Source organism: Arcicella rosea, from assembly GCF_014204325.1.
Taxonomy (GTDB): Bacteria; Bacteroidota; Bacteroidia; order Cytophagales; family Spirosomataceae; genus Arcicella; species Arcicella rosea_A.
The window spans coordinates 1-115,343 of sequence record NZ_JACHKT010000008.1; the positions used below are offsets into that span (position 1 = coordinate 1).

General features: G+C 34.3%; 89 protein-coding genes (1 of these 89 running past the window's edge). 33 read left to right on the forward strand and 56 right to left on the reverse strand.

Translation table 11 applies throughout. From position 1 onward, the window contains the following. Positions 1–391: 391 nt before the first annotated feature. On the reverse strand, positions 392–1,336 hold the full coding sequence (locus HNP25_RS07045) for a hypothetical protein (protein ID WP_184132468.1): 945 nt from the start codon (positions 1,334–1,336) through the stop codon (positions 392–394). A 38-nt stretch (positions 1,337–1,374) separates the two neighbouring features. On the opposite strand from HNP25_RS07045, the gene porU2 reads away from it, so the two are divergent. The 4 genes from porU2 to HNP25_RS07065 all read left to right on the forward strand — a co-directional run bounded on the left by porU2 (position 1,375) and on the right by HNP25_RS07065 (position 10,196). Continuing rightward, the gene (porU2, locus tag HNP25_RS07050) at positions 1,375–6,210 is read left to right on the forward strand and encodes a putative type IX secretion system sortase PorU2 (protein WP_184132473.1); all 4,836 of its coding nucleotides are present in this window, start codon (positions 1,375–1,377) and stop codon (positions 6,208–6,210) included. A 23-nt stretch (positions 6,211–6,233) separates the two neighbouring features. Then, positions 6,234–7,418: a sensor histidine kinase gene (locus tag HNP25_RS07055; protein ID WP_184132477.1), complete on the forward strand. Its 1,185-nt coding sequence runs from the start codon at positions 6,234–6,236 to the stop codon at positions 7,416–7,418. Between the two features lie 62 nt (positions 7,419–7,480). Then, positions 7,481–8,989: a glycosyltransferase family protein gene (locus tag HNP25_RS07060; RefSeq protein WP_184132481.1), complete on the forward strand. Its 1,509-nt coding sequence runs from the start codon at positions 7,481–7,483 to the stop codon at positions 8,987–8,989. Between the two features lie 55 nt (positions 8,990–9,044). Next, positions 9,045–10,196 carry an acyltransferase family protein gene (locus tag HNP25_RS07065; protein ID WP_184132485.1) on the forward strand — a complete coding sequence of 384 codons (1,152 nt, stop codon included), beginning with the start codon at positions 9,045–9,047 and terminating at the stop codon, positions 10,194–10,196. A gap of 68 nt (positions 10,197–10,264) precedes the next feature. Here the strand turns inward: HNP25_RS07065 and HNP25_RS07070 are convergent, their stop codons facing one another. The 3 genes from HNP25_RS07070 to HNP25_RS07080 form a co-directional block, all read right to left on the reverse strand. Further along, entirely contained in the window at positions 10,265–10,597 is a 333-nt protein-coding gene (locus HNP25_RS07070) for a helix-turn-helix domain-containing protein (RefSeq protein WP_184132488.1), read from the reverse strand. A gap of 442 nt (positions 10,598–11,039) precedes the next feature. Continuing rightward, positions 11,040–12,230 (reverse strand): nucleoside permease, encoded by a 1,191-nt coding sequence (locus tag HNP25_RS07075; protein WP_184132491.1) that lies wholly within the window; start codon positions 12,228–12,230, stop codon positions 11,040–11,042. Positions 12,231–12,591: 361 nt separating this feature from the next. Beyond that, complete coding sequence (locus tag HNP25_RS07080) at positions 12,592–15,972, reverse strand: PAS domain S-box protein (protein WP_229202813.1); 3,381 nt, start codon at positions 15,970–15,972, stop codon at positions 12,592–12,594. 145 nt (positions 15,973–16,117) lie between these two features. On the opposite strand from HNP25_RS07080, the gene rsmA reads away from it, so the two are divergent. Genes rsmA through HNP25_RS07105 form a run of 5 tightly spaced genes read left to right on the forward strand, consistent with a single transcriptional unit; the run spans position 16,118 to position 19,446 of the window. Beyond that, a complete protein-coding gene (gene rsmA, locus HNP25_RS07085; RefSeq protein WP_184132493.1) occupies positions 16,118–16,900 on the forward strand; it encodes a 16S rRNA (adenine(1518)-N(6)/adenine(1519)-N(6))-dimethyltransferase RsmA in 783 nt (260 codons plus the stop codon). Positions 16,901–16,954: 54 nt separating this feature from the next. Then, the gene (gene mgtE / locus HNP25_RS07090; protein ID WP_184132496.1) at positions 16,955–18,337 is read left to right on the forward strand and encodes a magnesium transporter; all 1,383 of its coding nucleotides are present in this window, start codon (positions 16,955–16,957) and stop codon (positions 18,335–18,337) included. Positions 18,338–18,339: 2 nt separating this feature from the next. After that, the gene (gene dtd, locus HNP25_RS07095) at positions 18,340–18,792 is read left to right on the forward strand and encodes a D-aminoacyl-tRNA deacylase (RefSeq protein WP_184132499.1); all 453 of its coding nucleotides are present in this window, start codon (positions 18,340–18,342) and stop codon (positions 18,790–18,792) included. Positions 18,793–18,802: 10 nt separating this feature from the next. After that, a complete protein-coding gene (locus HNP25_RS07100; RefSeq protein ID WP_184132502.1) occupies positions 18,803–19,123 on the forward strand; it encodes a hypothetical protein in 321 nt (106 codons plus the stop codon). After that, positions 19,120–19,446 (forward strand): nucleotide pyrophosphohydrolase, encoded by a 327-nt coding sequence (locus HNP25_RS07105; RefSeq protein WP_184132504.1) that lies wholly within the window; start codon positions 19,120–19,122, stop codon positions 19,444–19,446. The genes HNP25_RS07100 and HNP25_RS07105 overlap by 4 nt, the downstream gene beginning before the upstream one ends. A gap of 117 nt (positions 19,447–19,563) precedes the next feature. On the opposite strand, the gene HNP25_RS07110 is transcribed toward HNP25_RS07105, so the two are convergent. From HNP25_RS07110 to HNP25_RS21690, 6 genes are all read right to left on the reverse strand, one after another. After that, the gene (locus HNP25_RS07110) at positions 19,564–20,364 is read right to left on the reverse strand and encodes a hypothetical protein (RefSeq protein WP_184132507.1); all 801 of its coding nucleotides are present in this window, start codon (positions 20,362–20,364) and stop codon (positions 19,564–19,566) included. A 90-nt stretch (positions 20,365–20,454) separates the two neighbouring features. After that, positions 20,455–21,855: a dihydrolipoyl dehydrogenase gene (lpdA, locus tag HNP25_RS07115; RefSeq protein ID WP_184132509.1), complete on the reverse strand. Its 1,401-nt coding sequence runs from the start codon at positions 21,853–21,855 to the stop codon at positions 20,455–20,457. Positions 21,856–22,037: 182 nt separating this feature from the next. Then, positions 22,038–23,573 carry a 2-oxoglutarate dehydrogenase complex dihydrolipoyllysine-residue succinyltransferase gene (odhB, locus tag HNP25_RS07120; protein WP_184132512.1) on the reverse strand — a complete coding sequence of 512 codons (1,536 nt, stop codon included), beginning with the start codon at positions 23,571–23,573 and terminating at the stop codon, positions 22,038–22,040. Between the two features lie 141 nt (positions 23,574–23,714). Further along, positions 23,715–26,462 (reverse strand): 2-oxoglutarate dehydrogenase E1 component, encoded by a 2,748-nt coding sequence (locus HNP25_RS07125; RefSeq protein ID WP_184132515.1) that lies wholly within the window; start codon positions 26,460–26,462, stop codon positions 23,715–23,717. Between the two features lie 309 nt (positions 26,463–26,771). Further along, a complete protein-coding gene (locus HNP25_RS07130) occupies positions 26,772–27,713 on the reverse strand; it encodes a PorP/SprF family type IX secretion system membrane protein (RefSeq protein ID WP_184132519.1) in 942 nt (313 codons plus the stop codon). A gap of 376 nt (positions 27,714–28,089) precedes the next feature. Next, a complete protein-coding gene (locus tag HNP25_RS21690) occupies positions 28,090–28,449 on the reverse strand; it encodes a hypothetical protein (RefSeq protein ID WP_221432426.1) in 360 nt (119 codons plus the stop codon). Positions 28,450–28,657: 208 nt separating this feature from the next. On the opposite strand from HNP25_RS21690, the gene HNP25_RS07135 reads away from it, so the two are divergent. The 7 genes from HNP25_RS07135 to HNP25_RS07165 all read left to right on the forward strand — a co-directional run bounded on the left by HNP25_RS07135 (position 28,658) and on the right by HNP25_RS07165 (position 33,726). Further along, a complete protein-coding gene (locus HNP25_RS07135) occupies positions 28,658–29,278 on the forward strand; it encodes a fibronectin type III domain-containing protein (RefSeq protein ID WP_184132522.1) in 621 nt (206 codons plus the stop codon). Positions 29,279–29,452: 174 nt separating this feature from the next. Next, positions 29,453–30,382 carry a DNA adenine methylase gene (locus HNP25_RS07140; RefSeq protein WP_184132525.1) on the forward strand — a complete coding sequence of 310 codons (930 nt, stop codon included), beginning with the start codon at positions 29,453–29,455 and terminating at the stop codon, positions 30,380–30,382. Then, positions 30,357–31,256 (forward strand): type II restriction endonuclease, encoded by a 900-nt coding sequence (locus tag HNP25_RS07145; protein ID WP_184132528.1) that lies wholly within the window; start codon positions 30,357–30,359, stop codon positions 31,254–31,256. The genes HNP25_RS07140 and HNP25_RS07145 overlap by 26 nt, the downstream gene beginning before the upstream one ends. 22 nt (positions 31,257–31,278) lie before the next feature. Continuing rightward, positions 31,279–31,815, forward strand: coding sequence for a hypothetical protein (locus tag HNP25_RS07150; protein WP_184132531.1), 537 nt, complete (start codon positions 31,279–31,281; stop codon positions 31,813–31,815). Then, complete coding sequence (locus HNP25_RS21695; RefSeq protein WP_221432427.1) at positions 31,815–33,104, forward strand: DNA-methyltransferase; 1,290 nt, start codon at positions 31,815–31,817, stop codon at positions 33,102–33,104. The genes HNP25_RS07150 and HNP25_RS21695 overlap by 1 nt, the downstream gene beginning before the upstream one ends. A gap of 32 nt (positions 33,105–33,136) precedes the next feature. Continuing rightward, positions 33,137–33,406, forward strand: coding sequence for a hypothetical protein (locus HNP25_RS07160; protein WP_184132534.1), 270 nt, complete (start codon positions 33,137–33,139; stop codon positions 33,404–33,406). Between the two features lie 38 nt (positions 33,407–33,444). Next, a complete protein-coding gene (locus HNP25_RS07165; protein WP_184132537.1) occupies positions 33,445–33,726 on the forward strand; it encodes a hypothetical protein in 282 nt (93 codons plus the stop codon). On the opposite strand, the gene HNP25_RS07170 is transcribed toward HNP25_RS07165, so the two are convergent. From HNP25_RS07170 to HNP25_RS07190, 5 genes are all read right to left on the reverse strand, one after another. Next, complete coding sequence (locus HNP25_RS07170) at positions 33,711–34,424, reverse strand: NRDE family protein (RefSeq protein WP_184132552.1); 714 nt, start codon at positions 34,422–34,424, stop codon at positions 33,711–33,713. The genes HNP25_RS07165 and HNP25_RS07170 overlap by 16 nt on opposite strands. 152 nt (positions 34,425–34,576) lie before the next feature. Further along, positions 34,577–35,077 (reverse strand): DinB family protein, encoded by a 501-nt coding sequence (locus tag HNP25_RS07175; protein ID WP_184132555.1) that lies wholly within the window; start codon positions 35,075–35,077, stop codon positions 34,577–34,579. Positions 35,078–35,158: 81 nt separating this feature from the next. Then, positions 35,159–35,692 (reverse strand): YceI family protein, encoded by a 534-nt coding sequence (locus HNP25_RS07180; protein ID WP_184132558.1) that lies wholly within the window; start codon positions 35,690–35,692, stop codon positions 35,159–35,161. A 5-nt stretch (positions 35,693–35,697) separates the two neighbouring features. Beyond that, the gene (locus HNP25_RS07185; protein ID WP_184132561.1) at positions 35,698–36,429 is read right to left on the reverse strand and encodes a hypothetical protein; all 732 of its coding nucleotides are present in this window, start codon (positions 36,427–36,429) and stop codon (positions 35,698–35,700) included. Between the two features lie 33 nt (positions 36,430–36,462). Then, entirely contained in the window at positions 36,463–36,891 is a 429-nt protein-coding gene (locus HNP25_RS07190) for a DM13 domain-containing protein (RefSeq protein ID WP_184132564.1), read from the reverse strand. Positions 36,892–37,220: 329 nt separating this feature from the next. Here HNP25_RS07190 and HNP25_RS07195 point away from each other — a divergent pair, with 329 nt between their 5' ends. The 10 genes from HNP25_RS07195 (at position 37,221) to HNP25_RS07240 (ending at position 49,740) form a co-directional block, all read left to right on the forward strand. Continuing rightward, positions 37,221–38,384: a sigma-54-dependent transcriptional regulator gene (locus tag HNP25_RS07195; RefSeq protein WP_184132567.1), complete on the forward strand. Its 1,164-nt coding sequence runs from the start codon at positions 37,221–37,223 to the stop codon at positions 38,382–38,384. A gap of 434 nt (positions 38,385–38,818) precedes the next feature. Continuing rightward, positions 38,819–39,310, forward strand: a complete 492-nt coding sequence (locus tag HNP25_RS07200; protein ID WP_184132570.1) for a hypothetical protein — start codon at positions 38,819–38,821, stop codon at positions 39,308–39,310. A gap of 425 nt (positions 39,311–39,735) precedes the next feature. Continuing rightward, the gene (gene yidD / locus HNP25_RS07205) at positions 39,736–40,953 is read left to right on the forward strand and encodes a membrane protein insertion efficiency factor YidD (RefSeq protein ID WP_184132573.1); all 1,218 of its coding nucleotides are present in this window, start codon (positions 39,736–39,738) and stop codon (positions 40,951–40,953) included. Between the two features lie 10 nt (positions 40,954–40,963). Further along, a complete protein-coding gene (locus HNP25_RS07210; RefSeq protein ID WP_184132576.1) occupies positions 40,964–41,491 on the forward strand; it encodes a hypothetical protein in 528 nt (175 codons plus the stop codon). Positions 41,492–41,698: 207 nt separating this feature from the next. Continuing rightward, positions 41,699–42,124, forward strand: a complete 426-nt coding sequence (locus tag HNP25_RS07215) for a hypothetical protein (protein ID WP_184132579.1) — start codon at positions 41,699–41,701, stop codon at positions 42,122–42,124. Between the two features lie 207 nt (positions 42,125–42,331). Continuing rightward, entirely contained in the window at positions 42,332–43,690 is a 1,359-nt protein-coding gene (locus HNP25_RS07220; protein ID WP_184132582.1) for a M24 family metallopeptidase, read from the forward strand. A 259-nt stretch (positions 43,691–43,949) separates the two neighbouring features. After that, the gene (locus tag HNP25_RS07225) at positions 43,950–44,975 is read left to right on the forward strand and encodes an ATP-grasp domain-containing protein (RefSeq protein WP_184132587.1); all 1,026 of its coding nucleotides are present in this window, start codon (positions 43,950–43,952) and stop codon (positions 44,973–44,975) included. A gap of 212 nt (positions 44,976–45,187) precedes the next feature. Further along, positions 45,188–46,510: a DEAD/DEAH box helicase gene (locus tag HNP25_RS07230; protein ID WP_221432428.1), complete on the forward strand. Its 1,323-nt coding sequence runs from the start codon at positions 45,188–45,190 to the stop codon at positions 46,508–46,510. Between the two features lie 121 nt (positions 46,511–46,631). Further along, positions 46,632–48,833 carry a B12-binding domain-containing radical SAM protein gene (locus HNP25_RS07235; RefSeq protein ID WP_184132590.1) on the forward strand — a complete coding sequence of 734 codons (2,202 nt, stop codon included), beginning with the start codon at positions 46,632–46,634 and terminating at the stop codon, positions 48,831–48,833. Between the two features lie 55 nt (positions 48,834–48,888). Beyond that, positions 48,889–49,740: a UbiA family prenyltransferase gene (locus HNP25_RS07240; protein ID WP_184132593.1), complete on the forward strand. Its 852-nt coding sequence runs from the start codon at positions 48,889–48,891 to the stop codon at positions 49,738–49,740. A 67-nt stretch (positions 49,741–49,807) separates the two neighbouring features. On the opposite strand, the gene HNP25_RS07245 is transcribed toward HNP25_RS07240, so the two are convergent. Both HNP25_RS07245 and HNP25_RS07250 read right to left on the reverse strand, forming a co-directional pair. Beyond that, positions 49,808–52,300 carry an Ig-like domain-containing protein gene (locus tag HNP25_RS07245; RefSeq protein WP_184132596.1) on the reverse strand — a complete coding sequence of 831 codons (2,493 nt, stop codon included), beginning with the start codon at positions 52,298–52,300 and terminating at the stop codon, positions 49,808–49,810. Between the two features lie 170 nt (positions 52,301–52,470). Then, positions 52,471–53,700, reverse strand: a complete 1,230-nt coding sequence (locus tag HNP25_RS07250) for a vanadium-dependent haloperoxidase (RefSeq protein WP_229202814.1) — start codon at positions 53,698–53,700, stop codon at positions 52,471–52,473. Between the two features lie 775 nt (positions 53,701–54,475). Here HNP25_RS07250 and HNP25_RS07255 point away from each other — a divergent pair. After that, on the forward strand, positions 54,476–55,189 hold the full coding sequence (locus tag HNP25_RS07255; protein ID WP_184132602.1) for a cytochrome c family protein: 714 nt from the start codon (positions 54,476–54,478) through the stop codon (positions 55,187–55,189). 70 nt (positions 55,190–55,259) lie between these two features. Here HNP25_RS07255 and HNP25_RS07260 read toward each other — a convergent pair whose 3' ends face one another. The 4 genes from HNP25_RS07260 to HNP25_RS07275 all read right to left on the reverse strand — a co-directional run bounded on the left by HNP25_RS07260 (position 55,260) and on the right by HNP25_RS07275 (position 61,704). Beyond that, a complete protein-coding gene (locus tag HNP25_RS07260; RefSeq protein WP_184132605.1) occupies positions 55,260–57,509 on the reverse strand; it encodes an OmpA family protein in 2,250 nt (749 codons plus the stop codon). Between the two features lie 185 nt (positions 57,510–57,694). Then, positions 57,695–58,123: a nuclear transport factor 2 family protein gene (locus HNP25_RS07265; RefSeq protein ID WP_184132608.1), complete on the reverse strand. Its 429-nt coding sequence runs from the start codon at positions 58,121–58,123 to the stop codon at positions 57,695–57,697. An 18-nt stretch (positions 58,124–58,141) separates the two neighbouring features. Next, positions 58,142–60,097: a glycoside hydrolase family 88 protein gene (locus tag HNP25_RS07270; protein ID WP_310587162.1), complete on the reverse strand. Its 1,956-nt coding sequence runs from the start codon at positions 60,095–60,097 to the stop codon at positions 58,142–58,144. Between the two features lie 326 nt (positions 60,098–60,423). Next, on the reverse strand, positions 60,424–61,704 hold the full coding sequence (locus HNP25_RS07275; RefSeq protein ID WP_184132611.1) for an MFS transporter: 1,281 nt from the start codon (positions 61,702–61,704) through the stop codon (positions 60,424–60,426). A 485-nt stretch (positions 61,705–62,189) separates the two neighbouring features. On the opposite strand from HNP25_RS07275, the gene HNP25_RS07280 reads away from it, so the two are divergent. Both HNP25_RS07280 and HNP25_RS07285 read left to right on the forward strand, forming a co-directional pair. Then, the gene (locus HNP25_RS07280; RefSeq protein WP_184132614.1) at positions 62,190–63,221 is read left to right on the forward strand and encodes a LacI family DNA-binding transcriptional regulator; all 1,032 of its coding nucleotides are present in this window, start codon (positions 62,190–62,192) and stop codon (positions 63,219–63,221) included. Between the two features lie 105 nt (positions 63,222–63,326). Beyond that, positions 63,327–63,638, forward strand: coding sequence for a hypothetical protein (locus HNP25_RS07285; RefSeq protein WP_184132617.1), 312 nt, complete (start codon positions 63,327–63,329; stop codon positions 63,636–63,638). 51 nt (positions 63,639–63,689) lie between these two features. Here HNP25_RS07285 and HNP25_RS07290 read toward each other — a convergent pair whose 3' ends face one another. From HNP25_RS07290 to HNP25_RS07315, 6 genes are all read right to left on the reverse strand, one after another. Next, the gene (locus HNP25_RS07290; RefSeq protein WP_184132619.1) at positions 63,690–66,140 is read right to left on the reverse strand and encodes a glycoside hydrolase family 95 protein; all 2,451 of its coding nucleotides are present in this window, start codon (positions 66,138–66,140) and stop codon (positions 63,690–63,692) included. Between the two features lie 97 nt (positions 66,141–66,237). Then, a complete protein-coding gene (locus HNP25_RS07295; protein WP_184132622.1) occupies positions 66,238–68,376 on the reverse strand; it encodes a hypothetical protein in 2,139 nt (712 codons plus the stop codon). 163 nt (positions 68,377–68,539) lie between these two features. Further along, positions 68,540–68,854: an L-rhamnose mutarotase gene (gene rhaM / locus HNP25_RS07300; protein WP_184132625.1), complete on the reverse strand. Its 315-nt coding sequence runs from the start codon at positions 68,852–68,854 to the stop codon at positions 68,540–68,542. Further along, on the reverse strand, positions 68,830–69,183 hold the full coding sequence (locus tag HNP25_RS22055; protein WP_184132840.1) for a pentapeptide repeat-containing protein: 354 nt from the start codon (positions 69,181–69,183) through the stop codon (positions 68,830–68,832). Before HNP25_RS22055 ends, rhaM begins: the two co-directional genes overlap by 25 nt. A gap of 57 nt (positions 69,184–69,240) precedes the next feature. Further along, entirely contained in the window at positions 69,241–70,017 is a 777-nt protein-coding gene (locus HNP25_RS07310; protein WP_184132628.1) for an NIPSNAP family protein, read from the reverse strand. Between the two features lie 77 nt (positions 70,018–70,094). Then, positions 70,095–72,932, reverse strand: coding sequence for a glycosyl hydrolase (locus HNP25_RS07315; RefSeq protein WP_184132631.1), 2,838 nt, complete (start codon positions 72,930–72,932; stop codon positions 70,095–70,097). Positions 72,933–73,741: 809 nt separating this feature from the next. Here HNP25_RS07315 and HNP25_RS07320 point away from each other — a divergent pair. Beyond that, positions 73,742–76,630: an exo-beta-1,4-galactosidase gene (locus tag HNP25_RS07320; RefSeq protein WP_184132634.1), complete on the forward strand. Its 2,889-nt coding sequence runs from the start codon at positions 73,742–73,744 to the stop codon at positions 76,628–76,630. Between the two features lie 288 nt (positions 76,631–76,918). Here HNP25_RS07320 and HNP25_RS07325 read toward each other — a convergent pair whose 3' ends face one another. Continuing rightward, the gene (locus tag HNP25_RS07325; RefSeq protein ID WP_184132637.1) at positions 76,919–77,794 is read right to left on the reverse strand and encodes a helix-turn-helix domain-containing protein; all 876 of its coding nucleotides are present in this window, start codon (positions 77,792–77,794) and stop codon (positions 76,919–76,921) included. A gap of 142 nt (positions 77,795–77,936) precedes the next feature. Here HNP25_RS07325 and HNP25_RS07330 point away from each other — a divergent pair, with 142 nt between their 5' ends. Beyond that, positions 77,937–78,347: a hypothetical protein gene (locus HNP25_RS07330; protein ID WP_184132640.1), complete on the forward strand. Its 411-nt coding sequence runs from the start codon at positions 77,937–77,939 to the stop codon at positions 78,345–78,347. A gap of 32 nt (positions 78,348–78,379) precedes the next feature. Then, positions 78,380–78,988, forward strand: a complete 609-nt coding sequence (locus tag HNP25_RS07335) for a YceI family protein (protein ID WP_184132643.1) — start codon at positions 78,380–78,382, stop codon at positions 78,986–78,988. 117 nt (positions 78,989–79,105) lie between these two features. Here the strand turns inward: HNP25_RS07335 and HNP25_RS07340 are convergent, their stop codons facing one another. The 11 genes from HNP25_RS07340 to HNP25_RS07390 form a co-directional block, all read right to left on the reverse strand. Next, positions 79,106–79,765, reverse strand: coding sequence for an SH3 domain-containing protein (locus HNP25_RS07340; protein ID WP_184132647.1), 660 nt, complete (start codon positions 79,763–79,765; stop codon positions 79,106–79,108). Positions 79,766–79,861: 96 nt separating this feature from the next. Next, a complete protein-coding gene (locus tag HNP25_RS07345; RefSeq protein ID WP_184132650.1) occupies positions 79,862–80,650 on the reverse strand; it encodes a hypothetical protein in 789 nt (262 codons plus the stop codon). Between the two features lie 78 nt (positions 80,651–80,728). Beyond that, entirely contained in the window at positions 80,729–81,292 is a 564-nt protein-coding gene (locus tag HNP25_RS07350) for a hypothetical protein (RefSeq protein WP_184132653.1), read from the reverse strand. Between the two features lie 87 nt (positions 81,293–81,379). Next, on the reverse strand, positions 81,380–81,940 hold the full coding sequence (locus HNP25_RS07355) for a hypothetical protein (protein ID WP_184132656.1): 561 nt from the start codon (positions 81,938–81,940) through the stop codon (positions 81,380–81,382). Positions 81,941–82,072: 132 nt separating this feature from the next. Then, positions 82,073–82,828, reverse strand: coding sequence for a hypothetical protein (locus HNP25_RS07360; protein ID WP_184132658.1), 756 nt, complete (start codon positions 82,826–82,828; stop codon positions 82,073–82,075). Between the two features lie 230 nt (positions 82,829–83,058). Further along, the gene (locus HNP25_RS07365) at positions 83,059–83,622 is read right to left on the reverse strand and encodes a hypothetical protein (protein WP_184132661.1); all 564 of its coding nucleotides are present in this window, start codon (positions 83,620–83,622) and stop codon (positions 83,059–83,061) included. Between the two features lie 86 nt (positions 83,623–83,708). Then, a complete protein-coding gene (locus HNP25_RS07370) occupies positions 83,709–84,242 on the reverse strand; it encodes a hypothetical protein (RefSeq protein ID WP_184132664.1) in 534 nt (177 codons plus the stop codon). Between the two features lie 255 nt (positions 84,243–84,497). Then, entirely contained in the window at positions 84,498–84,752 is a 255-nt protein-coding gene (locus HNP25_RS07375; RefSeq protein WP_184132667.1) for a hypothetical protein, read from the reverse strand. A 226-nt stretch (positions 84,753–84,978) separates the two neighbouring features. Next, positions 84,979–85,710: a hypothetical protein gene (locus tag HNP25_RS07380; protein WP_184132670.1), complete on the reverse strand. Its 732-nt coding sequence runs from the start codon at positions 85,708–85,710 to the stop codon at positions 84,979–84,981. Between the two features lie 6 nt (positions 85,711–85,716). Next, entirely contained in the window at positions 85,717–87,426 is a 1,710-nt protein-coding gene (locus tag HNP25_RS07385; RefSeq protein ID WP_184132672.1) for an AAA family ATPase, read from the reverse strand. 269 nt (positions 87,427–87,695) lie between these two features. Continuing rightward, entirely contained in the window at positions 87,696–88,193 is a 498-nt protein-coding gene (locus HNP25_RS07390) for a hypothetical protein (RefSeq protein ID WP_221432429.1), read from the reverse strand. Positions 88,194–88,484: 291 nt separating this feature from the next. Between HNP25_RS07390 and HNP25_RS07395 the strand changes: the two genes are divergently transcribed. Next, positions 88,485–88,961, forward strand: a complete 477-nt coding sequence (locus tag HNP25_RS07395) for a YdeI/OmpD-associated family protein (protein ID WP_184132678.1) — start codon at positions 88,485–88,487, stop codon at positions 88,959–88,961. Positions 88,962–89,097: 136 nt separating this feature from the next. On the opposite strand, the gene HNP25_RS07400 is transcribed toward HNP25_RS07395, so the two are convergent. The 17 genes from HNP25_RS07400 to HNP25_RS07480 all read right to left on the reverse strand — a co-directional run. Continuing rightward, entirely contained in the window at positions 89,098–89,352 is a 255-nt protein-coding gene (locus tag HNP25_RS07400) for a SemiSWEET transporter (RefSeq protein WP_184132681.1), read from the reverse strand. 391 nt (positions 89,353–89,743) lie between these two features. Continuing rightward, entirely contained in the window at positions 89,744–90,691 is a 948-nt protein-coding gene (locus HNP25_RS07405) for a phosphatase PAP2 family protein (protein WP_184132683.1), read from the reverse strand. After that, complete coding sequence (locus HNP25_RS07410; protein ID WP_184132685.1) at positions 90,672–91,208, reverse strand: DUF4833 domain-containing protein; 537 nt, start codon at positions 91,206–91,208, stop codon at positions 90,672–90,674. Before HNP25_RS07410 ends, HNP25_RS07405 begins: the two co-directional genes overlap by 20 nt. Next, complete coding sequence (locus HNP25_RS07415; RefSeq protein ID WP_184132688.1) at positions 91,198–91,902, reverse strand: CDP-alcohol phosphatidyltransferase family protein; 705 nt, start codon at positions 91,900–91,902, stop codon at positions 91,198–91,200. Before HNP25_RS07415 ends, HNP25_RS07410 begins: the two co-directional genes overlap by 11 nt. Before the next feature lie 27 nt (positions 91,903–91,929). Next, complete coding sequence (locus HNP25_RS07420) at positions 91,930–94,542, reverse strand: DUF5686 and carboxypeptidase-like regulatory domain-containing protein (RefSeq protein ID WP_184132691.1); 2,613 nt, start codon at positions 94,540–94,542, stop codon at positions 91,930–91,932. Then, positions 94,523–94,936 (reverse strand): GtrA family protein, encoded by a 414-nt coding sequence (locus HNP25_RS07425; protein ID WP_184132694.1) that lies wholly within the window; start codon positions 94,934–94,936, stop codon positions 94,523–94,525. The genes HNP25_RS07420 and HNP25_RS07425 overlap by 20 nt, the downstream gene beginning before the upstream one ends. 3 nt (positions 94,937–94,939) lie before the next feature. Next, positions 94,940–95,401 (reverse strand): phosphatidylglycerophosphatase A family protein, encoded by a 462-nt coding sequence (locus tag HNP25_RS07430; protein WP_184132697.1) that lies wholly within the window; start codon positions 95,399–95,401, stop codon positions 94,940–94,942. A 59-nt stretch (positions 95,402–95,460) separates the two neighbouring features. Continuing rightward, complete coding sequence (locus HNP25_RS07435) at positions 95,461–96,795, reverse strand: inositol-3-phosphate synthase (RefSeq protein WP_184132701.1); 1,335 nt, start codon at positions 96,793–96,795, stop codon at positions 95,461–95,463. Positions 96,796–97,300: 505 nt separating this feature from the next. Then, entirely contained in the window at positions 97,301–100,444 is a 3,144-nt protein-coding gene (locus tag HNP25_RS07440; protein ID WP_184132704.1) for an efflux RND transporter permease subunit, read from the reverse strand. A gap of 15 nt (positions 100,445–100,459) precedes the next feature. After that, positions 100,460–101,509 (reverse strand): efflux RND transporter periplasmic adaptor subunit, encoded by a 1,050-nt coding sequence (locus HNP25_RS07445; RefSeq protein ID WP_184132707.1) that lies wholly within the window; start codon positions 101,507–101,509, stop codon positions 100,460–100,462. 30 nt (positions 101,510–101,539) lie between these two features. Then, complete coding sequence (locus tag HNP25_RS07450) at positions 101,540–102,862, reverse strand: TolC family protein (RefSeq protein ID WP_184132710.1); 1,323 nt, start codon at positions 102,860–102,862, stop codon at positions 101,540–101,542. A 79-nt stretch (positions 102,863–102,941) separates the two neighbouring features. After that, positions 102,942–103,559: a TetR/AcrR family transcriptional regulator gene (locus HNP25_RS07455; protein WP_184132713.1), complete on the reverse strand. Its 618-nt coding sequence runs from the start codon at positions 103,557–103,559 to the stop codon at positions 102,942–102,944. 137 nt (positions 103,560–103,696) lie between these two features. Then, positions 103,697–105,865: a fibronectin type III domain-containing protein gene (locus tag HNP25_RS07460; protein ID WP_184132716.1), complete on the reverse strand. Its 2,169-nt coding sequence runs from the start codon at positions 105,863–105,865 to the stop codon at positions 103,697–103,699. Positions 105,866–106,122: 257 nt separating this feature from the next. Beyond that, positions 106,123–112,362 carry a hypothetical protein gene (locus HNP25_RS07465; RefSeq protein ID WP_184132719.1) on the reverse strand — a complete coding sequence of 2,080 codons (6,240 nt, stop codon included), beginning with the start codon at positions 112,360–112,362 and terminating at the stop codon, positions 106,123–106,125. A gap of 19 nt (positions 112,363–112,381) precedes the next feature. Next, entirely contained in the window at positions 112,382–114,073 is a 1,692-nt protein-coding gene (locus HNP25_RS07470) for a hypothetical protein (RefSeq protein WP_184132722.1), read from the reverse strand. Between the two features lie 126 nt (positions 114,074–114,199). After that, a complete protein-coding gene (locus HNP25_RS07475) occupies positions 114,200–114,832 on the reverse strand; it encodes a response regulator (RefSeq protein WP_184132724.1) in 633 nt (210 codons plus the stop codon). 133 nt (positions 114,833–114,965) lie between these two features. After that, positions 114,966–115,343: the end of a sensor histidine kinase gene (locus tag HNP25_RS07480; RefSeq protein WP_184132727.1), read on the reverse strand. 2,547 nt of this gene lie beyond the right edge of the window; 378 of the gene's 2,925 nt are visible here — the last part of the coding sequence; its start codon lies beyond the right edge, outside the window; the stop codon is at positions 114,966–114,968.

A 115,343-nucleotide genomic window follows, 5' to 3' on the forward strand; every position in this document is an offset into this window, starting at 1 on the left:
CGATAAAGAAAGCATTAAAAGTAGAAGGAAATTGGCAGGTTGGAATGACCAATATCTAATCGAAATGCTCTTTAATATTTAAATGCGTTTAACCTATTTAAACTGTTAAAGAAGCACAGAATATCTGAAAAAATATATCAATCAAGGAGTTTCTTTTGAGAAGAATGAATTTTCCAAAATTTTGTATGGAAAAACAGAGAGGCAATCTATTTTTATTCAAATATCTAATCAAAAAAATATGGCGAACCTCAAAGAGATTCGCCATACTGCCACTAACACACCAAAATATAAATATTAGTCCGCTAAAGACTAACATTTTACTTCTTAAAATGTATTTACGAGAATTTTGACAAAAAGGATTCGTCCAATCTCAATTATTTTTTATTTATTTTTAAAACTGTACTAAAAAACTTTTTTTAAGCGACTGTTTTGCCCCTAAACGTTGTTTAAATTGAGCCAATCCTTTGTTTAAAATCCCTTTTTCAGTAGCAATTCCAAGGTCTAATAATCTAAAATTATTTCTTTGGCAATATTCGTAAATACCTGAAATTAAATAAATGGTAGGACTATATTTTAAATAATCTTCATCATCTGCCAAGTAAAAAGTATAAAGTATTTCGTCTGTAATTTTAACGGTTACTCCAACAGCAATTATTTTTTGTTCGTGCGAGACTGAAAAAAAATTAAAATTATCTGGAAATAGCTCAACACTTTGCCTTAAATCCACGAAAGTCATTGTCATTTTTCTATTTTTCCTCACTCTTGATTGAGTAATAAAATTATGAATTAATGCTAAATCAGGCTCTTTTTCTTCCCGAAAGAAAAAACTATTCTTCAGCGATTTCCGTAAAAGTTGTTTATGTCGCTGAGATTTTAGTGTTTCGTAAAAACTCAAATCAGTTATCACTATTTCAAAATTTTGGTCAACAGTACAATGCTTGAAGGCTAATTTCTCAAAACAAAAATCTAGTGCTTCTCGCTGATTGATGTTAAAATAACTTTCTGGACAAAAAGTGATTTGTAAACTTTCAAGTTTTAGCAAAGTATTGAAAGCTAATTCAATAAATCTAAAAAGTGATTCTTTAGGAAGTACTTCACTAAATTCTATTCCACCAAAAGTTGCTCGTAAAGGACTAAAACCTTTTCCAGCTAAGATAATGACCGAAAAACGAGCTTCAAGCAATTGATTTTCAATATTTTTCCAGTAAAAAGTATATACTTCTTCCCCACCCTGTTGTTGCAAATGTTCGGGTTCATTAAAGAAAAATCGAGTAAAATTGAACTCGGATGTTGGAATGAAAGAAAAATTACAGGAAGAGATGAATTGATAAGCCATTTTTTTGTATTTTAGGGTAGAATTCTACTAATAAAAGTATGAGAAAATTAGCTACAATCTACAAGACAGTATTAATATTTTTGATACTTCTTTTAAATCTTCTCGATTCAACCATTTCTGCACAAGTAATTGGCAATGAATGGATTAATCCTCAACAACAATATTTCAAGTTCAAAATTACTCAAAAAGGTATTCATCAAATTAGCTTTGAAGCACTACAAAAAGTAGGTTTTCCAGAAAACATCCATCCTGAAAAAATACAAATATTCAGACATGGAAAGGAAGTAGCTATTTCAGTTAGGCACGCCAATGATACAATATTTCAAGCAAAGAATTATCTGGAATTCTATGCTGAAAATAATGATGGTTCTTTAGATTCTCTTTTGTATCAACCCAGAAATGCTCAACCGCATTTGAATTATAGTTTATTTACAGATACAGCTTCTTATTTTGTTACTTATCGCATTGATAATCAGAAAAATAAAAGAATATTTATTCAAGAAAAAAATCCTTTCAAAAACTTAAAACCAGAAGAATTTCATTTAGAAGAAGATTTACAAATATTTACTTCTTCCTTTTCTGAAGGTCAACCAGAACCTGTTGGCTCTTCGCTTTCCACGGGTATTTTAAACAGTAATTACAGCTTTGGCAAAGCTTGGACAGGTGAAATTCAAAAGCCAAACAGTAAACTCATCCTTGATTTTGAACTTAAAAATTTTATAAAAAACAGTTCGTCCAAACCAAAGATTGAGATACTCTTTTCAGGACGTTCAGAAGGAAAACATCGTTTACAAATCAGTCTTAATAATAAGCTTGTAGATAGTTTATTTTTCGATAATTACTTTACTCAACTTTATAAAAAAGAAGTAGCTTTTAAAGCGGATAAAAATCAAATATCTATACTTTCTAGCCAATCAAATGACCAGTATTCAGTTTCATTTTTGAAAATTACTTATCCACAAAGCTTCCAGATGAAAGGTTTGAATGAAAAGGTTTTTCATTTTCTACCTAACGCATCAACAGAAAGATTGATTATCGTTCAAAATCCGCCAAAAAATGCTTTTGTTTATGACATTTCTGATAAATTCAATCCTATCAAAATTGATTTTCAGCAAAGTGATTCTACTCTTACTTTTCAAACCAATGGACAACATATTTTGATAAGTAATCAAATCAAAAAACTTGATGCCATCGAACAAATATCCTTTAGAGAATTGCCAAAAACTAAAGCCAATTTCTTGATAATTACACCTCAAAAATTACTTCAATCGACTCAAGAATATGCCAATTATAGAGCTTCTGAAAAAGGTGGAAAATATGATACTTTATGCGTAACGACAGACTTTTTATATAACTATTTTACTTATGGGGATAAAAATTCACTGGCAATTCAGCGGTTTTTAGCTTTTATGAAAAACACGGAAAAATCACAATTCTGTTTTATCATTGGAACGGCTACTTATCCACAAAAAGCCAGAAAAAATTCTTTAGATTATCAATTAGATTTAGTGCCTACTTGGGGTTTTCCTTGTGGAGATATTCCTTTTGGGATGAATTCCAACGCCCCTCAATTAAACATTCCAGTTGGGCGTTTAGCTACTAACAATCCCCAAACAGTTTTAGATTATTTGGAGAAAGTGAAAGAACATGAAGCCCAACCAATGAATGAACTTTGGCGAAAAAAATCCTTAATGATGTCTGGTGGAAGGAGTGTTTTTGAACTCAACACGTTTAAAGATTATGTTATTGATTTGAAGAGAATTAGTGAGAATGGACTCCTTGGGCAACAAATACAATTACTTGCAAAAAAGACTGATAATCCCACTGAATTTATCAATGTTACGGAACAAGTAAATCAAGGCGTGGGAATGATTACGATGTTTGGTCATTCGGCTTCACAGCAAACCGATATGGATATTGGTTATGTTTCTAATGATTTATTTGGCTATAAAAATCAAGGAAAGTATCCTTTCATTTTGGTGAATGGCTGTAATGCGGGTGATTTATTTGCTTCACAAAATTCTTTTGGAACCGACTGGATAAACACACCCAAAAGAGGTGCAATTTTGTTTTTAGCACACAGCTATCTGAGTTATTCTTTTAGCTTAAAATCATATTCCGACGAATTATTTCAAACGCTTTTTCAAGACAGTATTTATGTTGATAAAGCCTTTGGAACAATTATGCAAAACAGCATTAATCGTTATTTGAAAAAATTTCCAAACTCAGCTTTTGAACTAGCGAATGCACAGCAATTCACTTTACAAGGCGACCCTGCTATTGTACTTTTCCCTGCAAACAAACCAGATTTTGCCCTTGATAATACTGCTATTTTATTGGATAAACATAAAGAAAATCCAAGGCTATTTTCAGACTCATTAACCATTGGAATTATCATCAAAAATTTAGGAAGAGTTTATATAAACCCCTTGAATATTCAAGTAAAAAGAACATATCCAAACGGGAAAACAGTACTTTTTGAAAATACGTTTTTGAAAGAAATTTCATTTCAGGATACTATCTATTTTAACATCCCAAACGACAAATTAGCAAGTGTTGGCAACAATCGATTTGAAGTAATATTAGATTACAATAATTATATTTCAGAACTCCAAGAAAACAATAATACTTCCGTACTAGAATACAATTTTCCAGCACAAAACATCATTATTTTATATCCTCAAAACTTCAGTATTAAAAACAAACAAGTCATTGATTTTCAAATACAAATACCTTATAATTTAGAGAATTCTAATATTATTTTCGAAATAGATACTAATCATTTATTTCTTTCTGTTTATAAAAAAAGTATCATTTTACCTTATCAAAACTTCTTATCTTTCAAACATAACATCTTAGAAAAAGACAGTACTGTATATTATTGGCGAGTGAAAAAAGAAGGTGATAATTGGATAGAAAACTCTTTCCTATTTCTTAAAAATAGCCCTGAAGGTTTTGCTCAGTTTAGCTTTCCACAATTATCTAAATCCGTGACTGACGAACGTCTTTATTTGGAAAATACTCAATGGAAATTCCATACTTCATCACTTACATTATCCGCTAAAATCTATGGAACAAACAGCGGAGTTCCACGTTCTCACAGAGCAAATTCCATAATTCTGAACGATAAAATTTTGATTAGCGATGGCGTTTGTTATCCTTGGTATAACCTCAATGCTGTGGCTTTCAATCGGGCTTTACGCCCCTACGCTGTTATTCCAAGTTTGGTTTGTGGCTATACTCCTTATGCCGTCAATTATCTTTCAATGGAAGAATTTTCAAGTGATTTAAAAGATTATTTTACGGCTACAGAGTATGGAAATCATGTAATGCTTTGGAATTCTGGACATGTAGAATATCAAAATTGGACGAGTGAATTCAGGAAAAATTTTATTGAAATTGGGGTTGATACCAATAAAATTAAGCGTTTAACAAAAGGTTCACCCTTTTTAGTTATCGGTAGAAAAGGGGCAAAAAAAGCTTTATTAGAACTGTTTCCTGATGTCAATAAGCGTGGCGACACACAGATTTTAAGCTTAGAAAATTATACCATTAACGATAATTTTGATACTGGAACAATTACTTCGCCACTTATTGGTGTAGCTTCAAAATGGGAAGAAATTTTGATTGATGTCGAAAAAAATGAGTATCAAACATTTTCTTATGATATTTTGGGCGTCAATTTAAAAGGAGAAGAACGTATTTTAGCAGAAAATATTCAGCGAAATCCCTTTAATATCAGTGCCATCAATGCAAAGGAATTTCCTTTCTTAAAAATCAAATTTCACTTAAAAAACACTGATTTCTCAGGGAAATCACCACAGCTAAAATCCCTGATTGTGCATTATCAAAGTCCGCCCGAAGGAATTCTTTCAGAAGTAGAAAACATCAAACTCTCTGATAAACAAGAATATGAAAATTTTAAGATTCAGGCTACTTTAAAAAATATTTCTAATAAAGACTTTAGTGATTCAATCAGCGTCAAACAAGTAATTACAAACACATTTTTGAATAAAAAGGAGGTGAAAAGTTTTAAAGTAAAACCACTAAAAAGTCAAGATTCTGTTAAGGTAAATTTGCCAATTCAAACTGCGGGCTGGTTAGGAGAAAACACTTTTAGTCTTACTTTTAATCCCGAAATTTTACCAGAAAAATCTTATCTAAATAATTCCATTTATCATACTTTCAGAGTAATTCCTGACGAAATAAACCCCATTTTATCCGTCACTTTCGATGGTCGACAAATTCAACAATATGAAGTTATTTCTGCTAAACCTTTCATCAAAATTGCCTTGAAAGACGAGAATATTTTTCGTTTAAAAAAAGATACAAATGGTATTGATTTAAAGATAAAGTACTGTTCAAGTTGTGCATTCAAAAAAGTTTATTTCAGTCAAAATGATATTACTTGGCGAACAGATAGTTTGACAAATACTTTCTTGATTGACTATTTTCCACAAAATTTACCTAAAGACACGCTAAGTATTTCCGTTCAAGCACAAGATGTTGCTGGAAATTTTGCGGGTAATCGTCCTTATCAAATTTCTTTTAGAATACTTCCAAAAGATACTTTGATGGCTTTTAAAGTATTTCCTAACCCATTTCAGTTGTTTACCAAGTTTGTCCTTGAATTAGCTGGAGAAAGCATTCCTGATGAATTTTATATTGAAATTTTCAACCTTCTTGGCAAACAAGTAGCCTTGGTAAGACCTGATAATTCCATCAAAATTGGCATTAACGAAATCATTTGGGAAGGTAAAGATTTTACAAGCAATTACTTGCCTTCGGGAACGTATGTTTATCGTTTAATTTTAAAAAATAAAGCAGTAGATTTGGCGTTAAGAACTAGTGGAAAATTGATTATTTCACGCTAAAACCCTTCGCTTAACACATTTTTATGATTTTATCCGTAGATATTTATAGCCGTAATACTTGGTGGAAAGTAGCTTTTTTGGGCTTTTGTTTAATTGTGGGTATATTTTCTTTGTACTTCACCGATAAAATTGTTTCAAAACTTGAAGAACGTGAAAAACAGCAAATTGAATTGTATGCTGAGTCTTTGAAATATACCATGACCAGCGACCCGAATCAAGATGTAAATTTCTTCTTTGAAAAAATTAAAAAATCAAATGAAAACAATACGATTCCTATTATTCACAAAGACGGAACTGGCTATTTAACGGCAAAAAATATCGAAATGCCAGAAGGGTTGAGTTCTGAAGGAAAACAGACTTTCCTACAAAAAGAACTACAAGAAATCATCAGAGACGATAATCCCCCGATTGAGCTTGATATGACACTCCACAAAGAATATATTTATTTTGGGAATTCACGCTTACTTGATTTACTTCGTTACTATCCACTTTTTCAATTGGCTGTGGTATTGGTTTTTGGTTTGGCGGCTTATTTATTTTTTGATGCGTCGAGACGTTCAGAACAAAATCAGGTTTGGGTGGGTTTGGCGAAAGAAACGGCTCATCAATTAGGCACTCCTCTCTCATCGCTTACCGCTTGGGTTGAATACTTCAAAAGCGACCCACAATACGACCCAGAAATTGTAAAAGAATTAGAAAAAGACGTTATCAGGCTCGATATTATCACTACTCGTTTTTCAAATATTGGCTCAATTCCTGTATTGAAACCTGAAAATATTATTGAAACCATCGAGACTTTTATGTCGTATTTACAAAAAAGAATTTCGACAAAAGTTGTTTTTTCGCTTGATAATCAACTCAATCAACGTAATACTGTTAATGTAAATCGTTATTTATTTGAATGGGTTATTGAAAATATTTGTAAAAATGCGGTAGATGCAATGGGTGGCGTTGGTTCATTAAAAATCACTTTGAGCGAAACCAAAAATAATAAAATTGCCATCGACATTAAAGACAGTGGTAAAGGCATTTCTAAACAAAATCTAAGTAAAGTATTCGACCCAGGTTTTAGTACAAAAAAAAGAGGCTGGGGCTTAGGTTTAACGCTTGCCAAACGTATCATTGAAAATTACCATGATGGAAAACTATTCGTAAAACAATCTGAATTAAATAAAGGAACTACTTTCAGAATCTTACTAGATGCTTAATCTTGTTTCATTTTTGCCTGTAAAATGTTTAATTTTGCAAAACATTTTTAGGTGATTACATTATGCAACAATACTTAGAGTCTTTAAATCTCAGAAAAATATTATTGATTGGTCTTTTTTTTAGAGTATTATCAATCATTTTTTCAAAAGGTTATGCTTTCACTGACGACCACTACGAAGTAGTTGTACTTGCCCAAAATTTACTGGATAAAGTTGATTCTCCTTTTACACAAGACTTTTTGGTGAATGGCGAAGCCTATCTTTTCAGCTTAATTTATCCTTATATTCATTATTCGATTTTTGGAATTTGTGAATGGTTTGGCACAACCAACCCAGAAACAAAAATGTTGTTCGCAAGAATTGTCAATAGTTTATTTTCACTTCTTAGCATATATTACGGTTACAAACTGACGGAACGATTAAGTAATCGCAAAAACGATGCAAAAATCGTAGGATTGTTACTGGCTGTATTTTGGGTTTTCCCTTTTATGTCTGTACGAAATTTAAGAGAATTTGTTTGTATTCCACCACTCTTAATAGGCTGTTATTATGCTGTAAATCAAAAACTTAACAACAAATCCGTTCTTCTAGCAGCTTTTTGGTTTGTCATCGCTTTTGTATTTCGTTATCAAATCGTTTTTATTCCTTTTACTGTAGGTTTGACATGGCTATTAAGCAAAACAAATTGGCAAAAAGCCATTTTATTTGGTCTCGGCTGTGTTGGTTTTTACTTACTTACACAAGGAATTTTCGATTATATCTATTGGGGAAATCCGATTGCTTCTATTAAAGCTTATTTTACCTTCAATGCAGATGCTAAAAATATAGAAATTTATCCTAACGGCCCATGGCATCGCTATATCGGCACAATGGCTGGTTTGAGTTTAGGATTATCTTCTCTCCTATTTTTTGCAGGATATTTCAAAACAGCCACACAAGCTGGAAATAGACGAATGTTATTCTTAGCTTCCTTGTTCTTCTTCGCCTTTCATTCATATTATCCAAACAAGCAAGAAAGATTCATCCTGCCTTTTATTCCTTTCTTTTTAATTTTAGGAGTAATTGGTTTCCGAGATATTTATGAGACGTTACAGATTAAAACTTGGTTTAGAACTACGACCAAAGTATTAGTCTATTGGTTTATTGTATTGAATACAATTTTACTTTGTATTCTTTCTGTAACTTATACAAAGCGTTCAAGAGTAGAAAGTATGAACTATTTCAGAAAAAAAGGCGATTTACAAAATTTTGTTATTCAAAATTTTCAAGCATCTCAACCAGTTGCTATTTTCTATTTAGATAAACGATTAGACTATTATGAAGTAGATAGTCCTGAAAAACTGGCAGCATTGCCCAATGAATTAAAATCAGGTAAAAAAGTATATCCAAATTATTTAATCATTGTAGGTTCTGCAGATTTGGAAGCAAGGCTTGCTATGATGAAAAAAATATTTCCAAAACTACAACACGATACCAATATTGAGCCAAGCTTTATAGATAACATTGCTTATGTATTGAATCCATCACATAATCATAACGAAACATGGTTTATCTATAAAATTATCAGATAAATGCTTAACATCATCGAAAGCATGAATCTTGAAAACCCATTAATTAATAACCCAAATGATGCAAAATTCTCATCAACCAGTTTACTTTCCTAATTTGAATGGCGTTCGTTTTATTGCCGCATTTTCAGTACTAATTCACCATACCGAACAAATAAAATATATGATGGGCTTAGAACATTTCTATGGTTTTTACATCATTAAAAATATGGGAAAATTGGGTGTAGGCTTATTTTTTGTACTGAGTGGTTTTTTGATTACCTATTTGTTATTAAGTGAAAAAAGTAGAAGAGGGGATATTTCAACCAAGAATTTTTACGTCAGAAGGATTCTAAGAATTTGGCCTTTGTATTATATTATTGTATTGCTTGCCTTTTTTGTTTTCCCTGAAATTCCTTTTTTCAATGGTCCATTTCGTGATGATTTCTACTACGATGCTAATTTTTATAAAAGACTTCCATTCTTTTTACTTTTCCTTCCCAATATAGGTTTTGTCTTTTTCAGAGCACCATATTTATGTGCCCAAACTTGGTCTATAGGTATTGAGGAGCAATTTTATGCTATTTGGCCTTGGATTATCAAGCGAAAAAACCCCTTTAAATCATTCTTAATTGTAGTGGCTGTATTTGTAACAATTGTAGGAAGCACGTCTTTTTATTTCTTAAAAATCAGCGATTTGCCAGTAGCGACTAAAGATAAAATTTATGAAAACTTAGCCTTATTTTTTAGTCAATTCAGGATTCTAACAATGGTAATTGGCGGAATTGGTGCGTATTTAGTTTTTAGTAAACAAGAAAGGATTTTATCATTTCTTTTCAAGAAAAGTACTCAGGTTATCGTTTACACGATTACTGTTTTAATAATTGGCTCTAATGTGTATGTTCCGGGTTTCAACCTTGAATTTCATGGTATTTTCTTTTGCTACTTCATTATCAATGTAGCGGCAAATCCAAATACAATTTTAAACCTTGAAAAACCGATTATTCATTACTTAGGAAAGATTTCATACGGAATTTATATATATCACTCAGCTGTAATAGTTTTTTGTATTAATGCAATACATTACTTTATTGGCGATACAATAAGTCTTCCTGTTTTTAACGTCCTTCTATACACGTTGGTGATTGCTTTAACAATATTGGTTTGTGAATTATCATTCCGCTTCATAGAATCTCCTCTTTTACGATTGAAAGATAAATTCAATAGATAAACAATTAGTAATCAGAATATTGAATTCAATATTCTGATTACTAATATTAGAAGGATATTACTTTACATTTAATCCTTCGGCGTATTAAGTGTAAGCAATTTGCTCTGTAGTTCTATAATTTGTTTTTGCATTGCTATTACGTCACCAGCTTTCAAGGCAACATATCCAGCTTCAGATTCATGAACTACCGACATTGAAGGTAAGTCTGTTTCTCCTGTCAGATAAGCAACTTTAACACTCAAAGTCTCAGCCATTCTTCTTAATTGAGAATACTTCGCATCATTTCTATTTAAGATAGCATGTAAAGTAGCCTCTGTAATTTTTGATTGAGTTGCCAATTGTAGTAATGTCATTCCTCTTTCTACAATAAGTACTCTTACTCTGTCTTCAATTCTTTTCATTTCTCTGGGGTTAAATAATCTAATGCTCAAAAAGTATTAGTATTTATCTTTTAGTTGACTTATTTTAGGATATTTTAATTGTGTTAAATTCCAAGTTATACTCTTATAGTTTTAGTTTTTCGCATTTCAATAATAAAACTATATGTGTATTCAATTACTAACAAATTATGACTAACTAAATTTGTAGGGTACAAATATAAATGCTTTGAAAATATTTGCTACAAAATGCCTTAAAAAAAATATCTGAATTACTTAAAAGCAGGATATAAGCTTGCAAAGGCTCTTTTTCAAATAATTGTAGGTAGGTATTTATAATAATAAGGATTAAATAGAGACAAAACAGTTGTTTTTATTACATTATCTAAAACGCTTATCTAAAGAATTTGTTTGTCAAATTATATAATTCTTTAAATAAACGTTCTATCTAATAAAAAATATTTCGTTAACTGTTTGTCTGTTTTTTATCGTGAAAGAAAATGACAAATAATACTAGCACTACGGCTGCAATACCTGCTGGAACCATCCAAACAGAAGTCCAGTCATGTACTTCACCATTTGTATAATTTGACAATACTTTTCCAGAAAGAATAGAGCCAATTCCCATTCCAATACCATAAGTTGCCAAAGTAATTAAACCTTGTGCCGAATTCTTAATCTTCTCTCCTGCTTTATTATCAGTATAAATCTGACCAGTTACAAAGAAAAAGTCATAACAAACACCGTGAAGTACAATGGCTAAATATAACATCCATTCTGACGAAATTCCATCACCATAACCAAAACATACAAATCTAATAATCCAAGCTATTAAACCAACAATCAGCATTTTCTTAATTCCAAATTTCTGCAAAGCAAAAGGAATTAAAAGCATAAACAACACTTCCGAAACTTGCCCTAATGACATCTTATTTTCAACATTTGTCATGTGCGATTCCGTCAATGACAAATTTGCATGTGCATAATAAAAAGCCAAAGGAATACAAACCAACACAGAAGAAACAAAGAAAATTGAGAATGAACGGTCTTTGAAAAGCACAAAAGAATCAGTTCCTAAAATCTGTGAAACAGAAGCTGTACCCGTAGCTTTTGGTGGTGTATTTGGCAAAGTAAAAGCATAAATTCCCCAAGCCACAGAAGTAAACATGGCTATTTGGAAGATTGTTACTTTATCGCCAATCTCATAATAGCCAACAATATTAGTTACCACAATCCAAGCAACCGTTCCTAATACTCTAATTGGAGGGAACTCCTTACCTGGGGCTCTCATTTGATTCATGGCTATTGAACTAGACAAAGCCAAATTCGGAGCGAAAGTCAAAGTGTAAGCCAAAATATACCAAAAGAAAGTATCAGGGTCTTTTGTTTGAATCAGAAAATATAAAATTACAGCACCTAATAAATTTAAAACACCCATTACTTTCTGAGCTGAAAAGTAGCGGTCTGCGATTAACCCTACAAAAAAAGGTGCAAAAATAGAGGCAATTGAAAAAGTAGCATAGGCACTTCCTATTTGGTCGCCATTTGCGTGTAAAGTAGTAAAAAGATATTTACCCATTTGACCGTACCAAGCTCCCCATGTGCTAAACATTAGGAACATCATGAACATCAGCTGAATTCTAGTAGTAATACGCATAATTTATAATATTGAGTAAAAGTAAGAATTGATAGTTTTTAATATTCAGAAACGCTTAATTTAGCATTTATCTCAATAAATTCTATCATGGTTAATGGCAAAAAACACATTTGTCCCATTAAATATTTAAAATACAAGCTTTTATAAACTCAAAGTTTTTTTGGGTATTTTAAAAAAAGTAAAATATCAAAAAATATTTTACTTTTACATACTTTTTTGAATTACCACTAAATCGTTCATTCGATACAATCATCAACCAAACTATTGGTTAACTTAAAAGCTCAGTATTATTCTGGGTTTAAGTCTGTAGCAGAAAAAATTAAGTTGAAGGATACTCTGCCGAAGCATTGTATCCTTTTTTTTATAGCTTTTTGTAGGCAATTTTAAAGGATTCAAATTCTTCCTGTAAAATCAGTACTTCTTTTTCAAAGAAAGTAAAATCGCAATGTTTAGCTTTCTCTTCAATAATTCTAGTGATTTCGTGTAATCGTGCCGCTCCTAAAGTACCTGAATTTCCTTTCAGCGTATGTAATTCACTTTGTACTTGTTTGCAATTACTTGCATGAAAACCTTCAATAGCCAATTGAATTTGCTCGGTGGCTTCTTCTTCAAATCCTTCAAGAATTGAACTGACAAAAGTCATATCACCGCCAACACTATTCGCCAATTGCTTGATAATTTCTTGGTCAAGTACAGGAAAAGCATCCAAAGAAATGGCGGTTTGAGTATTTTCCTTTGGCTTTTCAATAAGCGTAGAAGTACTTTCTGGTTTAGAAAGCTCTGATTTTGTTACAGTTTTAACAGCATGTTTTTTATGTGAATTTCCTCTTTCAATCCATTCTCGTACTTTTCTAACCAAAATTTCAGCTCTGATTGGTTTCGGAACATAATCGTTCATACCATTTGCCATAAAACGGTCACGGTCTTCACGCATGGCATAGGCCGTCATAGCAATGATTGGCGGAAGATTATCCGATAAAGCTCTTAAATGATGCGTCGTTTCTACGCCATCCATTTCAGGCATTTGAATATCCATGAAGATCACATCAAATGGTTTTTCAAGCAAAGAAGTTTCAACCAAAGCAATTGCTTTTTTGCCAGAATCGGCTGTAATTACTTCACAACCTGATTTTCTCATGATTTCACTGGCTACTTTTCGGTTAGTCGCATTATCATCAACCAATAAAATATATGGCGTAATATCACTAAAATGACCAAGTACTTGGAACGCTACTTCGTCTTTTTTAGCCATCATTGGGCTAATATCGGTTTGTTTGATTTCGATGATAAACCAAAAAGTAGAACCTTTGCCCCAATCAGAATGCACACCAATTTCACCTTTCATCAAACGACAAAGCTCTTTAGAAATCGCTAAACCTAAACCTGTTCCTCCGAATGATTTCTTCGTTGAATTATCAACTTGTTGAAAAGCATTGAAGAGCATTTTCAAATTTTCTTCGGTGATGCCAATGCCTGAATCTTTAATTTCTACTTTAATTCTATTGAATTTCCCTCTTTTTTCTACCAAATTCACTTTGATTTCTACTGTTCCATTTTCAGTAAATTTCAAAGCATTTGAGGTAAGATTTGACAAAATTTGTAACAAACGAGTTTCATCTGCAATCACAAATTCGGGTAAATTTTCGCCAAATTCACAAATAATTCTATTGCCTTTATTGGCTGCAATTTGTGAGAAAAGTGCTTGTAACCTATCAAAAACATCTTTGAAAACGATTGGAGCTTCATGCAAAGCCATTTTCCCTGCTTCGATTTTTGCTAAATCTAAAATGTCGTTCAGAATATGTAAAAGCGTTTCTGAAGATTTTTTAATGGTTTGAACATAATCTTTTTGTTCAATATCTAAAACGGTATCGTTCAATAAATCAATCATACCGATTACTCCGTTCATCGGTGTTCTGATTTCGTGACTCATATTCGCCAAAAATCTTTCTTTTACTTTCAACGAACGTTCTGCTTCATCTTTTGCTTTTACAATATCTTGCTGATATTTCTTCAAATCAGTAATATCACGCCCAATACCAGATACTTCTTCAATCATTCCATTGTTCAGAAATATCGGATTGAGATAGATTTCAATCCAATTAGGATTACCATCGTCCGAATCTAATTTTACTTCAAAATGCTGTTGCTCACCTCTAAAAGCAGCTTTATATTTTTCTTCAAGTACTCTCCTGTCAGCTGATGAAACCATTCTAAAACCTACTTTTTCAGTACTTAACATCAATTGTGGTTTTACGGCTAGTTGTCTTTCAATTAATTGAGAATACTCTTTATTGAAAGAAGTCAACAACATTTTTCGGTTTACCGACCACATTAAGTGCGAACTCCCTTCGATAATGGCATTTAAACGAGCGGTTTCACGAGCTAAAATATCTTCGGCTTGTTTTCTGGCAATAGCCAAAGCTACTTGTCCAGAGATAAAGTCCAATAATTCTAAATCTCGTTGCTCATACTTATTTTGGCGTTCATACGATTTCAAACCGATGATTCCTGTTACTTTATTGCCAATCCGCAAAGGCACGCAAATCATTACTTTTGGTACTACGCCATAGAGATAAATCGTTTTGTCTTCCGCCAATTTAAAAATGTCTTCATCTCGCAAAATCAATGGTCTGTTGGCTGCAATGGCGTATTCTGTCAGTCCATTTCCCAATTTTCTTTTGGTAAAATGCACCCGATTATCAAAATACTCATCTACATAATATGGGAAGTACAGGAAAGATTTTGCTGAGTCGTACTGAGCAATAAAGAAGTTTTTCACATCAATTACCTCGCCCAATTCTTTATGAATGTTTACGAATAAATCATCTAAATTGGTAGAACGAATCGTTGCCTGAGCAATACTTGAATATAATTTAGAAGCACGCTCAGCTCTTACTTTTGCAGTTGAGTTATGAAAAATACAACGAAAAGCTGTTGGGACATCTTTTTCAAATCGACAGTTAACAGAGCCTGCCAAGTAAAGTCGGCGACCGTCTTTTCTTCTAAAAACGACCTCGAAGTCGGGCATATTTGCTCCGCTTTTTACTTTCTCAAATTTTTGAAGAGCATCATTGGCAAAATCTGGATGCAGAATATCTTTCAAACGCAAAGAAGCTAATTCGTTCGATTCATACCCCATGGTTTCTAACCATGATTTATTGACGTACAAAAACCTTCCAGAAATACTTGTGATTTGAATTAAGTCGGTTGTATTGGTAATTAAATCTTGCAATTGTGCATTTGAACGAGCCAATGCTTCTGCTACTTTTCTTCGTTCAGTAACGTCTTCACCAATGATGGTTAAATATCTAATATCTTCTCCAGCGTCGTTGAAAATGGTAGAATTTAATTCAACATATTTTAATTGACCAGATTTGGCAAGCATTGTTCTTTCCTTTTGGTCGAACAAGCCTCCTTTTTCCATAGCGTCTTGAAAAGAAGTAATTCTTTGTACTTTTTCTTCACTCGGCACTAAAACGTCAAAAAAGTTTTTCCCAATCAATTCATCTAATTGGTAGCCCAACATCCTGATTGAAAAAGGGTTACAATACACAATCGTCCCATTATCCTCCAACACCATTCCCACCAAATTAAGATTCTCTACTGCTTTTTCAAGTTCAGATGCCATTGAAGGTCGCATTTCGCCTGCTCTTTCATTGACTTCTAATACTCTTAATTCTTTTTTGAGGTGACGAATTTCTATGATTAATTCTTCTTTAGTTTTATGAGACCAACGCATAGCTTTTAGTTCTTGGTTATTTTCCTTTTCGATTTTAACGAAATTTTATCTTAAAAGTACAAAAAACGGCGTAATTTTAAGGAATAAAAGCAATTCATTAGTCTTTTTAACATTATTTATCATCCAAAAACCAACGACAGAATCATTGAAAGACGTAAGAGCTAAAAAAAGTCTAGGGCAACATTTTCTAAGAGATTTAGAGGCAGCACAGAAAATTGTAGAGTTGATGTCGCTTCATGGCGGTTATGACCAAGTACTGGAAATTGGACCAGGAATGGGCGTACTTACTCAATATTTATTACAACATACCGAATACCAAACTTCCGTTGTTGAATTAGACAGAGAATCAGTTGAATACCTCAATATACATTATCCAACATTAAAAGGCAGAATTCATTCAGCCGATTTCTTACATTTAGATTTATCGACTTTTTTCGGTGGAAAAAAATTCGGAATCGTTGGAAATTTCCCATATAATATTTCATCTCAGATTTTATTCAAAGTACTTGATTATAAAGATTTTGTACCAGAAATCGCAGGAATGTTCCAGAAAGAAGTAGCAGTAAGAATTGCCTCAAAACCTGGCAATAAAGATTACGGAATTTTGAGCGTATTACTGCAAGCTTTCTATGATATTGAATATTGTTTTTCATTAGGGCCAGAAGTATTTTCGCCACCACCAAAAGTGAATTCTGGTGTAATTCGCCTGAAAAGAAATAATGTATCTGATTTAGGCGTATCAGAAAGTAAGTTTAAAGCCATTGTAAAAATGGGATTTAATCAACGCCGCAAAACACTCCGAAATGCTCTGAAAGCATTACAATTACCCGAAAACCCGTTTTTGAATAAAAGAGCCGAACAATTATCTGTAGCTGATTTTCTAGAATTAACTCGTTTGGCAGAAGCAAACAGTCCAATTATTGAATAGAAGCCTATAAATTATATAGTCAAATCAAATAGCATTATTTGTGACGACAAAATCATGGAACCAACTAATCAACAACCTTTTGAACTTACTCCTTTTGAACTCACAAAGGAATATTTAGAGAAAATACAAACTGCCATCAATCAGCAAGAAAATGATTTAATCATTGCTGAAATGGAAGAGTTATATCCAGCAGATATAACCAATATTTTGTATGAATTGGAAGGCGAAGAAGCTCATTATTTGGTAAGATTATTGGATAAAAAGCTTGGTGCTGAAATCATCACAAATCTTGACGCTGATGACCGTAAAAAATTCCTCAAGAATTTTACGGCAATGGAAATTGCAGAGTATGTTGATGTGTTGGATTCTGATGATGCCGTTGATATTCTGAACGAACAACCCAAAGATATTTCTGAAGACATTATTGGTTTGTTGAAAGACAGAGAACAAGCTCGTTTTGTTAACGATTTGATGCACTATGATGAAGATTCTGCGGGTGGTTTGATGCAAAAAGAGTTAATCAAAATCAACATCAAACAGTCGATTACTGAATGTATTGAGGAAATCAGAAGACAAGCCGAAGATGTTGAAAATGTATCTTCTGTTTATGTAGTCGATGATGAGAGTATTTTACTTGGCAGAGTTTCTTTGAAGAAAATAATTCTTGCTAAAAGAGGTGCAAGAGTGGCCGATATTTATGATGAAAATATTGTTTCTGTAAAAACAACAGCCAAAGGTGAGGAAGTAGCCGATGTCATGCAGAAATACGATTTAGAAGCAGTACCAGTTGTGAATATCCAAGGACGATTATTGGGTAGAATTACGATTGATGACGTGGTCGATTTTATCACAGAATCGGCTCAAGAAGACGTACAAGCGATGACAGGTATTTCGGAAGATGTTGAAGAAGATGACAGCGTTTGGCGTTTGGTTCGTTCACGTTTACCTTGGCTACTTGGAGGAATGGTTGGGAGTTTCTTTGCAGCAAGATTAATCCATAATTTTGAAGATTTGCTATCAAAAATTCCAGCAGTAGCTTTTTTCATTCCTTTAATTGGCTCAACAGGTGGAAATGTTGGCGTTCAGTCATCTTCAATCATTGTACAAAGTTTGGCTGATAAATCGGGTATTGATATATCCCTTAGCGAACGTCTCTTGAAGGTTCTAAAAGTAGCTTTTTTCAATGCTATCATTGCTGGTATTTTTGCGTTTTTCGGTTCACTAATTGTTGATAGTGCCAATGTACAGTTATCCATAACGGTATCGCTCTCTATCTTTTCTGTGGTACTCTTAGCTTCATTTATGGGAACATTAACGCCATTGGTATTGAACAAATTCGACATTAATCCTGCTATAGCTTCAGGGCCATTTATTACAACTACCAATGATTTATTGGGATATGGGGTGTATTTATTGATTGTTTATTTATTGATGTAATTATGATTGCAGTAATACAAAGAGTTTCGGAAGCTTCTGTAAAAATTGAAGAAAAAATAAAGGGCAGTATTCAAACAGGATTTTTAATCTTGTTAGGCATTACTCATGACGATACACTAGAAGATGTAGAATGGCTTTCTAAGAAAATTATTGGCATGAGGATTTTTTCAGATGAAGATGGAAAAATGAATCTTGACCTAAAATCTGTAAATGGTGATATTCTATTAATCAGTCAATTTACTTTACACGCAAGTACTAAGAAAGGAAATCGTCCAAGTTTTATTGATGCCGCCCGACCAGAAATTGCGATTCCTTTGTACGAGCAAATGATTAAGCAATTATCCAAAGACTTAGATAAAGATATACAAACAGGAGAATTCGGTGCCGATATGAAAGTATCGCTTGTTAACGATGGCCCAGTTACTATTCTTATCGATTCAAAAAACAAGATTTAAGTATTTTATAATGATACGAAATACCATCTTCACACTAATCGCTACCATCATTATTGTTGTGGTAAATCTGAATGCTGATGTGGTACATTGGCCACTTTTTGTCATACTTCTTTCAGCTTTGTTATTGGGTTATTTACAACCACAAAAAGGTTGGATTTCTGCCATACAATTGACGGCTGGCATTTTTGCGGGTTTCTTTATTGCACAATTATTGGGTATGTCAGCCAAATTTCCAAATATCAATCAATTCTCTACTTATATTTCGCCATTACCTTGTTTATTTGGTGGATTTATGGGTAGTTTTTTTAATAAAACCATTCATCAAAAATGACCATAGAAGAAGCACAAAGTACCGTTGATAATTGGATAAAGACTATTGGTGTTCGTTATTTCAATGAACTAACGAACATGGCAATGCTTACAGAAGAAGTTGGAGAAGTAGCCAGAATTATCGCTCGTCGATACGGAGAACAATCTGAAAAAGAATCTGACAAAGCCAAAGATTTAGGTGATGAGATGGCGGATGTTTTATTTGTGCTGATTTGTTTGGCTAACCAAACGGGCATCAATCTCACAGAAGCTTTACAAAAAAACTTAGATAAAAAGACCAAACGAGATGCTACTCGACATTTGGAGAATGAAAAATTAAAGTAAAGACTGTAAGACTTGAGGACTAAAGGGCTTAAAGATTGAATGGGTTGAAGACTTTCAACATTATAAATTCAAGTTTCTTTTAGTCGTCTAGTCTTCAAGTCCTTCTGTCCATAAAATCTACTTTTTCATCTGCTTTGCCTCTACTTCTTTCACCATTTTTTGACCTAAATCTTTACTGATTTCTGGCTTGATAAAAACAGAAACTTGATCAACTAAAGGATTTAACTTTTTGATAGAAGCATGTAAAACATCAAATTCCAATTCTCCTGAAATCGCAGTAAATTCTGCATCAGTTAATCCACCATTATTATCAGAAAAATCGTTGAAGCGAAGATTAATATTTTTATTGGCCAACTTTCCACCTTCCCAACTCACAACACTTCCACCTAAATCCCAACCAAAACCAGTAATGGTGAATGTTTTTCCATTTAGCTGAACAATCTCAGACAATGGCATACCAAGATGAATTCCATCTTTTGAAGACCAAGGTGAACTCAAATCCGTTTTTTCATCCTTTGTAAATCTAACTCTAATAATTACATCCTGAATTTGCTGATACTCTTTACCATCTTTCCAATAGATTTCTACTTCTTTTTCTGTATCAGGAAAAAGCTTTGTTACTTTAAACTGTCCTTCTCCAGTTTCTATCATTACTTCTTTTTTGATATTCGCTTCACCATATTTTTTGACTAATCCATCAAAACTTACACAAGCTAAAATATCTTCCAGAAACATCCCTTCACTTTTTTCAGTACTGTTTCTGGTAATAACTTCTTTCTTAGCTTTCTGAATAACGACTGAAGAATCTGCCTTACTTTCTTGATTTGGCTTGGAAGAACAAGCATTCAAAAATAAGGTTACCACAAAAAGAAACGTGTATTTATAAAAGGAAGTGAAATTTAAAGATGATTTTTTCATGATTATTTTTGGTTAATTTCCTCAAAGCTAACAAAAAAGGCTTGGAGGGACAACCCTCCAAGCCTTTGATTTTTATCATTTATTCTTAGATTACGAATGAATCGCACGGTTTTCAGTAGCTGCTAAACAAGCTTCTTTCATCGCTTCTGTATAAGTTGGGTGCGAGTGCGACATTCTTGCTACATCTTCAGCACTTGCACGGTACTCCATCGCAACTACTGCTTCGGCAATCATATCGGCTGCTCTTGCTCCAATGATATGAACACCCAAGATTTCGTCTGTTACTTTATCTGCCAATACTTTTACCAAACCATCAGTATCACCAGAAGCCGTAGCACGACCTAAGGCTTTGAATGGAAACGAACCTACTTTATACGCTTTTCCAGCAGTTTTCAATTCTTCTTCTGTTTTACCAACCGATGCCACTTCTGGCCAAGTATAAACAACACCTGGAATCAAATTATAATTGATGTGTGGTTTTTGTCCTGCGATAGTTTCTGCGACAAAAACGCCTTCTTCTTCAGCTTTATGTGCCAACATTGCACCACGAATTACATCACCAATGGCATAAATTCCCGGTACTTTTGTTTGTAAAGTATGCTCATCTACTTCAATCTTGCCACGCTCAGTTGTTAAACCTGCTGCTTCAAGATTTAAACCTTCTGTAAATGGACGACGACCAATACAAACCAATACATAATCACCTGTGATTTGGACTTCTTCGTCTTTTGAATTTCTTGCTGTTACTGTTACATCATCTCCATTGTTTACAACACCAGTAACTTTATGAGAGAAGTAATATTCAGCCCCTAATTTCTTGATAGATTTTTGCAATTCTTTACCCATCGTTTTGTCCATTGTAGGAATCATCGAATCAGCAAATTCAACAAAACTTACTTTTGCACCCAAACGAGCATAAACCGAACCTAATTCAGCACCAATTACTCCTGCACCAATTACCACTAAGTGTTTTGGTACTTCTTTCAAATTCAAAGCTTCTGTTGAAGTAATGATTCTTGTTTTATCTACTGGAATAAAAGGTAAAACAGTTGGTTTTGAACCCGTCGCAATGATGATATTTTTACCAGTAATTTGTTCTGAAGTTCCATCTGCCTTAGCAACGTTCACAGTACTTTTATCAACGAAAGAACCAAGACCATTATAAACAGTAATCTTGTTTTTCTTCATTAAGAAATTGATACCGTCGTTCATTTTCTTCACCACTCCAGCCTTACGGTTAATCATTTGCTCGATATTGATTTTCGGAGCAGAGATTTCGATACCGTGGTCAGCAAAAGTATGAGCAGCATTATGAAAATGCTCAGAAGAATCTAAAAGTGCTTTTGAAGGAATACAACCTACATTAAGGCAAGTACCGCCCAAAACTGAATATTTCTCAATGATGGCAGTTTTGTTGCCTAATTGTGCGGCACGGATTGCAGCTACATAGCCACCCGGCCCAGAACCGATTACTATTACGTCGTATTGCATATTATTAGCTTCTGGCATTCAGGTATTCACTAATTGCCATCATTTATAAGTTGATTTACTTTATTATAAAATGGGTAATCTTATTTTACTTTCATAAAAAGATAGCTAAAAACTCTTTATAGAATAAAGAATCTTTAGCTATCTTCTCTGATTGCTGATAACTGTAAGCCATCAGCCTTTATCTATACATCTAACAATAAACGTGTTGGATCTTCAAGTAATTGTTTTACTCTTACCAAGAATGAAACTGATTCTCTACCATCAATAATTCTATGGTCATAAGAAAGAGCAAGATACATTATCGGACGAACTACTACTTGTCCACCAACTACTACAGCACGCTCAACGATGTTGTGCATACCTAAAATTGCTGATTGTGGAGCATTAATAATTGGCGTTGATAACATTGAACCAAATACACCACCGTTAGTGATAGTAAACGTTCCACCAGTCATTTCTGGTAAAGTCAATTTATTATCTCTTGCTTTTAAAGCTAAACGAATTACTTCTGATTCAATTCCTGCTAAAGATAATTGTTCAGCATTTCTAATAACTGGAACAACCAATCCTTTTGGAGCAGAAACCGCAATTGAAATATCACAATAATCATGGAAGATAATTGAATCGCCATCAATTGAAGCATTTACTGCTGGGAATTCTTTTAAAGCTACACAAACTGCTTTTGTAAAGAACGACATAAAGCCTAAACCAACACCATGTTTCTCTTTGAATTTATCTTTGTATTTTCCACGAAGATCCATGATTGGTTTCATATCTACTTCGTTGAAAGTCGTTAGCATCGCTGTTTCGTTTTTCACTTGAACCAAACGACGAGCTACTGTTTTACGCAAAGAAGTCATTTTCTCAGCTCTATCAACTCTATTTCCTGAAGCAGAAGCTACTGGTGCTGGCTCTGCTGCTTTGGCAGGTGCAGCCGCTGGAGCTGGTGCTGGTTTTTGAGCTGATTGTGCATCTTCTTTTGTAATTCTTCCACCTACGCCTGAACCTTCAACAGTTGCAGGGTCGATTCCTTTTTCAGCTAATGCTTTCGCAGCTGCTGGTGAAGCATGACCTGCCGCATAGCTTGATGAAGATGCTACTGGTGCTGATGCTGCTGGAGCTGGAGTAGATGCTACTGGAGCTGCAACTGCTGAACCTGCACCTACGGTAATCGTAGCTACTAAGCCACCGATTGCTAATGTTGTACCAGCTTCGGCTACAATATGTAATGTTCCTGTTGCTTCAGCAGGAAGTTCAAATGTTGCTTTATCAGATTCTAGTTCACATAGTACTTCGTCCATATTTACAGAATCTCCTTCTTTTTTGTTCCAAGAAGATACTGTTACTTCTGTGATTGATTCACCAACAGCTGGAACTTTGATTTCAATCGTTTTTGCAGGTTCTGCACTGGCTACTGGTGCGGCTGCAGGAGTTGCTACTGCTTCAACAACTGGAGCTGAAGGAGCAACAGCAGTTTGTCCACCAACTGTTTCTATTGTACAGATAACAGCACCGATAGGCAAAGTTTCACCTTCTTTTGCAACGATTTTCAAGACGCCTTCTGCTTCGGCAGGGAGTTCAAAGGTCGCTTTGTCTGATTCTAGTTCACACAAAACTTCATCCATTTTAACAACATCTCCGTCTTTCTTATTCCAAGCGGCGATAGTTACCTCTGTTATTGACTCGCCCACTGGCGGTACTTTCATTTCAATTGCCATATTCTGATTTTATAATTTAGAATTTAGATTTTAGAATGCTGATACCTCTAAAAACCAAAACTATATGATTAAAATACTTAGATAATATAAAAAAGAATGTAGATTACTCATCCTAGAATCAGTAATCTACATCGGTTAAATTTATGAGAATGCTCTTTCTACTAAAGCTGCTTGTTCTTCATTATGAATTTTCAAGAAACCTGTTGCTGGTGAAGCTGATTTTTTACGAGCTACTAATCCTTCAAATGGTTTCCAACCAAATTCACGAATTACAAACGACCAATATCCCATGTTTTCTGGTTCTTCTTGTACCCAGAATACTTTTGCTTTTGGATATTTATCTAATTCTGACTGAACTTTTTTAGCAGGGAAAGGATGTAATTGTTCTACACGAACAATCGCTACATCTGTACGGCTATCTTTGGCTTGTTTTTCCAACAAATCAAAATATACTTTACCTGTACAAAGCAATACTTTCTTCACTTTCTTAGCATCTACAAAAGTATCTCCGTAAACTTCTTCAAATTTTCCATCGGTGAATTCGCTGATTGGAGAAACTACTTTAGGATGACGGAATAAAGATTTCGGAGACATCATCACCAATGGCTTACGGAATTCCCAAGCTAATTGACGACGCAAAGCATGGAAAAGGTTTGCTGGTGTGGTAAGGTTAGTTACTACGATGTTCTCTTCTGCCGCTAATTGTAAATATCTTTCTGGACGAGCATTTGAATGTTCTGGGCCTTGTCCTTCATAACCATGTGGCAATTGCATCACCAAGGCATTCATTGTTCCCCATTTAGATTCACAAGAAGCAATAAATTGGTCAATCATTGTTTGGGCTCCATTCGAGAAATCACCAAATTGAGCTTCCCAAATCACTAAAGCATTCGGATTTGCCAAAGCATAACCAAACTCAAAACCTAATACTGCATACTCTGAAAGTAATGAGTTATAGATTTGTAATTGCTCTTGTCCTTCTTCAATATAATTCAAAGAAGTATATGATTCATTCGTATTGGCATCATGTAAAACAGCATGACGATGAGAGAAAGTACCTCTCTGTACATCTTGCCCAGATACTCTTACAGTATTTCCATCTAATAAAATAGAACCATAAGCCAAAGCCTCCGCAGTTGCCCAGTTCAATACGCCATTATCAAAGAATGCTTTTCTATCTGCTAATACTTTTTCAATTTGCTTCAAGGCACTAAAACCAGTAGGCAATTTTGAAAGTGCCACCGCAATTTTATCAATTGTTTCTTTGGCAATTCCTGTATTTGGAGAATTATCAAAATCAGCTAATTCAGCAAAACGTAATTCAGCCCAACGGTTATCCAATTTTAATGGATGGTATTCTGGACGAATCTTTTGTTTTACTAAATCTAAACGAGCTTGTAATTCACTTTTGAATTCTGAATCCATTTCAGAAGCCAATTTTGCATCAATATCACCACGAGCAATTAATTTTTGAATATAAAGCTCTCTTGGATTTAAGTGATTCGTAATATTTGCGTAAAGTGTTGGCTGAGTAAAACGTGGTTCATCAGATTCGTTGTGTCCATTTCTACGGTAACAAACCATATCAATAAATACATCACGGTTGAATTGCTGACGGAACTCTGCTGCCATTTTCGACACGAAAACTACTGCTTCTGGGTCGTCTCCATTTACGTGGAATACTGGTGCATCAATGATTTTAGCAACGTCTGTACAATAAATTGACGAACGTGCATCTTCAAAATCTGTAGTAAAACCTACTTGGTTATTAATCACAAAGTGGATTGTTCCACCTACTTCATAACCTTTTAGTTTTGCCATTTGTGTTACTTCATAAACGATACCTTGTCCAGCAACGGCGGCATCTCCATGAATCAAAATTGGCAATATTTTATCATAATCTCCTTCGTAATGAGCATCAGCTCTGGCACGACAGAAACCTTCTACTAATGGATTAACAGCCTCTAAGTGTGAAGGGTTTGGTGCTAATTTCAAAGAAATTTCAACACCTGAAGGAGAAATATGTTTTGATGAATATCCTAAGTGATACTTCACGTCACCATCGCCATGAATTTGGTCTGGAAGATTTCCTTCAAAACCATCAAAAATAGCATCGTAAGATTTGTGCATGATGTTAGCCAACACATTCAAACGACCACGGTGTGCCATACCAATCATGGCTTCTTTTACGCCTAATTCAGCAGAACGATTGATAATTGCATCTAAAGCAGGAATAGTACTTTCGCCACCTTCCAAACCAAATCGTTTTTGACCTAAATACTTTGTTCCCAAGAAGTTCTCGAAAACTACGGCTTCATTCAGTTTCGTTAAGATTTGTTTCTTTTCATCTAAAGAAGGATTAAATGCTAAAGCCTCTCTTTCGATTTTAGCACGTAACCATTCTTTTACTTCTGGCTCACGGATATATGCATATTCAAAACCTACTGAACCTGCATAAATCTTGTTCAAAGATTCAAGAATTGTACGCAATGAAACTGCACCAATACCCAAGAAGTTTCCAGCTTGAAAATTTGTATCTAAATCTGCTTCTGAAAGAGCATAATCTTTCAAATCCAAACGTGGCTGACGGTTTTTACGATTACGGATTGGATTGGTTTTTGCGAGAAGGTGTCCACGTGAACGAAAGGCTTTGATTAAGCTAATGACAGCCATTTCCTTCTGAACCGTTGAACTATCTGGCGAAGAAGTGCTTCCGCTTTTTATGCCGTCGGATACGCCTTCAGCGTTGTTCCAACTTGCGTGAAAATCAAAACCTTTGAAAAAGTTTTGCCAACTTGTATCTACCGAATTTGGGTCTTTTAAATATGACTCATAAAGGTCAGAAATCGCTGCCGTATCAGCATTGGCAATGTATGAAAATTGATCCATTATAATATGACGTAACCAGAATTGGGACTATCGTTATTTGTTTACTTTATTGTACCTAATTTTATTCCAATGGCAAAGTTAAGCTATGCTTTCAAATTAAAACATAAAAATTATTTGTTTTTTATTGAAAGAATGCCAAATTTATATAGCACAGCTTTTAATGCTTTCAAAAGGGTATCTTTCTTTACAAAGTACAATAATAACTTCAAAAGTTAATTATTTTATACAATTCGTTCAGCTTTTTTAGGATTCCCGTACTTTCCTGAGTTATAAAGCTTCATTATTATAATTTAGTGGATACTTTCTGGCTTAGAAATACCTAAATACGCCCGATTTCCCATTGCCTGAATCAAATTCATAACGTAACATGATTTGATGAAAGCCTTCCTTCGCTCCTACTGCTCCATTTGGATTACCTTTAAAGTCATAAGCATATCCTAATTGAATTTTACTGAATTGAATCTGCAAAGAACCTAAAAAGGCATTCTCCGAAAATTCCGAACCTGTGTTCTGATACCAAAGCCCTAAACCAAATCGCTTATTAAACCATGCTGTTGCGTTAAAGTCAACATCCGTTTGGGTATTATACGCATTGGAAAGTCGTCTGACTAATACGCCTGTTTTTAGTTGTACTTGGTCGTCGAAATGAAAAACATAACCTGCCGTGAGAAAAGTAGGCTGACTAAATTGGGTTTTATCAGCATTCAAATTCATCATAGAAAGTCCCGCATAATAATCATCGTTATGATAATACACACCCAAACCAAGGCTTGCATTAAAATTAGTACTGCCAATTCCTCCACCAGTTGAAGTAATAAAAGCAGGTACTTGGGTTACGCCTGCTTGCACGCCCAAAGCCAATTTACCATCATTGGGTAAAACAAAACGATAGGCAAAGTCGCCATACAAACCCAAATTCCCGATAATTCCTCCTGTATTTGTACCAATCAATTGTTCGGCATTATAGGCTTGAAAACCAATTCCCATTTTATCTTGGGCAATGGGCATATCGAAATTAAAATATTGTTGATTGGTTGAAGCCGCACCAACAGTACTAAAAAGTGGACGACGACGATACAAAGCAGCCACACTCACTACTTCACGACTACCCGCATAAGCTGGATTGACGTTCAGAGGCATCATTGGATAAGTAATATAGAGTTGATCTTGTTGAGCAACAATGTCAAAAGAAGTAATCAATGAAACAACCACTACAAAACTAAGAAATAGACGATGGTTTAACTTTTTCATAGATGATATAAGGAAGAATAATGTATTATGAATGATGCGTTTTGAATGTTAGCGATTAATATAACTCAGTTCTTTAACCGACATAACAACCTCATTTATTTTACAGTGCTTAATATTTTTTTTTCGAAGTTACAAAAAAGCCTTATTGACTAATTGTTTTTATGTTTTTAAAAGGGAAATATTCACCATAAATATTATTGGATATGGATGGAGTGATTAACTATCATCAATGCTCCTAAAAAATTAGTGTTTGAGATTTAGGTACTCAGAAATGTAATTTTTCTTGTTTACGGACTAAAATTTCCTACCTGCTTTAGTTTTTATGCTATACGAAAAAGTTTTTTTCGTATAGTGTTTACAATTTTTCCTATACACTTTAAAATTTTTCCTGTAGGAAATAATAATCGCTTATATGCTTTAAAGTTTTTCCTACAAGAAAAAGTCTATTACTTATACGCTTCAAAGTTTTTTCTACAAGAAAAAATTTATCACTTATATGCTTCACAGTTTTTCCTATAAGAAAAAGTTCATCGCTTATATACTTTACAGTTTTTCCTATAAGAAAAAGTCTATCGCTTATATGCTTTACAGTTTTTCCTATAAGAAAAAGTCTATCGCTTATATGCTTTACAGTTTTTCCTATAAGAAAAAGTCTATCGCTTATATGTTTTACAGTTTTTCCTATAAGAGAAAAAACTTCTTCTATTAGCGGGAAAATATTTCCGAACAAGGGCATTTTAGGGCAAGCATCTCAATTGCAAACCATTATTTTACCGTATAATAAATAAATCAGATAATTTGCTGAATTGTAGGTATTTGACTTGCTTTTGAATTATTTTTTTTATTAAATTCAAACATTAGAACAAGTACTACGCTCACTTACACCTTGTTTTAATATCTCAGTAGTTAGTCGATAGTTTAACACAAAAAAACCATCTATTACCATGTCAGTAATTAGAATCATCATTAGCTTCACAAAATTAAGAGATGACGATTTAGACACTAAAAGTCTTGTCATCATCAACAGCTTGACGGGAAATACCAATTTCCCAAATCCACAACCTTCTTTAGCAGAAATTGTAGCAAGCAGAAATGCTTATATCAATGCACTTTCAGCCAATGAAACAGGCGGAAAACAACAAACTTTAGTTAAAAACGAAGCCCGTAAGGATTTGGAAGCCAAACTAAGGTTATTAGGACTGTATGTGCAGGCAAACTGCAATAATAATGAAGTCATTGCCCAAGGTTCGGGTTTTGATATTCAGAAAAGTAGAGCACCTATAGGCATTTTAGAAAGACCAAGCAATTTTAAAGTAGAGAATGGTCCAGCTTCTGGGACTTTGATTGCTAGTTCTGATAAAATAGATGGTGCAAAATCTTACGTTTATCAAATAACGACAGCACCCGTGAGTAACACTAGCATTTGGCAGACGGAATTTGCCAGCACCAAAACACACATGTTTGTTGGGCTAACTCCGGGAACACAATATGCTGTAAAAATGGCAGGAATTGGTGTCGAACCCATGTTGATATATTCAGATATACTCATGAGGTTTGTTTCATAGCAAAGGTGAGATATTAAAGCAGTAGTACCAGCCCAAGCGAAAGTTTGGGCTGTGGTGTTTTTGGGGAGAGAAAGGGAAAATGACATTCCATTTGATAAAAAATGAATGATGTAGTGGTAATGGTAAGATTGTTTTTTTACTTTTGATAAAATGTGACAATTGAAACAAAGATTAATGAATAATAAAAAAGACCATATTGCAAAACCCTTTTTAAAATGGGCAGGGGGAAAAACTCAATTAATAAGTGAGATTAAAAAGTCGCTTCCTTATAATATTACTAAATCAAAATTCACATATATTGAACCTTTTGTTGGAAGTGGAGCGGTGTTATTTTGGATGCTTGACAACTTCCCAAACTTAAAACATGCAGTCATTAACGATATTAATGAAGATTTAATAAATAGCTATAAAATTATAGCATCAAAACCTCATGAACTTATTTCAACCTTACGAGTTCTTCAAAATGAATTTCATGATTTAGAAAGTAAGCCAGAGGATAAAAAGCTCTATTATTATCAAAGAAGAGAGATGTATAATAATAGAGAAGAAGAGAAAAGTGTTCAAGCGGCTCTATTTATCTTTTTGAATAGAACTTGTTTCAATGGATTATATAGAGTGAATAAAAACAATGGGTATAACGTACCAATGGGTAGTTATAAGAAACCTACAATTTGTGATGAGACAAACATTTTAGCCGTTAGTAATGCTTTACAAAGAGTAGAAATTCTTTGTGGTGACTATGAACAAACGTTAGAGCAAGCCAATACAAAATCTTTATTCTATTTTGATCCTCCATACAAACCCCTTAGTGAAACATCAAGCTTTAACTCATATTCTAAAGATGTTTTTAATGATGATGAACAAATTAGATTAAGAGACTTTTGCTCAAAATTAGATTCATTAGGACACAATTGGATACTCAGTAATTCAGATGTAAAAGGGAAAGATATTAATGATAATTTCTTTGATGATATTTATGCAAATTTTGCTATCACAAGAGTAAAAGCAAGAAGAAGTATTAATGCTAATCCCGAAAAAAGAGGAGAGTTAAACGAACTATTAATTACAAATTATAAATATGAACAAGCTTTGCAACCTGCTTAATCTTAAAAATGAAGATGAACTTTTTGATAAAATAAAACACTCTTTTAAAGAAAAAATCACTAAATGGGATTACTTTGTTAATTGGCTGAAGGTATTTAGCAACATCAAGCCTATTGAAAAAGAGCTAAACCTATTAAACTTCCTTATCGGTAAAGAAGATATTGAAAAAGAGGCATTCGATTTAATCAAACAATATCCAGAAGTAGTAAAAGCTTTTCCAACACTTATTGCTATTCGAGAAAAATCTGTAGATATTCTCATTGATACTAAAAAATTCATCTACAAAAACTATTCTTTTACTCGAAAGAAACTCACAGATGAGGAATGTAAAGAGTTAGCCTATTTCGTTGTTAATTCTGGTATTGGTGAAATTCTAAGAGATAAAAAAGTAAAAAACTTAGTTGATTATGCTACTGGTATAGAAGTTGGATTAGATAGTAACGGTAGAAAAAACAGAGGTGGTACATTAATGGAAAGCTTAGTTGAAGAGTTCGTTGCTGATACTTGTCAAAATCTTGGTTTACAATACTTAGCACAAGCGACCTCAAAAAAAATTAAACAGCATTGGGGATTAGATGTCATTGTGGATAAGTCATCCCGACAATTAGATTTTGCCATTAATAAAAATGGAAAACTATTTTTTATTGAATGTAACTTTTATGGTGGTGGTGGTTCTAAATTAAAATCAACAGCTACTGAATATATTGAGATGAATCGTTACTGGAATAAACAAGGAATTGAATTTATTTGGATAACTGATGGTGCTGGATGGAAATCTACATTAAAACCATTGAGAGAATATTTTGATAAAGCGGATTATTTGTTGAATTTAGAAATGTTAAAAAATAATATTCTAACTGAAATTTTAAAATAAAGCTATGTCTATTTTACCTCACATGATAGTTAAAAAGGAAGAACCTTTAGCAATTATTCAAGTAAACGACACATATATTCTTGGTATTTATCAAGGCTCATTATCACATTTTGATTTATTATTACGATACAGACAAAAAGACCCCAAAAGTAAATCTGGTTGGTCAAGAATAAGAACACCAAAGCATATTCATTGGGCTGTGGATGTAATTATAAAAATGCACTATAATGAGGAAGAGACAAAAACATTTCTTTCTTTTCTCATTAACTTATGGGATACCCAAATAAGACCCTTAGCAACTGATGAAGACAGAAATATTCTTCTGAATGTTGAAGGTCTAATGAAAGAGGCGAATAATGAAGCTTCTAAATATCCTCAATTAGCGAATAAAGGGGAGTACAGTATTAAGTTTCTATACTTAATTGCTAAATTATTGATGGTACAAGAAAAGACCAATTTGTCGAGTGCTTTTATGTTTAAGTCGCTTTTGAAAGCCCTTGAAGCACATGAAGATATTTATAAAATTGTTTCTATTGCTACCCATAATAGGAAAAGCTAATGCTAAACACATATTTCAAATCCTCAGATAAAAACTTTTATCTCCTTCATGGTGATACAATGAAGCTTTTACCCGAATTTGAACATAAGTTTGATATGGTTTTTGCAGATCCTCCATATTTTCTTTCTAATGATGGGCTTTCTATTCAAAGTGGAAAAATTGTGAGTGTTAATAAAGGTACTTGGGATAAATCACAGGGCTTTGACTATCTAAACGACTTCAATCGTCAATGGCTTTCATTAGTTCGAGATAAAATGAAAGATGATGCTACGATTTGGATTAGTGGGACTATGCACAATATATTTTCAGTAGGTCAGATACTCACAGAACTTGGTTTTAAAATTCTAAATGTAATTACTTGGGAAAAGACAAACCCTCCTCCTAATTTTTCTTGTCGATATTTTACATATTCAACAGAACAAATCATTTGGGCAAGAAAAAATGAAAAGATTCCTCATTATTTCAATTATGAGTTAATGAAACAATTGAATAATGACAAACAAATGAAAGACGTTTGGAAACTTCCTGCTATTGCACACTGGGAAAAAACTTGTGGAAAACATCCTACACAAAAACCTCTCTCAGTACTAACTCGATTAATTCTAGCTTCAACAAAACCAAATGCTTGGATACTTGACCCTTTTACAGGAAGTAGCACAACTGGAATTGCAGCAAACTTGGTAAATAGAAGGTTCTTAGGAATTGACCAAGAAGAAACTTTTTTAAATATTAGTCAAAATAGAAAAATAGAAATAGAAAACCCTAAAATTGCAGAATTTTACAAAAATAAAATAGCAGATTTTATAAATACCAGAAGGCTGACGGAGTTTCTCGATAATGAAAAAGCAAACGAAACAATCAAAGTTGTACTTGGGTTTTGTCAAGCAAAAGAAATAAAAAAACTAAATTGTACTAATAAGTTTTATTTCCATGCTATTGAAAATAAAAATACTATAAGAGATTTTCCTATTAACTTGTTCGATGCAAAAAGGTTAATACTCTATTCAGGTGGAAGAAGTAAACCAATTAAATTGAATGGCTTTTACGGTGAAATTAGCTCAATAACATTAAAACATAAATCTGACATTGAGGGTAAAAGTAATTCTAAAACTGAGTTCTATTATGAAGTAACTTTAGCACAAAACTTTATAGAATCTATTGATTTAAAATTCACTTTAAATACTAAAAAATTATTTGAAAAAATAGATGACATAAATCTCAAATTATTTCAACAGTATTTACCTGCAATAACAACTTGGGAAAGAGTGATAGAGGCAAATATTCAATAATATTAAATATTGTAATTTCTCATTCTGTTCATATGCTAAGTTTAACCGAGAAAATATCCTACTTAGAAAACTATTTGAATAGTATTCAAGATAATTATGCTGATAGTTTTAAAACTGACATACTCTTTTTCTTTGATGAATTGAACGAGAGCAATCAACATTTAACATTCCTAAACAAATTAGAAAGCTTTGTTGAAATTGAGGATTGGGTTGATAGATTAACATCAAGAATCGTCTTGAAATTTGATGAAGAAACCGAACAATTAAATGATTTGATTAATTATTTTATACAGATAGGTTAATTTGATTAGAAAATTCATCAACACAATCCTTATTCGCTATGATACAACTACAAGCTCCTGCTTTTACATTCAATATTTTTCCACATCAGGAAAAACTTAGATTAGTTGTTTTTACTAACGACGAAGAATATGTCTGTAGAATTGAAAGTAAGAAAAAGTTGCATCATTTTCTGGAAGAGTATGATACAAGGCTATTTAAAGGAAGACTTCAATTAATCAAAAATCAGGATGATATTGCTATTCAAGTAAAGGGAAAAATAGTAGGGGAATTAAGCATTGATGTTTTCACAGAATTATTGAATGTTCAGAGTACTCTATAACGCAATGCTTGTTCGGAAAGTAAATCATGAAAAGAAAATGATAAATAATGATTTTGTTTCACTACCTGAAAAACGCATTGTGTCACCAATTCATTATTTCGGTTTACTCGCATATCATTATGATTATCTCCAGTTCCTCCGTTCAAATGAAAATTAAGTAAATCTTCAGCACTACATGCTGGAAATTGTTCCTGAAAAGTAGTAAACCATTGCTCTCTTTGATGCCTAATTTCATCACTATACAAAGTAGCCGACGACCAAATATGTGGCAAAAGACTATCTTTCTCGGCACGATATAATACTTCACCATCCCAACGAATCTCAGTTAAATTTACTTCATCATTAACATTTTGAATAATAATCAATGTAAAGTTTTCAATTCCTTCAAAATTGTAGGCTTCTAAAAAAGTATCGAGCGCATCGTATTGAAAGAAATCAAGGATGATTTGTCCCCTGCTTTGTCGATACGGAGGATTAGATTGATGTTTTTCAAAAGCACCATTTAATAAACACAATGTAAAATCATCAGAAGTAGCCAACCAAGTACCTCCCGCTTGTGCGTCTTTCGGAAAGTACACTTGTTTCCCATTTAATATGTATTTCTTGGGTGGAATGGCTTTTGGACGAGCAAGGGTTTCATCTCGATTATTCGTCAAAAAGAAACCGTTTTGCTTGGGTAAATAAGTAAGTACGCACATTATATTAAGAGTGATGAATTGTGAATTATGAATGATGAGCAACCCGACACTACGAATTAAAACATTGAAATACCTTTATTTAATTCGAAAAGTACCCTCCCTTATTTTCCATCGACTACTCATAATGGTGATAAAGGTCTTTAAAATTATGTTCAGGCATTCTGCATGTTGCGGTGCTTGATGGTGGAATGAGCTACACCAAAATCTGGAGCAATCTGGATTTCAGGATATACTTCATTCAAACCAATTTTGATAATTGCCAAATGGTGAATGGTATGTTCTATCAAATAAGTAAGTTCACGGAAAAAACTACTAGGGATGGATATTGCGTCCTCTAAACCAAAAGCTGTTTGTAATATTAATTGTTTATCGTTTTGATAAAAGTTCAAGCGACTTTTTACAGCTGTTATCACTTCCAATGCAAAAGTTTTATCTACTTCAATCCTCAGATTTCGTTCACGAGCATCATAATTTACTTCGCCTGTTTCATAACCTTTCAATAAACATTGATAAAACTCTGTGATGTGCCTAACATGTTGCCCTACCGAATGATAGTGTAAAGGTGCTAGGCTTTCTTTATACACTACATCTTCTAAATCTTCCAGCAAATACCTTAGCTGTTCGATAATTTCAATGTTAATTTTCTGAAGCATATTTTATATATTTTCTGAATTGATTTCTTGAACGTTAAGCTTGAGCGTTTGAGGGGTTTTATTTTATTTCACAACTCAAAATTACTGAGCAACAGCATTTACTAAAATGGTAAAGGTTACATCGCTACTTAATCCTAATGTTCCTCCTCCTACTGCCCAATCTCTTCTGTTGATGGTAGTACTTCCTGAAAAAGTAGCGTTGTTTCCTTCTTGTTTAAAAGTAAAAGGGACTTTAATATTTTTAGTAGTTTCTTTCATCGTCAAATCAAAATAGCCAATGTAAGACTCTCCTACTTTTTCTATTTTGGTTGATTTCATTTTGATAGTAGGATATTTGGCTACATTGAAAAAATCTTCTTTTTCTTTCAAATGCCTATTTCTCAAATTGTTGTCGGTATCTAAAGTATTAACTTCAACGGATGCGACGAAACTTGCATTACTTAAATCTTTGGTATCGAATTTAATTGCACCCATAAAGCCCTTGAATTTCCCATCGACGGTAGAACCTAGCATTTTTATCTTAAAAGAAACACCAGCAGTTACTGGTCGCCATTGTTGTGCAAAACTGTTCGTGATGATATTTACGAAGAGTAAACAAATCAAGATTTTTTTCATACTATTTAAAATTTAAAAGAAACTGCCACCATTGGCAAAAGGCTTTTATAACGCCATCGGTCGTTTTGTTCGTTTGCTACTGCCACTTTTTTGTCGGAAGTATATTCAGCAAAAAAGAAACTCAAACCTCCACGAATCCCGATTTTATCATTCAGCCAATAACGAAGAAATACTTCTGAATTTAAGCTTCCTAAATCAGAATCACTCACTAATAATAAATTAAAGTTTGTTGGCTTTGCTTCCGAAACGGTGCTCCCATCAGCAAATGTGCGTTTGGATGCATTAGCAATTAAATCTCCTGATTGTTTACTTCCGAAAGTAAAACCGATTGCATCAATATTAATCCCTGCTTCTAATTTTTGAGAAAGTGAATATTGTAAATTAATAGACAGGTTTAAGGCATTTACTTGTACTTTTTTAAAAGAAAAAGTGTCAATATTAGCTATAATATCATCAGAAACGAGTGCAGCAAAACTAGCTTTCCCAGATGTTAAACTGGCTGGTGCGGTTCTTGTTTGAATATCATTAACCCAAAAAGAAGTAAGCCGAACGCCATATCCAATTTTGAAACGGTAAGATTTACCAACACCAAACATTTGGGTAAAAGACAGTGCTGGGGAAAATCCTTTGCCCGCAGCCAAAGCTAAATCAGTTGTTTTATAAGAGGTTTCATAGCCTTGCGAAAAACCATTGATGGTAGCAAGACTCAACAATAAACATACAAATATTTTTTTCATTTTGCTTCAATTTAAGTGTTTCATTAAAAGATTTTACTGAGAAAGTTTTGCACTGCCAAAAAGTACGCTAAATCGTTTGCACCAAACCAATACATATTGTTGTTTGTCGAGCCTAGCTTCTTGAGGAATTTCCAAGACGAATGTGCCTGTTTTATCTAATTTTATCACCTTCGTGAAATTGGTAGAGCGAGTATCTTCTGCCAGATAAATGTATAAATCTGGGCCTTCATCGGTTTTAAAATTCTCAAAAGAAAGATATTTCTTATCAGGCATTTTACTGTCGCTGATTACTTTTACCGTTCCTGATACTGCATGTACACCGTTCATAAATACGCCTGTGGCTTCTTGTTTACCTTCTTGGACTACAGGACTTGGAACATTATTTACGGGAACAAGTTCTATATCTTTCACACAAGAACTCAATAGCATAATACCTAGACAAGAAATAAGTATTTTTTTCATTGCTTTTGTTTTTTGATTACGCTACAAATTTGAAAATCTTTATACAATCACATTGTCGGCTAGGTGACTGAAAACAGAAAACAATATTTTTTTTTAGGAAAGAAATCCTTAATCGAATGGAATTGATTGTAACTGACGCAGAAAATTAAAAGAAAAGGATACACCAAATTTAATTCTTTGTGCAAATTCATCAATTTTATTAATAAATTTGATGTAAATAGCGAAGTAAAGAGGGCTTTTCTAACTATTTGTAAGGATTTCCTTATTAAATTCACAACAAAATATCCCTTACAAATTAAGACTGCTTAAAATATCCCCCAATACAATTCATGGCGAAATTATTAATTATTGATGATGAAAAAGCAATTCGAGGTGCGCTAAGAGACATTCTGGAATATGAAGGCTATAACATCGACGAAGCAAGTGATGGTGAACAAGGATTAGAAATGTTCAAACAGAACGACTACGATGTCGTTCTTTGTGATATTCGTATGCCTAAAGTAGATGGACTAGAATTATTGCAAAGAGCAACAGAAATGGGTCGTTCTACACAGTTTATCATGATTTCAGCTTTTGGAAACGTAGAAACAGCTGTTGAAGCAACCAAGCGTGGTGCTTTTGATTTTATCTCGAAACCACCTGATTTGAATCGCCTTTTGGTAACCGTAAAAAATGCCATTGAGCGTGGGAAGATGATTGTGGAGACAAAAGTGTTGAAGAAAAAAGTTTACCGTTTGAATGAAATTGTGGGGGAATCAATCGCTATTCAAAAAGTAAAAGATATTACAGATAAAGTTGGCCCTACAGAAGCAAGAGTATTGATTACTGGACCCAACGGAGCAGGTAAAGAAATGGTGGCTAAACGTTTACACGAAAAAAGTACACGTGCAACCATGCCATTAATTGAAGTAAACTGTGCAGCAATTCCTTCTGAACTGATAGAATCGGAATTGTTTGGACATGAAAAAGGTTCGTTTACTTCTGCCGTTAAGCAAAGAATTGGGAAGTTTGAACAAGCAGATGGTGGAACACTTTTCTTGGATGAAATCGGTGATATGTCGCTTTCGGCACAGTCTAAAGTATTGAGAGCTTTACAAGAAAATAAAATTACCAGAGTAGGTGGTGACAAAGAAATCAAAGTAAATGTGCGAGTTTTTGCAGCGACCAATAAAAACTTACACGTTGAAATTGCAGAAGGACGCTTCCGTGAAGATTTGTACCATCGTTTAAGTGTAATTCCGATTTATGTGCCACCACTTAAACAACGTCCAGACGATATTCCATTATTGGTGGATAAATTCCTTGACGACGTAGCAAATGAATACGGACAACCAAGTAAGCAAATTGACAAAGCAGCCATGGAATACTTACAAACTTTACCTTGGACGGGGAATGTTCGTGAACTTAGAAACGTAGTAGAAAGATTGGTAATTATGTGTAATGATTTGATTACGTTAGAAGACGTAAGAATATATGCTACTCCAGTGATTTAGAGAGCTTTTAGTTATCAAATTTCGGACATAAACATGAGTCATCCCGAATTTTTTCTTTGAATAATGAGGTTTAGGACAATTTGAACAGTTTTTATATTTATTATTGTATAGTCCTTACTTTTCTTGTCTTGAAACAAGAAAAGTAACAAAAGAAATTCAAGAATTCCTAAACTCGCTTCGCTCAAACAGTAGGAATTCATTACCCATCAATCATAAAAAAGTGGTCAAAAAATTAGTTTTGACCGCTTTTTTATGATTTTAAAATTCGGGATGACTCATGTTTTATGTATCTTAACAAATCTTAATAAAATCTTTATTAACACTTCTTTGTAATATTTCTGATTTACTTATCTTTGCTGGTACTTCTAAAAGCCAGTGGGAGACAAATTATTATACTATTACCTATAACATACAATCATAAAATTTCACTAACTATGAAAAACATTACTTTAATTCTATTACTTTGTTTATTTACTAGCAATTCATTTTCACAGGATTTTTTAGCACCAAAAGATACTGTGGCATATCAAAAAGGAGGTATTCTTTACAAAGGCGTTCATTATTCTAAAATAGAAGATATGCAACGAATTTTGCTTACTACTCCCAACCAAGAGATTTCTCAGCTTTTCTCTTCGTATCAATCAAGCCTAAGTACTGCCAAAGTATTTTCTTTTATTGGCGGCTTTGCTGTGGGTTGGCCAATTGGTGGGGCAATCGCAGGAAGAAAATTTGATACGGGTCTTTTTGCAGGTGGAATTGGAGTTTCGCTTATTGGCTTGCTGATTAATGGCGGTGCCAATGCTAAACTAAAACAAGCAGTGTCAACATTCAATAAAAATACCGACAATGGTAAAATATCATTTCGCCCAGTTTTTTATCAAAACGAATATCAACAACTCAGTGCTGGACTAACTATCGGTTTTTAAATAATAGCATAATGTTTTCTTCTACTGGCTTTTAAACAATTCCGATTCTTTCTATTTCTGTTATGAGAAATGTATCTGCTAGACCGTTCATTCTCATCATTAGTTTTACGTAAACAATTAAAATAACATACACATGAAACAATTAACTTTATTACTCTTAGTAGTTCTAATTTAAAAACTTCATAATTCTAATTTAAAAATATGGATAAGACCACGACTAAACTTAAAACTAATATCTCCATTTCTAGTGAAAGCCCTTTATTCCTTTCTTGTAATAAACCTTTACATAACACTATTTAATTAAATATTAACACACAAACTAATAGTTGAAAGACTCATGAAAATCCTATTCATCTACCTTGCGTACTGAAAACCCTTCATTTGTCAATTTACTATTGGCTGTAAGCATCCCAAATACAGACTCTATGAATAACTATTTACTTTTTCTACTGATTATATTTAACTGTTTTATTTGCTCAATATCTGATGGTCAATCCTTTACTGAACAGGTTGACGGAAAATCAGTTGCTACAAAACACACTTATTTTAGTGCTTCAATCAATAAAAAAGAATCTTCAACGACTGATTATATCGGTTTTTACCAAAAGTATATAAGTGGTATTCGTGGACAAGAATGCCCAATGTATCCAAGCTGTTCAAACTATGGTTTAAAAACATTTAGCGAAACAAACTTTGTGAGTGCCTTCGTTATGACTTCCGACCGCCTATTGAGATGTGGACATGACCATAACAATTATGCACTAACATTAAGAAGTAACGGTTTTAGATTACTTGACTATCCAGCATACGATACTCCACCATCAGAACTTTATTACCAGCGTAATTCATATCATTTTGCTTATTCGGATACGACTCGTGATGAATCTAGTTTTGTATTTATCAAAAAGTTAATCAACAACCAGTATTATCAAGAAGCATTGTTGGAAATCATGAGGCTTGAATTTCAAACAAATTCCTTCAACATAGACCTTTTTATCAATAAAATAATCTGCTTGAAAGCCTTAGGTGAATACGAAAAAGCGCTATTTGAGTATGAAACCAAATGCCCCACAGCTTACAAATTAGATACTGAATTAATTTATCAGATAGCACTTATTCAATTCAAACTACAGAATTATCAGGAAGCCCTACAAAAAAATGCTTTGGCTTTAGCATCAAGTAGAGACCAATTTAGCAAAGCTAAAATCATTTTATTGAATGGATTATTATACGCTAATCAATACGAATGGCAAAAAGCCAAACTTTCGTATGAATCATTAGCAATGTTTGATTCACACAAACAAGTATCGGCAGCTAACCTATTACTTTCAGAAGGAGCGATGCAATTAAAAGACAAAAGCCCTTTTTGGGCAGGAATGTTCTCTATAATTCCTGGTGCTGGGTATGCTTATACTGGTCATAAACAAACTGCTCTCTCAGCTTTCCTTGTAAATGGTTTATTAACCTATGCTACCTATTCTAGTATTCATAAAAAAAACTATGGAATGGCTCTTTTAACAGGTGTTTTCAATATAAGCTTTTACGTTGGCAACATTTATGGTGCTAGTAAAAGTGCCAAGCGTTTCAATGAACAACAGCGAAAATCAATCATAAATAAATTAGCTTTTAATTCTAACTTTTAAACAAAAAACAATGATTAAGAAAATCCAACAATCAATTTATGTAAAGCATACTGCTTTACTTTTAGTAGTATGTATCTTCTGCATGTCGTTCAGAATGCGTGGTACAGGAGAAATAATGTTGAACGCCGGAACAAACATTCCACTAGAAACAGTATCAACCATTCAGTCAGATTTAGTATCAGTTGGGCAAACGATTGATTTTAGAGTAAGATATGATGTTAAAGTAGATGGTAAAGTAGTAATTGCCGCAGGTTCTACAGCTAAAGGACAAGTATTAAGAGCGCAAAAAGCAAAAGGACTAGGCAAAGAAGGTTTTGTTGAAATTCAGATTAAATCTGTTACTGCTGCTGATGGTCAGGAAGTATTCTTGACTGGAGGAAACGTATATCAAGAAGGTGATGACAAACAAACATTATCTATTGTACTAGGAGTACTTGTTTGTATTCTTTTCTTAACGATGAAAGGAAAAAATGCACAAGTTCCTGCAGGTTTTCAAGTAACACCTTCAGTGGCAACAAATATGAGTATCAAAGTATAGTAGATTATCCTATAATTGATTTTCGCTCTTGCAGTACTAATATATTGAAGCATTATTATCAAAATTCACTGTTTTTAAGTCTTTGGATCAAAACAGTGAATTCTTTTTCTTTGTCTGGTAGAGCATACCAGACAAGGAAAATCCCCATTGGTTATGCTTCTAGGGCATTCTCATTAGTTTTACGTAAACAATTAAAATAACATACACATGAAACAATTAACTTTATTACTCTTAGTAGTTCTATTTACAATATCTGGCTGTAAAAAAGATGATGAACCTACGCCAGATTACACAAGTACTTTCGTTGGCACTTGGAAAGCTACCACAGTCGTTGAAGACGGACAAACCGTTAGTTTAATTGGCGACCCTGAATTTGCTTATTATTTAAAATTCAAAGCAACTGGTGTTAATAAAGTTAGCGCTATTTTAAAAACAGTAATCCTTACTGATACACTTGATTCAGAAAGTGGTGAGCTTAATATAACAAAATCGGGAGATACTTATAATCTTATTGAAGTAGGTACAACAAGTAGCCCACAAAATGGATACTTGAGATATACCAGTAGCAATGGAGAATTGAAATTTGGAAGTGTTGAGAATGGTAAAACGTCTGAATTTACTTTTAAGAAATAAAAAATGCCATTGTTGGTGCCGAAACACCCGCAATGGCAAAAAAGATAAAGTGTATCTGGCATTATTTCGATAAGTATGCTTCATCTTTTGCATGATACGAGTTAGAAACTCGTGCTACTGCTTTTAAAAAAATCAGCCCATGATAAGTCTTCTCTGATGAAATTCCCTTATTTTTATAAGAATCTAATTTCATTAACATCCTTCATCATGAATAAATTTACTTTTACCTTTATTGCCTTACTTTTTACGATTCATTCTCTTTTTGCACAGGATATTCCTAAAATTTTAGCATTAAAAGACAGAGCTGTTCTGCAAGACCAATTGCTTGAAGAACGCTTTAAATCACTTTTGCCTTCTTTGATGCGAAAGCAAGGCATCGATATGTGGCTAATTATTGCCCGTGAATACAACGAAGATCCTATCATCAAAACGATGCTTCCTTCTACTTGGCTGAATGCTCGCCGAAGAACAATTCTGTTGATTTATGATAAAGGAGAAAAAGAAGGCTTAGAATGTTTGGCGGTAGCTCGCTATAATGTAGGCACGATTTTCAAATCGGCATGGAAACCCGAAGAAGAACCAAACCAATGGAAACGTCTTTCTGCCTTAATTGAAGAGAGAAATCCTAAAAAAATTGCGATTGATGTTTCTGAACAGTATGCACATTCTGATGGGCTTTCGCATTCAGAACACGAAACTTTGATAGAAAACTTATCTCAGAAAAGTAAAGAGAAAATTGTTTCTAGCGAAAAACTAGCCGTTGGCTGGTTGGAAAGTAGAACGCCAAGAGAAATTGCACTTTATGAAACCCTTGACCGTATTACGCACCAAATTATTGCAGAGGCTTTTTCTGATAAAGTAGTTGTTCCGGGTGTAACCACTACCGAAGATGTAGTTTGGTATTTGCGTGAAAGGGTGGCTGAATTAAAATTAGATACTTGGTTTCATCCAACAGTTGATGTGCAACGTCCTGACCCAGACAAAACCAATTGGCCTTACGACCGTCGTCCCGCTGAAGATGTGATTCTCCCTGGCGATTTACTTCATTGCGATTTCGGCATTACTTATCTTCGTTTGAATACTGATGTACAAGAATTAGCTTACGTACTTCGTCCCGAGGAAAAAGAATTACCTGAATATTTACGAAAAGCCTTAGCGGCAGGCAACAAAGTACAAGATATTATGACGGGTTTCTTTAAAGTGGGCATGACGGGCAATCAAATTTTAGCACTTTCTCTTCGCAAAGCAGAGCAAGATGGTTTGGTGGCTCAAATTTATTCGCATCCAGTAGGTTATCATGGTCATGCTGCTGGGCCAGCAATTGGTATGTGGGATATGCAAGGGGGCGTGCCGGGCAATGGCGAATACCCTTTGAACGAAAATACTGCTTATGCCATTGAACTGAATGCTAAAGTAAAAATCCCAGAATGGGGAAATAAGGAAATAAGAATCATGCTTGAAGAACAAGGTCTTTTTATCAACGGAAAAGTACATTATATAGACGGGCGACAAAAGCAAATTTTAACCATTCCTAGAAGAAGTACGATTCAACATTTGGGACAGTGATTTATTGAGTGAATTGTGATTGAGTGATTTTCTTTAATTGTGAATGAGCGAATTGTGAATGAGGAATTAGAAATCTGCTTTAAAATTAGTACTTCGTAGCGGCAACTCTTGCTTTGCCGTTTCATGTAAAAATCAGCGAATTGTTGATAGTAATTATTAATTACCTTATAACCCAAAAGTAAAAAAGCCTAGAGCTAAAAAATAAAAACTGTCCGATTCCCGACATCCACCATTTCCCGATTCTCCGTAAGTTTGCAACATGAACAAATTACAATTACCGCTCTGGCTTATCAAACTTACGCATTTTGAATATTGGACGTGGTGGATGTTTTACATTCCGCTTCTCCCCTATTGGTTGTATCAAGCCGCTCGTACTCGCTCGCTTACTTTTTTCACCAATGCTGACCCTTGTATAGACTATGGTGGTTTCTTCGGTGAAAGTAAAATAGATATTCTAAAACAGATTCCTTCGAGTTTTTTACCGACTTATTTCTTTGTAAAAAAAGAAACTTCTTTAGCCATAATCCTTGAAAGGCTGGCAGAAAAACAGCTTGAATTCCCCATTATTTGTAAACCCAATGTAGGTGAAAGAGGCTCACAAGTAGAAAAGATTATTGACAAAATTACTCTTGAAAAATATTTACAAAACCTTCAAGAAGATTTTATTATTCAAGAATTTATCACTTTTGAGATTGAATTGGGCGTACTCTATTATCGTTATCCAAATCAACTGAAAGGACAAGTAAGTTCAGTGACGAGAAAAGAGTTTTTGTCGGTAACGGGCGATGGGAAGTCCAGCATTGAAACATTAATGCAAGCCGATACTCGTGCAAGATTTCAACTTGAAACGATGCGTTTACGTTTGCGAGAAAAGATTCACGAAGTAATTCCAGCAGGAGAAAAAAGATTATTAGAACCGATAGGAAATCATTGCAGAGGTACAAAATTCTTAGATAACAATTTCTTGATTAATGAAAAATTGAATCAAGTATTTGATAAAATTGCGCTACCGATTGAGGGTTTTCATTATGGAAGATTCGATATGAAAATAAAGTCAATCGAAGATTTATATGAAGGAAAAAATATCAAAATCATGGAATTGAACGGCGTTAGTTCTGAACCGGGACATATCTATGACCCGAAAAACACCGTTTGGAATGCCTACAGAGATTTAGCTCGTCATTGGAAAATCATTGCAGACATTTCAATTCAGCAACAACAAAAAGGCATCATGCCGATTGAACCCAAAATCATTTGGCAAGTAGCCCGTGAGCATTTTGCTTAGGGATATTTCATCTCTTACATGAGATAGAACAACATTCCGAAGACTTCAAATATCTCGTCGATGACACAAAACATCTCATCCGAGACATATTTTGTCTCTCGCATCAGATAAAATATGTCTCAGAAATCCCTTTTACAGACAAGTCTTTTTACCCAGTTGTTCAAAAATCCATCAAGTCCAATTAAACAGATATTTTGTTTTACCTTTGTACTATGGAAACCAATCAAACAACAGCACAAATCCTTCAAAACTTAGGGATTGAAACTTTAAATCCGATGCAAGAAGCGGCTTTAAAAGCCATTTCAGAAGACAGCAACGTACTTTTAATTTCTCCTACAGGTTCAGGAAAAACCATTGGTTTTTTATTGCCCATTTTACAATTGTTAAAGCCCGATGTACCTTTTGTACAATGTTTAATTCTTACGCCTTCTCGTGAATTGGCTTCACAAATCGAACAGGTTTGGAAGAAAATGTCCACAGGTTATAAAGTAAATGTATGTTATGGCGGGCATGATGTGGCTACCGAAATCAAAAACCTAAGCAATCCTCCAGCAGTACTTATTGGTACACCTGGACGAATTGCCGACCATATTACTCGTAGGTCTTTTAATTTGGATGGCATCAAAACTTTGGTGTTGGATGAATTCGATAAATCGCTAGACCTTGGTTTTCACGACCAAATGTCGTTTATCATTGGCGGTTTACGCAAACTCAACAAAAGAGTATTGGTTTCTGCTACCAAAGGCATCAAAATTCCAGAATTCACAGGTGTTTCTTCGCCAACTTTATTGAATTTTATTCCAGAAGATAAAGTAGCAGAAGGCTTGGTGATGAAAGTGGTGATTTCAGAACAAAAAGATAAAATAGACGCTTTGTTTAATTTGATTTGTTCATTAAATTCTGAATCTGCTATCATTTTCCTGAATCACAGAGATGCCGCAGAACGTACTTGTGAATTATTGCAAGAAATGGGTATTTATGCGATTTTCTATCATGGAGGAATGGATCAAGATGACCGAGAACGAGCTTTGATTCAATTCAGAAATGGAAGTGTTCGCTATTTAGTTACAACAGATTTGGCGGCTCGTGGTTTGGATATTCCAGCAATGAAGCATGTAATTCATTATCATTTGCCATTGCAAGCCCATGAATTTATTCATAGAAATGGCAGAACGGCACGTATGAATGCAGAAGGAACATCGTACTTGATTTTTCATCGCAACGAACATCGTCCAGCTTATGTAGATGATAATTTAGAAGAATTGGAAGTTGCAGAAAACCTCCCATTGCCGAAAGCACCAGACTTTTTAACGATTTATATTAGTGGTGGAAAGAAAAATAAATTGAATAAAGTTGATATTGTAGGTTTTTTCTCGCAAAAAGGCAAACTCGAAAAAGGCGATTTAGGACTGATAGAAGTAAAAGATTTCACTTCATTTGCTGCTGTAAGAAAAGAAAAAGTAAAAGAATTACTCCAAACCATTCGTGATGAAAAAATGAAAGGAAAGAAGTATAAAATTGAAGTGGCGAGATAGGTTTAAGGAGATTTGTGGACTTTAGGACTGAAAGACTTTAAGAAAGCTTCATTCTTTATCAATAATTCCTTCAGTCTTAAAGTCTAATATCTTTTAGTCCTTCCCAAAAATCAACCAACCATTGAACACTCAAAAAGTCTTTCTAATAACCCCTCCTTTTACGCAACTGAATACACCATATCCAGCTACGGCTTATATTAAGGGGTTTTTGAATACTAAAAATATACTTTCCTATCAGGCTGATTTGGGAATTGAAGTAATATTAAGCCTTTTTTCTAAAGAAGGTTTGTTGAATCTGTTTGCTCAAATTGAAAGTCTGGAATTAGATTTAACGGAGAATGCCCAAAGAATTGTAGCCCTCAAAGAGCATTATATTCACACGATTGATGCGGTGATGCTTTTCTTACAAGGTAAAAATCCTACTTTATCACATCTGATTTGTCAGGAAGATTTTTTGCCAGAAGCCAGTCGCTTTGCTCAATTAGAAGAATTGGATTGGGCTTTCGGAACAATGGGAACGCAAGATAAAGCCAAGCATTTTGCTACGCTTTATCTCGAAGATATTTCTGACCTTATCGTCGAATGTGTCGATTCACATTTTGGTTTTAGTCGCTATGCCGAGCGTTTGGGTCGTTCTGCCAATAGTTTTGATGAATTGTATGAAGCCTTATCGCAAGATTATACTTTTATTGATGAATTACTCATCAAGATTTTAGCGGCTAAAATGCAGGAAGTAAATCCTACTTTGGTGGCAATTACTGTTCCTTTTCCCGGCAATTTATACAGTGCTTTTCGTTGTGGACAATGGATTAAAAAGCATTTCCCAGCAGTAAAAGTAGCAATGGGCGGAGGTTTCCCGAATACAGAATTACGTTCACTTTCAGATGAAAGAGTATTTGAGTTTTTTGATTTTATCACTTTAGATGATGGTGAAGCTCCGCTCGAAAACTTGCTTGAACATTTGGATGGAAAGAGAAAACTGGAAGAGCTAAAACGTACTTTTACTTTAGTAGATAAGCAAGTAAAATACATCAACCATAGTCAGACGCACGATTATAAACAGTCGGCAGTAGGTACGCCCGATTATGCAGATTTGCCTTTAGACCAGTATATTTCTGTGATTGAAATCGTGAATCCGATGCACAGAATGTGGAGTGATGGGCGTTGGAATAAGCTCACGATGGCTCATGGTTGCTATTGGGGAAAATGCACTTTCTGTGATATTTCTTTAGATTATATCAAACTTTACGAACCGATTTCTGCCAAAATTCTATGTGATAGAATGGAAGAAATGATGGCTCAGACGGGTCAGAATGGTTTTCATTTTGTGGATGAAGCCGCTCCGCCTGCTTTAATGCGTTCCTTGGCTTTGGAGATTCTTAGAAGAAAACTGACTGTTACTTGGTGGACAAATATTCGTTTTGAAAAAAGTTTTACCGCAGACTTATGTTTGTTACTGAAAGCCTCTGGTTGTATAGCCGTTTCTGGTGGTTTAGAAGTAGCTTCTGACAGACTTTTGGAATTGATTCAAAAAGGCGTAACCGTTGCCCAAGTAGGCAGAGTAACTCGCAATTTTACGGAAGCGGGAATTATGGTACATTCGTATTTGATGTACGGATTTCCCACACAAACGGCTCAGGAAACGATTGATTCGTTGGAAATGGTACGTCAAATGTTTGAATTGGGCATTTTACAATCAGGCTTTTGGCATCAATTTGCAATGACGGCTCACAGTCCTGTCGGGATGTATCCAGAACAATTTAAAGTACAAAAAGAAAGTGCTAAAATTGGCACATTTGCCAATAACGATATTTTTCACCTCGACCCAACGGGAACAGACCATAGTTTGTTTAGTGATGGTTTGAAGAAATCACTTTTTAATTTTATGCACGGCATTGGTTTTGATATGAACCTAAACCAATGGTTTGATTTTAAAGTACCAAAAACAAAAGTGCCGAAAAATTATATCGAACAAGCCATTAATCAAGAAGAAGATTATACTTTAAAACCAAGTAGTAAAATCGTTTGGTTAGGAACAAAGCCGATGACGAAACTGATTTCTAAAAATCAAAAAGGAAGAGTATTAAATCTGCTCAGTTTATCTTTTCACGATAAAAAAGAAAGTTTCAATATTTCAGTCGAACAAAAACAGGGAGAATGGTTAGTTGAAATTTTGAAAGAAATTGCAGTTTCAAACAACAAAGTTTATACTTTTCAAGAAATAAAAACGCATTATGAAAAAGCTGGATTAGAAGACTTTGAATTATTTTGGTTCAATAAACCTGTGAATAGTTTGCAGAATTTTGGTTTGTTAACACTTTAATTTGAAAATGGATATTTCCAATGTCTTTACTTTAAAATATACAAGAAATTAAACCTTGAAAGTCGTTCATTTCTTAATCAATACCAATATTTACATTTCGTTGGCAGCGGTTGCTCTGACGGTGGAAACACAATTGCAATTAGGGATGCCTCCGCAATGGCATCCTTATTTGTTTATCATCTTTTTTGCTACTTTGTTCGACTATAATTTGCATCGACTTGTTACGGTTCTAAGCAATAAAGAAGCCTTGAATAGTGATAAACATAAATGGCTAAAGGAGTATTTGAATCTGTTTTATGCTTTGGTAGCTTTTTCGGTAATGGGTTTTCTTATTGCTGTTTATTTCGCTAAAAAAGAAGTATTGATTACACTTTCGCCTTTTGCGTTCATTACACTTTTTTATTCACTACCAGTTTTTAAAAATCAAAAATATTTATTCCGATTAAGAGAAATTCCAATCTTAAAAATCTTCCTCATATCCATTGTTTGGTCGGCTACTACGATTCTTTTGCCAATTGTTCAATCTGGAAAAAGCTTTGATTTTCTTCATGTTTCACTGATGTTAATAGAAAGGTTTTTATTCGTTTTTGCTATTGCAATTCCATTTGATATTCGAGATATGCAAGGCGATGAACAATCTGGACTCAAGACAATTCCATTGGTAATTGGTGTTAAGAAATCTATGAATTTAGCCAATGCTTTAATAATGCTGTTTCTTATTGTAAGTCTTCTGCATTATTACGATTCTGTTTCCTTCATTTTATTAGCTTTCGCACTTTCAGCAATCAGTACTTTGTTTATTTTAAATAGTAAAAGCCTTCAAAAATGGTCATTTTATCATTATGGTATTTTGGATGGAACGATGCTTTTACAGGGGGCTTTGGTTTTAATTTTTCATTTTTTATAATCTTCAAAAGAAAAGAGGTTGAATCTACAAAAGTAAATTCAGCCTCTTTTCTTTTGATTTATTTCAATTAATCTGTTGTACGAATCAATTCTTTTTTGATTGCCGATTTAGTTTTTGTGACAGTATATGGAATACACCTAGCCACACCACAATCACAGACAACTTGCTGAATAGCAACTACATGATCAGTAAAACAGTCATTGGCATTGAATACTCGAACTGTATATTGCTGAAGAACAATAGTTGGATTCGGAACATCAGCCCTAAGTACACCATTTACAGGTATTGCCGTTGAAGTAGCATATAATTTCCCGCCAGTGTATGTAGTACCTAGGCTAATATCATATCTTAAATTTGAACCAAACCCCGTCAGCTTTATGGTACCATCATTTTTAACCAAATCTTGGTCGCAAGTAGCATTTGTAGCAGTAGCAGTTATTCCTAATGGTCTGTCAAACACAACCAAATTAATCAATGTATTAGCAGAACATAAACCATTACTTACTTCTACTTCATAAATACCTCCTTGATTAGCTTGAATATTATTAAACTGAATATTTTGTAAGGATGAAGTAAAACCATTTGGTCCCGTCCACGCATAAGTAGCATTAGCTGGAGTAACAGAAAGAGTAACATTTGTACCAGCACAAACTGGAGAAGTAGAAGTGGTAATAATTGGATTAGGAACTGGATTAAAAGTAGCCGTTGCTGAAGCTCTACTTCCAGCAGGCGATTCACAACCGCTTATTAAATCTTTACAAGCAACAAAGTAGGTTTTAGTAGCAGTTACAGGTACATTAAATGGGCTTCCTGTACGCAAAACTGTTGATGAAATCTGTGAGTCATACCATACTGGCACAAACCCAGCCGCACAAGTTGCTTTTAAACCAAGGCTTCCAGCACCACAAACTAAGCCACCAGCCACCGTTGATTGCGAAGGCGCAGCAGGAGTTGTATTAACAGAAATGGTTACAGCAGTACGATTTGCAGGAAATACACCACAGCTATTTTCTATTGGCTTACAACCTACAAAAAAAGTAATGGTAGAAGAGGCATTGAATGAAAATGTATTTCCAGAACCTATTACCGTATTAGATGTCAATGAATTATACCACTGAGGAACCCCAACTGCACAAGTAGCCGACAATGAAGTAATTCCAGGGCCGCAAAGTATTGAACCCGTTGAACTTGATACCTTAGAACTAAAAGCAGGAGTTGTAAAAGTAACATCATTAAAACAAACATCTGAGCCACTCCAAATACGAATTGTATATTTTGTAGCAGGCTTTAAACCCGTAAACGTTAATGATGTTGCTCCAGGCGTTAATAAGAGGTTTGCTCCTGCTCCAAAAATAGGGGCAGTTCCGAAAGTTTCACCTTCTTTGATACTTGCTTCAATAGTTTTTGTTGCATTATATAGAAGGTTAGAAAGCGTTGCCGTTCCGTTATTGTTTGGTATAAAGTTAGTACAAGTACCAAGCGTTGTAGTTATATCATTAATACTTATCGCTGGGGCATCACAGTCACTACATTTTAAATTACCACAAACAAAAGCAATAGATTTACCCTGAACGCCAGGATGATAAGGAATAAAGGTGCTAAATCCTTTAGTGGTTAAATCAAACTTTGTAACACAATCACCCTTGTAACTTGTAATATAGAGATTTCCGTCTGGACCAAAAGCCAAATCAAAAGCATCGACTGCCCCACTTATTATTCCTGCGTTTAAAGTCGGTCTTGGAAATGCATAAGATTCAATTATGGCACCCGTTAAACTATTATAATGAACCATACGGTCAGCTATATTTATGTTATCACTCGCCAAGATAGCCCAAATACTACCATCATTTGCAAAGTTTATTCCTCTATAATTAAAACCTGCAGGAGCAGTTGCCAATAATGTAGCAGCACCTGTAAGTGAAGGTGATACATATTCAATTGTACTTGCTTGACCCGTTATATTCCAGTTCTTACTTACATAAACATTTCCTGTAGTTGGATGAATTGCAATTCCCCATAATCCAGCCGTTTTGTTATTGAAACTTGGCGATTCATAATAATCTACTACAGTATTTGTGATAGTACTTACTTTTGATATTCCGTTATAGCTTGTAACATACAAAAAATTCTTATCGGGAGACATCACAAGATCTAATAAATCTTCCCCTGCAATTGGTATAGGAGCTAGAAAAACTCCTTTTGAAAAATCATAAATTACAATCTCTGACTGTCCACAACAAGTAGCCATGTAAGCAATGTTCTTGTCTGGATCTACTACAATCCCTTCTGCACCACCTCCCTGAATTGAACATGTTATTGCCCCAGTATTTGGATTACTTGTACTACCACTTCCAAATTCAAATACTTCAGAACGTGTTAAAGCTTTATCCCCTGAAACTGGTACAACACCCACAATCATATATGTTTTATCACATCCGATTGGGGCATTTTGAGCTTTCAGGTATAATGAAGAAAAACTTAAAAACAACAGCATCAAAAAGGTAAGAATATTTCTAAACACACTCACTGATGGCATTTTTTCAAGAAAACGTAAAGGCATTATCATAACTTGATTATTTATGTTTTGTCGGGGAAATATGCCAACCATTTTTGTTGATAGGCAAAGGTCAAACAAAGTGTTGAATACTTTTATTAACCATGAGTTAAGATTTTTCATCATTTTATGATTGTATTTGTTCCCTCAATATGTTTAATTAATACAGTTAAAGCTTATTTTTTGATGATATTCCAAGGTAATGAATTTATATTACTACCTATTTTTTTCCCTTCTATTAAACCTACTTCATTATCTTGACGAGTATGAATTCCTCCATATAAGCGTGACATGGCAGATTCTTGAGCCGCTTCCCAAAATGAGTTAAAACTTCTTGCTTTATATTCTACCAACCTTTCTTCATCTCTTGGTCTGCCAACGTGTGAATCATCAATGAATTTAAAACTTGTTCCGTATAATGCTGTTAAAACAGTTGCTGTAGCTGCACTTTGTACTGCATGCCCTGAATAATAGGCTGGAAACGGTGGTTCTGGCCAATACAAACTCCAATTTCTATCAATATTGTAATAAATAAAAGAAAAAGGTCTTTCTGCATTATAAATAAACTTTATTTTCCAGCAATTAATAAAAGCATCTGCTACTGCCATTCCTACTTTGGCATAAGTTTCAGCAGCTTTGAACAAATCTGGTTTAGCAGTTTTTACAGCTAAATTAGCTAGATTATAAGAGTGTCCAGGAGGTGAAAATGTTTGAGAAGGATCATCTCCCCACCAATTGGCAATTTCTTTTTCCTCTTGCGTTAATGTTTTACGTTTAGTATAAACTTCGTACATATAAGCATAATATTTAGAATCAGGCTTAAAGTCGTATTTAATCATTTCAGGTATTGGCAACACACTATTCGAGGGTGCAAAAGTTCTGTTTTTCCCCCAATGTGGATGCAATGGCATCGCCACTGCCGATTGTCCTCTAGTAGGAGCTTTCCATAATCCTTTTCCTACGGGCATTTTATAAGTACTATCAAAATTTCTTTTATATCCTTCAAATCCTCCATCCGTTTTTGACCACTCAAAAATCGCTTCTGCGATTGACTGACCAAATAATTTTGAATGTACAGCTACTTTCTCATCTGTTGTTTTAAGTTCATTTTGATAGATAGCTTCTTCAAGAGAATCTATTCTACTAATATTTTGGGGGTCAGATTGCTGATAAAGTTTTTTCAAAAGAAAAGCTTGCCCTGCATTCAATGAGAGTACCCAATTATAAACTTGTCCTTTTACTGGCTTGGGTAATTCGTTTAATCCTTTTAATGTTCCTGCTAAAGATTTTTTCTTTGTAATTCCTGCTACTACACATTCATACATCGTTAAACCCAAATATCCCAATGAACGAGAACCATAAGTTGGAGAACCTCCAGGCGTGTCTTTCATTGTTTTTAAAGACATTTCTCCCCATTTCAAAGCTACTTCAGAGGGAACAGCCTCACTTTTAGCGTTATACTTTGGAGTATTAGAATTAAAATATCTTATGCCACTAAATGATGCTTCACTTCTATTAATCAATAAAAAAAACAATAGCAAAACAATGATGCTCGTAAAAACACTATTACTGAGCAAAATCTTCTCAAAAAAGGTATTCAACAACCTTTTTTCGAATACTTTAGCTTTTTTTATCAAATTGAAAAATATCATAAAAATGTATCAAGCAGAAATTATGAATACTATTAAATAAGATTTTTTATATGCTGAATACATACTTCGTTCTAAGAAATCTTTGTACTTTCAAGACGAAACTAATCTATTAATCTTTAAAAACTAGCCAAAACCATGCCAAATTGATTCAAAATAGCCTTACTGTTTCAATCTAATACGTATTCCAAAGAATTTTTCTAAGAATGAAGTATTCTGTTGATAGATGATAGAATACTATAGCTTTTGTAAAATTTGTATCAAATAATCCTAAAACTTTTGGTGCAGCAATAGATTTTACCCATAATGCTTCATTTTGGATTGAACCCAACTATAATAAACGGTAGATAGCTTTGTGCTTGATTTACCTTTAAAGCAGTATATCCTTAACTTGAAACCTGAAATAAAGTGGCATTTTTAATCTATTCTTTTAACTCTGAAAAAACTTAAAATAAATGCGTATTATTAATTTAAGTTATAAATTTACTTTATGAAAAATTTGAAATTTATCCTGATATTTTGTGTGTTTAGCATGTACATAGTTGCATGTAAAAACACAAAAGGTGACCCTTCACCAACAGCTATTATAACACCGACAAATCCAACTGATAATACTTCAGGCAATACTACAAATCCAAGTACCAATAATTGTGGAAATGCAACCTCCAATGTTGCTAAAGGAGATTCAGTTTGTTTCAATACACAAATTCTTCCTTTTTTTGTAAGTAATTGTGCAACTAGTGGCTGTCACGATGCTAAAACACGTGCAGATGGTTATGAATTTACCTCATACGCCAAGATTGTGCAAAAAGGAATTACCGCTGGCAGTCCTAGTAAAAGTAAACTTTATACTGTAATGATTAAAACGGATGAGGATAGGATGCCACCAGCTCCTTCCCAAGCTTTATCCAAAGTTCAAACAGATATGATAGCCAAATGGATTACTCAAGGAGCAAAAAATGTAGATTGTGCTGTTGTAGTTGATACTCAAAATGTTACTTTTTCAAAAACAATTTTGCCTTTACTAGCTACTAATTGTTTAGGATGCCACAAAACGGGTTCTATTTCTGGAGGAGTAAATCTTGAAAGCTATGCCAGCGTAAAGATTTATGTAGATAATAAAAGACTATCTGGAGCAATCAATAACTTAACGGGCTATTCGCCAATGCCACCCATCGGAAAACTAACAGATTGCCAATTAGCTGTTGTAAAAAAATGGATTGATGCGGGTGCAAAAAATGATTAAAAATAATACCCAAAGTCAACATGAATAATTGTTGGCTTTGGGTATTATTTCAAGGGTAAAATCAATAAAATTACTTCACCGATAAAATCTTAAACTCTGTTCTTCTGTTTTCTTGATGCTGTTCTTCGCTACAAGAAACGCCATCTACACATTCGTTAATTGGCTCAGTTTCGCCATAGCCTCTAGCCATTAATCTACTCGTATCTATCCCATTTTCAACTAAAAAATCTACTACAGCTTTAGCTCTTTTTTGTGATAATTCTAAGTTGTAACTCGCACTTGAACGTGAATCTGTATGCGAACGAATCTCAACTTTCATACTTGGATATTTTTGTAAAATTGGCAAAATCGTCATTGCTAATTCATGAGCAGCATCTGTTCGAATGAAGAATTTATCTCTATCATAATAAATATTTTTAAGTCTAATCACATCTCCTTTTGCGTACATTTTCTGTACATTCGGAAGTGGAGAAGCACTTTTAATTACTTCATTATTGGTAGCATAATCGTCCTTTTCAGCGATTAATTTATTTTCTGTATCAGGCTTTACTGCAAATTCATAGCCACCATCTTCTCCTGTAATTACGGTTTGTCTGGTTTTATCTTTCTGGTTTTCTAAGGTTACTTGTACGCCTGCAATCGGTTTTTGATTTACTTCAGACTTCACTATTCCTTTCAAAACAGAAGTATTCGATTTTTCAAGATAAATAGCTAAAGTTGTATTTTGAGCCGTATTACTCCTAGTAGAAAAAGTAATTGCATTCATCAAATAGCCTTCTTTAATGGCTTTAAATTCATATTCAGAAAGTGATTGTAAACAGATTGACATCAAACCTTCTGAATTGGTCATTTTCAATTCTTGATTCTCTCCGTTGATTACACTTCTAATGTCCACATCTGCCAAAGGCAATTTGGTCAAAGCATCATAAACGACGATATTGAGTGGATGACATTCTTTTTTGAAACTATAAATATTATCGTCATGAATTCCCTTTTTTCGGTTAGAAGAGAAGTAACCTGAGTTTCTACCTCCATCTGTAATCAGTCCGAAATCGTCTTTTTCAGAGTTCAAAGGTGCGCCAACATTCACAACATTTTCACTGAATTTTCCATCTTTGTATTCGGCAAAGAAAATATCCAAACCGCCTAAACCTTCATGACCATCTGAGGCAAAGTATAAATTATCGTTTTCATCCACAAATGGAAACATTTCATTGCCTTCGGTATTGATTTCTCTGCCCACATTCACAGGTTTTCCCCACTTACCATTATTGTATTCAACAACATAAATATCAGTTCCGCCAAAACCTCCTGGCATATCCGAGACGAAGTACATTTTTGTATTATCTGCATTTAAAGCAGGATGCCCACACGAAAATTCGTCATTATTAAAGGGTAATTCTTTTACTTCACTCCAGCTTTCCTTGTTCAAATTAGCTGAATATAATTTCAAGCGATTTGTACCATCTTTTGATTCTCTGGCTCTGCCTTTGTTGTAATTATTTCGGGAAAAAATGATTTTCTTGCCATCTTTGAAAAAACTTACTGGCCCTTCGTGATACTTTGTGTTTAGAATTCTACTAAAATCCTCAATCTTGGATAAAGGCGATTCCTGCACAAGTATTTCATTATTACTTGCAGACATTCCACCCAAAGCTGCAGCAGATTGTAAACCCATTTTGGAAGATAAAAGAGCAGTATCTGGAACAAAATACAGATTCAAAAATGGTGTTTGATTCCAACCAAAAACACGTTTGATAATTCCTGCTTCATCACGAGCAGAGGAAAAAACCAAACCGCCATTGTAGTACATCGGGCTAAAATCTGCTTGACGAGAATTAATAGATAAGTATTCTACTTTGTAAGAAGATGAATCACGGTAGAAGTGACTCATATCCATGTACGAAATTGTAAATCGTTTACCTCTTAAATCGGCTTTTTGTTTTTCTCCGTACAAAGAGTAATATTTTTGCGACTCACGATATTTTTGATTGGAAGCCAATGCCTGAGCATAATACAAATATTGCTCACTTTCAACATCAGGAAAATCTTTGATTAAATTTGAAAATACTCTTTCTGCATTACGAGTATCCTGTATTTTTCGGTAGGAAAAAGCTAGTTTTTTTAAGACTTCTAGTTTGACTTTGGGGTCTTTATTTTCTTTTAAAAAATCCTCATATTGTCGAATGGCTTCCAGATAACTCAGTTTTTCAAACTGATAATTAGCCGCTTTAAGTTTAGTTTGAGCATACAAATTCCCAAATGTGAAAATAAAAAACACAAATAAAAGCAAACGTATTTTAGGGATTTGGTTGTTCATTACTTCAAAGTAAACATTGTCTGTTGAATATATTAGTCGATTTTGTCTATGTAATATTCACCGCAGAAAAGACAAATAGCGTGCCAAAACTAATACAAGATTTTTAGCTTTTCAGCTTAAAGTCAATAAAAAAGGTTTAGACTTCCATCCAAACCTTTTTTTAACAGTAAAACTTATTTTATGGATTAAATCTTCACCGCTTGACGAGCGATTAATTTCCAATCATTTTTTGTTTTTTGAAATACCAATAAAATCCCAAGTTTCACAGTTCCAGCAACACCACGATTGTTAGTTTCTGCATATAATTTATGACGAACAATAGCAGTTTTTCCAAATACTTTAATGGTTTGTTCTGTCAAATCCATCGTTTTAAAGTCTGAGTCTCCATTCATCAACGTTTCGATTAAATGGGCTTTTCCTTCTAAACTTCCGCCTGAATGCCCGTAGCTCAAGTCTTCATCAAGTATTTTCTCTAAAGTAGCTTTGTCAGCATCAACCACAGCTTTTCTGAAAGTTTCTACCGCAGCAGCAACTTTAGCATCTTCGTCAGATTGTGCTTGACTAAGCCCAACAGTTCCCAATAAAATGGTACTCAACATCAATAATGTTTTCATTAGTTCAAGGTTTATAAATTACTTTTTTATACTATCTTTTTTTAATAACCAAACGGCCAAGTTTTTTGCCGCTTTGAAGTTCTCAAACTCCATTGGTAAACGTTTTCCGTTTAAGTATTCATTGTAAATCCAAGGGTCTCCGATGGCAAAAACAGTTCCTTTACCAACTTTAGCAACCGCCATAATATTATCATTTCCTTCGGTTACAACAGCTTTTGCAGGTGCTTTTACCGATAAAACTGATAGCTCTTTCACAAATACTTTGCTAACATCTTTAAAAATACTGTGATCCGCAGGAATCGTTACTTTGCCTTGTTCATACACATTATTTTTCACCATGTTAATACTCTTTCCAGTAAACTGAATACCAAATCTAGCGGCTAATTTATTGAAATGAGGTAATTCTACATTGGCAGAATCGTTTGCCATTAATACTAAATTTCCACCAGCTTTTACCCAATTTTCAATGGCTGCAATGTCTTGTGCATCTACAAAATTAGGATTTGGTGTTTCTTTTTTAGTATCTGGGTCAACGATGATATATACATCCAAACCTTTCAAAGTATTGGCTCTTGGTGCAGTTGAAACTGTTTTTAATTCAGCACCATAGTTTTCAAAAATACTTCCTAATAACGAGAATCCAGAGTCTTTTCCATCATACCAAGTATAGTGATAAGGTTCTGTGATACCTTCACGAGTAGTACGCATCTCGTGATTGAAGTAATTATCTAAACCTACTTTTTTACCTTTTCCAACCGCTAAATCATCAGCAATTTCCATTTCAACACTTGCCATGATAAATGGAGCCATTCCTTTTAAATCATCACGACGAATTGGTTCTTTCAAGTAATATTCATAACTACCATCACGGTACGGGTTTCCGCCCAAACCACTTACTAACACTACTTTTTCTAAGTGATTGATTCCGTTACTTTCTGTTGAAATAAAGTTTCTTAAAATTCCATCATATCCTTTTTTGGCATTCAAAGAGTATGATTTATCGATATAACCCATTCTAACACCTTTTGCCAAACCATAAACCATCATTGAAGAACCCGAAGCTTCTAAATAATTACCTTTGCCATTCAGTTTATCCACAACTTGATACCAACAACCTTCTTTAGGGTCTTGGAATTTCACAATTGCAGCAACCAATCTTTGATAAATTCCTATTAATTCATTGCGTTTTGGATGCTCTTTCGGAAAAGTATCCAACACATCAGCTAAGGCCATGATGTACCAACCGATTGATCTTCCCCAGAAATTTGGCGAGCGACCAGTAGTTTTATCTGCCCATTTTTGTTCACGGCTTTCGTCGTATCCATGATAGAGTAAACCCGTTTTTGGATCACGGGCATTTCTCTCCATCCAAATAAATTGGTTAGCTATATCATCAAAATTCTGAGGCTGATTAAAGGCTGCACTGTACTCAGCATAGAAAGGTTCTACCATATACAAACCATCTAACCACATTTGGTTTGGATAAATTTGTTTATGCCAGAAACCACCTTCTTTAGTACGAGGTTGTTCCGAAATTTGTTTTCTTAATAAATCTGCCGCCAATTTGAATTTTTCTTTGCCAGACTCACGGTAAAGCATTACCAAAGAACGTCCACCCGTAATATTATCAGAATTAAAATTATCGTATTTATAAGTTTTGATTTCGCCTTTATCGTTTACATAAGAATCCATATTGTTTAAAATGAAACGATAATATTTAGCATCACCAGTACGATACCATACTCTTTCAATGGCTTTTAAAATGATGGCTTGTTCATAATCCCAACGAGCACGTTTTCCTTCTTCTTTATAAGTGATAGAATCTTTATGAACATCTAGCATAATATCCGCCATCCTTTCCGACCACTTCATTTGTGCCAAAGAAGTATTCGATAGAAAGAAAAGACAAATCCCAGCAAGAATTACAAAGTACTTGCTAAAAATTGGAAGGGTAAAAAAAGGTTTTCTTTGCATTTTTTATTAAATAATTATGTTTGAGGAACGCTACTGAATTTTGAGTTAATACTGTACGAAGGATTAAATATATGTTCAAAATGTTTTTTAACTAATAATTTGCGGTAGCGGCACCCCTTGCGGTTGCCGTTTCATTCGAGGCAACTGCAAGAGTTGCCACTACATTTTATTTGAGATAAACAACAAAACATTTTGGTCTATTAAAACAGTTTTGTTCAGTAATCAGTCAAACGACAAAATTAAAATGAGTAATTAATTGATTTATAAATTATTAACCGCTAAACCACTCATTCACTAAATCACCATTCGTCCAATTCCTCCATTACTTAAATTTCAACTTGTTCGTTCTTTGGTGCGAAAAAGTGCATAATAGCCCACGCTAAAATATAAGCACTTCCACAAAGTAAAAAGATAATATTATAACCTGAATTAATATCGCCAACGGCTTTATAAGAATCAAGTAACGAACCTACAATAATCGGGAAAATCATTCCTCCTACTGAACCCGCCATTCCACCAATACCAATCACTGAACTAATTGCTTTTTTAGGAAACATATCCGAAGCCACCGTGTAAATATTGGCACTCCAAGCCTGATGTGCTGCTGCCGCAATACTGATTAATGCGACGGCTTCCCAAATATTTGTTGCATAACGAGCAGCCATAATTGGCACCACACAAAGAGCAAAAATAAACATTGATACTTTTCTAGCTTTCGGAATTGCCCAGCCTTTTTTGATAAAGTAACCAGATAAATACCCGCCGCCAATACTTCCGATAGTTGTTGCTGTATAAACCAAAATCAAAGGCAAACTTGGTTTTTTCAAATCCAGATTAAAGGTTGTTGAAAAATACGAAGGCAACCAGAACAAGAAAAACCACCAAATTGGGTCAGTCAACATTTTTCCAAATACAAAAGCGTAGGTTTGTCTGATTCCAAAAAGTTTCAACCAAGCTACAGGCTTTTCATTGGCATTTACTTGTTCGGCATCACTATGAATATACTCATATTCTGCCTTTTCTAATTTCTTGTGTTTCGATGGAATTTCATAATAAATAATCCAGAAAACCAACCAAACAAAGCCTATTCCACCAGTAATGACAAAAGCCATTTCCCAACCATAAGCACCCAAAATCCAAGGCACCATGATGGGTGCAACTACTGCACCAATGTTAGCACCAGAATTAAAAATTCCTGTTGCTAAAGCCCTTTCTTTTTTAGGAAACCATTCAGCTGTTGCTTTGATTGCCGCTGGAAAGTTTCCTGCTTCACCCAAACCCAAGGCAGCTCTTGCTAAACCAAAACCAAAAGTACTTTTGGCAAAAGCATGTGCAATGGCTGCGATACTCCACATAATTACCGAAATAGTATAGCCTAATTTTGTACCAATTTTATCAATAATCCCACCAAAAACCATCAAACTAAGTGCATAAGCCGCCTGAAAGGCAATTACTATTCTGCTATAATCAGTTTCTGTCCAACTAAATTGTTTTTCTAAAGTTGGTTTCAAAAGACCAATCACTTGTCGGTCTAAATAATTGATGGTAGTAGCAAAAAAGAGTAGAGCCACTATTTGCCAACGGTATTTACCAATCGTCTTGTTCATGTTTTTGGGATTAGACTGTAAAAACTTTGATTAACATGCACTGTTTCATCTGAAAAAGGACATTAATCATGCTTTCCATTAAAGAGAAAAACACTTTACTTTTACTTGATTTCAAAAAAATGATTCTCAACGTATAAGTAACTTTAGGCTATTTTTACCTTATGGTATCAGATAGATTTTTGAAAAAATTATCCTCAAAAAACAAATTCGAGAAAATAGATAACTAGATTATTTCAAGAATTAGCATTTTATATTATTTCTTGCTAAGTATAAAGGCTTAGTTAAACATATCTCTTAAAGTAGAAGGATACAAACATTTTATTGAATATTTTTCCCAAATCTTTTCGGGAACGTTGCCATTAATGTAAATTTATATTTAGTTGATAAGAAGCCATTGCTTTTTACCAACAAGATTTAAGTAAAAACAGAAAAGTAGCAGCAGAAAAAGGGAAGAAAAAATTTGTACAATTCAAAGAAACAGCATTTTGGAACATATAACAATTAAAGATATTGCCAAAGCCTTAAATCTCTCGACTTCAACCGTTTCGAGAGCATTAAGAGGAAGTCATGAAATTAATCCTGAGACTAAACGTTTGGTGATGGAGTATGCCGAAAAATTCAATTATCAACCCAACCCAATTGCATTAAGTTTAAAGGAAAATAAAAGTAGGTCTATTGGTGTAATCGTTCCTGAAATTGATAATCCATTTTTCTCGCAAGCCATTAACGGCATTGAAGACATTGCTTATAACAAAGGTTATCAAGTAGTTATCTTCCAAAGTCATGAATCTTATGAACGAGAAGTAATTAATACACAGCATATTACTTCAAGACGTGTGGATGGTTTATTGATTTCGCTTTCAGGACAAACGACCAATGTTGAACACCTAAAAAACTTGCATGACAAAGGATTGCCCATTGTGCTATTCGACCGTATTTCAGATGAAATAGATACCCATAAAGTGATTTCTGATAATTTTGAAGGTTCGTTTAATGGAACAGAACATCTAATTAAAACAGGAAGAAAAAGGATTGCACATATTGCTGCGTCGCCTTATTTATCTATCACAAAAGAAAGAGTAAAAGGGTACTTGGCAGCTTTAGAGAAGTATAATATTCCTGTAGATGAATCTTTGTTGAAATATTGTAATTATGGTTTACAAGATATTGAATTTGTGATAGACCAACTTTTCTCCAACGAAACGCCTCCTGATGCCATTTTTACCGCAAGTGATAGATTGGCTTTGGGTTGTTTAAGTACATTACAAAAAAGGAGTATCAAAATTCCAGAAGATATAGCATTGATAGGTTTTACTAATTTAAAAGTAGCGTCCCTTTTAGCACCATCGCTCAGTACCATTGTACAACCCGCTTTGGATATGGGCAAACGTTCAGCAGCATTATTATTTGATTTAATTGAGAATACTTCAAAACTGCCTAAAAGCTATCAAACTTTTAAATTATATACAGAATTGATTGTTCGAAATTCATCTGTGGTGAAGCGTGGTGAGGACTAAAACATTTAGTTTTAACCCAAAATACTGTCAAGCTTTTTTAGGATGTGACAAGATGGCAATTACATCAAACAAGATGACAATTGCATCGAACAAGATACTAATTCTATGAAACAAGATGACCATTTCATCAAACAAGATGCTCGTTCAATGAAACAAGATGACCATTACATCAAACAATATGCTCATTCAATGAAACAAGATGACCATTACATCAAACAATATGCTCATTCAATGAAACAAGATGACCATTACATCAAACAATATGCTCGTTCAATGAAACAAGATGACAATTGCATCAAACAAGATGCTCGTTCAATGAAACAAGATGGCTATTACATTAAACAAGATGCCCGTTCAATGAAACAAGTTGACCATTACATCGAAAATTTGGGAGAAGAATCTAAGGAAAGGCTTTAAAATAAAACAGCAGGCATGATTTAGTTTCATGCCTGCCATATTAAAGATTACTTACAAACTTTTTAACACATAAACGCCGCCTTTAACAGTTTGGAACTCATAAGCATCAAATAATTTAGCTTTTTTCAAGCTTTGGTTTCCTACTAACTTTAGGCTATTTGGTGTTTTGATAATGCAATTTCCGCCTATCGACGAACGAATTACTAATTGCGTTACTTGTTTATTTTTCCAAGTAATGTCTATTTCAAAACCTCCACGGGCTTTCATTCCTTTGATTTCACCATCTTGCCAATCGTCTGGAATAGCTGGCAAAATATTAACCAAACCATCATGACTTTGAACTACCATTTCTGAAATGCCAGAAGTACCACCGAAATTACCATCTATTTGGAAAGGTGGATGCGCACAGAATAAATTTGGATAAGTACCTCCTCCATTTGTATAGTTTGTACCTTCCATCCCTGTTAGTTTCAATAAGTCACGCACTAATTTATAAGCATGGTTTCCATCGTGTAATCTTGCCCAAAAGTTTATCTTCCAAGATTTACTCCAACCTGTTCCATCGTCTCCTCTAATTTCCAAGGTTTTCTTTGCTGCATTTGAGAACTCAGGCGTACGCAATGGCGAAATCTGGCGACTTGGATGTAAAGCAAACAAATGCGAAACGTGTCTGTGTTGTGGGTCTTCGTCTTCCCAATCTTTATACCATTCTTGTAAATTTCCTTTTTTACCAATGTGCAAAGGATAAAGTTTCGCTTTTTTGGCAATCAATTCTTTTCTAAAAGCTTCGTCGATACCCAATTTTTCTGAAGCTTCAATGGTATTCGTAAACAAATCCCATATAATCGCCATGTCCATCGTACTAGCCACAGAAACCGAACCTTTTTCACCTTTTTCGGTAATAAAAATATTTTCAGGCGAAGTAGAAGGGGCTGTTACTAAATAGCCATCTTTATCTTCAACGAGCCAATCTTCACAGAAAATAGCCGCTTCTTTCATCAATGGATATGCTTTGTTTTTTAGGTAGTTTTTATCTCCTGTAAAAGCATAATGTTCCCAAAGGTGTTGGCTCAACCAAGCTCCGCCCATTGCCCAGTTTGCCCACGAAGGCGAACCTTTTCCTTTGTCTCCTACTGGATTTGACAATCCCCAAATGTCAGAATTATGATGAACCGTCCAGCCACGGGCATTGTAAAAATTCTTGGTGGTTTCTTTACCTGTTTTAGCCATGTAGCCAATCCATTTCAATAATGGCGTATGTAATTCTGAAAGATTACTCATTTCTACCATCCAATAATTCATTTCCGTATTAATGTTGGTAGTGAAATTACTACTCCAAGGTGGGCGAACTGAATTGTTCCAAATACCTTGTAAGTTGGCAGGAATACCATCTGGACGAGAACAAGAAATCAATAAATAACGACCAAATTGAAAGTAAAGACTTTCTAAAGCAGGATCTTTCCCTCCATTTGCATATTTTATTAAACGTTCATCGGTTGGTAAATCTACAGTTGGATTTCCATTCAAAGTAAAGCTTACACGATTGAAATAACGCTGATAATCAGCAATGTGAGCCTTTTTCATCACATCCACATTTTGATTTAATGCAGCTTGTAAATACTTTTCAGCAATGGCTTTTTCATCTTTTCCTTCTGAATCAGGACATTTATCAAAACCATTAAAACTACTTCCTACTGAAATAATCAACACAGCTTCACTAGCATCCGAAATAGAAATTCCAGAAGTATCAGTACTTACTTTGCCGTCAGTAGATTTCACTTTGATTCGCCAATCAAAACGAACGCCACCGCAACCTGTTGGATCGTCATAAATAACAGGTTTAGGATTATAGCCTACATAATTCGGGTCGGCATGAGCTGGAGTTTTACCACGAACTACTAATTGATTTGTACCAAAAACTGCTTTTTGAATAGGATGCTGTGCTGCGGTTGAAGCTTTGAAATTTAATGCTCCTTTAGTGCTTGCCTTTAAGCGAATAATCATTACTTGGGCGGGTGCAGATACAAAAAACTCACGAGTAAATTCTGTATCTCCTACTTTAAAACGAGTACTGGCGGTGGCATTAGCAATGTTTAAATCTCTATAATAATTACTTACTTCGCCTTTCAAGTTTTGCGCTAAACGTAAATCTCCAAGTGGTTGATATGCTTCTGAATAAAGTCCTTGTAATTTGTGAGTAAGTTGTTCTGCCTTTTTATAATCTTCCTTAAAAAGTGCTTCTCTTACTTCTTTCAAATACTTTGGAGCATCTGGATTAGGATTTGTATTAACTGGTTTTCCCGACCAAAGCGTTTGCTCATTCAGCTGAATTAATTCATTGGCTGGTCTTCCGAAAATCATTGCACCGATGCGTCCATTACCAATTGGCAAAGCTTCATTCCAGTTTCTGGCTGGTTGTTTGTACCAAAGTGTCAGGTTCTTTTGGGCAAAAGAACATAGTGTTTGGCTAAGTAATAAAATAGCTAAAAAGGTTTTTTTCATATAATTGTTATTTGTGAATTGTGAGTTGTGAATGAGTGAGTCTCTTTTTTTGAATCTAATTCTAAAAAACTCATCATTCACCACTCAAAACTCATCATTAAAAGAATTTTCTAAATCCTTCCCAACGAACTTTCCATTTACCGTTTTTAGGAATACCGGGATTAATTGTTTTACAGCCATCATAGCCTGCACACATCATGGCTACTGCCGCTAATAATCCCCCATTTCCAGGTAAATACAAACGCAAACGAGCATCTTGAAAATTATGTCCGTTAGGTAGATACGTGTTGGTTCTAATGTCCATCATCAAAGCGTCAATCGCTTTTTCTGGTTGGTTTAATCGAGTGGCAGTCATGGCAACCATCGGGAAATCCCAGCCCCAAGTATCATCCCAATGCCAAATCTTCCAGATTTTATCAAAAGTATCTTGCATGATTTTTTTATCAAGCATTTTACTTTCTGGCAACATTCCGAAAGTACCCAATACACTTGGATGGTCTGTTAAAAACACTGGATTCGTATAAGAATCTGTCGCATTTTCTGTAGCCAAATAAACGCCATCTTGTACAGGCAAAGGTGATAGTTTTTTCAAAACGTCATCCCATTTTTCATTTCTTTTTAAACCCGAACGTTCACGCCAAATTTGTGCTGTTGATAAAGCCCATTGCCAATAAGCCAATTCATAAGTCGGGTTAAAAGTATCTTCAGGTTTAAAACGCTCTTGAGCAGGAATTACGCCTTTACCCAAAATATATCGACCTTTTTCTGGGTCGAAGTAAGCGTAAGAAGCCATAAATTCGGCAGTTTTAAAAACCAATTCTTTATACTTTTCTAAAGTCGCTTTGGTTTGATGCTTACGATAAGCCAACTCAGCAAAAGTAATAAAATGTGGTTGTTGCCAAAGTAAATATGCCCCCACCGACGAAGGTGCTTCTTTCCCATCGGGGTCGGTCATTTTTTGCCAACGAACACCTTCAAAACCTTGTCTTTCTGCAATAATCTTCGCTTCTGGAGCTACTTTTTTGTACCAAACCATACTTTTTTCAAGCAAATCAGTACGATTCCACAAAGCAAAATGAACGCCATGCCACCAGTGCATTTCTAAATGTGGCTTTCCAAACCAAGAATTATAAGTCAAACCTGTTTCCTGTGGCGGCTCGTTATTGGCACATTGTATTTTGGTCAGATATTGCGATAAAATAATTCTTCGCTCCAACTCTTTTGCACGTGAATCGGTACTTCCAGTAAAGTCAACCGCAGCACCATTACTCCAAAAAGTTTTCCAAGCCGTTTTTGTACTCAATAAAGTGCTAGTAAAATTTGGAATACTTTCTTTTGAAATTTTTTCAGAGAACATTACGCTGAATTCCAAAGTGCTTTCTTTCGTATCTGGACTCAGCACAAAATAATGTGCTTCGCTTTGTAAAACCTTTGAATCTTGATTACTCTCGACCTTTACAAAATATTCAGTATCATTTAATTGATGTTTAAAAACAAAAGATTTTTCGCTAGAAAGTACGACAGATGATTGGTGTTTATCAGCATTTTTCCAATTGTTCCCTTCATCTGTGAACTGATTTGTTGGATACGGAAAACGTAAACGATACTTCAACTGACCAGTTTTCAATAAGTCAGATTGTACTTTTACTGAAATCAAATCTTTTTGTTGATGTGCAATTGTAATTACTTTTACAGGAATACCTTCTACCGAAAACTGACTGGTAATTTCGCCTGTGTAAACATTTAAGGTTTGATGAATATTACTTAAATCTTGTGGATTTACTTTTGAACCATCTTTTTTGAACAACTCAAAACCAAGATTTCCTAATTGCAAACGATGTGGATTTTGACGAAGGAAATTGTTGGCTGCCTTCGCTCTTTCACTGTTTGAAGCTTGAACGGCATAAGGTACTTTTCTGCCATGCGAGCTGATTTCTTTTAACGTTTCTTCGATTTTATAATTTTCAGTATTCGGAAAACGATGCCAGCCCCAAACCGACTGTGTACCTAAAGAAATCCCTTTGGCATAAAAATCGGGGAAAGTCTGCAAACCAGTAACATCAGTCGTAAAAGCGAAACCGCCATTCCCGACCGACAATGAAGCCAAGGTATCAATTTTATTGACTACAACCGCATGGCGTTCTACCAAAGCTTTTCGGTTGATTTTACTTTGTGCAAAAGTGTCTTGCAGAAAAAATGAGGCAAGGGAAAAGAGTAATAATTTAATGTTTTTCATATAATGAATAGTTGAGAGTGATGGATGAATTATTTACCCGCTGGTTTTCAGCGTTTTATTCTTTAACATTAATCGAAATTAAGCATTAAAAAAGCACAGATTAAGTCATCAATCTTAACATTGATTTTCCTTAAATCTGTGCTTTTCTTGTTGAATCTAGCGATTAAGCCATTCTATACACGCAAGATAAATCTTTTACTACTGGAGAATTATCAGGATTCGTATCCATAATATCCCCCATAAATGCCCACCATTTTTTCATGATTTCGGTTTCTGGCAATCCGTCAAGCGTGTGGTTATCTACTCTTTTCTGAACGGCAAATAAAATTCCAGATGCCTCATCCAAATAAATGGCATATTCGGTGATGCCAGATTTTACCAATAATTCAGATAATTCTGGCCAAATTTCGTCGTGACGTTTTTTGTATTCTTGCTCAAATCCTTTTTTGAGCTTCATCGTAAAAGCGATTTCCTGCATTTCTTGAGTTTAGCGTTTATGAGTTTAGTGTTTATGAGTTTAGCGTTTATGAGTTTAGCGTTTATGAGTTTAGTGTTTATGAGTTTAGTGTTTATGAGTTTAGCGTTTATGAGTTTAGTGTTTGTAAGTTTAGCGTTTGTAAGTTTAGTGTTTATGAGTTTAGCGTTTACGAGTTTAGCGTTTATGAGTTTAGTGTTTATGAGTTTAGCGTTTATGAGTTCAGCGTTTATGAGTTTAGCGTTTATGAGTTTAGCGTTTATGAGTTCAATGTTTATGAGTTCAATGTTTATGAGTTCAATGTTTATGAGATTATTTTTCCTCCACTTTATCTACGATTTATAGTCATAAACTTTAAACTCATAGACTCATAAACACTAAACTTTCCTTTAAATCTGTGAAAAATCCGTTGGTGTCAAGAAATGGATTTCGGCTTTGGTCATTGCATGGTCATACTCTGGAAGTGCTTTAATACGGTTCCATTCTGAATCTGCTCCGAAAGCTTTCCAATGCTCATCTCTCGACGCTTTGTTGTCAAAAGTAGTCATATACACCAAATTTGGCTGTTTCCCACCGATGATAGTTTGTGCAAAAAACACAGGATTAAAACCTAATCTTACAAAAAGATTGATTTCTCCACCTTCATTAAACATGTGAACTTTACTTAATCCTTTTGTTTCACTGTGGCTTTCGTACAAACGATACTCATATACTCTTTCAGATTTTGGAGCTGACGTTGTCGGAGCTATTATTTTTTTCCAATCTTTAAAAGCAACCGAAAGTGAGCTTTCGTAACGTTCATAGGCTGGCGTAGCGAAGTTGGCATCCAAGTAAGCTTTTGCTGCTTGTTGATACACAGCATCAGAAGCCAATTTGCTTGAAATTTTACTGAATTGGTCTAAAGATTTATAAGGAATTAGCACATACAATTTAATTCCATCTTTCTGGTCAGCTTCGTTGAATACGCCTACTGGGTTAATTCCTAAACGGTTAAAAGCAGGAATGGCAGCGTCTTTGAAATAATCTTCAACTACTTTTTTCTGCTCTACATTTTTGAAATTATATACTCTAATCTCATAATATTCAGGCTGTTGCTTGGCAGAAGCAAGAAACGAAAAAGTGGCGATAAACAAATAAATGGCGAAAATAGAAAGACGTTTTAACATGATTGTTTTGTTATTTATGTATGAATAAAATGGTTGAAAATTCACTGTTCATTCAACGTCTCTCTATTTTCTAGCTCCTATTTCAAAACCTCTACAGGTGTTAAAGTTACTTTTTCTAATAAACCAGATTCTTTCGGAGTCCAGTCTTTAGTAGTAAAATAGCCTTCTTTCCCTAAGTTTTGTTTCAGTCTCGCCGAGACGTTGATGTTATAAAACTTCTGCCAAACAGTGCCTTCTTTTTCCAAAGCAATTACTCTGTTTGCCATTGAGTTAGAGACTTTTATCGCTAAATCATTTTGTGCTTTCAGTAAAGTATTAGGAACAAAAACTTTGAAAGTTGGTCCTAACAAAGTAGCCAAATATTTTCCGTTCAATGTCACCGATGCACTTTCTGCTACTTTACCTAAATCTAACCAATAGCCTTGTGCATTAGTTTTGGGTTTTGCGAAATTCAATTGATACAATGCCGTTCCAGAAAAATCTTGATAAGCATTTCCAGCATTTGTCCACGAACCTAAATCTTTGGTTTCAAGTGCTTTTGGCAAAGTTGGTCCGCCGTCGATAAATGATATTTTCCAAGTACCTTTTAATTCCTCAGCTTCTTTACTTGCTTTCCAATAAGGATAAGTTGCTCCTTTTTCTACTGTTTTAAACGTTTCAACAATGCACGATTCTCCTGCTGATAATTGCAGATATACTCCATTGTTTTTTACTTTTGCCATACCCAAAACTTCCGTCATTGGATTGTACAAAGCAGCTGATTTCACCTCAGCTTCTAATTTTACCCAACCTTCAAATGCCTTCCCAGATTTATTATTAATAAAGTAATAATTACCTTTTGTAGCAGTTTTTCTAACAAATTGTAAGCCTTTATCAGTCATGGTTTCACGATAGATTTTGGCGTAAATCATCAATTCGTCTAAATCTTCGCCCAATAAAAATGAACCTTCACCAACTTTCGCTTGATTTACTTTAGCATTTACTTTTACAAAATTTAACTGAGCCAAAAGTGCCTTAAATTTCGCTCTGCGTTCGTCCAAATTTCCTAAACCCGGTACATCAGCAGGTAATTTATGATGTACAATAATCGTTGCTCCTGCTTTTGCCAATTGTACTAATTTCTCTAAAGTTTCTAAAGGTACTTGCTCGCTTTCCGCAAGCAATACTGTTTTGTAGGCAACACCACCAGTAATAATTTGCTGATGTTGCGTTTTCAAATTCGCAATTTGTTTATCTGAAATAAAATCGAAGCCATAACCACAGTCAATCATTTTTTGAGCAACCTCTTTAAAATCTGTTCCGTTAAATTCAGGCGTTACGCCGTCGAAGTGTTCTAATAAACCTTTGCGAGAAGGTTCTGTGAGTCGGTCTGTAATCGGAAAGTACAACAACACATCGTTATTGGGTTTGCTATCTTGCAAAAAGGTTTGTGTGCGAGCAACGTAATTATTCAAGGTAGAAAAGTTTTTCCAGAAAGGATGATGTGGCGTAAAGTGTACGGCTGCATAAAATAACCAACCCGGAAAGGCTTCGTTTTTAGGCGAGTAATTGGTGCCGTGATAAAAAATATGATTTACGCCACCGACCAAAAATAAGTCTAAGGCTTTTTTAACGTCACTCAAAGAAGAAAGAAAATGTTCGTTTTCCCAAGTAGCCGATTCCGAAGAAGTTAATTTTTTACCCAAGACATTGGAAGCCGAAGAAGCGAATTTGATTCTCAATAAATCTGTTCCTTCAATTTCTGGAATGTCCACCAAACCGTATAAATCTAACGTATTCGCAGGTGAACCATGAGCTTGATTTCTTACAATTTTACCACGACCATGCGCCCATTTCGCCCATTCTCCTGTGTATTTTTCCAGAATTAAATCCCCAATCGTAGTTCTATAATCGAATAATACTCTGTGATTTAAATCTGTATTTTCTTTACTAAAAAGGTTGGGCAAATAGTTTCTTAAATCATAGCCTCTTCTTTGCTGAAACTCTTTGAATAAATCTTCCGTCCAGTCCGACTGCCCACGAGCATCATCTACTTCGTAAGAATCATTGAAGAAAGCACGCATACTTGAAACATCAGTTTTAGCAAAAGCTTTATCAAATTCTTTTAAGTAATTCTGAATCGCTTTTTCAGAAAAATGGTCGATTACATCGCCTTCGCCACCTGGACCAGCACGTTCTACCATTTTGCCATGCCAACCTTGAAAAATAGCGTACAATGTCCAATTACCTTTGGGAGCTTCCCAATTCAATTGTCCCATCGCACTTACTTTATCTGTCAGATTCATTACTTCTCCTTTGTCAGAATACGCCATGAGCGTTTGTAAAGGCAAAGGTTTTTCAAATTTCACTTGGTCGATTGCTAATTCTTGAAGGTTTTCATTTTTTGAAATTGGGTATTTCAAGGCTGAAATTTCAGTCTTCTTTGGCAAAACATATCTTAACAATGGACTTTGCTGAAAAGTAATTACTTCCGAAAGTTTTTCTCCTTCTTTCAACTGATAAGTTTTGAAATTGACATTTTTACAAGCGTCTTCTGGCGTAACCCAGCGTCCGCCAAAAGGCCAGCCCGAAGCATTGGCAAGGTCGATACCTAAGCCCAAACGAGTACCTTCATTCAGAGTATGCTTAAACATTTCTACCCATTTTGGCGAAAGGAAATCAATAAAATTCGCTTCCTGACCTTTCACGCCATAAATAGGCGTAATTTCCAAACCTCCCAAACCAGCTTTTTGGTAAGTTTCCATGTTATAAGTTAAATCTTTGGGATTAACTGAGTTACCTTCCCACCACCAGCGTGACCACGGTTTTGATTGCTGAGTAATAGGCTTCCATTTTGCTTGTCCGAAACTCAAAGAACAAGAAATTGATAAAAGTAAAAGCGTCTGAAAAGTTTTCGTTGATTTATGCTGTTCCATCAAATATGGTTTTTATTTATTGCAAAGAAAAATTAAGTACTTACCTGAAGCGTCCTGTGATGTCATGCGTTTGGTAGTATTTTTTGAAATTATATAACTTTTTAAAAGCATTTTAATAAATGAAAAATCGTTTTTCAGGCTTTTTTAAAATTTCTCTGAAAAATTATTAAAATTATTTTTCAAGCTGCTGAAGAAAAACAATTCTTAATGATACTGGTAAAATACAGCTTCACTTTTTATCACTTTAAAAAGTATATCGCTTTTTCTTATTCAAATTTTCATGGAAATACAATATCTCATTTTTTATGGCAACGTTCCCGATAACGATGACATAAAATGTTTTTGCACTTTTCTAATACAAAACGATCACAAAATCTCCTCATTAAACCAGAAGTAAACATTTTGAAATATATTGAAATAATACAATTCAAATTATGAGTAAAAAAACAACAAAGGGTATTGTTAATATTGTACAAAGAATATAACAGGAAGGCACAGGATAGTATAATTTCTTTGATAATCAATATTTGTTATCGAATTTATACAGTTTGTATTTACAAAGTAAAATAAATATTTTTCAGAAAAATATTTTCACTTTATAAGAATATTCACAAAAGTTTCACTCTCAAAATTGTCTTAATATTAGAAACATTCAAGTTCCGATTCCCTGTTTTTGATTGGAAAACTTATTAATAACATTATAAAATAGATTTTTTGGTGTAAAGACTAAGCCCTGCTGAGAATGTATTCGGCAGGGTTTCTTAATCAAAAAAGAGTAAAGTCTTACCGCAAAAAACATTTAACAACTTATGATTAAAAATTACTTATTTATTTTATGCTTGCTGCTTGGCAATACAATCAATGCTCAAAAAATCTCTTTAGCAGGAAATTGGCAATTCAAAATTGATTCAGCAGACCTTGGCGTAAAAGATAAATGGTTTAATAATAAACTTTCTGAAACCATCAAATTGCCGGGTTCGATGCTTGAAAATGGCAAAGGAAATCCTGTAACGATTAATACTCAGTGGACTGGCAGTATTTACGATAGCTCTTGGTACTTCAATCCGCATTTAGCCAAATATCGTACTCCTGAAAATTTGAAATTTCCTTTTTGGTTAACACCCGCCAAATATTATGTTGGTGCTGCATGGTACCAAAAAGCAATAGATGTTCCTAAAAATTGGTCAAATAAACGCATTGTTCTTACTTTAGAAAGACCGCACACTGAAACAAGAGTATGGATTGATAATGAAGAAATTGGTTTAGAAAACTCAATGTGCGTTGCACAAACCTTTGATTTAACCGACAAATTATCCACAGGAAAACACACTATTTCAATTCGTGTTGATAACCGCATCAAGGCTATCAATGTTGGGAAAGATTCCCATAGTTTGACTGACCACACCCAAGGAAACTGGAATGGTATTGTTGGCAAAATAGAATTAGAAGCTGAAAGTAAAATCTGGTTTGATGATATTCAGGTTTATCCAGATTTGGTAAATCATTTAGCAAAAGTAAAAATCGTATTAAAAAATTCTTTGCAAAAGCCTGTTGAAGGACAAATTAAGCTTTCTGCAAAAAGTTTTAACAGCATTACATCTCACTCTCCAAAATTAATTTTAGCTGATTTCCAGATAGATGGACAAGAAAAAAGTATCACCATTGATTATCCTATGGGCGATGACTTCCAAACTTGGGATGAATTCTCCCCTGCCTTGTACCATCTATCTGCTGAAATTATTGTTAAAAAACAAGTACAATCTGCTAGGAAAGTACAGTTTGGAATGCGAGATTTTGCCATAAAAGGCACTCGTTTTGAAATTAATGGTCGTCCTATATTTTTAAGAGGAACAGTTGAAAACTGCCAATTTCCATTAACTGGTTACGCTCCAATGGACGTAGCTTCTTGGGAAAAAGTTTTTAGAAAAGCGAAAGCTTATGGTTTAAACCATTTCCGTTTTCATTCGTATTGTCCGCCAGAAGCAGCTTTTATTGCCGCAGACTTAGTGGGAATATATCTACAACCAGAAGGTCCAAGTTGGGCGAATCATGGTTCATCTTTAGGCGATGGGCATCCTATCGACCAGTTTATTATGGATGAAACCAACCGTATGGCAAAAGCTTACGGCAATTATGCTTCTTTTTGTATGTTGGCTTATGGAAATGAACCAAGAGGAGGCAAACAAGTAGATTACCTAACCAAATTCATAAACTATTGGAAGACTAAAGACCCTCGACGTAAATATACTGGTGCATCAGTAGCAATGAGTTGGCCTTTAGTCCCATCCAATGAATACATGATTAAATCTGGGCCAAGAGGTTTGCCTTGGAATAAACTTCCAAGCAGTACTGAGGACTTTGCAGACAAAGTAAAAGATTTTAAAGTACCTTATCTAACACATGAATTAGGGCAATGGTGTGTTTTTCCAAATTTCAAAGAAATCAGTAAATATACTGGCGTTTACAAAGCCAAGAATTATGAGCTTTTCCAAGAAGATTTGAAAGATAAAGACATGGGAGAATTGGGTGAGAAGTTCTTTCTAGCTACTGGAAAACTACAGGCTTTAAGTTACAAAACCGAAATTGAAATGGCATTTCGTACGCCCATTTCAGCAGGTATCCAAATGCTTGGTTTGAACGATTACTCTGGTCAAGGAACGGCATTGGTTGGTATTTTGGATTCTTTCTGGGAAGAAAAAGGATATATTTCACAAGATGAATTTGCTCAATTTTGTAATGCTACTGTTCCTTTGGCTCGTATTCCAAAATTTGTATATAAAAACTCAGAAAGCTTCGAAGCTAATGTTGAAATGTTTCATTTTGGCAAAGATGTATTGAATAATGCTCAAACTTCTTGGCAAATTCTGGATGAAAACAAACAAGTATTGGCGAAAGGTAAATTTGATAAAACGAATATTCCAATCGGTAATAATTTTAATATCGGAAAAGTATCTTTTGCTTTAAATGCTATTCAAAAAGCACAAAAACTGGTTTTTGAAGTAAAGATTGATGATACTGCTTTTATGAATAATTGGGAGTTTTGGATATATCCAGAAAAACTTCCGACGATTAATACCGATGACATTTACTTCTGTAAAGAATTGGATGCCAAAGCAGAAGAGGTTTTACAAAATGGTGGAAAAGTTTTCTTAGAAGCAGCAGGTAAAATCGAAAAAGGGAAAGAAGTTGTGAATTATTTCCAACCTGTTTTCTGGAATACTTCTTGGTTCAAAATGCGTCCTCCGCATACTTTGGGTTTTCTTTGCGAGCCTACTCATACTGCTTTCCTAAACTTCCCGACTGAATACCACAGTAATTTACAATGGTGGGAAATTACAAACCGTTCGCAAGTAATGTTGTTGGATAGTTTTCCTCCGGGCTTCCGTCCTATTGTTCAGCCCATTGATACTTGGTTCTTGAATCGTAAATTAGGTTTAATCTTAGAAGCGAAAGTTGGAAAAGGCAAACTGATTATTTCTAGTGCTGACCTCAGTTCAGAGCCTGAAAAACGTTTTGTAGCTCGTCAGTTATTGTATAGTCTAAAAAATTATATGAATTCTCCGCAATTCAATCCTGCTACTTCGGTTGACATCAAAGAAATCAAAGCACTTTTTGATAAAAACTACAAATCCACATTTAAAACTTATACCAAAGATGCCCCTGATGAATTAAAGGTTAAAAAGCCAACGGCTAATTGAGTTAAAAAGTATCAAGCTTGCATCTTTCTAAATTTGCCTAAGTTATTGCTAACACATTATAATAAGATAACGGTGACCTTATGGTTGCCGTTTTTTTGTTTGTGGCAACCGTAAAGGTTTACCACTACAGTATCGTTCGACTACAATAAAATAAATTAAAAAATCCGTAAAACAAGTAGCGGTAATCCCTTGCGGTTACCGTATTTCATGATATAACCAACAAAAAACGGCAACCGTAAAGGTTGCCGCTACATCATGATGTTCTTTATAAAATTCATTTCTTTATTCTCACTCCTCCTTCAAAACCTCCAATTTATATCCTTTTCCATGCAGATTGGTGATTTTTACTAATTCATCCTTTTGGAGTTTTTTTCTCAGTTTCGATACCAATACATCCAAATTTCTGCTGATTACAAAAACGCCTTCATCTTCCCAAACTTCTTTTAAAAGTCTTTCTCTTTCAATTAATTGATTTAGGTTTAATGCAAAAATGCTTAGTAATTTGGCTTCTCGTTCAGATAATTCTATGTTTTCAATTCCATACTTCAAGCTATTCTTTTCTGAATAAAAAGCATATTTACCGATTGCGATATAATCTTTTTCTGCTGGCACTACATCTTCTACTGCTACTTTTTTATCTTTTACAAAATTGCTTTTCAGTATAAAACCAATTAGCCCTAAAGGAATCAGCAAGAGTAAATAATTACTCAATGCCAGTGTTTCAGCCCTTGGAAACTCAATTTGAATCAAGTAACAACCAACTGCTTGTTGTCTTCCTAAACATGGTAAAATATTATCGGTTTTTTTGCTTACTTCATAAGCAAAAACCAATTCTTCATTCCCACAATCAATCACATTAACGATGTATTCAGTAGGCAAATTGGTCGATTTCAAACGCCTATGCACCAATGCCACCAAAGTATCTGACACAAAAGTAAATTTACTCTGAAAAGCGATTTCAAAAGTATTCTCATTAATTTGCTTAATGGGCAAAACTCTCGAACTAGAGTCTTTTGCATGAAGCAATAACTGATGTCCTATGTCTCTTAGCACCACTGTCAGATGCTTTTCGGCATAATCATCTCCTTTCTTCCGATTCGTTGCAATGAAGAACAAACAGCCTATCATCAGTAACAATGGCAATATGTATAATCTTGATTTCATAAACATGGGCAATTTAAACGATAAATAGCTAGTAATAACGGTTTTTACATAGCTTTTACACTTTTTTACATTTCATTTACTACCTACGCTTTTCAATTTGATAGGTTTGTCTTAGTTAATTAAAACATAAACAATTATCAACATGAAAAAAACACTCATCCTCTCGCTTGTGCTATTTTCTTACTCTTTAATGGCACAAATTCCATCTAGTAATTATTCAGCTGTACTGTTTAACAGTAAAACAATGATTGAAAAATTTAACAAAAAGAAATGTTGTAAACCATCATCAAAAAACAAAGGAATTGTAAAAACCACTCCTGTTAAATCAACAAAAAAAGAAACGAAAGATCCCCTTTGCTTAGTTATGCCTTACAGTATTGCTATCAAAGACCAACCTTCAGCACAAAAGTTGCTTTCGTTTAATGAAATCTTTCCTAAAATTGATATTAATAATGTACCTGTTACTTGTAAAAAGAAAGACACTGCTGTTTTATTAACGAGTTCAAATCTATATACTTTCCCTCAAAATGAAAATCTGCTGAATAAGCAATAACCAAACAATTCCTTCTCTAAACCTTATTTATCATGAAAAAGCTTATTATTTTATCATTACTATTGAGTTATTTGTCTGGATTTGCTCAACAGAAATTCGATTTATCAACTTCCGAAAGTCAGGTTTTTTGGAAAGGATCACATGCATTTGAACACGGCGGATATGAAGGTACTTTAAAATTTACTTCGGGCAACATCACACTTGGGAAAGACGGTAAAATACAAGGAGGTAGCTTTGTGATAGAAATGAAAACGATTAAAAGTGCCGAGCGAAATGCAAAGGAGAAAGGAGATAATAATTTAGAATCACATTTAAAAGGAGAGGATTTCTTTGCTGTTCAAAAATATCCGCAGGCTACTTTTATCATTACCAAAATCAATAAAACCGCTGAACCTAATAAATATGCTGTACAAGGTAATTTGAAAATCAGGGGAATTACCAACCAAATTACTTTTACAGCTTTTATTGATAACAATAAAGAGAGCATTACAGCCAAAGCAAGTTTCTTTTTCTTACGTTCTAGTTTTGGAATTACCTATAAAGCCCCAAGTCTGTTTGCCTCTAATATTTTTTCAAGTGCCAAAGACCATTTAATCGCAGATGAAATACCGATAAAATTAGACATAGTTTTTAAAAAGTAAGGCTTTTGTAATTTATTAACTAAGATATGTCTCTCTTGCCATTGTTTGTGTCTCTATATACAACTCGATGGCATTCCATTTAGTTGTTCGTTTGACACGAACAACGGCAGAACACTTTTATTTTCTAAGCTGTTCAGCTTTAACCCAACCTTCTAATAATGCTTTTCCCCAATAGCGAACTTTCACCCACTCTTTCCGTCGAAATAAAACCTCTACTTCTTCATTCTTTTTTAGCGAATTAAATGAAGGCACATTAGGTGTAATATTCAAATTGACATTATCTTCTTTACAAAAAAGATACTCTGCATTATCTCGTTCCAATAAAAACATTGTTTGGTCAATCCCGACCTTCAAATATTTTTGTGTTAACAAAAGCTGTAGTGAAAGGTAAGGTAAAGGCAGTCTTGGTGAACGAAATTGATAAATCCCCATCCATGGCTGAGGATAAACTCCTAATTTTTGCAAAGCAATAGAATCTATTTTATCCATTGCACATACAAAACAGTTACCTCCATTACTTTCCAAGGTTGCTAGGTTGAGACTAAGGTTTTCATACATTCCCATAAAGTTTCCATAAATTCTAGTCCCTTGTATATGAATTTTATGTCCTTGTTCTGGATAAGTTTTTGCTAACTCCTCTTCTGTAAAATCTGGATTTACTGCCATCTTAAAAACCCAATGTCCTTGAAATTGTCGGAGGGTATCTAGCTGAGTATTCTGCCCAAATACAGTATATGTAGTTAGTAAAATTAGAATTATAACTTTTTTAATTTCCATCACATTCTGTATTAGGTTTTGAAATATTTACTCCATTAATAGTTTAAATCCAAGTAACGCTTTGCTTAACACTTGAAGTAGTGTATAACATAAACCTTAATGCTCCAATATAACTATATCTTCTTTTTTAAGCCATCCTTCTATTTTCTTAATTTTAGCTATTTTAGGGTCAGGATAAAATATAATTTGAACATAAACTCCTTCCTCGTTAACAACTCTAGCTGCATCACCTTTAACAAGATATTTTTTAGTTTTTACATCTCTACTTTGGTATATGTATGCTTTAGGTACTTGAACGTGCGCATATAAAACTTCTTTAAACACTATGTTTCTTAAATCTCCGAATAGTTTTTCAAAACTTGCTTCAGAAAAAGGTATGCGTTCTTTGGTAGGATATAGTATTTGACGAACTAATTTTTTACGTTCAAAATCCTCCCCTTTTTCATAATAGGCTCTATAAACTTCTTGCTTACTAAGCAACCAATCATGGTTCTCTTCGGCATAAGTAAAATAGCTATAGTATCGGTTCCAATCTTGCTTTGTTGGTTCATTGATTACAAGAAATGTGTTACTATCAATTGCTTTTATTGGATTATATGTTAACGATAAGAGTTTTTTATTGATAGCTTGAAATTGATAGTAATTATTCCCTTTATTCACATACAAAGCCAAACTTCGAGCTACTTCTCCCGCAGGAATAAGATTGTTCTTATAAGATTTGTATTTCAATACTAATAAAACATCCTCTAATTTGTCATTATTAATATCCATAAATAAGGTATCAACAATTCTTGAGGTTGAAGCATTGGGAATATAATCTAGTTTTATCTGTGAAAAAGAATTAATGCTTGTCAGCAAAAAAATTATATATACTTGAATCTTCATGGTTTTATTTTAGCAATAACTTTTATCCCCCAGAGAGTCATAGGCTTGTTACTAAGCCCACTTACAGATGACTCCCATCTATTGCATACTATAAAATTGGTATTTACCATTACGATAGAATACTATTTTATTGTTATTACTAATCTTGGGGTCTCCGTAAATACGTATTTCTTTGATACTCTTACCATTGACAATAACCTCTGGTGCAGGTACAGACCTAGTAGGTACATATTCCTCTAGGATATTTCCTACTACCTTATCTATCTCTTCCAGTACTCCACTACTTCCTTTCAAAAAGTGAGAATTCAACTCTACAATAAATAAAACACCCTCTAAATAAAAGTACCCAGCCAAAGGATTCCCTGAGTACTTATAGTAATTAGTCGGCGTAGTATATAAAGAAAAACAATGATTTAGTACACTATCTTTTTTCAAAGAATGCTCCTCCTCTCTTAGTACAACTATAAATTTTCCCTTAACTAAATTAGTACTGTAATCTAAAGTTCCTAAATATTTTCTCAAAGCCTCTTTTCTTACTGAGTCTTTGAGAGTCATTTCAAACTTTCCTATTTGAGCATTGATACTTACGCTTGAAATAAATGATAGAAATATTACGAATGATAGAATTATTTTATTTTTCATATTGGTTTGATAACATTGAAGCTGTTCTTACTACCAAAATTTTATCTCTATAAAAAAAGCTTCCCATAAATTCTACTTAACACCACATCAATGTTGATATTTTATTTTTCTGTCTTCGGTCAAGTATAAAAAATTACTGATGGTATATACTCCCTCTATAACATTTCCATCATTCTTGAAATCTTTATCTCTTGTATCTTTTCTTTTTAAAATATCAAATAATTGCTTTAAGCTTTTTGGGGAGAATTGGAATAAATCTCCTCTAAAACCAGCGATTCTTGCAGTTTTTCTTTTAAATAAAACAGGTATATCATCAATAAATGTATAGCCAATAACATCAGCTTTGTCTCTCTCAAAAGATTGAGAATGATATGCACCCGAAGGAGCTATTCCATAAGTTGCATAAGCCAATGTGATTAAACTATTTTTAGGATGAAACTCCCAAGGGCTTAAATCAATCTCTATGTAATAATAATCCTTCCAATACTTATCCTCTTTTTTGAAATACTTGATAGAGCTTTTAATAAAAGCAATCATAGAAGTATCTTTTACCACCAACTGGGGTAAATCTGGTAATGAATCTGTTTGTGCTTTGCTTTTCGTAATACAAAACACGAGTAGTAAGAATATAATAAGGTATTTTTTCATAAATTATATTTTACAAAAACTAAAAATAAACCTTAAGAAAACAACTTACACAACTAAAGGGAGGGTGCCTTTATTTTCAAAAAACAGATTCATTTCATATTCTTTTGATTACTTAACCTATAAAATAAATCATCAATGCATATTAACTTTCTGTTGTATAAAGGCATCTAAATTTTGAAACAACTCTTTGTTGTTAGTAACAGTATCCTTTTTTATCTCTACCAACAATTCACGTTTAGGTATAGTAATATTTTCCCCAGAATACTGTTGCATATTAAACACTCCCCTACATTTAAATAATTTACCACTATGCTCTTTATCAATTCGTTCTGAAAAACTATACCTTAAGCTGTTAAACTTTTTTGAGTAAGAATAGATAAGCGTATCTGGAAAGGTTCTATCTTTTTTATTTTTGATTATAAACGTTTCTTCGATAACACCATCTTTTAAAGTATTGACTCTTTTGTCGTTGGCAAAATTATTCACTAATTCAAAAAGTTTTTCATTGCCCTTAAAAGCTCTGATTTTAAGTACTGAATCGACATTATATTGATTTCGATATGGGAAATATTTAGAGTAAAATAACCCATTTCTCATTCCTTGCTTATAAATAAAGTATTCTTTTTTAGAGGTATTAATAACATTGCTCAGGCTATCTGTACCATAGACTTGAAATTCATAAATATTGTATTGATTAATAGTGTAAATAGAAAATGTTTTTTTGTTATCAGATACAGATACTTTTCCCTTATTAAAAACAACATTAGGTATGTTGATTTCTAATGTTACTTTGTCAATTGTTATGGGCTGTTCACTTGTTAAACTGACAAACAGAAAAAATAAAAGGATATATAAAGAGCTTATATTAATGATTTGAATACTCTTCATTTTACAATGTATTTTAGAATTAGAGGAGAAAATAGCTTAAATGCAACAAATCGGTTTATTATTTATGGTATCTGCATTGAAAAGGTATTTTTATGATCAACTGTTATTTATAGTTAATTATAAAAACACTATGTTCTTATATTACCATTGTTTAAGTATTCACAAACAATTAGACGGCTTTCCATTTAGTTGTTCGTGAGACACAAACAACGGCAGCTGATTAACACCATCTATTGCATACTATAAAATTTGTATTTACCATTACGATAGAATACTATTTCACGGTTATTACTAATCTTGGGGTCTCCGTAAATACGTATTTCTTTGATACTCTTACCATTGACAATAACCTCTGGTGCAGGTACAGACCTAGTAGGTACATATTCCTCTAGGATATTTCCTACTACCTTATCTATCTCTTCCAGTACTCCACTACTTCCTTTCAAAAAGTGAGAATTCAACTCTACAATAAATAAAACACCCTCTAAATAAAAGTACCCAGCCAAAGGATTCCCTGAGTACTTGTAGTAATTAGTCGGCGTAGTATATAATGAAAAACAATGATTGAATAAACTGTCTTTTTTCAAAGAATGCTCTTCCTCTCTTAGTACAACTATAAATTTCCCCTTAACTAAATTGGTGCTGTGATTTAAAGTCTCTAAATATTTTCTCAAAGCCTCTTTTCTTACGGAGTCTTTGAGAGTCATTTCAAACTTTCTTATTTGAGCATTGATAGTGATACTTGAAATAAATGATAGAAATATCACTAATGACAGAATTGTTTTATTTTTCATGTTAATGTTTAGTTACAGTTGTTTTCTTTGGGTTCACCAACTACTCTTGAAGAATCAATTCCTCTTACCACGACAAAAACCATATTCTATTCCATTGATGATTCCTCTGTGTGAATTTGAGCTGACTGTAAAAGTTTATTTTCCTCTATTTCCTCTTTTATTCGCATGATATATTGAACTAGAAAAACAGCCACAAAGTTAAAACCCAAGGTTATCAGTTCTTCGTCAGTATTTATGTTGATTTGAAATGCTGAAAAAGAGAATTTGGTATCAAATTTAAAATCATTGGTGTAATCAATACTAAATCCAAGATAAAGTCCAGCTACAAATTTGAAGGCGAAACCCATTAATGCAAAACTAAATATTTGTAAGGACTGATTAATAGTTGAAAGTTTCAATCCTAGTTCATATTTTCCTTTCAGCAAAAGCCGTCCACAATAAATTGAAAAAGAGTAAAGCCCAACCGCTAATAAATAAATTAGCAATATAAGTCCACTTATTGTAAGTGTTTGGGCAATTAGCCAAATTGTCCAAATAATACCTATTATCCCACCAGCAATTTGATAATTTGCTAGTCGCTTTAATTTTGCTTTTAGTTTGTTCGGTAGTTTTACGTTCATTGTATAGGATTGTCGATTATTGTTTTTCATGCCATTATTAAACCTATAAGGATTTTAGTTTCAAAAATCTCTTTGTTGGAGAATCAAATAAATCCTTATAGGTTTCTCATTTAGTTGTTCGTGAGACACGAACAACGGCAGAAGACAAGAACAAAGACAGAAGAGAAGTTTTACAGAAATATTCTAACAAAAAAGCAGTCGACAAACTAATTTCGACTGCTTTTCTATGATTTTAAATTTGGGGGTGACTCATGTTTAATCCAAATCTGTAGGAGAGAAGTCCTTTAATAAACTTTTTTGCTTAACAGCATTACTTCCTGCAAATACATCATTATCATAACGAAATACGATAGGTTTTTCAAAAATTGCAGAGAATGCAGTAAATAAAGCTGCATTCAAAAGTTTTAATTCATGTATCGTATTGTCTCCTTGTAATTGATATCTAATCATTCCAATTCCACTTTTAGGATTAAATCCTAAATCATAAGCGACTACTTGTTTAGCTCCCATAGTTTTATAGTTTAAATGTTTAACGGTTTAAACTTAATGGGTTGTTTCTAAATAATTTATAAAATCTACGTTAAAGGCTAAAAAAACTTATTATACGGTAAAGTAAATAAGGATTTTAGTTTAACAACCTCTTTGTTGGAGACTTACTAAATACTTCTAGGTTTCAATAAGTTCAATTGACGCTTTGTTTAACAGTTGAACTAGTGAGGGAATACTAATAGGGATATTATTTCTTCTCAGAATTTGACCTGATAAATGGTATTTGTTTAAGAGACAACTTAATTAGTTCGATAAACGCTTTATCAGCAAGCTGTTTGTCATTTTTTAATTGAAATGAACTAACAATTACAAAAAGGATAATTGAACCAATTATGATAATTGCTAGAAACCAAGGCGAAATAAGCTTTGTGACAGATAATAGAGAAAAGATGATAACTAAAAAGGCTAATAGGTAAAATGAGCCTGATATCCATGGATTATTTTTTTTTTCCATTGTACTATTATTTTCTACGATTATTTTATTTGTTTCATTAAGCTCTTTAAATGCCTCATCTCTGTCTAAAACTAGAACCTCTTGGTTTTGGTAAACTATTTTGCTACAAGTATCTAAATAACAAAATTCTTTCCAGTACTGATGACTACTAACAATAACTTTTTTATGTGGTTTTGTTGCAGAAGCTACCATCAAATACATCTCCTCTTCTTCTATATCCTCTGGAACAATTATATCAATGATTTCAAAACTTGATGGAGCTCTAGACATCAAGTCAAGCCAGACAAACAAATCGTTATTTTCCTGTGCAAAGGTCTGGTAATGGTCTAAAAGTCTTTTACTTTTGTCCATTGCGGCTTTAAATTCGTTATCTGGATTAGGAAATTTAAATAAAACATTAAAAAAATGGCTTTTATTTTCGCTCACCTTGCCTATAAAATTAATTGATAGTGTATAAATTCCCATTTAAAATTATATTTGATTTCTTAAAAACTCTGTTATATCATCTGCTAAATCTCCAGTATAAAAATCTTTTGGCCAGTCAAATGCACCTTTCTCGCTTATATCTATCCTCTTGATTTGTGCACTTTTAGTATCTTCCTGAGGTTCAAGATAATATATCGCTACTTTATCTGGCGTTATTTTATTTTCTGAGATTCTTCTTCTAAGCCTTTTTAGGAGATATTCACTATGAGTTTCTATAATCAAATATTTATTGGTAACAAATCCATCTTTTTTAGTATGTTTCCTAACAGCAATATCAATAAATAAATCTGCTAAATCAGCTTGCATTTTAGGGTGTAAATGTATTTCTGGTTGCTCTACTAACGTGATACTTCTTTCCTTAGATAGAAATCCTTGAATGATAACAGGTAATACTTGTGAAACACCAAAACCAACATCTGTTATATCCAAATCTAAAGAATTTTGTTTGACAACAATCTGATGAATTATATCTTTAATAGGACCTACATCAATATGTAAATTAAACTTTTTAAACCAATTGTTAACGCTCTCTTTCAATGTACTATCTTCTTTTAAAATTTCAGCAATTGCCTCCCCGTCTAAAGTATCAAGAAAAGAGTTTGCTTTAGCTTTATCTAAAAAATAATATCGTTTAGGATGTGCCCTTAAAGGACTTACATAGTTGATTTTTTGTGTGTTAAACGATTCTTCTAATTTATTAATTACTTGGGATATGAAATTTATAAAATAGAAACAGAATACAGAATTGTTATGCTCTGTATACTCATAATTTTCTATAAATGAGAAAACTGTTTTATTATTTTTAAAAACCTGTTTAAAATCATGTATTTGCTTGGAATTAATTTTTTCAAAATCAACTATATCGCTAGTTATAAAAGACTCTGCCCCTGATACATCATTAAAATTAACATTTACAATTTCAAAACCTCCAATTTTAAGCTTAAAATTTTTTATTTTCAGAGCACTATCACCATACATAAAATCATATTCAATACTAACTTTCTCTGAATTTTTAATTTCTTGTAATTTTTTTAAAAAATCATAAGTTAAAATAATCTCATCTTTGTTATGCAAGAGCATTTGACCTACAAAATTGCTTCTAAAATAGAAGATTGATTGTGTTATCTCCTTAAAAATGTCTCTATCCTTAATTTTTTTAATAAAGTCATTTGTTCGTGTGATTAGGCTTATAAAATCTTCTCTTGATGATTTATTTAAGTCTCTTTTCCCATGTCCAAAAAGTCCAATATCCCTTAATTGCTTTTGATTTGATGATTTATCTTTAATAAATTTCTCTTGAATAAACTTCAAATCCGACCCATTATTATTGTTAGGTAACCTTGAGAATATAAAATAAGAAAAATTAATTACCTCGTCAAAATATCTATCAAAAAAGTCTCGTTGAATAGTTTCACTTAATGCTGGTTCATTAAATTCTATTTCAAAATGAAGTGCATTATTACTATCTTTATTCCTAAATAAGTTTATGCCTTCGCCCAAACTAAATAAACCTCCATGAAGTTTAAGTGCAGATTTATAATTTTTAGCTAGAGCGGTCTCTTGTAACATCAAAAATAACTGTATTAGACTACTTTTACCAACACTGTTAGCCCCAAGAAGTATTGTTACTGGTTTGATTTCAAGATGTCCTTCTAGAAATGCCTTGTAATTTTTAAATTTAATCCCTGTTAACATGGTACAAGATATTTAGATTTGTTTAAAACATAAGCTCTGATAAGTTACAGTACATATATGATATACATTTAGACTACTTTATAATGCAACATACCAAAATCTTACATATTTCCCAAACCTTCAACTAATTCATTTTCAAAAACTTATTAAACGGTATTTAATTTTTATCTTTTGATAAATTTATAAGGTTAATTATTACGTTTACTGGCTTAATTGAGGCATTTTCCCATACGCTAACATTGTCTTTACTCACACTGATTTAACCCCCATCAACCAATAGCTAAACCGATTTTATTAGCTATTTTTTCAATTCTTTTAAGTACAATTTTATAAGCATCTGAGCTTTTTACAAAAATATTTGAGTGCTTTACCGAACTCTTTCCTATCTTTGCTCCATCACTAGCGGGCTTCACAAAATATTTTCCCATCATTTCAAAGTCAACTGAGGGATTCACAAAATATTTTCCCATCATTTCAAGTTCAACTGAGGGCTTCACAAAATATTTTGCCGTCATTTCAAAGTCAACAGAGGGCTTCACAAAATATTTTCCCATCATTTCAAAGTCAACTGAGGGCTTCACAAAATATTTTCCCATCATTTCAAAGCTAACTGAGGGCTTCACAAAATATTTTCCCATCATTTCAAAGTCAACTGAGGGCTTCACAAAATATTTTGCCATCATTTCAAGTTCAACTGAGTACTTCACAAAATATTTTGCCATCATTTCAAAGTCAACTGAGGGCTTCACAAAATATTTTGCCATCATTTCAAGTTTAACAGAGGCTTCACAAAATATTTTGCCGTCATTTCAAGTTTAACTGAGGGCTTCACAAAATATTTTGCCATACTTTCAAGATTAACTGAGGGCTTCACAAGATTATTTCCCGCTCTTGCTTCATCATTAGCGGACTTCACAAGATTACTTCCCGCTCTTGCTTCATTATCTGTGGGCTTTGTTTTGTTCTTTTCTCTATAAATTATTTAGCCTTGCCAAATTTGTTTTTTGCTACATTCATTAATAGCTTTAATTGTTCAATTTTATTAAACTTCGAGCGTCTTGGAAAAGCCTTTAATTGATAAAAAATATTTACTTGAGAAATTCCCCGGAAAAGGTGGATGGACTTATGCAATTATTCCTGAGGTTTTACAGGATAAACATGCACATTTTGGTTGGGTAAAGGTTAAAGGCTTTATTGATGATTTCGAATTGAAAAGTTATCGTTTAATGCCTATGGGCAATGGGATGCTTTTTTTGCCTGTTAGGGCTGAAATCCGTAAAAAGATAGGTAAAAAAGACGGTGATTGGGTACATGTAAAACTCTTTGCTGATAATGATGCCCTAGAAATTCCTAAAGAATTAATGCTTTGTTTGGAAGATGAACCTCAAGCCTTAAAAAACTTTTTGACATATACAGAAAGTGAACAAAAAGCCTATATTGATTGGATATTAGGGGCTAAAAAAGAAGAAACAAGGATAGAACGTATGGCAGAGACTGTCAATAAAGTATTAAAAGGATTGAAATGGAAAAGCTAATGGCTAACAACTACTTGATGAGCCATAAGATTATTACAATAAGATGAATTGTGATGTTGGAAGAGACTCTTGAGAGGGAGAAATGTACATAAAAAAACCTTTAAACACCTTTCTTAGAAGGTCGTTTAAAGGTTTTTTACATTGATTTTCTGTATTTGTATTTAAAAAACAGAATTAATAAAGATAGCATTAAGGTAGTAGCATTGGCAGCAATCACTGGGACAGCTTTTGTACTAATTCCATATACTAACCAAAAAGTAACACCCAAAGTAAACAAAAGAAACATTGCTAAAGAGATGTCTTTTGCAGATTTAGTTTTATAAATCTGTATTACTTGTGGCACGAAGGCGATGGTCGTTAAAATACCAGCGAAATAACCTACAGTTTCCATGTTTGTAATGATTTAATTTTAGTTCTACAACACAAACATAACGGAATTATTATATATATCGTTCATAACTGGCTCATTTTATTAGAATAATACAATTATTCACTTTTAAAATTTAGCAATTTATTGTTTGTTAGCCTTATTGCTGGAAGGTGGAGGTGGATTTTCTTTAGCATAAAACCTCACCGCAGCGGTGGCCGCCCCCTGCCCCTCTCCTGTTGAGAGGGGAGCTTTTGACGCAAAAAAAGCTCCTTCTCTAAAGAAGGAGCCATGCCTAATTAAAAAACCGTTAAGTATTTGATAATCAATAAAAATTCTTCCAAACTAATCCCCTTCTCTACAGGAGAAGGGGCTGGGGGATGAGGTTATTATTCTTGTTTTCACCGCAATATCACTACAGTGGTAAAATATACTTAATCATGGGTTTTCTAACAAAAAGGTTAAATAACACTATTCCAAGAACAGCGCAAGTCATCCCCGCTAATACATCAATTACATAATGATGGTTTGAATATACTGCCGAACACCAAATACCTACACAAAAAATAACGAAGAAAACGATAAAATATCCTACTCTTTTTTTGGCAGCAAAGTATAAAACAATCACAGGATAAGCCGAATGCAATGATGGCATGGCAGCAAAAACATTGGCATTCTTCTCATAAATTCCTTTGAAGATGGGTGTACCCACGAGTGCATCAAAATGCTTTAGATTTCCTACATTTCCCATGATGTTAAAATGCTCTATGAAACCATATTCAGCAACATACCAAGGCGGAGCAGCAGGATAAGTATAATAAACCACGAATCCGATGAGATTGACAAAAAGAAAACAGTAGGTGAAACTATAAATAAGAGCTTTGTCCTTCCAAAAGGCATAAATGCCAAATAAAAAAGGTACTGGCATCCAATTGATATAAAATAGTCCCGAAAGTATATCTAAAAAGGGCGTATGATATTTTGAAAAGTATTCATTCAGCGTAAGTCTCACACCATTGTCATTTACCCCAAACAAATACTTCTCTATCTCATAAGGTTGCTTAATATGTACGGGATTAACCACATAATTGGGAATAATTCTCAGGGAATCATACAGTATCCAGAAGATGATAAAAGGTAACATCGCTTTCAAAAAGCTTCTTGTTACCCCACTAACATAAAATAAAGTAAGCATTAAAAAGTAAAGTGCTGAATGTTCAGGACGATACGGCACTACCTGACTAAACCAAATAAAGTAAATAACTGAAGTAGATAATGCTAGGACAATATTCTGCTTGGTAAACCTTGTAAAATGCTGATTCTCTTCTATTGCCCAAAAACGATTAAGGCTTAATTTTTTCATAAATATCATCTCCAGTAGTCAAGTCTTTCCCAAATACTTCTACATAAAGTACTTTAGGACGAAGGTTACTGCCTTCGGTTTTCACAAAGACATGGTCTAGCTTTGCTTGTTTGTGGTTAATTTCTAATTGTGCAAAAGGCTTTCTGTTTTTGTCAAAAGCGATTCTCAATTTCTTCTTTTTATAAGAAACTAACCAAGCTTCAAAATCATTTTCTCGGTTAGTTTCTTTTGAGCTGATGCCATAGGCAAGGAAACTCTGAATCCAAGTAAGTTCTTTTTTTTGCCCTTGTTCTTGATAACGCAACCAATATACGCTCACAGGATTTTCTTTATCAAAATTCCCATTCGGCAATAAGTTTGCATCATACACAATAGTATTAGTGTTGGCACTTCTTTGAATATAAAACAACCTTACTGGCGAATCAGGAACTTTTGGATAATTACTTGGTGAAAAGCTTGTTGATAAAGTGAATGTTAAGCCAAGTATAATATAATATATCAATCGTTTATTTCTCATTTTTCTCCAAAGCCTTTTGGGTATGTTCTATTCTTTGCAAAGCTGTGTAATTTGATAAAATCGCTACCAATGTTAATGGGATAGTAAAAATTGAAATGGTTTCAAACCAAGGAATTCGTGGTGAAAAACCTTCTATTCTAAAGTCATTGCCAATAATCGGTGCTAAAATCCCACATATCAATGCAGAACCTCCGATGATGACAATTCTTTCAGGACGTTGCATCCAACCTATATCACATTTCACGCCCAAACCTTCCGCTCTTGAACGAGTATAACTCACCATCGAAGAACCAATCAATGCCAAAAATGCAAAAAACGAACTGAATAAGTAATGATGAGAAATCAAATAATAACAAATACCTAGAAACATAAACATTTCGCTGTATCTATCTAATACTGAATCATAGAAAGCACCAAATTTACTCGACATATTGCCTACACGAGCCAGCCTTCCGTCAATCATATCGAATACTCCAGCGAATAGAATCATCGCTCCGCCCCAACCAATATAACTAAAGTCGCCTCGGAAAGATGCTTCTGCGGCGTAAACGAAAATACCCGCCGCCGCAATATTCAGTATCAAACCAACTGTTGTAATTACGTTTGGCGTTACTTTTAACGCAATTAAGAGTTTTATAAAGGGATTAATAATTTGATAAATTACTTGTTGTCCCGCAGATTTTAATGTGTACATAGCTTTATGAGATTATTTTTGTTAGCCTTAAAAATCAAACTTAAATCTACCTCGAATACCATATTCAGATACATTTGGATTATCTAAATACGAAAGACGTTTCACTAAGTCTATTCTAAAAACTTTGAATATATTAGATACGCCAACACTCGCTTCCATATAAGGTCCATTCGCCAACGAATTCGTTAAGATAGTACCATCTGCCGCTTGTGGGAAACGATATAAACTTAAATTATTCTCTGGTAAATTATTGGCACTTATTCCTCCCCAAAGCCCTTTGAAAGTAATTACTTCTCTGAGCTTTAGCTTTTTGATGAAGGGTAATTTATTGAAAATAAAACCATTAAAGTAATGATCTACAAAAAGTGCTGCATATTTATCAGAAGCAAATTCCAAGAAGTTCATCAAGTTATAAGATTCTAACTGATAAGAATACGATTGGTTGGCTCTATGAATCATCAACAATGGATAAGGCACTGTTCCAAAAATCTTGCCTGCTTCTGCCGTAATATCTGTATAACCAATGGGCGAAACAAAGAAACGTTTATTGGCTCTGAATGTAAGGTTATGGTAGTTATAATCTCCATTCAAGAAATTGGCAATGCCTAAGCTATAACGTAATTGGAAAATCGGATACTTGTTGATAATCGGTATTCTATAATTTTTCCCTTGATAGAATTGCTCGTTCGGAGCAAACTTTAAGTTCACAGATACTTCCGAACTTGTTAAATCTTTCTCGTTATACAATGGAGTATCAGGAGAAGCATTCGAGATATCGTATCTTTCAAACTTCAAAGAACCTGCTGCTTCTTGCGTTAAGTTTTTATAACCTAGTTCATAACTGAAACCACTTCTTGATTCATGACGATAATCTAAACGGAATATCTTATTGTAAGTCATTTTATCGTTTACGCCTCTTTTGAAAGAAAGTAATACGTTATCTTCTTGGATAAACTGTAATTCTTGTCCAGGAATTCTTACTTCTTCTTGATATGAAGCTCTTAGATAATTATTGGGGAATTCATAAATTGAATTATTTCCTAAATTATAAGTTACTCCTAAATATCCTTTCCAACGTTCGTCTTTAAAACCATAAGCAGCATAGGTTTCCAAGTATAATTTTGGATTCAATTTTGCCATCGTTCTACCACCAAAACGCAAACGGAAGCCTTCAACGGGGTTGAAACTATAAAATGCGTTGGCTGGACCAATTTCAAAATCACCAAAATCTTTATAACCAAACAATACCAAACCTGCTACCGTCATCAATCTTTTGAAAGCAGGTACTTGCTGAATACTATCAGCCATTTTATAAATACCTTGTTCTACATTGTTCAAGCCTTGATGCCTTGCATTTGCCCAAAAGTCTTCGCCTTTATTCAATGCCATATCCATCAACACATTCTTTTGAATGGGCTTGAAGATACTGTTCTCAATCGGTTTGTTTAAAACATAGTTTTGATAAGAAACCGACCGTTTCCCTAGAATCCCTCGTTTGTTTTCTTTCTTGCTAAATCCAAAATCTATTGAAATCTCATCTTTAGTGAGCATCAATTTATTATCTTCTACTGGTGCAAATTCTTGCTCTACTAAAAGCTCATTTACAAAGTTCAAGTTGATACTTCTTGGTACTCCTAATTTTACTTTTCTAACCGAAAAATTAGAATCCAAAGAAATATACATATTTCCAACAAAAGCAAAGTCGGTAGGGTTTCTTGGTGAAAAACCTAAATTCACACATTTCATGTTTTGGAACTGGAGGGTATCCAAAATAACGAAACGATAAAAAGTAGGTGATAAATTAGAAATCGGGCTAATAAACTGGTTGGTCAATAAGCTGATATTGCTATCATAAATATTGATGTCTTCGTACAAACGATTGATGTAAGAGGCAATACCATTATTATCGATGTATTGGTCTAAACCAATTTTCTTTTCTCCTTTAATATATACTTTCTCTTCTTGTGGATTTTTTCTAAAATACACATCGGCAACGGTTTCTTTTAAATAAAGTGGTAAAGAAACGTTTCCTGTTGTTTTGGAAGTATCAAGATTATCGAAGATAAATTGAAAGTTTTTGAAGGCTTTCTTCTTCTTATAATCTTCATCAATGTTGTTTAGGTTTAATTGTATTTTCTCGTATTTCTCGTATTGATAAAAAGCCATTCCTTCTTTGCGGTTTTCATCACGATGGGCTATTACCTTTCTGATTAAAACTACTGCGGGATTATCTTTATTACGATACTTATCTTTTTTGGCTTTTACCGTTACTTCTGATAAGTTTTGAGATTGAGGAATAAGTTTGATAGAAATCGTTTGGCTGACATCTCTTTTGAATGTTTTTACTTCTGTTTTATAGCCGATTGAAGAATATTGGATTTTAGTAGCTTGTCCATCTTGAATATCCATGGTATAATTACCATTAATATCTGTCTGGATGCCTTGCTTTGAACCCAATACAATAATATTTACAAAGGGAATTGCTTCATTGGTTTTGCTGTCAATGATTTTACCTTTTACTTTCGTTTGTTGTCCAAAAATGGGCGTCATCGCAACGACGCTGATCAATAAATAACAAATCATTCGTAACGTATTACTAATGTTCTGATTTGCTATTTTATTAAATAGATATTTTTTCATGATTTCTTGCATTAAACACGAACCATCTGTTCAATCCATAACTATATACTACGAATACGAACGTTCCTACCAATGCTCTTGTGATTAGATAATCTGCTGTTATAACTTTACTAAGGCCTAAAACACCGAGGGTATTCATCAGTGAATTCCCCGCTGAAACAAGTATATATTTTATTAATTGCCAACGGCTTTTCTCAGTTTTTGAATCTTGAAAAACCCAAAATCTCGACAAAATAAAACCTACGATTCCACCTAAAAAATTGCCTAATACCGTAGCCCATACAGTTGAAAAACTTAGATAGTTGAACACTAAATAAGATGCACCAAAATCTACAATGGTTGCCAGCCCTGAAACAGGAACAAAACGAATAAAAGGTTTAAAGAAGTCTGACATGGTTTAAAGGAAAAAGATGATGATTTGTAAACATCCATTTGCCCAAATTCCTGCCATTACATCGTCTAGCATTACGCCCCATCCATTCCCATATTTTTCAAAACTTCGGATATTGAATGGTTTATAAATATCAAAGAATCGGAATAAGATAAATGCTAAGAGTAGATTTTGCCATGAAAATGGAATGAAGCAAATACTTAAACACATTCCAGCCACTTCGTCGATTACGATTTTAGAGGAGTCTTCGCCCCAATGGGTTTCCATCACAGCAGACGACCACCTTCCTACCAACGTAAATACGATTGTTAACAGGATTAAGATTGAATGATAATAAAAGACATCGTTCACCAATCCAAAAATACCTGCAATCAAAGCACAAGCCAACAATGCTCCAAAAGTTCCCGAACCTTTTGGGATAAATCCTAAACCGAGAGCGGAAGCAAAGATTTTATGAAAATTCAACATGATAGAAAAATGGCTCTTGAGATGTTAAAAGCAAGAGCCATCTTTGATGGAGTCTGAAATTAGAGTTCTACTTCTGCATCAACATCTTCGTAGTAATCCATACCAAGATTGGTGATTAACTCTTCGCCCATTAAATAACGAAGTGTATTTTCTAATTTTTCCAATTGCTTGAAAATATCGTGGATTGGTTCTAATTCTGGTAATGTTTGTGGAGCTTTCCAGTAGAATGATAACCATTCTTGAATACCAGATAAGTTTGATCTTTTTGCAAGATCCATAAACAATGCTAAATCAAGTACAATCGGTGCTGCTAAGATAGAGTCACGACATAAGAAGTTGATTTTGATTTGCATTTGGTAACCCAACCAGCCAAAGATGTCGATATTATCCCAACCTTCTTTGTTATCACCAAGTGGTGGATAATATTCAATTCTTACTTTGTGGTGAATATCGCCATAAAGTTCAGGATTGATTCTAGCATCTAAAATTCCGTCTAATACGTTTCCTTTTGATACTTCTTTGGTTTTGAAGTTTTCAGGAGCATCCAATACTAAACCATCTCTGTTTCCTAAGATGTTTGTAGAGAACCAACCTCTTACACCTAAAGCTCTTGCTCTAAGACCTGGTGCAACGATGGTTTTCATCAACGTTTGTCCAGTTTTGAAGTCTTTACCAGCGATTGGCGTTTCTGTAATTTTTGCTAATTCTTCTAAAGCAGGAATGTCCAAACATAAGTTTGGTGCACCCATTGCGAAAGGAACATTTGATTTCAAGGCTGCATAAGCATACATCATTGAAGGTGCAATATCTGGATCGTTATTTAAAAGACCTGCTTCAAAGTTTTCTAAAGATGCGTGTACTTCTTTAGCTTCATGATAAATTTCTGTTGAACCACACCAAACCATTACTAGGCGTTCGCAGTCGTTTGCAATTTTGAAATTATCAATGTCTTCAATCAAAGCATCTACTAAATCTTGTTTAGTTGCTCCCGTTTTTACATTAGTACCGTCAAGGTTTTTTACATAACGTTTATCAAAAACTGCTTTCATTGGTTTAATCAACTCAAGTTCATCTTTCACTTGTTCGATTAATCCTCTTTCTAATACTCCTGCATTCACAGCAGCATCATACATACTATCTGAATAAACATCCCATCCTCCAAATACTAAATCATTCAAATTTGCTAATGGCACAAAATCTTTAATCTTTGGATTTCTGTTTTCTGTGCGTTTGCCGATACGGATGTTAGCTGTTTGCGTAAGCGAACCTGTTGGCTGAGCTATACCCTTGCGGCTTGCAAGAACTCCAGCAACAAATGTTGTCGCAACAGCTCCCATACCCGGCATTAAAATTCCTAGTTTGCCTGTGGCGGGTTGTACAATAATGTCTTTCATAAAATTGAAAATTTAAAATGCTACGAAGAAATTTTTAAAAAGCATACTGGCATAATCTTAACTCTCCGAACTATAACATTAACTATGTGTTATTAAAAAAAAGTATTTAGGTAAATTATTACTTCTATTATTTGGAATAAACTATGGAAACTTTTAAAAGGTTCAAAGTTTTCAAACTTTGAATTAAGTTTTTTTTAGACTAGAGAGCAAACTACTTAACAATGGAATAATACAAAATTATCAAACTGCTTAAAATTCAAGGCTGAACATGCAAATTTATAAAACACTTATTCACAAAAATATAACTTATGTTAATATTTAAGTAAAAATAAATGTGTATTACCCACCATTGAAATAAATATCATGACAGAACATCAATAAAAAAACTTATTAAACCTTATTATAACTCATTCATGTAAAGCTGTCTAATTAAGTTTGTATTCAAAAAAACTATGCCAGCGTCATTAGATGAATAAACTACAATAAGGTTTAATTAAAAAATAGATTATTCTACTAGTTGTACATCGGGCATTTCTTTAGATGACTTCATTCTAAACTTTGTCCAACTCTCTTTTGTCCTATCTACTAAATAATATACCATCGGCACAAGATAGACAGTCAATAGCATTGAGCTTGTTAAACCCCCAATCAATACCCAAGCTAAAGAGTTCTTCCATTCTGCCCCAGCACCTGTTGCAGTAGCAATGGGAATCATACCAATTACCATGGCAATGGTAGTCATTAAGATGGGTCTGAGACGTTCCTCACCAGCATATAAAATTGCTTTTCTGAAAGGTACGCCTTCTGCTTTTTGTTGGTTGGCGAAGTCAACAATTAGAATTGCATTTTTAACAACCAGACCCATCAACATCAGCATACCCAACATGGCAAAAATTCCGATATTTGAACTTGAAAGTGCCAACGCAAGTAAGGCTCCGATAATGGCAACTGGAATAGAAAGCAATACAACCAACGGATATATAAAACTATCGTACAACAAAACCATGATAAAGTACACCAAAATCAAAGCAGCTAACATGGCCAAACCTAATGAACCAAAACCTTCGTCTTGATTTTTGGCATCTCCACCCCAAGTAACAGTTACTCCTGCTGGAAGTGGTTTTTTGATTAAATCGGCTTTAATGCTGGCGATTAATGTTCCTGAACCAATGCCTAAAGTATTTGCGGTTACAGTAACCGACGAACGTCTATTTTTTCTTTCTAAAACTGATGGCCCTGTACTTAAAGATACATTGGCAAATTCCGCTAAACGCACTGGTCGTTTGGCGAGTGGGCTGTAAAAGTTGATATTTTTCACATCCTCAGGATTTTTTCTATCGAAAGCATCCAACATTACTCTAATATCATAATCTTCTGAACCATCCTTGAATTGTGAATCGTCATTTCCGGCAAAAGCATTTTGTAAAGTAGCTCCAACTGTCTGAATATCAAGCCCAAGCTTTGCCATTTTTTCACGATTCACATTTACTTGTACTTCTGGATTTCCATCATCTACAGAAACATTTACATCGTTTGCTCCTGGAGTAATTCTTAAACGATTACTTAAATCTTTCGCAGAAACCAATAATTCTTGTAGATTTTCTCCACCAAGAAATATCTCAATCGGAGCAGAACCTGCATTTACCATACCTATGATAGAAGAATTAAACTCTACTCCAGCAAATTTCTGACCTAATACTTTACGTAAATCAATCATGAAATCTTCAGTGGGTAGGTGATTTTCTCTTTCTTCAACGGGTAATAATTCTACAGTCAACTCACTTCTATTGGTTTCACCTTGACCAGTACTATTTAAGCCAGTACTTGCACCACCTACGTTCGAGAAAATTGTTTTTACTGCTGGATTCTTACGTAAAAAATTCTCTACTTCTCTTACTTTCAAATTGTTTTGTTGTAATGAGGCACTTTTATCTAATTTCATAGTCAACAAAAACTTCCCTTGATCACCTTGAGCAACGAATTCTTGTCCGATTATTCCAAGTGACATTACCCAACCTGTAGCTACAAAAAGTGTCACTAAAATACCAGTAAAGGCAATCTTGTGCGTAAGTACCCATTCTAAACTTCCGTGATACCATTTTGTCAAAGCTGTTAGACCGCCTTCAAACCACAATAAAAAAGCTTGAAATGGATTTTTAGCATCCAAATGTTCCAGTCTTGCTAAGTTTGAGGTCAACCAAGGAGTAAGCGTAAAACTTACCAATAAACTGACCATTGTTGCAAAGGCAACTGTTAATGAAAACTGACGAAGTAAATCTGCAATCACTGAATTTACGAAAGTAATCGGCACAAAAACTACCACAATTACAAGCGTAATTGCTACGGCGGCAAAACCAATTTCACTCATCCCATCTAAAGTAGCTTCCCAACGATTTTTGCCCATTTCTAAGTGTCTTTGAATATTTTCCAAGACCACGATTGAGTCATCCACCAAGATTCCGATAACTAATGAAAGTGCCAATAGTGTCATCAAGTTAAGCGAGTAACCCATTAGGAACATGAACAAAAAGGCTGAAATCAAAGATGCAGGCACAGAAACCATTACAATGAAAGCATTTCTGAAACTATGCAAGAACAAAAGCATTACTACTCCTACCAAAATAATGGCTAAGAACAAATCGTGTGTTACGGCTTCTACTGAGGCTAAAGTAAAAATACTGCTGTCGTAAGCGATGGCAAATTTTACTTTATCTTTAGCATTTGCTTTTTCAATAACAGCTAATTTTTCTTGCACTAAACGACTGATTTCCACAGCGTTGGCATCAGACTGCTTTTTGATAAACAAACCAATTCCATTTGTTCCGTTATAACGGCTAATACTTTCTGTTTCACCTAAGCCATCTGTAATATTGGCAACGTCTCCAACACGTATTGGACTTCCGTTTGGTGGAGTAATGATAACCAAATTACGAATTTCATCCAAAGAAGTGAATTTGCCCGCCAAACGTAAAGTCATGTTTTCTGCTTTACTTTTTACTTTTCCTGTTGGAAAATCTAAGTTTGCCTGACCGATTGCTTGCGTTACTTGTAGCAACGATAAACCGTAATAATTCAATTTATCATCATCCACATTTACACGAATTTCACGTTTCTCTCCACCTACCATCGTGATTTCGGCTACGCCTTCAATCTGTTGAAGAATGGGCAAATATTTATCTTCTACTTGTTGATAAAAAACCGAATTCGGTAAACTTGAGGTAGCCAATAATTGCATAATTGGCTGGTCGCTTGGTGAAATTTTTGAAAGTGACGGCGTTTTGGCATCTTCAGGCAAATCACTAATTACATTATTGACATCCCTTTGTGCATCCTCCAAAGCCTTATCCATATCAGTCCCAGCTTTGAATTGAACAATTACAATTGAGGCACTTTCTAAAGATTTAGAAGTAACAATATCAATATTATCAAGCCCTGAAATAGCATCTTCAATCTTTTTACTCACTTCCGACTCCACTTCTGTGGGTGCGGCTCCCGGATAAATTGTTGTAATGGTAAGTGTTCCAACTGAAAATTCAGGCAATAACACATAACTCAACTTATTATACGATACAATCCCTCCTAATACTAACACGGCAAATAGCACAATGATAACAGAAGGGCGTTTTATGATGGTTTCTACAAATTTCATAATCTTATTTTAGATTTATTGTGCCACTACTGCTGTACCATTTTGTAAGTTGATTTGTCCACTTACCACTACTTGGTCGCCTGCTTTAATGCCTTGAGTAATTTCATAATATTCATTATTTGCCACACCAATTGTTACATCTTTCAAAATAGCTTTACCATTTTCAACAACATATACTTGTGCTTTTTTGGTAGAACCTACAATCGCTTGACGAGGTACTGATAATGACTGTGCTTTTAATTGATTATCATTCACAATTGAACCGTACATTCCAGCTTTTAGGGGATTTGTACTTCTGTTTTGAACAAGTATTTCAACTGGATAATTATGAGACGCATCGCCAGTTACACCCACCATATTTACTTTACCATTAAAATATACGTTTGGATATACTTGTGTTTCAATCGGTATCGTTTGTCCAACTTTGAATTGATTAATAGATTTTTCAGGAATATTTACGACCAATTTCAAGGCAGAAATATCGGTGATGGTAGCAATCGGCATTCCCATAGCAACTACTGAACCTTTTTCAATCAATTTTGAAGTAACGATACCAGCGAATGGTGCAGTAATCGTAGTGTTCGCCAATTGTTTTTTCAATTGCTTGATTTGGGCTTGCGTTCCTCTGATACTCAATTGCGTTCTTTCCAAATTCACTGCTGGTACAGCATCGCCTTTCACCAATACTTCGTAACGTTGTAAATCGTTTTGATAGCCTTCTAACGTTACTTGAAGTGCTTCTATCTGAAAACGAATTTGTTCGTCATCCAATTTAGCAATCAATTGTCCAGCTCTTACGCCTTGTCCTTCATTAATTGGCAACTGAATTACTTCGCCACCTGCTAAAGGTTTAATTTCAATTTCACGATTGGGTGTAAATGAACCTAAAAATTCATTTTCTTGAGATAAATTTCTCAATGCTGCTTCTGAAGTAGTTACACCAACTTTTAGATTTACATCTGGTTGATAAACTTTCTTTTCAACGTTTTCTTTATTGGTGGATAATTTCCAAGCCGTCAAACCAAGAGTGGCAAGTAGGGCGAATATGATAATAAGACGTTTCATCGTTTGATATGTTGATTTTTATAAATGAATTTATTGTTTAGGAATAATAGTTCCCGAGGCTTTTTTCCAATTCAATTCAGCCGCACGGAGGTTTATTAAAGTATTCAGATAATTATTTTGTGCATCTTGTACTGCATTTTCCGCTTGAATTACTTCCGTCAAAGCAGTTGTTCCTTCTTTGAACTGCAATTGTGTTTGCGTATAAACTTTTTCTGCCAAAGCTACTTGTTCACGACTTGTAGTAAGATTCCGCTGTTCTACATAGAATTTTGTGCGAGCATTGGCAATATCCATCGAAATATTTTCTTTGGTTTGGTCTGATTGAATAGACAATTTCTGACTTTCAATTTTCTGCTGAACCAGTTTAGACTTTCTGGCAGAACCATCATAAATATTCCAGTTTAATTGCAAACCAAGCCAATAGCCCGGAACGTTTTTCAACACACTATTTTCACCATCTTTTCCAAAAACAGTAGAATTAGCTACACCATAAGCCGAAAGTGTTGGCAAAAAACTGGCTTTGGTATTCAAGGTACTTTGTTCGTTTAATGCTTTCTGACGTTCTAAAATCAAAATGTCTGTTCTGTTTATGGCATCATTGGCAATTAATGTAGGAACTGAAGCATTTTGGTCAATGTCGATTTTTACACTTAATGGTGCTGTTTGCGGAGTTCCAGTAAGGAATTTTAGAGCATTGATTAATTCTTGATATGAACCTTGGAGTGATTCTAATTGCGTTTGTGCTTGTGTGCGATTGATTCTCAGACGGTCAACATCAATTCCTTGAGATAATTTATTCTTATACAATAAATCCGTTACTTGAATCAGTCTGTCCAACGAAGCAATATTACTTCTCAGAAATGCCATTTGTTGGGCAACGGTCTGTAAATTATAATATGTATTAGAAACGCTAAAGGCTACTTCTTCCTGAGTTTTTAAAGTTTGTAAACTTGCTAAATCCACACTCAATTTGGCGGCTTTTAAACCGATGTTAATTGAAGGACTGTAAAGAGCTTGCGAAACCTGAACAGAAGTAGATAAATTATAAGGCAAACCCAACGCTAAAACCTGATAGCTACCTTCAGCACCACCAAAAGTTGAAGCAGGAACTACTTGACCCGGAATTTTCAAATAACGCTTATAATCGCCCGTTAAATTTACTTGTGGTCTGGCTCGGGCTTTTACTTCACTTATTTGAGCATCTGTTTGTTTTTCATTCAGTCTTGACAACTGAACTTGTTGGTTATTTTTTAATGACTGGTCAACTAATTGGTCGAGAGTAAGATCTTGAGCTTTCGTTCCTGATGCCAACAGCATCATTACCAAAATAAAAGACCATTTTGTATGTATCATGATTTAATCGTTTAGTTTATCTTTTTGATTTATTGAATTGATTTAATCAATTGATTAAAAATAGAGCTAAAAAAAAGCCCTATTTTTGAGAGCTAAATAAATAGTTAAGAATCATGTCTTTCACAATTATTTTATGTCGATCAGCATAGACATTGAATTCGTTTTCAGTCATATTCCAAATCTTCATTGTCATTATTTTTGTTTGGAAAAGAAACTGAATATTTGATTTCATAACTAATAAAAGATGGCGGATGTCTACATTAGCTATTCTTCCTTCATCAATCGACACTTTTAATTGTTGTGCAAATAAAGAATGATCGCATAGTTGTTTTATTGGGTAATTAATTATAGAACGTTCTGGATTGCGGTGTAATTCATTGATGATAAAATTGGTTAAATCTGGGTTTACCTTACAAGACTCAAAATCATAATCAATCATTCCTATAATTTTATCTTCCAAACTATCAGGCTTATTGAAAATCTCTAAAACCCCTTGAAAAAACAATTGAAACATTTCATCAAAAATAGCTAAAAACAATTTCTCCTTACTTCTAAAATAATAGTTCATCAAAGCACTATTTACTCCAGCTTCTTTGGCGATATCACGAGTGGTTGTGCCATCGAAGCCCTTCTCTAAAAAAACTTTTATGGCAGCTTCTTTGATTTTATCTTCTGCTGATTTTGTTAGGCACTTCATAACTCAATTGATTTGTATGACAAAGGTATAGAACAAAAAACTAAAAACAAATATTTAATCAACAATTTTAATCAATTGATTAAAATTGTTGATTAAATTAAATTTAGTAAAAGAAAAGTTAAATATTAGGCAAAAAACTATTTCGTTGTTGGGTTGATTTCTCCTATTCCTGAAAATTTCCCATCAAGATAAGCCACTTTTATGGCGTATTGATAAGAAGTATTAGCCTTAAAATCTTTGTCGGTATAATTACTTTCTTTGCTTGAAGCAATCATTTCTAAACCTCCGCCATCAACGGCTCTGTAAATTAAATAATGACTTACTGTTTGACTAAGCACTGGCGACCAAGATAGATTTACTTGCTTTTTTTGTGCATCAATTTGTGCATTGATTTTTGAAACAGTAGCATATTCTGTTTTTCTAAAATACTTCACTGGAATCGGGAAAGATTTTGGTGAAAGTAAGCCGTCGTCATCTTTGGCAACTACGGCGTATTGATAAGATTTATTAGAAACCACTGATTCGTCTTCATAAAGTAATGCACTCGAAAGCTGATTTTTTGCAATTTCTTTGATAGTCTGCCAATCAGCATTGCCTTCTTTTCGGTAAATGATATGTGCGACCACATCTTCACTTTCGCTTCCTACAATAGATAACCTCACACCTTTTTCTGTCACCAAAACATCTTTAATTACAGGCGTGGTAGGTGGATTTTTATCGGGTAATTTTACGTTTAAATATTCCGAAAATGCAGAATGATTATTACTTAAATCAATAGCAACTACTTTATAATACACATTTTCGTTGAGCATTTTATTGGCTAAAGTATCGGAAAAAGTATTACTCGAAATACCGACAGGCGTTATTTGGGTATAATACTTATTTTCGGCTGTGTACGAACGATACACTTTAAAAAGTGCAACATCAGGATTTTTCGGGCTTTTCCAACTAAGTTTTACTCTTCCTAAAGAATCTGCCTTTCCAACTAAATCTGTTGGAAAAGAAGGAGGCAAGCGGTCTTCAATACCGCCAGCAATTGGCAAAGTATAAGCTAAATTACCAGCAGTATCAACCGAAGCGATGATATAATAATCACCAATATAAGCTTGTGGCTCGGTATCGGTAAAACTTAAAGTATTAGGCGGAATGATATTTTGCGTAATCGGCTGAAAAGGCCCATTCACTGTTGGCCCACGTCCAATCACATAACCTTTAAAATCAGCTTCCTTTACTGTTTTTTTCCAAGTGAGCATAATCGCAGTATTATTGACATTTTTGGCTCTGAAATCATCAGGTGATTTTGGTGGCGTTAAATCTTTTCCCATTGCGACAATGGTTTCAGAAGGCTTACTTTCTTCGCCAAAGCTATCAATGCCACGAATGCGGTAGTAATATTTATGATAATTTTTAGCGAGACTATCGATATAAAAAGCTTTGTTTTCCCATTTGGCAAATTGTGCTTTCAATAAAGTATCTTTTGCTAATTCTTGTGGGTCGGGTTTGCCCATCACAAAAGGTGTTTGGTTTACTCTTTTGAAGTTTTTGCCGTCTTCACTTTTTTCAATGTAAAATGCCGAAAAATCACCTTCTGGCCCTAATCTGTCCCAAATCAAAGTGGTTTTTCTGTCGCCATTTTCAGGTTTATCAACAAAGGGTGCGAAAGTCAAGAAACTTTGTCCAGCTTCTACAACCACTTGTGCAGTATCAAGTACAATTTTAGTTTTTGTTGGTATTTCGCTTCCTGCCAAATAGATTTTATAGGTATAAAGTGCATCTTTTTTCTTGATGTTTTTATCTACAAAACGCAAACCAGCGGCTTCGGCGGCTTTTTTTGAAAATTCCGCAGCCGTTAAAGTTGTGGCAAATCGAACATTTTGTTCTTGACTGATTTTTTTGATATTGAAAAAATCAGTCTTAAAATTTTTATCGTTCGGATAACCGTAGAGCATTTCCCCGACTACACTTATTCCTTTTTCATCTTCTGCCAAACGACTTTTCATTTGTTCTAAAGTCCAAGGTTTTAAAGGTTTTGGCGTTAAAATTTGTCGAGTACCCTGTTGATTTTCTTTGCTGTACTCAGTACGTTCGATGATATAGCCACGCACAGTACCAGCCAACCAGTAAGCTGGCATATTTGGCGACCAACGCAAAACCACTGAATCACGATAATTACGAGCCAAAAGCATGATTTTGGGCTTTTTAATCTTGCTTAAAGTATCTTTTTGTGTAGCGTTTGCTTTTTGAGAGAAAGCATTTTCCACAGATATAAAGCTGAAAAACAGGAGGAATAATGATATTTTTTTCATGTATATTTTAGCTTTGAGTTATCAGTCTTTAGCTTTGAGTTTTTTGATTTTCAAATTTCTAAGGGGCTAGCTCCAAAGGAAGTATCTACCAAATTTTATTAGTAATATAACCTCACCCCCAACCCCCTCTCCTGCAAAGAGGGGTTTTTTTTTACTCCCAAAGCTCCCCTCTCAGCAGGAGAGGGGTCGGGGGTGAGGTCTTTGGCAGAATAGAATAATATTTGGCGATAAAAACTTTTTGGACAGCCTTTGTCTTTTTATCTATCACAATTAAAACAAGCAGGATTTGAAAAATAGCCAGCTACTCTTGCATTCGGAATATTGGCTGGGATTGCTTGATTAGCCACAGGTGCAAATGAAATCGGCGAAGCCCCCAACTGAATATCCTTCGTCACCGTTACTTGATTTGCTCCGGGATATGGCTGGTAAGTTAAGTTTACTTTTACAGTTGAGCCATTTTTACGTTTTTTGAAAATATAATAATCTACTGAAGTATAATCGCCAAAGCGGTCGAAAGTAGCTGGGTTATTCAGCAGTCCAGCGTAAGAGGCTGAAATACTCACGGTTTTACTGCCGAATGAAATTTCTGTGTTTCCCATTCTTCCCATTTGGTTTTGCCAATTATTCCCAAAATATTGCTGATACATGCTTCTTACTCTTTGTACTTTTTCGCCAAAACTTCGCACCGCCATAAAGTCATTGTAAGCAATAAAATCACTTTTTATGGTAAACTGATACGGTTTTGTTGGAGCGTCATTTACGGCAAAACCATAAATTCCAGATAAAAATACCATTTGCGAAGCCACCGTTTTACTGATAGAAGCATCCATAGAAATCATTTTGCTACTGGCACTTCCGATGGAAGTACCCAAACCATTTTCATCTTTTGTGAGCGTATTATTACCGTTCAAGATGTCTGAAATATTTCCATTAAAAGGGTCACGAACGCCAATGTTTCCTAAAAGGGGCAAGGCTCTTCCCATTACCACACTTTTGCTGGGTTGATAAGCGATATTTCGTAAATCATTATAATTTGGACTTACTTGTCCGACATAACCATATTGAATTTCAGTAAGAATACTGTAAATATTACTGTTCGCAAAGCGGTCAAATTCGGAAACACCTTGGCTGAACGCTGGCGTATTTACCGTTAATAAAGCCGGTTGCAAAGCCCCTCGACTTGAGAATTTATGCTCTTTCATTTCCTCATCTTCAAAATTTTCAGTTCCATCCGTTGGTACAGCTTTGATGAATAAATAAGCATTCGACTGTGGCGTAATTTCGTCTTCATACTTAGCGTTTTGGAAAGTTGTTGCCGCCATTTTCTCCTGAAAAGTATTGTATTGACTGGTTTTGAAAGCCAGCGAAAACATTACTTTATCGTTTTGTGACGCTTTTTTATCAAGTGGTTTTAAGGCATTGAATCTAATTTGATAGGCAGCTGCATTGTTGCCAGAACCTGCATTTTGATAAGTTCTTTGAATAGTATTAGTGAAATTGGCTAACTCGTATTTTTTGATTTTAATTTTATGTAATTCCAAACGATAGACTTTTGAATTTTGTAAACCTGCTGGAATATCCGCTAAAATTTTGCCTTGTCCACCAGCCGATGGAGCTTGGTATTGCATGGCAGTTTTCAAAGTATCACTTCCATTTTCGGCAATGAAATAGGCTTTGAAATCGTAATCTCTTAGAATGAAATTATTTGCATTGATGCCTTCTAATAATTCATCAGGAATATCTCCAGAAATAACAGCTTTGGTCGTTTGGTTTTTCAAAAAGTAATTTTGTCCGTCCATTGGCCAAGTATAAGCCACATCTTCCCAACGAACAAAATCGGGTTGTTTGCCAGAAGTAAAAATATTTTCAGCTTCTTCAAAACGCTGTTCACGTACACCCGTTTCGTCAATATAAGGATTTTCAAGTCCGCCATTGACACGCTCCCAAAGACGTACTTGTACTTTGAAAGCATAATTAGTTTCAGACTTCAAGTGTCCGTTCAAAGGCAGAATCAATTGCTCGTTATTATTCACCCATTGTTTCGCACCAATTGCTTGAAATTTTTCATGCGTTTTCTGGTTCATCAATGAATATTCTTGAACGGTAAAATAATAAGTTCTCGGCTGACCGTCTGGTAAAGCGATGCTGTAATCCGTATCCATACTCATATTGAAAACAGCCTGCAAATCTCCATTGGTATCCACCTCTTTTTCTCCTTTTTTCGGACTCAATTCTGAAATTACTTTAATATCCGCCAATGGGTCACCATTGAAAACTGGTTTACATTTTTGTCCGAAATCAAAATCAAAATCAGTATCTACTTTTACCAAACCTGCCAATACTTCACCTTTTACTCTTAGTCTGCCTTCACCCCAAGTTGGCTCAGGCAAACCACCCCAAAGCAAAGCTCCAGCCGTTAAATCCATCAATTTTACATTGAAACGTTTGCCGAACACTTTGCCTGCTACTGATACTTTTCCGTTGGCATAAGCATAAATTTGAGCATTGGCGTACCAGCCATAAAGCCCGACAATTTCTTGTCCATTACATTTTAAACCTTTTGATAAAGCCGCATCGAAACCAGCAATCAAGGTAGCATCGGCAGATAATGGACCAACAGCTACTTTCAAACGACCATCCACTCTTGCTCCTGCCAGCAATCGGAATGTTAGTGGATTTCCGATGGGTTCGCCGTCTTCATTAAATTGCATTTCGCCTTTGGTTTTGGCGGCATCTACTACATCGTTTCGGTTATCATTTACATTTTCTTTTGCCAATAAAAAGGTTTGTACTTCAGAAGGTAAATTTGGAATACCGCCAATATCATTTCCGAAAGCGAAGTAAGCTTTCGCTGCCAAATAGGCGTAAAGAGCATCATCTTCACTGCCCACTTGTAATAATTTAAACTCTACTTTTTGTTTGCCTTCGGCTGGGTCGCCAATTTTTACGTGCCAAGTATCAGCAAAGTGCATTCTGAACGGAACAACCACTTTTGGAAAACCGGGAATTGGTTCTACTTCTACATCGGCATTCATATCAAAACTACTTGGCGTGATGGTTACAGAAGTTTGTGCCATCAACAAACATTGTCCGTTACGATTAGGGTCTTCGTCTAAGCTCAATACTTTCGCTTTGCCCGAAGCCGTGAAATTACTGAATGCACCATTGGCAATACTTGCCTCAATGCCCAAATTGGCAAGTATCATTTTTTTATCCGCCAAACTCATATACACATTGGCTTTGATGCCATAACTTCCCAGCATTGGCGTATAATTGATGCCTGTGTTATTTGTGCCTGCACGAGTAGTTTGCGTGTTCGGAGCAACATCTTTAATCGTTTGGGACAAAGGCGTATTCATTTTCATATTGAAATAAATGCCACCGCCAAAACCTGAACACATCAAAGGCGGCACAACCGCAATACTTGGCGTGAGCAACACGCTGGCATCTACGTATCCATAATAAAAGCCTTTATTGCCAAATTGTAAAGTCGCTTTTACAGTAGCTACTTTCGGGATTTTTACTTTGGCTGAACCGATAAAACCTGTTCCATAAACGGCATCTTCATCAAAAAGGCGAAGTTCTCCCTCAACGGTTGCGGGGCCAACTGCCCCTTTTATCATGATTTTTTCGAGATTGACTTTAGAAAAAGCGGGCGACATTTTTCCATTTACGTAGCTGAGTTTTCCCAAAATTTCTACTTTGGTTTCTGCACCGACGATGGTATTATCATCTCCGCCGACGTTTACTTTTACTCCAAAACCAAAACCAATAGCATCCAGACCTCGGTAAACAAATTTTGGTGGTGTTAATTCAATCGGGAAGCCTACTAAATTGGCTTTGTTTTCATCTTCGACAGGCGTGTAAGTTGGGAGAAATTCATCATTGAAAGACGGCCCGCCACTTTGTTTGCTTTTATCTTTTTCGTCTTTTTTATTATCCCATAAACCGCCCAAAAGTGTCCATTGTCCTTCGTCCAAATACAGTTCTTTTTCACCCTGCATGGTTGGTTTTATTTTGGTATTTGATACTCTAAAATGTTCAAATTTCACCAAAGGAATGGCGATTAGGCTTTTTTGTGATAAACCAATACTGGCAGAACCGCTTAAATCTAAATCTATTTTTTTATTGTCTCCGTTAAATTCAAGCAAGAAATTAGAGTTTTTATCCAATTTCATTTTTGCCAGCATGATTGGTACATCGTAGTTTTCTTTAGCATCAATCACAAACTGCATCGTATCTAAATTACTGCGGAGGTTGCAGGAATACGACAAGTAATCGTTACTAATCGGAAATTGAAGTTTGCCTTTCATCATGCCCAACTCAAAGCGATTTTGCACGATTTTGATTTTAAAATCATCAATTGAAAAGCCCCAATCGCCAATCTTTCCTGTTGAATAATCAACCACAGGTTTATTGGTAGGTTCAATCACTGCCGTGATTTCGTTGCTATCGTCAATGATAAAATCGCTCGTGATAAAACCCAAACGTTGTTCGTTTGTGCCTTTAAGTTTGGTAGGTAATTTTACCTCTGTTTTTTTCATGTAAAGCCCACGGAAAGTCATTCCTCGGTCGCCTTTGTACTCGTCTGGCACATGAAAATCAACTGGATTTCTTTTATCTGAATGGTCATAAAAAGCATTTATGCCATTAATGGTAAAATCTTTTAGTCCATCTACCGTAAAAGTTGGCATATTTACCGTACCGACCCAATCGTTCCAAGTCAAGAAATCTGTGACCATTCTTGCTTTTACGTCGCCAGCGATTACTTTGCCTGTGCCGTCATCCAATTTCAAGAATGAATCGCCAAAATTCAAATCCATCACGGCATGAACGTGCTGTAAACTATCGCCTGCAATACGTGCATAAGTACCCGAATCATCAGGATTTGGATATTTTCCTTGAATAAAATTGAAAGGTAATTCAGGGATTTTAAAATCATCTACCAAAATCAAATTGGCATCGCCTGCAAAAGCTTTGTTGGGAACCATACAAACGTCCACCGCTGCCATCGAAAGGAATTGGTTCGCTTCTGGCATTTTTAGGTTGAACAATGCACCCATATCCGCCCCATGCGGACTAAAACGCATATAATTGATACCGATAAAACCTGCTTTTGTTGGCACGCCAACAGGCAATTTTACCGCCAATAAAGCACTTACTTTCTGGAGAGAATTTTCCTCAATGGCATCCACATAACTACCAATATCAAAGCCTTGCCCGCCTTTTGCCAATTGTTTCCAAGTACTCATCTTGGTAATTTCTTTGGGGTCGGGGAAATTATATTTGGTATTATCGGCTTGGGCATCGCCACTGAAAATCTCGTAAGCTGCGTTAAAATTGATTTTCGTGAATACGACTTTTATCGGAACTGAATTCCAAAATACTCGTCCGTTGCCATCATAGCCATCTCCATTTTTACTGATTTCATCAACTTTTAATTCAAATTTGCCCAGTTTCAAGGTTTTGCCGACCAATTCTTCTTGCGGATAAACTGCAGTTTTATCGGCTGGCAATTGGGTGTCTTTACAAGAACTTGCTCCAACCAAAGCTACTTGTGCTTGTCGTGGCGGTGGTGGCGGTGCAGGAATCGCTGGTGGTACTTCTACATCAAAAGTACAAATTTGACTTTGCCCATCGTTTTGAAAAACAGCCTCGCCACTTTGGTCTTTTGCTACTACTCGCCACACGTATTTACCCACTGTCAATTCTGGTTCGGCTTGAGTATAATTCAATGAAGTACTTACAATATCTTTTTCGATGAAGGGATTTCCGACATTAAATTTAATGGCATTGTCCATCGCATCGTTCGGATTTTGCCCTTCAGGTACTTTCAATAAATAAAAATCATATCGAATTTGAGCACCAGAAATATTCCCTACTGGTGGCGACCAAGTAAATACTTGTTGTTGCTGAACGTTCTCACGTTTTATCATTTTGTAGTCACAAGAAGGTAAAGTAAGACGTGGTGGTTCTACAAAAGTCAAAGGAATACTTTGGCATTGACCTGAAAGATTTTGAAAACTTTCTACATTGGCATCATAAGGCACTGCATACACACAAAAGTCATAATATCCTTGCGGAAAAATCCCAGAAAGTACAATTTGGTCTTTGGTAGCTTTATCAAAACCTACTACTTGCGTATTGTTTGCATCAATAAAACCACTATTTTCTTGTCCAAAATTTACTTGTAAAGGCTGCCCAACTGGATTTAATAAAAGAGGAACATTAGGTTTATAATTGGCAGACGTAAAAATCCGTCCTCCTGTAGAACGATTGGTGATTTGCCCAACAATTTTGATAGGCGTATTCACAGGTTCACCATTGTTTGTGATTAAAACAATGGCTGCTTGTTTGTTAGGATTATCCACAAAGTCAATCACTCTCGGACTAAAAGGAGGTGAAAGTATCAGTTGAACTGTTACTTTTAATTGTTGAGCTTGCACCTTTTGAAAGCCTACAAGCAAGAGCAATAAGTAAAAGAGTATTCGTTTCATCTTACCGTTGTTTATTATTTTAAAATGAAATGCCGTAGCCAGCATTCATGTATAATTCTGAAAAATTTCTACGTTCGTTTTTATTGTCGGAATTGACAATTGTTGAAAGACTTACATTGAATTGTTGTTTTTTGGTCAGGCGATAAGTACCGTTCAAACGGGCGTTGAAAGTACTTCCTGTATTTACTTGATCTTGTGCATTTTGGGTATAATTCAGCGAAAGCGAAGTATTGAAATTATTCTTTTTACTTCCTTTCTGAGCAGAAAATGAAAGCCCCATCGACGAAGTATTATAAATTGGCAAGAGGTTGCGAATGAATAATAAACCAGGCGTAAAAGTCATTTTCCGAGTAGGCATTCCATAACTGTAAGTAAGCGAACCAAAGATATTGTTGAAGTCTGTGCGTACTTTTGAAATGGTGTTTAAATCGTTGGCATTTTGGTAAGAAAGTACACCGTTTACGGCATGAGAAACTGTTCCAGAAGTTTTAAACCAACGGGGAGCAATCATCAAACTTTGGTTTAATTGCGAAATTTTTACGGTATCAATAATCTGATTGGGAATGTTTTGTGAAGTACCATAATTTGAATAATTCACAGATAAACCGAGCGTTCGAGAAAACTGAATATTCAAATTGGCAGAACCAATATTGCGTGTAGTGGTGTATTCTTTTAGTTTACTGACATTATCTTTTTGAATACCATAAGTACCCGATAATTGTACTTTTCCTTGTAAAGCAGAAATAGAAGCTGCACCCGAATATTCTTCCATATCCGTATTGAAAAAATACGCTCCCATCGACTGATAATCAGCAGAAATCAATTTGTATTGTCCTTGAATGCTAAAAGTATTGAATTGCAAACCAACCGTAGTTTCGCCCGCCCAGCCAAGTGAAGTACCTTTTCGGATGTCCACAATTTTAGTGATGAAGGAATACTTTTCTAAATCTTGCTGATCAACCATTTCTCGACGCACATCACGAGTATATAAACTCACGCCAATGTCACTTTTCCAGAATAAATGTTTAAAGAAAAGAAATTGCTGAGAAATACCAAGTACTGTATTTTCATCTGGAGTTACTTTCCCAAAATCTACAGGGAAAGTAATAGACTTTTGGTCGTCTTTAATTTTTAAAAAAGTAATATCAAAATGGTTTTGTGTAGTGCCAAAACCCAATTTTGCAGCAAAACCATTGCGTTGATAAGCAGGCGTTATTCCGTTTGGTAAATTTGGATTCGTTGTGGTATTGCCACTGAGGTAGCCCATTTCTGCTTTTTGGAATTGTCCATAAATCACCGCAAAGCGAAGTTTGCCCGGATTCAATTCCAAACCAGCTCCATTAAAAAGCCTTCCGCCCAAAGTATAAGGCGAAAACATCAGGTTTCGATAACCCAAATGAAGTTTTGCCCATTTGTAGCTTGGACTTACGCCAAATTGTTGAAATGGTCCAGCAAGCGAGCGAGATTGTTTGTTCAATAAAAAGAAAAAAGGTAATTGAACGCCATAAAGATTAAGCGTTGGCGAAGCACTGAGTGTCCACGAGAAAGGATCAAGACGAGTTTTTCCACCTGATAAACTGTTGTAAGTACCAATATTAACATTAATTCCTCCTGAAACCGAAATCGGTTTTTGATTTTTCAAGTTATTAAGGTCTTGTGAAAAACCTTTTTGCATGAAAAACAGAAAAATAAAGAGGTATATTTTTTTCATCACCATTGATGTTTAAGCGTTGTTTTTACAACTGCAATACACATCAAAATTGAAAAATTAGCAGGAAGCTATCAATAGCACTTTTGGGGGATAACGGAGAATAGAAAAGAGAAATGTGACTCGAATTTATTCAAAAAGTCGCATTCGTAAAGCTTTGGCAACAGCTTCATTACCATTATTTACGTGCATTTTTTCATAAATATTTTTTAAGTGTGAACGAACGGTTTCAACAGAAATAGAAAAGTCATGAGCAATCATTTTATAAGTATGCCCTTTTATCAGCAATTCTAGTACTTGCATTTCACGAGGCGTAAGTCCTAAATCGCTAGGAATTTTACGTTCTACTTTGAAGGTTTCTAGTACTCTTCTGGCAATTTCTGGCGTCATGGGCGCACCTCCAGAAGCCACATTTTCGATGGCATCAATGATTTGTAAGGGTGAGGTTTTCTTTAATAAATAACCATTTGCTCCCGAACGTAAGCAAGCCATAAGTCGCTCGTCGTCGTCAAAAACAGTAAACATCAGTACAAATACTTCTGGAAAATGCCTTTTTACTTTTTCTACGCCAATAATTCCACCTTCACCTGGCATATCAATATCCATTAAAATAACGGTTGGGCTTAGGTTTTTTACTTGTTCAATTACTTTATCACAATTTCCAAAACCACCTACAACGTTCATATTGGGCATTCCTTTCAGGAGTAATTCTAGGGAATTTCTCAGCCTTTCGTTGTCTTCATAAATCAGGATTTGATGCATTTTCTTGGCAGATTGTTTAAAATTAGGAGTTAGGATTGTTGATGTATTTTGGGTTGATGATATTTTTTCACGCAAAGTAAATCAATTTTGTGGTTTAAAATAAAAACAAATTACGCCATCAATATCACCAAAGTCAATCCCCTATTTGTGTGAGAGAAACCACTAATTTAACCTCCGTACCAACACCTATTTTTGAGTAAACGGTCAGTTTACCTTTCATTTTACTGGCTCTGGCACGCATATTTCGTAATCCGTTACCCTCTATGTTAGTATTTTCGAATCCTTTTCCATCATCTTGAACAATTAATTCCAAGTTACCTTTTACTTTCAGAATCGAGATTTTCACTTGTTTGCATTCCGAATACTTGACTAAATTATTCACTGCTTCTTTAGCAATCAGTAAAAGATTTCTCCTAAAATCCATTGAAAGTTTTAAATGACCGATTGAATCATCTACTTCAAATTCATAATTAATTCCTTTGGCTTCAAAAATTTCAGCACCAATTCTTCG

What these genes read in the sequence shown, in the direction of transcription:
- HNP25_RS07365 (WP_184132661.1), bottom strand. Translation starts at nt 83,622, where the DNA reads ATGAAAAATAAAACAATTCTGTCATTAGTGATATTTCTATCATTTATT.
- HNP25_RS07065 (WP_184132485.1), top strand. Translation starts at nt 9,045, where the DNA reads ATGATGCAAAATTCTCATCAACCAGTTTACTTTCCTAATTTGAATGGC.
- lpdA (WP_184132509.1), bottom strand. Translation starts at nt 21,855, where the DNA reads ATGCAATACGACGTAATAGTAATCGGTTCTGGGCCGGGTGGCTATGTA.
- porU2 (WP_184132473.1), top strand. Translation starts at nt 1,375, where the DNA reads ATGAGAAAATTAGCTACAATCTACAAGACAGTATTAATATTTTTGATA.
- HNP25_RS07425 (WP_184132694.1), bottom strand. Translation starts at nt 94,936, where the DNA reads ATGTCAGACTTCTTTAAACCTTTTATTCGTTTTGTTCCTGTTTCAGGG.
- HNP25_RS07455 (WP_184132713.1), bottom strand. Translation starts at nt 103,559, where the DNA reads ATGAAGTGCCTAACAAAATCAGCAGAAGATAAAATCAAAGAAGCTGCC.
- HNP25_RS07290 (WP_184132619.1), bottom strand. Translation starts at nt 66,140, where the DNA reads ATGAAAAAAACCTTTTTAGCTATTTTATTACTTAGCCAAACACTATGT.
- HNP25_RS07170 (WP_184132552.1), bottom strand. Translation starts at nt 34,424, where the DNA reads ATGTGCGTACTTACTTATTTACCCAAGCAAAACGGTTTCTTTTTGACG.
- HNP25_RS07320 (WP_184132634.1), top strand. Translation starts at nt 73,742, where the DNA reads ATGATTAAAAATTACTTATTTATTTTATGCTTGCTGCTTGGCAATACA.
- HNP25_RS07335 (WP_184132643.1), top strand. Translation starts at nt 78,380, where the DNA reads ATGAAAAAGCTTATTATTTTATCATTACTATTGAGTTATTTGTCTGGA.
- HNP25_RS07215 (WP_184132579.1), top strand. Translation starts at nt 41,699, where the DNA reads ATGAAACAATTAACTTTATTACTCTTAGTAGTTCTATTTACAATATCT.
- HNP25_RS07310 (WP_184132628.1), bottom strand. Translation starts at nt 70,017, where the DNA reads ATGTTAAAACGTCTTTCTATTTTCGCCATTTATTTGTTTATCGCCACT.
- HNP25_RS07450 (WP_184132710.1), bottom strand. Translation starts at nt 102,862, where the DNA reads ATGATACATACAAAATGGTCTTTTATTTTGGTAATGATGCTGTTGGCA.
- HNP25_RS07355 (WP_184132656.1), bottom strand. Translation starts at nt 81,940, where the DNA reads ATGAAAAAATACCTTATTATATTCTTACTACTCGTGTTTTGTATTACG.
- HNP25_RS07135 (WP_184132522.1), top strand. Translation starts at nt 28,658, where the DNA reads ATGTCAGTAATTAGAATCATCATTAGCTTCACAAAATTAAGAGATGAC.
- HNP25_RS07340 (WP_184132647.1), bottom strand. Translation starts at nt 79,765, where the DNA reads ATGGAAATTAAAAAAGTTATAATTCTAATTTTACTAACTACATATACT.
- HNP25_RS07415 (WP_184132688.1), bottom strand. Translation starts at nt 91,902, where the DNA reads ATGTACACATTAAAATCTGCGGGACAACAAGTAATTTATCAAATTATT.
- HNP25_RS07055 (WP_184132477.1), top strand. Translation starts at nt 6,234, where the DNA reads ATGATTTTATCCGTAGATATTTATAGCCGTAATACTTGGTGGAAAGTA.
- mgtE (WP_184132496.1), top strand. Translation starts at nt 16,955, where the DNA reads ATGGAACCAACTAATCAACAACCTTTTGAACTTACTCCTTTTGAACTC.
- HNP25_RS07190 (WP_184132564.1), bottom strand. Translation starts at nt 36,891, where the DNA reads ATGAAAAAAATACTTATTTCTTGTCTAGGTATTATGCTATTGAGTTCT.
- rhaM (WP_184132625.1), bottom strand. Translation starts at nt 68,854, where the DNA reads ATGCAGGAAATCGCTTTTACGATGAAGCTCAAAAAAGGATTTGAGCAA.
- HNP25_RS07440 (WP_184132704.1), bottom strand. Translation starts at nt 100,444, where the DNA reads ATGAAATTTGTAGAAACCATCATAAAACGCCCTTCTGTTATCATTGTG.
- HNP25_RS07345 (WP_184132650.1), bottom strand. Translation starts at nt 80,650, where the DNA reads ATGAAGATTCAAGTATATATAATTTTTTTGCTGACAAGCATTAATTCT.
- HNP25_RS07420 (WP_184132691.1), bottom strand. Translation starts at nt 94,542, where the DNA reads ATGAAAAAATATCTATTTAATAAAATAGCAAATCAGAACATTAGTAAT.
- yidD (WP_184132573.1), top strand. Translation starts at nt 39,736, where the DNA reads ATGAATAACTATTTACTTTTTCTACTGATTATATTTAACTGTTTTATT.
- HNP25_RS07435 (WP_184132701.1), bottom strand. Translation starts at nt 96,795, where the DNA reads ATGAAAGACATTATTGTACAACCCGCCACAGGCAAACTAGGAATTTTA.
- HNP25_RS07410 (WP_184132685.1), bottom strand. Translation starts at nt 91,208, where the DNA reads ATGAGAAATAAACGATTGATATATTATATTATACTTGGCTTAACATTC.
- HNP25_RS07265 (WP_184132608.1), bottom strand. Translation starts at nt 58,123, where the DNA reads ATGAAAACATTATTGATGTTGAGTACCATTTTATTGGGAACTGTTGGG.
- HNP25_RS07200 (WP_184132570.1), top strand. Translation starts at nt 38,819, where the DNA reads ATGAAAAACATTACTTTAATTCTATTACTTTGTTTATTTACTAGCAAT.
- HNP25_RS07405 (WP_184132683.1), bottom strand. Translation starts at nt 90,691, where the DNA reads ATGAAAAAATTAAGCCTTAATCGTTTTTGGGCAATAGAAGAGAATCAG.
- HNP25_RS07315 (WP_184132631.1), bottom strand. Translation starts at nt 72,932, where the DNA reads ATGGAACAGCATAAATCAACGAAAACTTTTCAGACGCTTTTACTTTTA.
- HNP25_RS07360 (WP_184132658.1), bottom strand. Translation starts at nt 82,828, where the DNA reads ATGAAGAGTATTCAAATCATTAATATAAGCTCTTTATATATCCTTTTA.
- HNP25_RS07385 (WP_184132672.1), bottom strand. Translation starts at nt 87,426, where the DNA reads ATGTTAACAGGGATTAAATTTAAAAATTACAAGGCATTTCTAGAAGGA.
- dtd (WP_184132499.1), top strand. Translation starts at nt 18,340, where the DNA reads ATGATTGCAGTAATACAAAGAGTTTCGGAAGCTTCTGTAAAAATTGAA.
- HNP25_RS07185 (WP_184132561.1), bottom strand. Translation starts at nt 36,429, where the DNA reads ATGAAAAAAATATTTGTATGTTTATTGTTGAGTCTTGCTACCATCAAT.
- HNP25_RS07260 (WP_184132605.1), bottom strand. Translation starts at nt 57,509, where the DNA reads ATGAACAACCAAATCCCTAAAATACGTTTGCTTTTATTTGTGTTTTTT.
- HNP25_RS07295 (WP_184132622.1), bottom strand. Translation starts at nt 68,376, where the DNA reads ATGAAAAACATTAAATTATTACTCTTTTCCCTTGCCTCATTTTTTCTG.
- HNP25_RS07325 (WP_184132637.1), bottom strand. Translation starts at nt 77,794, where the DNA reads ATGAAATCAAGATTATACATATTGCCATTGTTACTGATGATAGGCTGT.
- HNP25_RS21695 (WP_221432427.1), top strand. Translation starts at nt 31,815, where the DNA reads ATGCTAAACACATATTTCAAATCCTCAGATAAAAACTTTTATCTCCTT.
- HNP25_RS07375 (WP_184132667.1), bottom strand. Translation starts at nt 84,752, where the DNA reads ATGGGAGCTAAACAAGTAGTCGCTTATGATTTAGGATTTAATCCTAAA.
- HNP25_RS07275 (WP_184132611.1), bottom strand. Translation starts at nt 61,704, where the DNA reads ATGAACAAGACGATTGGTAAATACCGTTGGCAAATAGTGGCTCTACTC.
- HNP25_RS07165 (WP_184132537.1), top strand. Translation starts at nt 33,445, where the DNA reads ATGATACAACTACAAGCTCCTGCTTTTACATTCAATATTTTTCCACAT.
- HNP25_RS07380 (WP_184132670.1), bottom strand. Translation starts at nt 85,710, where the DNA reads ATGGGAATTTATACACTATCAATTAATTTTATAGGCAAGGTGAGCGAA.
- HNP25_RS07285 (WP_184132617.1), top strand. Translation starts at nt 63,327, where the DNA reads ATGAAACAAGATGACCATTTCATCAAACAAGATGCTCGTTCAATGAAA.
- HNP25_RS07470 (WP_184132722.1), bottom strand. Translation starts at nt 114,073, where the DNA reads ATGAAAAAAATATACCTCTTTATTTTTCTGTTTTTCATGCAAAAAGGT.
- HNP25_RS07465 (WP_184132719.1), bottom strand. Translation starts at nt 112,362, where the DNA reads ATGAAACGAATACTCTTTTACTTATTGCTCTTGCTTGTAGGCTTTCAA.
- HNP25_RS07060 (WP_184132481.1), top strand. Translation starts at nt 7,481, where the DNA reads ATGCAACAATACTTAGAGTCTTTAAATCTCAGAAAAATATTATTGATT.
- HNP25_RS07390 (WP_221432429.1), bottom strand. Translation starts at nt 88,193, where the DNA reads ATGATGGCAAAATATTTTGTGAAGCCCTCAGTTGACTTTGAAATGATG.
- HNP25_RS07150 (WP_184132531.1), top strand. Translation starts at nt 31,279, where the DNA reads ATGATAGTTAAAAAGGAAGAACCTTTAGCAATTATTCAAGTAAACGAC.
- HNP25_RS07460 (WP_184132716.1), bottom strand. Translation starts at nt 105,865, where the DNA reads ATGAAAAAAATATCATTATTCCTCCTGTTTTTCAGCTTTATATCTGTG.
- HNP25_RS07180 (WP_184132558.1), bottom strand. Translation starts at nt 35,692, where the DNA reads ATGAAAAAAATCTTGATTTGTTTACTCTTCGTAAATATCATCACGAAC.
- HNP25_RS07195 (WP_184132567.1), top strand. Translation starts at nt 37,221, where the DNA reads ATGGCGAAATTATTAATTATTGATGATGAAAAAGCAATTCGAGGTGCG.
- HNP25_RS07145 (WP_184132528.1), top strand. Translation starts at nt 30,357, where the DNA reads ATGAACAAGCTTTGCAACCTGCTTAATCTTAAAAATGAAGATGAACTT.
- HNP25_RS21690 (WP_221432426.1), bottom strand. Translation starts at nt 28,449, where the DNA reads ATGCCCTTGTTCGGAAATATTTTCCCGCTAATAGAAGAAGTTTTTTCT.
- HNP25_RS07080 (WP_229202813.1), bottom strand. Translation starts at nt 15,972, where the DNA reads ATGCGTTGGTCTCATAAAACTAAAGAAGAATTAATCATAGAAATTCGT.
- HNP25_RS07245 (WP_184132596.1), bottom strand. Translation starts at nt 52,300, where the DNA reads ATGCCTTTACGTTTTCTTGAAAAAATGCCATCAGTGAGTGTGTTTAGA.
- HNP25_RS07250 (WP_229202814.1), bottom strand. Translation starts at nt 53,700, where the DNA reads ATGTCTTTAAAAACAATGAAAGACACGCCTGGAGGTTCTCCAACTTAT.
- HNP25_RS07125 (WP_184132515.1), bottom strand. Translation starts at nt 26,462, where the DNA reads ATGGATCAATTTTCATACATTGCCAATGCTGATACGGCAGCGATTTCT.
- HNP25_RS07110 (WP_184132507.1), bottom strand. Translation starts at nt 20,364, where the DNA reads ATGAAAAAATCATCTTTAAATTTCACTTCCTTTTATAAATACACGTTT.
- HNP25_RS07400 (WP_184132681.1), bottom strand. Translation starts at nt 89,352, where the DNA reads ATGGAAACTGTAGGTTATTTCGCTGGTATTTTAACGACCATCGCCTTC.
- HNP25_RS07430 (WP_184132697.1), bottom strand. Translation starts at nt 95,401, where the DNA reads ATGTTGAATTTTCATAAAATCTTTGCTTCCGCTCTCGGTTTAGGATTT.
- HNP25_RS07270 (WP_310587162.1), bottom strand. Translation starts at nt 60,097, where the DNA reads ATGCAAAGAAAACCTTTTTTTACCCTTCCAATTTTTAGCAAGTACTTT.
- HNP25_RS07370 (WP_184132664.1), bottom strand. Translation starts at nt 84,242, where the DNA reads ATGAACGTAAAACTACCGAACAAACTAAAAGCAAAATTAAAGCGACTA.
- HNP25_RS07225 (WP_184132587.1), top strand. Translation starts at nt 43,950, where the DNA reads ATGAACAAATTACAATTACCGCTCTGGCTTATCAAACTTACGCATTTT.
- HNP25_RS07230 (WP_221432428.1), top strand. Translation starts at nt 45,188, where the DNA reads ATGGAAACCAATCAAACAACAGCACAAATCCTTCAAAACTTAGGGATT.
- odhB (WP_184132512.1), bottom strand. Translation starts at nt 23,573, where the DNA reads ATGGCAATTGAAATGAAAGTACCGCCAGTGGGCGAGTCAATAACAGAG.
- HNP25_RS07100 (WP_184132502.1), top strand. Translation starts at nt 18,803, where the DNA reads ATGATACGAAATACCATCTTCACACTAATCGCTACCATCATTATTGTT.
- HNP25_RS07475 (WP_184132724.1), bottom strand. Translation starts at nt 114,832, where the DNA reads ATGCATCAAATCCTGATTTATGAAGACAACGAAAGGCTGAGAAATTCC.
- HNP25_RS07330 (WP_184132640.1), top strand. Translation starts at nt 77,937, where the DNA reads ATGAAAAAAACACTCATCCTCTCGCTTGTGCTATTTTCTTACTCTTTA.
- HNP25_RS07045 (WP_184132468.1), bottom strand. Translation starts at nt 1,336, where the DNA reads ATGGCTTATCAATTCATCTCTTCCTGTAATTTTTCTTTCATTCCAACA.
- HNP25_RS07070 (WP_184132488.1), bottom strand. Translation starts at nt 10,597, where the DNA reads ATGAAAAGAATTGAAGACAGAGTAAGAGTACTTATTGTAGAAAGAGGA.
- HNP25_RS07175 (WP_184132555.1), bottom strand. Translation starts at nt 35,077, where the DNA reads ATGCTTCAGAAAATTAACATTGAAATTATCGAACAGCTAAGGTATTTG.
- HNP25_RS07160 (WP_184132534.1), top strand. Translation starts at nt 33,137, where the DNA reads ATGCTAAGTTTAACCGAGAAAATATCCTACTTAGAAAACTATTTGAAT.
- HNP25_RS07075 (WP_184132491.1), bottom strand. Translation starts at nt 12,230, where the DNA reads ATGCGTATTACTACTAGAATTCAGCTGATGTTCATGATGTTCCTAATG.
- HNP25_RS07130 (WP_184132519.1), bottom strand. Translation starts at nt 27,713, where the DNA reads ATGAAAAAGTTAAACCATCGTCTATTTCTTAGTTTTGTAGTGGTTGTT.
- HNP25_RS07445 (WP_184132707.1), bottom strand. Translation starts at nt 101,509, where the DNA reads ATGAAACGTCTTATTATCATATTCGCCCTACTTGCCACTCTTGGTTTG.
- HNP25_RS07105 (WP_184132504.1), top strand. Translation starts at nt 19,120, where the DNA reads ATGACCATAGAAGAAGCACAAAGTACCGTTGATAATTGGATAAAGACT.
- HNP25_RS07140 (WP_184132525.1), top strand. Translation starts at nt 29,453, where the DNA reads ATGAATAATAAAAAAGACCATATTGCAAAACCCTTTTTAAAATGGGCA.
- HNP25_RS07350 (WP_184132653.1), bottom strand. Translation starts at nt 81,292, where the DNA reads ATGAAAAATAAAATAATTCTATCATTCGTAATATTTCTATCATTTATT.
- HNP25_RS07255 (WP_184132602.1), top strand. Translation starts at nt 54,476, where the DNA reads ATGTACATAGTTGCATGTAAAAACACAAAAGGTGACCCTTCACCAACA.
- HNP25_RS07210 (WP_184132576.1), top strand. Translation starts at nt 40,964, where the DNA reads ATGATTAAGAAAATCCAACAATCAATTTATGTAAAGCATACTGCTTTA.
- HNP25_RS07220 (WP_184132582.1), top strand. Translation starts at nt 42,332, where the DNA reads ATGAATAAATTTACTTTTACCTTTATTGCCTTACTTTTTACGATTCAT.